Source organism: Pseudomonas sp. BN414, assembly GCF_029871275.1.
GTDB classification, from domain to species: Bacteria; Pseudomonadota; Gammaproteobacteria; order Pseudomonadales; family Pseudomonadaceae; genus Metapseudomonas; species Metapseudomonas resinovorans_C.
This window is the reverse complement of sequence record NZ_SSOL01000072.1, coordinates 1-107,500: the sequence shown is the minus strand read 5'-3', so window position 1 is coordinate 107,500 and position 107,500 is coordinate 1. Positions and strand designations below refer to the sequence as shown.

The 107,500-nt window shown below is 63.4% G+C and carries 105 protein-coding genes, 1 tRNA gene and 1 pseudogene (1 of these 107 cut by a window edge); 53 read left to right on the top strand and 54 right to left on the bottom strand.

Annotated elements, in window-relative coordinates; translation table 11 throughout:
* The 5 genes from E8E95_RS19920 to ribBA form a co-directional block, all read right to left on the bottom strand.
* Nucleotides 1-670 carry the 5' portion of an ABC transporter ATP-binding protein gene (locus E8E95_RS19920; RefSeq protein WP_280353187.1) on the bottom strand. Its footprint begins 479 nt before the window's first position, so the window shows 670 of its 1,149 coding nt (coding positions 1-670); the start codon lies at nucleotides 668-670; its stop codon lies beyond the left edge, outside the window.
* A 17-nt stretch (nucleotides 671-687) separates the two neighbouring features.
* Nucleotides 688-1,497: an ABC transporter permease gene (locus E8E95_RS19915; protein ID WP_077526830.1), complete on the bottom strand. Its 810-nt coding sequence runs from the start codon at nucleotides 1,495-1,497 to the stop codon at nucleotides 688-690.
* A gap of 3 nt (nucleotides 1,498-1,500) precedes the next feature.
* On the bottom strand, nucleotides 1,501-2,460 hold the full coding sequence (locus E8E95_RS19910) for an ABC transporter permease (RefSeq protein WP_280353181.1): 960 nt from the start codon (nucleotides 2,458-2,460) through the stop codon (nucleotides 1,501-1,503).
* Nucleotides 2,445-3,470 (bottom strand): polyamine ABC transporter substrate-binding protein, encoded by a 1,026-nt coding sequence (locus E8E95_RS19905; protein WP_280353178.1) that lies wholly within the window; start codon nucleotides 3,468-3,470, stop codon nucleotides 2,445-2,447. Before E8E95_RS19905 ends, E8E95_RS19910 begins: the two co-directional genes overlap by 16 nt.
* Nucleotides 3,471-4,057: 587 nt before the next feature.
* Nucleotides 4,058-5,167, bottom strand: a complete 1,110-nt coding sequence (gene ribBA, locus E8E95_RS19900) for a bifunctional 3,4-dihydroxy-2-butanone-4-phosphate synthase/GTP cyclohydrolase II (RefSeq protein ID WP_280353175.1) — start codon at nucleotides 5,165-5,167, stop codon at nucleotides 4,058-4,060.
* A gap of 80 nt (nucleotides 5,168-5,247) precedes the next feature.
* On the opposite strand from ribBA, the gene E8E95_RS19895 reads away from it, so the two are divergent.
* Entirely contained in the window at nucleotides 5,248-5,541 is a 294-nt protein-coding gene (locus tag E8E95_RS19895; RefSeq protein WP_280353172.1) for a DUF1330 domain-containing protein, read from the top strand.
* 130 nt (nucleotides 5,542-5,671) lie between these two features.
* Here the strand turns inward: E8E95_RS19895 and E8E95_RS19890 are convergent, their stop codons facing one another.
* The 12 genes from E8E95_RS19890 to E8E95_RS19835 all read right to left on the bottom strand — a co-directional run bounded on the left by E8E95_RS19890 (nucleotide 5,672) and on the right by E8E95_RS19835 (nucleotide 16,196).
* Entirely contained in the window at nucleotides 5,672-6,235 is a 564-nt protein-coding gene (locus E8E95_RS19890; RefSeq protein WP_077526823.1) for an NUDIX hydrolase, read from the bottom strand.
* Nucleotides 6,236-6,239: 4 nt separating this feature from the next.
* Nucleotides 6,240-6,992 (bottom strand): GntR family transcriptional regulator, encoded by a 753-nt coding sequence (locus tag E8E95_RS19885; protein WP_280353167.1) that lies wholly within the window; start codon nucleotides 6,990-6,992, stop codon nucleotides 6,240-6,242.
* Nucleotides 6,993-7,073: 81 nt separating this feature from the next.
* On the bottom strand, nucleotides 7,074-7,463 hold the full coding sequence (locus E8E95_RS19880) for a carboxymuconolactone decarboxylase family protein (protein WP_280353164.1): 390 nt from the start codon (nucleotides 7,461-7,463) through the stop codon (nucleotides 7,074-7,076).
* 137 nt (nucleotides 7,464-7,600) lie between these two features.
* Entirely contained in the window at nucleotides 7,601-8,086 is a 486-nt protein-coding gene (locus tag E8E95_RS19875) for a flavin reductase family protein (protein ID WP_280353161.1), read from the bottom strand.
* A 12-nt stretch (nucleotides 8,087-8,098) separates the two neighbouring features.
* Nucleotides 8,099-9,580 (bottom strand): aldehyde dehydrogenase, encoded by a 1,482-nt coding sequence (locus tag E8E95_RS19870; RefSeq protein WP_280353159.1) that lies wholly within the window; start codon nucleotides 9,578-9,580, stop codon nucleotides 8,099-8,101.
* Entirely contained in the window at nucleotides 9,577-10,410 is an 834-nt protein-coding gene (locus tag E8E95_RS19865) for an alpha/beta fold hydrolase (RefSeq protein WP_280353156.1), read from the bottom strand. Before E8E95_RS19865 ends, E8E95_RS19870 begins: the two co-directional genes overlap by 4 nt.
* Nucleotides 10,411-10,436: 26 nt before the next feature.
* Complete coding sequence (locus E8E95_RS19860) at nucleotides 10,437-11,027, bottom strand: amino acid synthesis family protein (RefSeq protein WP_069082639.1); 591 nt, start codon at nucleotides 11,025-11,027, stop codon at nucleotides 10,437-10,439.
* Nucleotides 11,028-11,446: 419 nt separating this feature from the next.
* Nucleotides 11,447-12,802, bottom strand: a complete 1,356-nt coding sequence (locus tag E8E95_RS19855) for a cytosine permease (RefSeq protein ID WP_280353149.1) — start codon at nucleotides 12,800-12,802, stop codon at nucleotides 11,447-11,449.
* A gap of 5 nt (nucleotides 12,803-12,807) precedes the next feature.
* Nucleotides 12,808-13,494: an isochorismatase family cysteine hydrolase gene (locus tag E8E95_RS19850; protein WP_280353109.1), complete on the bottom strand. Its 687-nt coding sequence runs from the start codon at nucleotides 13,492-13,494 to the stop codon at nucleotides 12,808-12,810.
* A 125-nt stretch (nucleotides 13,495-13,619) separates the two neighbouring features.
* On the bottom strand, nucleotides 13,620-13,778 hold the full coding sequence (locus E8E95_RS19845; protein ID WP_280353107.1) for a hypothetical protein: 159 nt from the start codon (nucleotides 13,776-13,778) through the stop codon (nucleotides 13,620-13,622).
* Nucleotides 13,779-13,847: 69 nt separating this feature from the next.
* On the bottom strand, nucleotides 13,848-14,891 hold the full coding sequence (locus tag E8E95_RS19840) for an LLM class flavin-dependent oxidoreductase (RefSeq protein WP_280353105.1): 1,044 nt from the start codon (nucleotides 14,889-14,891) through the stop codon (nucleotides 13,848-13,850).
* An 819-nt stretch (nucleotides 14,892-15,710) separates the two neighbouring features.
* Nucleotides 15,711-16,196, bottom strand: a complete 486-nt coding sequence (locus tag E8E95_RS19835; protein ID WP_280353103.1) for a flavin reductase family protein — start codon at nucleotides 16,194-16,196, stop codon at nucleotides 15,711-15,713.
* A gap of 350 nt (nucleotides 16,197-16,546) precedes the next feature.
* Here E8E95_RS19835 and E8E95_RS19830 point away from each other — a divergent pair, with 350 nt between their 5' ends.
* From E8E95_RS19830 to E8E95_RS19820, 3 genes are all read left to right on the top strand, one after another.
* Nucleotides 16,547-17,944, top strand: a complete 1,398-nt coding sequence (locus E8E95_RS19830) for a cytosine permease (protein WP_280353100.1) — start codon at nucleotides 16,547-16,549, stop codon at nucleotides 17,942-17,944.
* A 158-nt stretch (nucleotides 17,945-18,102) separates the two neighbouring features.
* Nucleotides 18,103-18,927 (top strand): polyphosphate kinase 2, encoded by an 825-nt coding sequence (ppk2, locus tag E8E95_RS19825; protein ID WP_280353098.1) that lies wholly within the window; start codon nucleotides 18,103-18,105, stop codon nucleotides 18,925-18,927.
* Between the two features lie 35 nt (nucleotides 18,928-18,962).
* On the top strand, nucleotides 18,963-20,441 hold the full coding sequence (locus E8E95_RS19820) for a lytic transglycosylase F (RefSeq protein WP_280353096.1): 1,479 nt from the start codon (nucleotides 18,963-18,965) through the stop codon (nucleotides 20,439-20,441).
* A 1-nt stretch (nucleotide 20,442) separates the two neighbouring features.
* On the opposite strand, the gene E8E95_RS19815 is transcribed toward E8E95_RS19820, so the two are convergent.
* The 3 genes from E8E95_RS19815 to E8E95_RS19805 all read right to left on the bottom strand — a co-directional run bounded on the left by E8E95_RS19815 (nucleotide 20,443) and on the right by E8E95_RS19805 (nucleotide 21,571).
* Nucleotides 20,443-20,760 (bottom strand): heavy metal-binding domain-containing protein, encoded by a 318-nt coding sequence (locus E8E95_RS19815; protein ID WP_280353094.1) that lies wholly within the window; start codon nucleotides 20,758-20,760, stop codon nucleotides 20,443-20,445.
* Between the two features lie 197 nt (nucleotides 20,761-20,957).
* Nucleotides 20,958-21,383 (bottom strand): organic hydroperoxide resistance protein, encoded by a 426-nt coding sequence (locus E8E95_RS19810; protein WP_151132280.1) that lies wholly within the window; start codon nucleotides 21,381-21,383, stop codon nucleotides 20,958-20,960.
* Nucleotides 21,384-21,445: 62 nt separating this feature from the next.
* Entirely contained in the window at nucleotides 21,446-21,571 is a 126-nt protein-coding gene (locus E8E95_RS19805) for a hypothetical protein (protein ID WP_280353092.1), read from the bottom strand.
* Nucleotides 21,572-21,934: 363 nt separating this feature from the next.
* Here E8E95_RS19805 and edd point away from each other — a divergent pair, with 363 nt between their 5' ends.
* Nucleotides 21,935-23,761: a phosphogluconate dehydratase gene (gene edd / locus E8E95_RS19800; protein WP_280353089.1), complete on the top strand. Its 1,827-nt coding sequence runs from the start codon at nucleotides 21,935-21,937 to the stop codon at nucleotides 23,759-23,761.
* Nucleotides 23,758-24,711, top strand: coding sequence for a glucokinase (locus tag E8E95_RS19795; RefSeq protein WP_280353086.1), 954 nt, complete (start codon nucleotides 23,758-23,760; stop codon nucleotides 24,709-24,711). The genes edd and E8E95_RS19795 overlap by 4 nt, the downstream gene beginning before the upstream one ends.
* An 82-nt stretch (nucleotides 24,712-24,793) precedes the next feature.
* Here the strand turns inward: E8E95_RS19795 and E8E95_RS19790 are convergent, their stop codons facing one another.
* Complete coding sequence (locus tag E8E95_RS19790; RefSeq protein WP_179059391.1) at nucleotides 24,794-25,660, bottom strand: MurR/RpiR family transcriptional regulator; 867 nt, start codon at nucleotides 25,658-25,660, stop codon at nucleotides 24,794-24,796.
* A gap of 182 nt (nucleotides 25,661-25,842) precedes the next feature.
* On the opposite strand from E8E95_RS19790, the gene zwf reads away from it, so the two are divergent.
* From zwf to E8E95_RS19765, 5 genes are all read left to right on the top strand, one after another.
* Nucleotides 25,843-27,312 carry a glucose-6-phosphate dehydrogenase gene (gene zwf, locus E8E95_RS19785; protein WP_280353083.1) on the top strand — a complete coding sequence of 490 codons (1,470 nt, stop codon included), beginning with the start codon at nucleotides 25,843-25,845 and terminating at the stop codon, nucleotides 27,310-27,312.
* Nucleotides 27,299-28,012: a 6-phosphogluconolactonase gene (gene pgl / locus E8E95_RS19780; RefSeq protein ID WP_280353081.1), complete on the top strand. Its 714-nt coding sequence runs from the start codon at nucleotides 27,299-27,301 to the stop codon at nucleotides 28,010-28,012. Before zwf ends, pgl begins: the two co-directional genes overlap by 14 nt.
* 16 nt (nucleotides 28,013-28,028) lie before the next feature.
* Nucleotides 28,029-28,718, top strand: coding sequence for a bifunctional 4-hydroxy-2-oxoglutarate aldolase/2-dehydro-3-deoxy-phosphogluconate aldolase (locus tag E8E95_RS19775; RefSeq protein WP_280353079.1), 690 nt, complete (start codon nucleotides 28,029-28,031; stop codon nucleotides 28,716-28,718).
* A 256-nt stretch (nucleotides 28,719-28,974) separates the two neighbouring features.
* Nucleotides 28,975-30,600, top strand: coding sequence for an NADP-dependent glyceraldehyde-3-phosphate dehydrogenase (locus tag E8E95_RS19770; protein WP_280353077.1), 1,626 nt, complete (start codon nucleotides 28,975-28,977; stop codon nucleotides 30,598-30,600).
* Between the two features lie 150 nt (nucleotides 30,601-30,750).
* A complete protein-coding gene (locus E8E95_RS19765) occupies nucleotides 30,751-31,569 on the top strand; it encodes a shikimate 5-dehydrogenase (RefSeq protein WP_280353074.1) in 819 nt (272 codons plus the stop codon).
* Nucleotides 31,570-31,707: 138 nt separating this feature from the next.
* Here E8E95_RS19765 and E8E95_RS19760 read toward each other — a convergent pair whose 3' ends face one another.
* The 6 genes from E8E95_RS19760 to E8E95_RS19735 form a co-directional block, all read right to left on the bottom strand.
* Complete coding sequence (locus E8E95_RS19760; protein WP_077523620.1) at nucleotides 31,708-32,184, bottom strand: MarR family transcriptional regulator; 477 nt, start codon at nucleotides 32,182-32,184, stop codon at nucleotides 31,708-31,710.
* A 131-nt stretch (nucleotides 32,185-32,315) separates the two neighbouring features.
* Complete coding sequence (locus E8E95_RS19755; protein ID WP_280353069.1) at nucleotides 32,316-33,866, bottom strand: methyl-accepting chemotaxis protein; 1,551 nt, start codon at nucleotides 33,864-33,866, stop codon at nucleotides 32,316-32,318.
* A 49-nt stretch (nucleotides 33,867-33,915) separates the two neighbouring features.
* Nucleotides 33,916-34,707, bottom strand: a complete 792-nt coding sequence (locus tag E8E95_RS19750) for an ABC transporter ATP-binding protein (RefSeq protein ID WP_179059321.1) — start codon at nucleotides 34,705-34,707, stop codon at nucleotides 33,916-33,918.
* Nucleotides 34,707-36,506 carry a branched-chain amino acid ABC transporter ATP-binding protein/permease gene (locus E8E95_RS19745; RefSeq protein ID WP_280353066.1) on the bottom strand — a complete coding sequence of 600 codons (1,800 nt, stop codon included), beginning with the start codon at nucleotides 36,504-36,506 and terminating at the stop codon, nucleotides 34,707-34,709. Before E8E95_RS19745 ends, E8E95_RS19750 begins: the two co-directional genes overlap by 1 nt.
* Nucleotides 36,503-37,540: a branched-chain amino acid ABC transporter permease gene (locus E8E95_RS19740; RefSeq protein WP_280353063.1), complete on the bottom strand. Its 1,038-nt coding sequence runs from the start codon at nucleotides 37,538-37,540 to the stop codon at nucleotides 36,503-36,505. Before E8E95_RS19740 ends, E8E95_RS19745 begins: the two co-directional genes overlap by 4 nt.
* 223 nt (nucleotides 37,541-37,763) lie before the next feature.
* Nucleotides 37,764-38,915 (bottom strand): ABC transporter substrate-binding protein, encoded by a 1,152-nt coding sequence (locus E8E95_RS19735; protein ID WP_280353060.1) that lies wholly within the window; start codon nucleotides 38,913-38,915, stop codon nucleotides 37,764-37,766.
* Nucleotides 38,916-39,653: 738 nt separating this feature from the next.
* Between E8E95_RS19735 and E8E95_RS19730 the strand changes: the two genes are divergently transcribed.
* The 11 genes from E8E95_RS19730 (at nucleotide 39,654) to E8E95_RS19680 (ending at nucleotide 49,615) form a co-directional block, all read left to right on the top strand.
* Nucleotides 39,654-40,766 (top strand): amidase, encoded by a 1,113-nt coding sequence (locus E8E95_RS19730; protein WP_280353057.1) that lies wholly within the window; start codon nucleotides 39,654-39,656, stop codon nucleotides 40,764-40,766.
* Between the two features lie 25 nt (nucleotides 40,767-40,791).
* Nucleotides 40,792-41,964, top strand: a complete 1,173-nt coding sequence (locus E8E95_RS19725; RefSeq protein ID WP_280353054.1) for an acyl-CoA dehydrogenase family protein — start codon at nucleotides 40,792-40,794, stop codon at nucleotides 41,962-41,964.
* A 27-nt stretch (nucleotides 41,965-41,991) separates the two neighbouring features.
* A complete protein-coding gene (locus E8E95_RS19720; RefSeq protein ID WP_120655102.1) occupies nucleotides 41,992-42,354 on the top strand; it encodes an IacB protein in 363 nt (120 codons plus the stop codon).
* Between the two features lie 5 nt (nucleotides 42,355-42,359).
* Nucleotides 42,360-42,866: a nuclear transport factor 2 family protein gene (locus E8E95_RS19715; protein ID WP_280353052.1), complete on the top strand. Its 507-nt coding sequence runs from the start codon at nucleotides 42,360-42,362 to the stop codon at nucleotides 42,864-42,866.
* Between the two features lie 139 nt (nucleotides 42,867-43,005).
* A complete protein-coding gene (locus E8E95_RS19710; RefSeq protein WP_280353049.1) occupies nucleotides 43,006-44,280 on the top strand; it encodes an aromatic ring-hydroxylating dioxygenase subunit alpha in 1,275 nt (424 codons plus the stop codon).
* Between the two features lie 81 nt (nucleotides 44,281-44,361).
* Nucleotides 44,362-44,838: an aromatic-ring-hydroxylating dioxygenase subunit beta gene (locus tag E8E95_RS19705; RefSeq protein ID WP_077523630.1), complete on the top strand. Its 477-nt coding sequence runs from the start codon at nucleotides 44,362-44,364 to the stop codon at nucleotides 44,836-44,838.
* A 10-nt stretch (nucleotides 44,839-44,848) separates the two neighbouring features.
* Nucleotides 44,849-45,589 carry an SDR family NAD(P)-dependent oxidoreductase gene (locus E8E95_RS19700; RefSeq protein ID WP_280353045.1) on the top strand — a complete coding sequence of 247 codons (741 nt, stop codon included), beginning with the start codon at nucleotides 44,849-44,851 and terminating at the stop codon, nucleotides 45,587-45,589.
* A 94-nt stretch (nucleotides 45,590-45,683) separates the two neighbouring features.
* Entirely contained in the window at nucleotides 45,684-46,643 is a 960-nt protein-coding gene (locus E8E95_RS19695) for a PDR/VanB family oxidoreductase (protein WP_280353043.1), read from the top strand.
* A gap of 18 nt (nucleotides 46,644-46,661) precedes the next feature.
* The gene (locus E8E95_RS19690) at nucleotides 46,662-47,162 is read left to right on the top strand and encodes a flavin reductase (RefSeq protein ID WP_280353041.1); all 501 of its coding nucleotides are present in this window, start codon (nucleotides 46,662-46,664) and stop codon (nucleotides 47,160-47,162) included.
* 492 nt (nucleotides 47,163-47,654) lie between these two features.
* The gene (locus E8E95_RS19685; protein WP_280353038.1) at nucleotides 47,655-48,932 is read left to right on the top strand and encodes an OprD family porin; all 1,278 of its coding nucleotides are present in this window, start codon (nucleotides 47,655-47,657) and stop codon (nucleotides 48,930-48,932) included.
* 59 nt (nucleotides 48,933-48,991) lie between these two features.
* The gene (locus E8E95_RS19680; RefSeq protein ID WP_280353035.1) at nucleotides 48,992-49,615 is read left to right on the top strand and encodes an NIPSNAP family protein; all 624 of its coding nucleotides are present in this window, start codon (nucleotides 48,992-48,994) and stop codon (nucleotides 49,613-49,615) included.
* 347 nt (nucleotides 49,616-49,962) lie between these two features.
* Here E8E95_RS19680 and E8E95_RS19675 read toward each other — a convergent pair whose 3' ends face one another.
* Nucleotides 49,963-50,847 carry a LysR family transcriptional regulator gene (locus tag E8E95_RS19675; protein ID WP_280353033.1) on the bottom strand — a complete coding sequence of 295 codons (885 nt, stop codon included), beginning with the start codon at nucleotides 50,845-50,847 and terminating at the stop codon, nucleotides 49,963-49,965.
* A gap of 135 nt (nucleotides 50,848-50,982) precedes the next feature.
* On the opposite strand from E8E95_RS19675, the gene E8E95_RS19670 reads away from it, so the two are divergent.
* From E8E95_RS19670 to E8E95_RS19655, 4 genes are all read left to right on the top strand, one after another.
* A complete protein-coding gene (locus tag E8E95_RS19670; protein ID WP_179059390.1) occupies nucleotides 50,983-52,104 on the top strand; it encodes a muconate cycloisomerase family protein in 1,122 nt (373 codons plus the stop codon).
* A 15-nt stretch (nucleotides 52,105-52,119) separates the two neighbouring features.
* Nucleotides 52,120-52,410: a muconolactone Delta-isomerase gene (gene catC / locus E8E95_RS19665; protein ID WP_028628792.1), complete on the top strand. Its 291-nt coding sequence runs from the start codon at nucleotides 52,120-52,122 to the stop codon at nucleotides 52,408-52,410.
* 39 nt (nucleotides 52,411-52,449) lie between these two features.
* Nucleotides 52,450-53,376: a catechol 1,2-dioxygenase gene (gene catA, locus E8E95_RS19660; RefSeq protein ID WP_280353031.1), complete on the top strand. Its 927-nt coding sequence runs from the start codon at nucleotides 52,450-52,452 to the stop codon at nucleotides 53,374-53,376.
* Between the two features lie 368 nt (nucleotides 53,377-53,744).
* A complete protein-coding gene (locus tag E8E95_RS19655; RefSeq protein ID WP_280353029.1) occupies nucleotides 53,745-54,608 on the top strand; it encodes an alpha/beta hydrolase in 864 nt (287 codons plus the stop codon).
* Nucleotides 54,609-54,968: 360 nt separating this feature from the next.
* On the opposite strand, the gene E8E95_RS19650 is transcribed toward E8E95_RS19655, so the two are convergent.
* The 9 genes from E8E95_RS19650 to antA form a co-directional block, all read right to left on the bottom strand.
* Nucleotides 54,969-56,222: an OprD family porin gene (locus E8E95_RS19650; RefSeq protein ID WP_280353027.1), complete on the bottom strand. Its 1,254-nt coding sequence runs from the start codon at nucleotides 56,220-56,222 to the stop codon at nucleotides 54,969-54,971.
* A gap of 133 nt (nucleotides 56,223-56,355) precedes the next feature.
* Nucleotides 56,356-57,045: an ABC transporter ATP-binding protein gene (locus E8E95_RS19645; protein WP_280353025.1), complete on the bottom strand. Its 690-nt coding sequence runs from the start codon at nucleotides 57,043-57,045 to the stop codon at nucleotides 56,356-56,358.
* Nucleotides 57,038-57,787 carry an ABC transporter ATP-binding protein gene (locus E8E95_RS19640; protein WP_280353022.1) on the bottom strand — a complete coding sequence of 250 codons (750 nt, stop codon included), beginning with the start codon at nucleotides 57,785-57,787 and terminating at the stop codon, nucleotides 57,038-57,040. The genes E8E95_RS19645 and E8E95_RS19640 overlap by 8 nt, the downstream gene beginning before the upstream one ends.
* Nucleotides 57,784-58,803, bottom strand: a complete 1,020-nt coding sequence (locus E8E95_RS19635) for a branched-chain amino acid ABC transporter permease (protein ID WP_280353020.1) — start codon at nucleotides 58,801-58,803, stop codon at nucleotides 57,784-57,786. The genes E8E95_RS19640 and E8E95_RS19635 overlap by 4 nt, the downstream gene beginning before the upstream one ends.
* A gap of 10 nt (nucleotides 58,804-58,813) precedes the next feature.
* Nucleotides 58,814-59,725 (bottom strand): branched-chain amino acid ABC transporter permease, encoded by a 912-nt coding sequence (locus tag E8E95_RS19630; RefSeq protein WP_280353018.1) that lies wholly within the window; start codon nucleotides 59,723-59,725, stop codon nucleotides 58,814-58,816.
* Nucleotides 59,726-59,786: 61 nt separating this feature from the next.
* Nucleotides 59,787-60,950, bottom strand: coding sequence for an ABC transporter substrate-binding protein (locus E8E95_RS19625; protein WP_280353015.1), 1,164 nt, complete (start codon nucleotides 60,948-60,950; stop codon nucleotides 59,787-59,789).
* Between the two features lie 227 nt (nucleotides 60,951-61,177).
* Nucleotides 61,178-62,203, bottom strand: a complete 1,026-nt coding sequence (gene antC, locus E8E95_RS19620; RefSeq protein ID WP_280353013.1) for an anthranilate 1,2-dioxygenase electron transfer component AntC — start codon at nucleotides 62,201-62,203, stop codon at nucleotides 61,178-61,180.
* Between the two features lie 19 nt (nucleotides 62,204-62,222).
* Nucleotides 62,223-62,714 carry an anthranilate 1,2-dioxygenase small subunit gene (gene antB / locus E8E95_RS19615; RefSeq protein WP_280353010.1) on the bottom strand — a complete coding sequence of 164 codons (492 nt, stop codon included), beginning with the start codon at nucleotides 62,712-62,714 and terminating at the stop codon, nucleotides 62,223-62,225.
* On the bottom strand, nucleotides 62,711-64,105 hold the full coding sequence (gene antA / locus E8E95_RS19610; protein ID WP_280353007.1) for an anthranilate 1,2-dioxygenase large subunit: 1,395 nt from the start codon (nucleotides 64,103-64,105) through the stop codon (nucleotides 62,711-62,713). The genes antB and antA overlap by 4 nt, the downstream gene beginning before the upstream one ends.
* Nucleotides 64,106-64,845: 740 nt before the next feature.
* Here antA and E8E95_RS19605 point away from each other — a divergent pair.
* Nucleotides 64,846-65,859 (top strand): AraC family transcriptional regulator, encoded by a 1,014-nt coding sequence (locus tag E8E95_RS19605; protein ID WP_280353005.1) that lies wholly within the window; start codon nucleotides 64,846-64,848, stop codon nucleotides 65,857-65,859.
* A 106-nt stretch (nucleotides 65,860-65,965) separates the two neighbouring features.
* Nucleotides 65,966-66,703 carry a thioredoxin family protein gene (locus E8E95_RS19600; protein WP_280353002.1) on the top strand — a complete coding sequence of 246 codons (738 nt, stop codon included), beginning with the start codon at nucleotides 65,966-65,968 and terminating at the stop codon, nucleotides 66,701-66,703.
* A 289-nt stretch (nucleotides 66,704-66,992) separates the two neighbouring features.
* Here E8E95_RS19600 and E8E95_RS19595 read toward each other — a convergent pair whose 3' ends face one another.
* A complete protein-coding gene (locus E8E95_RS19595) occupies nucleotides 66,993-70,076 on the bottom strand; it encodes an efflux RND transporter permease subunit (protein WP_280352999.1) in 3,084 nt (1,027 codons plus the stop codon).
* A 1-nt stretch (nucleotide 70,077) separates the two neighbouring features.
* Nucleotides 70,078-71,175 (bottom strand): efflux RND transporter periplasmic adaptor subunit, encoded by a 1,098-nt coding sequence (locus tag E8E95_RS19590; RefSeq protein WP_280352996.1) that lies wholly within the window; start codon nucleotides 71,173-71,175, stop codon nucleotides 70,078-70,080.
* 143 nt (nucleotides 71,176-71,318) lie between these two features.
* On the opposite strand from E8E95_RS19590, the gene E8E95_RS19585 reads away from it, so the two are divergent.
* The gene (locus E8E95_RS19585; RefSeq protein ID WP_179059293.1) at nucleotides 71,319-71,459 is read left to right on the top strand and encodes a hypothetical protein; all 141 of its coding nucleotides are present in this window, start codon (nucleotides 71,319-71,321) and stop codon (nucleotides 71,457-71,459) included.
* Entirely contained in the window at nucleotides 71,456-72,655 is a 1,200-nt protein-coding gene (locus E8E95_RS19580) for an MFS transporter (RefSeq protein ID WP_280352991.1), read from the top strand. Before E8E95_RS19585 ends, E8E95_RS19580 begins: the two co-directional genes overlap by 4 nt.
* Nucleotides 72,656-72,728: 73 nt before the next feature.
* On the opposite strand, the gene E8E95_RS19575 is transcribed toward E8E95_RS19580, so the two are convergent.
* Nucleotides 72,729-73,292: a carboxymuconolactone decarboxylase family protein gene (locus E8E95_RS19575; protein ID WP_280352988.1), complete on the bottom strand. Its 564-nt coding sequence runs from the start codon at nucleotides 73,290-73,292 to the stop codon at nucleotides 72,729-72,731.
* A gap of 10 nt (nucleotides 73,293-73,302) precedes the next feature.
* Complete coding sequence (locus tag E8E95_RS19570; protein WP_280352985.1) at nucleotides 73,303-74,631, bottom strand: aspartate aminotransferase family protein; 1,329 nt, start codon at nucleotides 74,629-74,631, stop codon at nucleotides 73,303-73,305.
* A gap of 385 nt (nucleotides 74,632-75,016) precedes the next feature.
* Between E8E95_RS19570 and glnH the strand changes: the two genes are divergently transcribed.
* From glnH to E8E95_RS19545, 5 genes are all read left to right on the top strand, one after another.
* Nucleotides 75,017-75,760, top strand: coding sequence for a glutamine ABC transporter substrate-binding protein GlnH (gene glnH / locus E8E95_RS19565; protein WP_280352982.1), 744 nt, complete (start codon nucleotides 75,017-75,019; stop codon nucleotides 75,758-75,760).
* A 33-nt stretch (nucleotides 75,761-75,793) separates the two neighbouring features.
* On the top strand, nucleotides 75,794-76,450 hold the full coding sequence (gene glnP, locus E8E95_RS19560) for a glutamine ABC transporter permease GlnP (protein ID WP_280352979.1): 657 nt from the start codon (nucleotides 75,794-75,796) through the stop codon (nucleotides 76,448-76,450).
* On the top strand, nucleotides 76,447-77,169 hold the full coding sequence (gene glnQ / locus E8E95_RS19555; RefSeq protein ID WP_280352976.1) for a glutamine ABC transporter ATP-binding protein GlnQ: 723 nt from the start codon (nucleotides 76,447-76,449) through the stop codon (nucleotides 77,167-77,169). Before glnP ends, glnQ begins: the two co-directional genes overlap by 4 nt.
* Nucleotides 77,170-77,183: 14 nt before the next feature.
* Nucleotides 77,184-78,218 carry a C45 family autoproteolytic acyltransferase/hydolase gene (locus tag E8E95_RS19550; protein WP_280352973.1) on the top strand — a complete coding sequence of 345 codons (1,035 nt, stop codon included), beginning with the start codon at nucleotides 77,184-77,186 and terminating at the stop codon, nucleotides 78,216-78,218.
* Nucleotides 78,219-78,312: 94 nt separating this feature from the next.
* Complete coding sequence (locus tag E8E95_RS19545; RefSeq protein ID WP_280352970.1) at nucleotides 78,313-79,209, top strand: MurR/RpiR family transcriptional regulator; 897 nt, start codon at nucleotides 78,313-78,315, stop codon at nucleotides 79,207-79,209.
* Nucleotides 79,210-79,431: 222 nt separating this feature from the next.
* Here E8E95_RS19545 and E8E95_RS19540 read toward each other — a convergent pair whose 3' ends face one another.
* Both E8E95_RS19540 and E8E95_RS19535 read right to left on the bottom strand, forming a co-directional pair.
* On the bottom strand, nucleotides 79,432-80,055 hold the full coding sequence (locus tag E8E95_RS19540; RefSeq protein ID WP_280352966.1) for a response regulator: 624 nt from the start codon (nucleotides 80,053-80,055) through the stop codon (nucleotides 79,432-79,434).
* Nucleotides 80,052-81,488 carry an ATP-binding protein gene (locus E8E95_RS19535; RefSeq protein WP_280352963.1) on the bottom strand — a complete coding sequence of 479 codons (1,437 nt, stop codon included), beginning with the start codon at nucleotides 81,486-81,488 and terminating at the stop codon, nucleotides 80,052-80,054. The genes E8E95_RS19540 and E8E95_RS19535 overlap by 4 nt, the downstream gene beginning before the upstream one ends.
* Nucleotides 81,489-81,717: 229 nt before the next feature.
* Between E8E95_RS19535 and yghU the strand changes: the two genes are divergently transcribed.
* Complete coding sequence (gene yghU / locus E8E95_RS19530; RefSeq protein ID WP_280352960.1) at nucleotides 81,718-82,557, top strand: glutathione-dependent disulfide-bond oxidoreductase; 840 nt, start codon at nucleotides 81,718-81,720, stop codon at nucleotides 82,555-82,557.
* Between the two features lie 84 nt (nucleotides 82,558-82,641).
* Here the strand turns inward: yghU and E8E95_RS19525 are convergent, their stop codons facing one another.
* The gene (locus tag E8E95_RS19525; protein WP_280352958.1) at nucleotides 82,642-83,256 is read right to left on the bottom strand and encodes a DUF4157 domain-containing protein; all 615 of its coding nucleotides are present in this window, start codon (nucleotides 83,254-83,256) and stop codon (nucleotides 82,642-82,644) included.
* A gap of 261 nt (nucleotides 83,257-83,517) precedes the next feature.
* Between E8E95_RS19525 and E8E95_RS19520 the strand changes: the two genes are divergently transcribed.
* Nucleotides 83,518-83,703, top strand: a complete 186-nt coding sequence (locus E8E95_RS19520; RefSeq protein ID WP_280353246.1) for a GyrI-like domain-containing protein — start codon at nucleotides 83,518-83,520, stop codon at nucleotides 83,701-83,703.
* A gap of 137 nt (nucleotides 83,704-83,840) precedes the next feature.
* Entirely contained in the window at nucleotides 83,841-84,545 is a 705-nt protein-coding gene (locus E8E95_RS19515) for a transporter substrate-binding domain-containing protein (RefSeq protein ID WP_280352955.1), read from the top strand.
* Between the two features lie 23 nt (nucleotides 84,546-84,568).
* On the opposite strand, the gene E8E95_RS19510 is transcribed toward E8E95_RS19515, so the two are convergent.
* Complete coding sequence (locus E8E95_RS19510; protein ID WP_280352952.1) at nucleotides 84,569-85,471, bottom strand: LysR family transcriptional regulator; 903 nt, start codon at nucleotides 85,469-85,471, stop codon at nucleotides 84,569-84,571.
* A gap of 308 nt (nucleotides 85,472-85,779) precedes the next feature.
* Between E8E95_RS19510 and E8E95_RS19505 the strand changes: the two genes are divergently transcribed.
* Nucleotides 85,780-87,285 carry a cytosine permease gene (locus E8E95_RS19505; protein ID WP_280352949.1) on the top strand — a complete coding sequence of 502 codons (1,506 nt, stop codon included), beginning with the start codon at nucleotides 85,780-85,782 and terminating at the stop codon, nucleotides 87,283-87,285.
* A gap of 19 nt (nucleotides 87,286-87,304) precedes the next feature.
* On the top strand, nucleotides 87,305-88,150 hold the full coding sequence (locus tag E8E95_RS19500; RefSeq protein WP_280352946.1) for a nitrilase family protein: 846 nt from the start codon (nucleotides 87,305-87,307) through the stop codon (nucleotides 88,148-88,150).
* Between the two features lie 73 nt (nucleotides 88,151-88,223).
* Here the strand turns inward: E8E95_RS19500 and E8E95_RS19495 are convergent, their stop codons facing one another.
* Nucleotides 88,224-88,535: a hypothetical protein gene (locus E8E95_RS19495; RefSeq protein WP_280352943.1), complete on the bottom strand. Its 312-nt coding sequence runs from the start codon at nucleotides 88,533-88,535 to the stop codon at nucleotides 88,224-88,226.
* A 387-nt stretch (nucleotides 88,536-88,922) separates the two neighbouring features.
* Here E8E95_RS19495 and E8E95_RS19490 point away from each other — a divergent pair, with 387 nt between their 5' ends.
* Entirely contained in the window at nucleotides 88,923-89,258 is a 336-nt protein-coding gene (locus tag E8E95_RS19490) for a DUF2388 domain-containing protein (protein WP_280352940.1), read from the top strand.
* Between the two features lie 243 nt (nucleotides 89,259-89,501).
* Nucleotides 89,502-89,771 carry a hypothetical protein gene (locus tag E8E95_RS19485; protein ID WP_280352938.1) on the top strand — a complete coding sequence of 90 codons (270 nt, stop codon included), beginning with the start codon at nucleotides 89,502-89,504 and terminating at the stop codon, nucleotides 89,769-89,771.
* Nucleotides 89,772-90,013: 242 nt separating this feature from the next.
* Here the strand turns inward: E8E95_RS19485 and E8E95_RS19480 are convergent, their stop codons facing one another.
* Nucleotides 90,014-90,889, bottom strand: coding sequence for a LysR substrate-binding domain-containing protein (locus tag E8E95_RS19480; RefSeq protein WP_280352935.1), 876 nt, complete (start codon nucleotides 90,887-90,889; stop codon nucleotides 90,014-90,016).
* A 243-nt stretch (nucleotides 90,890-91,132) separates the two neighbouring features.
* Between E8E95_RS19480 and E8E95_RS19475 the strand changes: the two genes are divergently transcribed.
* The 6 genes from E8E95_RS19475 to E8E95_RS19450 all read left to right on the top strand — a co-directional run bounded on the left by E8E95_RS19475 (nucleotide 91,133) and on the right by E8E95_RS19450 (nucleotide 98,778).
* Nucleotides 91,133-92,524, top strand: coding sequence for an ABC transporter substrate-binding protein (locus tag E8E95_RS19475; RefSeq protein ID WP_280352931.1), 1,392 nt, complete (start codon nucleotides 91,133-91,135; stop codon nucleotides 92,522-92,524).
* A 78-nt stretch (nucleotides 92,525-92,602) separates the two neighbouring features.
* Nucleotides 92,603-93,274, top strand: coding sequence for a dimethylsulfonioproprionate lyase family protein (locus E8E95_RS19470; protein WP_280352928.1), 672 nt, complete (start codon nucleotides 92,603-92,605; stop codon nucleotides 93,272-93,274).
* On the top strand, nucleotides 93,271-94,224 hold the full coding sequence (locus tag E8E95_RS19465; RefSeq protein WP_280352926.1) for an ABC transporter permease: 954 nt from the start codon (nucleotides 93,271-93,273) through the stop codon (nucleotides 94,222-94,224). Before E8E95_RS19470 ends, E8E95_RS19465 begins: the two co-directional genes overlap by 4 nt.
* The gene (locus tag E8E95_RS19460) at nucleotides 94,221-95,114 is read left to right on the top strand and encodes an ABC transporter permease (protein ID WP_280352925.1); all 894 of its coding nucleotides are present in this window, start codon (nucleotides 94,221-94,223) and stop codon (nucleotides 95,112-95,114) included. The genes E8E95_RS19465 and E8E95_RS19460 overlap by 4 nt, the downstream gene beginning before the upstream one ends.
* 23 nt (nucleotides 95,115-95,137) lie before the next feature.
* Entirely contained in the window at nucleotides 95,138-97,144 is a 2,007-nt protein-coding gene (locus tag E8E95_RS19455) for an ABC transporter ATP-binding protein (protein ID WP_280352923.1), read from the top strand.
* 791 nt (nucleotides 97,145-97,935) lie between these two features.
* Nucleotides 97,936-98,778, top strand: a complete 843-nt coding sequence (locus E8E95_RS19450; RefSeq protein ID WP_280352920.1) for a hypothetical protein — start codon at nucleotides 97,936-97,938, stop codon at nucleotides 98,776-98,778.
* A gap of 156 nt (nucleotides 98,779-98,934) precedes the next feature.
* On the opposite strand, the gene E8E95_RS19445 is transcribed toward E8E95_RS19450, so the two are convergent.
* On the bottom strand, nucleotides 98,935-99,870 hold the full coding sequence (locus E8E95_RS19445; protein WP_280352916.1) for a HEPN domain-containing protein: 936 nt from the start codon (nucleotides 99,868-99,870) through the stop codon (nucleotides 98,935-98,937).
* A 53-nt stretch (nucleotides 99,871-99,923) separates the two neighbouring features.
* On the bottom strand, nucleotides 99,924-100,631 hold the full coding sequence (locus E8E95_RS19440; protein WP_280352914.1) for a hypothetical protein: 708 nt from the start codon (nucleotides 100,629-100,631) through the stop codon (nucleotides 99,924-99,926).
* Nucleotides 100,632-101,044: 413 nt separating this feature from the next.
* Between E8E95_RS19440 and E8E95_RS19435 the strand changes: the two are divergent.
* Both E8E95_RS19435 and E8E95_RS19430 read left to right on the top strand, forming a co-directional pair.
* Nucleotides 101,045-101,356: pseudogene (locus E8E95_RS19435) on the top strand (type II toxin-antitoxin system RelE/ParE family toxin).
* Nucleotides 101,357-101,361: 5 nt separating this feature from the next.
* Nucleotides 101,362-101,649: a helix-turn-helix domain-containing protein gene (locus E8E95_RS19430; protein WP_280352912.1), complete on the top strand. Its 288-nt coding sequence runs from the start codon at nucleotides 101,362-101,364 to the stop codon at nucleotides 101,647-101,649.
* 93 nt (nucleotides 101,650-101,742) lie between these two features.
* Here the strand turns inward: E8E95_RS19430 and E8E95_RS19425 are convergent.
* From E8E95_RS19425 to E8E95_RS19410, 4 genes are all read right to left on the bottom strand, one after another.
* Nucleotides 101,743-101,816, bottom strand: a tRNA-Gly gene (locus E8E95_RS19425).
* Nucleotides 101,817-101,913: 97 nt separating this feature from the next.
* Nucleotides 101,914-102,795: an alpha/beta hydrolase gene (locus E8E95_RS19420; protein WP_179060946.1), complete on the bottom strand. Its 882-nt coding sequence runs from the start codon at nucleotides 102,793-102,795 to the stop codon at nucleotides 101,914-101,916.
* Between the two features lie 396 nt (nucleotides 102,796-103,191).
* Nucleotides 103,192-103,884 (bottom strand): pseudouridine synthase, encoded by a 693-nt coding sequence (locus E8E95_RS19415; RefSeq protein ID WP_280352909.1) that lies wholly within the window; start codon nucleotides 103,882-103,884, stop codon nucleotides 103,192-103,194.
* Nucleotides 103,884-104,096 carry a cysteine-rich CWC family protein gene (locus E8E95_RS19410; protein WP_280352907.1) on the bottom strand — a complete coding sequence of 71 codons (213 nt, stop codon included), beginning with the start codon at nucleotides 104,094-104,096 and terminating at the stop codon, nucleotides 103,884-103,886. The genes E8E95_RS19415 and E8E95_RS19410 overlap by 1 nt, the downstream gene beginning before the upstream one ends.
* Before the next feature lie 265 nt (nucleotides 104,097-104,361).
* On the opposite strand from E8E95_RS19410, the gene pcsA reads away from it, so the two are divergent.
* The 3 genes from pcsA to E8E95_RS19395 all read left to right on the top strand — a co-directional run bounded on the left by pcsA (nucleotide 104,362) and on the right by E8E95_RS19395 (nucleotide 106,121).
* Nucleotides 104,362-105,084 carry a phosphatidylcholine synthase gene (gene pcsA, locus E8E95_RS19405; RefSeq protein WP_280352905.1) on the top strand — a complete coding sequence of 241 codons (723 nt, stop codon included), beginning with the start codon at nucleotides 104,362-104,364 and terminating at the stop codon, nucleotides 105,082-105,084.
* Between the two features lie 168 nt (nucleotides 105,085-105,252).
* Nucleotides 105,253-105,693: a carboxymuconolactone decarboxylase family protein gene (locus tag E8E95_RS19400; RefSeq protein WP_280352903.1), complete on the top strand. Its 441-nt coding sequence runs from the start codon at nucleotides 105,253-105,255 to the stop codon at nucleotides 105,691-105,693.
* Nucleotides 105,694-105,701: 8 nt separating this feature from the next.
* Nucleotides 105,702-106,121, top strand: coding sequence for a cupin domain-containing protein (locus E8E95_RS19395; protein WP_280352901.1), 420 nt, complete (start codon nucleotides 105,702-105,704; stop codon nucleotides 106,119-106,121).
* A 302-nt stretch (nucleotides 106,122-106,423) separates the two neighbouring features.
* Here E8E95_RS19395 and E8E95_RS19390 read toward each other — a convergent pair.
* Nucleotides 106,424-107,500: OprD family porin (locus tag E8E95_RS19390; RefSeq protein WP_280352899.1), on the bottom strand; the 1,077-nt coding region annotated here is incomplete at its 5' end.

Sequence of the window (107,500 nt, the reverse complement as noted above, 5' to 3'; positions counted from 1 at the left end):
CGATCTTGCCGTGGCTGAAGATGGCGATGCGCTGGGACAGGCGCATGGCTTCTTCCTGGTCGTGGGTCACGTAGACGATGGTGATGCCGAGGCGGCGGTGCAGGTGGCGCAGCTCATCCTGCAGGTCTTCGCGGAGCTTCTTGTCCAGGGCGCCCAGGGGTTCGTCCATCAGCAGGATGCGCGGCTCGTACACCAGCGCACGGGCGATCGCCACGCGCTGCTGCTGGCCACCGGAGAGCTGGGCCGGGCGGCGCTGGGCGAACTTGTCCAGTTGCACCAGCTTGAGCATGGCCTCGACGCGACGCTCGCGTTCGCCGGCTGCCTGCTTGCGGATGTCCAGCGGGAAGCCGATGTTGTCGCGCACGTTGAGGTGGGGGAATAGCGAGTAACGCTGGAACACCATGCCGATGTCGCGCTTGTGTGGCGGTACGTTCACCAGGGACTTGCCGTCCACGAGGATTTCGCCGGAGGTGGGCGTCTCGAAACCGGCCAGCATCGACAGGGTGGTGCTCTTGCCCGAGCCGCTGGAGCCGAGGAAGGTGAGGAACTCGCCGTCCTGGATATCCAGGGAGATGTTGTCCACGGCGGCGAAGTCGCCGTAGTGCTTGTTCAGGTTGCGCAGGCTGACCAGGGTCTTGTCTTCGCGGGTGTCTTGGATCACGGCACTCATTTCGTTTACCTCGGCGCTCAGGCGCTTGCAGGATTGCGCCGGCGCAGCACGGCGGCGATCACCATTACCAGTACGGACAGGCCGATCAGCAGCGTCGAGGCGACGGCGATCACCGGGGTCAGGTCCTGGCGCAGGGTGGTCCACATTTTCACGGGCAGGGTCTGCAGGGTCGGGCTGGCCATCATTACGCTCAGCACCACTTCATCCCAGGAGACCAGGAAGGCGAACAGCGCGCCGGCCATCATGCCGGGGCGGATCGCCGGGAAGGTCACCTTGAACACCGCCTGCAGCCGCGAGGCACCGCAGATCACCGCGGCATCCTCGATAGACTGATCGAACAGCTTCAGCGAGTTGATGATCGAGATGATGGTGAAGGGCAGGGCGACGATCACGTGGCTGACCACGAAGGAAAACAGCGTCCCGGTGTAGCCCAGCTTGAGGAACAGCGCGTACACCGCCACGGCGATGATCACCAGCGGCACGATCATCGGCAGGGTGAACAGGCCGTAGAGGAACTCGCGGCCGGGGAACTTGCCGCGCACCAGGGCGAAGGCGGTGGGCAAGCCCAGGGCCACGGAGCAGAGGGTCGTCAGCACGGCGACCTTGAGGCTCGCCAGGGCCGACTCCATCCACTCGGCGTTGGAAAAGAACTGCCCGTACCACTTCAGCGTCCAGCCCGGTGGCGGGAACACCAGCCATTGGGAGGAGCCGAAGGACAGCAGCACGATGAACAGGATCGGCAGCAGCAGGAAGGCCGCGATCACGCCCGTCGTGAGGTACAGGCCGACGCGCAGGCGCAGGCCCATGGCATTGGGTGACAGCAGCATGGCTTACCTCGCAGTGCTAGAAGCCACCGGCGATTCCGGCTGCAGCTTCAGGTAGAGGTAGAACAGGACCAGGGTGATGGCGATCAGCAACGCGGCGGCGGCACTGGCCAGGCCCCAGTTGAGGAACGATTGCACCTGCTGGACGATGAACTCCGGCAGCATCATGTTCTGCGCGCCACCCAGCAGGGCCGGGGTGACGTAGTAACCGAGGGACATGACGAAGACCATCAGGCCACCGGAGAACAGACCCGGACGGCACAGCGGCAGGAACACCTTGGTGAAGTTGGTCCAAGGGCTGGCGCCGCAGATCGAGCCGGCCTGCAGCACCATCGGGTCGATGGCCGACATGGTGGCCTGCAGCGGCAGCACGATGAACGGGATCATGATGTAGCTCATGCCGATCACCACGCCGGTGAGGTTGTGCACCATCTCCAGCGGCTGGTCGATGATGCCCAGCGCCATCAGCATCTTGTTGATCACGCCCGAGGCTTGCAGCAGCACGAGCCAGGAGTAGGTGCGTGCCAGCAGGCTGGTCCACATCGACAGCAGCACGATGTTCAGCAGCCAGCGACCCCAGCCACGTGGCACCAGGGTGATCACCCAGGCCAGCGGGAAGCCCAGCAGTAGGCTGATCAGGGTCACCAGGCCGCCCACCGCGAAGGTGTTGAACAGCACGCGGGCATAGGCCGAGTTGGCGAACAGCTGCTCGTAGTTGCCCAGTCCCGGCGTGGGTTCGAGCACGCCGCGCAGCAGCAGGCCGATCAGCGGAGCGAGGAAGAACAGGCCGAGGAACAGCAGCGCGGGGATCAGGTTGCGGGCGCCGCGCCAGCGCAGGGTGGTCTCGTTGACTTGGTTCATCAACACAGCCTTGGAGTCAGTACCCGTGGAGGCGCGGGCTGCGCCTCCACGGGTCTTGGCCGGCGAGTCGGGCTGAATGGCAGCCATCTTCACTTGACCAGCCATTCGTTCCACCGCGCGGCGATTGCCGGGCCGTTCTTGGCCCAGTACGCATAGTCGAGGGTGATCTGATCCTTAGCGTAGGCAGTGGGCAGGTTGGGGGCGAGGTCTTCCTTGAGCTGGCCGACGCTGTCGACGTTCACCGGGGCATAGGCGGTGAGGTTGGCGAATTCGGCCTGGCCCTTGGCGCTGCTGGCGTTGGCCAGGAATTTCATGGCCGCGTCCTTGTTCTTGGCGCCCTTGGGAATGACCAGGAAGTCGGCCATGACCAGGTTCTGCTTCCAGCTCACGCCGACCGGCGCGCCGTCCTGCTGCAGGGCATAGATGCGGCCGTTCCAGAACTGGCCGAGGGTGGCTTCACCGGAGGCCAGCAGTTGCTGGGACTGGGCGCCGCCGCCCCACCAGACGATGTCTTTCTTGATGGTGTCGAGCTTCTTGAAGGCGCGGTCCAGGTCCAGCGGGTAGAGCTTGTCGGCCGGCACGCCGTCCGCCAGCAGGGCCAGTTCCAGCACGCCGGGGCTCGGCCATTTGTAGAGGGCGCGCTTGCCCGGGTAGTTGGCGGTGTCGAACAGCGAGGTCCAGTCCTGCGGGGTCTTGCCGCCGACCTTGCCCTGGTTGTAGCCGAGCACGAAGGAGAAGAAGAAGGAGCCGACGCCGTGGTCGGAAACGAAGCGCGGGTCGATCTTGTCGCGCTGGATCACGCCGAAGTCCAGGGGTTCGAGCAGGCCTTCAGCCGCAGCGCGCAGGGCGAAGTCGGCCTCGACGTCCACCACGTCCCACTGCACGTTGCCGCTTTCGACCATGGCCTTGAGCTTGCCGTAGTCGGTAGGGCCGTCCTGCACGACGCGAATGCCGCTGGCTTCGCTGAAGGGCTCGGCCCAGGCCTGTTTCTGCGCATCCTGGGTGGTGCCGCCCCAGCTCACGAAGCTGAGGTTGTCGGCGGCGAGGACAGCGGTGCTGGTCGCGGCCAGGAATGCTGCGGCGAGTACCGCGGTTGCACGTTTTTTGAACACCATCTTGCTTGCCCTCATTGTTGTGTTTGTACGCAAGCGGGCTTCGCTTTCTACCCGCTTATCAGGAGCAGGGACCCCAGTGGCTGGGGCTTCAAGGGCGGCCGGGACGGGAGGCAGTTCCCGGAAAATTATCTCGGCCTACGGAATGTCATATTATGGTATTCCAAGCTTTCTGCAAGTCCTCCGCGATGGAGTGGGTGACGAGTGGTTGGGGAGGGCCTTTCGCCGGGGCATTGGGGCAGCTGCGCCGCCCTTGGCGAATGAATTCGCCCCTACAGGGGTGTGACCCGCCGTGAAGTTACCGGCGCGAATTCCCCTCTCCCCCTGGGAGAGGGGCTAGGGGTGAGGGATGTCATGCTCCGCTCGGAGTTGAGCTTGTAAGGGCAGGCCTTCGGCCCGCTCAGCGAATGAATTCGCCCCCACAGGACTGCGCTGTGGGTGAGTAGGGAGTCACCCCTCGCCCGCTTGCGGGAGAGGGGCCGGGGGTGAGGGTAGTGGGTCCCCCTCGGACTCCCAAGGGCAGTCCTTCGGCCTGCTTGGCGAATGAATTCGCCCCTACAGGCAAGGCAGTCACCCTGACATGCGGAGGCTCAGCCCTCGAACGGCAAAGTCTCCACCACTTCCAGGTCGTAGCCGGTCAGGCCCGCATATTTCAGCGGTGCGCCGAGGTGGCGCAGTTTGCCCACGCCCAGGTCCTGGAGGATCTGCGCGCCGGTACCGACTTCGGAGTAGATACGCGATTGCGAGCGGCTGAACTGGCGGCGTGGCTGGGTGAGTTGCGGCACGCGTTCCAGCAGGGCCTGGGAGGATTCGTTGTTTGCCAGTACCACCACCACGCCACGGCCGGCTTCGGCCACTTTCTCCAGGGCGGCCCAGAGCGTCCAGTTCTTTGGCCCCGTGTATTCGGCGCCGACCAGGTCGCGCAGCGGGTCGATCACGTGCACCCGCACCAGGGTGGGTTCATCGCGATGGATATCGCCCATCACCATGGCCATGTGCACGCCGCCTTCGATGCGGTCTTCATAGGTGACCAGGCGGAAGGTGCCATGCACGGTGGGCAGGTCGCGCTCGCCGATGCGGGTGACGGTGTGTTCGGTGCTGAGGCGGTAGTGGATCAGGTCGGCGATGGTGCCGATCTTGATGCCGTGCTTCTCGGCGAAGGCTTCCAGGTCCGGGCGACGCGCCATGCTGCCGTCGTCATTCATCACTTCGACTATGACGGAGGCCGGGGTGAAACCTGCCAGGCGCGCCAGGTCGCAGCCCGCTTCGGTGTGTCCCGCGCGGGTCAGCACGCCGCCTTCGCGAGCGCGCAGGGGGAAGATGTGGCCGGGTTGTACCAGGTCGTCGGGCTGAACCTCGGGGGCCACGGCGGTCAGCACGGTGTGGGCGCGATCGGCGGCGGAAATGCCGGTGGTCACGCCCGTGGCGGCTTCGATGGAAACGGTGAACGCGGTGGCAAAGGCGCTGCCGTTGGCCGGCACCATCTGTTCCAGGCCGAGGCGCTCGCAGTGCTCGTCGGTCAGGGTCAGGCAGATCAGGCCACGGGCCTCGCGAGCCATGAAGTTGATCGCGGCGGGCGTGCACATTTCCGCTGCCAGCAGCAGGTCGCCCTCGTTCTCGCGGTCCTCGTCGTCCACCAGCAGGACCATCTTGCCCTGGCGGAAGTCTTCGATGATTTCTTCGATGCGATTGAACGGCATGGCGCGACACCTGACTGGATCAAAGGGAAAGGTTTCTGGTATACCATAATACCAATTTAACCGGAACAGCAGAGGTCAGCATGAAGGCTTACTGGATCGCCCACGTCGATGTGACGGACCCGGAACGCTACAGCGAATACACCCGCCGCGCCCCCGCGGCGTTCGCTCGATACGGGGGCAGGCTGCTGGCCCGTGGCGGCCGTTCGCAGGCGATGGAAGGCCGCACTACTCCCCAGCGTAGCGTGGTGATCGAGTTCACTTCCTACGAGCAGGCGTTGGCCTGCTACCACTCGGCGGAATACCAGGAGGCCTGTGGATATCGCCAGGGCGTGGCGAAGGCGGAGGTGATCATTGTGGAGGGGGTGGAGCTCTGAACGGGGGGCTTTTCCTGTAGGGGCGAATTTATTCGCCAAGGCGCGAAGCGCCCCAAAACCACAAGGGGCAGGCCGTTGGCCTGCTTGGCGAATGAATTCGCCCCTACAACGTATTCCTCGCCTGGCAACGCTACCGGATGAAATGAATCTTCCCGGTATCGTCATTGCCCATGTAGATGCCATACACACCCGCCGCACGTTCTTCGATGTAGCGCTCGAGAATCTGCCGGATGGCGGGGTAGTAAATGGCGTCCCAGGGAATCTCTTCGGGGGCGAAGAAGCGGTAGTCCATGGTTTCCGGGCCGTGCTGGCCGGTCACGTCGAGGGCGATGGCGCGGAAGATGATGTAGACCTCGCTGATCTTCGGCACGCTGAAGATGGAGTAGGGCGAGACGATCTCGGCGCGCACGCCGCTCTCTTCCCAGACCTCGCGCAGGGCCGCTTCCTCGGTGGTCTCGCCGTTTTCCATGAAGCCGGCGGGGAGGGTCCAGGTGCCGGGGCGCGGCGGGATGGCGCGCTGGCAGAGCAGGTACTTGCCGTCCTGCTCGATGATGCAGCCGGCGATGACTTTCGGGTTTTCGTAGTGGATGTAGCCGCAGCCGCCGCAGATCAGGCGCGAATGGGTGTCCCCGTCGGGTTGCCGGCGGCTCAGTTCGCCTGAGCCGCACTGGGGGCAGAAACGCGGGGCGGGCATGGCGTCAGCGCCCTATGCGCGGCTCTTTGAGGGCGATCGGGTTGGCGATGTCGCGCACCTTGCCCGGTTCGTCCTGCTTGGACTTGAGGTAGTCCAGGGCCACCTTGGCGGCGGCGCGGACATGGTCCACCGAAGCCTGGTGGGCGGCCAGCGGGTCGCCGCTCTTGATGGCTTCGACGATGCGTTCCATTTCCTTGTTGCTGGCGCCGCGACGGTTCTCCTGGGACACGGAGGTGGCGCGCAGGTAGCTGATGCGGGCCTGCAACTGGCGCAGCTGGGTGGCGGCGATGTGGTTGCCGGAGCCTTCCAGCAGCACGTCGTAGAAGCCCTGGACCGACTCCAGCACCTGCTGCAGGTCACCTTCCTCGAGGGCCTCGCGGTTTTCCGCCAGGGCCTTCTCCAGGGCGCGGATGTCCTTGGCCTTGGCGTTGAGGGTGAAGAGCTGGACGATCAGGCCTTCGAGCACGCAACGCAGCTCGTAGATATCGCAGGCGTCTTCGAGGGTGATGATGGCCACGCGCGGACCCTTGGCATCGGCGAACTCCACCAGGCCTTCCGATTCCAGGTGACGCAGGGCCTCGCGTACCGAGGTGCGGCTGACGCCCAGACGGTCGCAGAGGTCGCGTTCCACCAGGCGGTCGCCGGGCAGCAGCTGGAAGTTCATGATGGCGCCCCGCAGCTTGTCGAGGACGATCTCGCGCAGGGTGACGGGATTGCGGTTGACCTTGAAGCTGTCGTCGAGGGGCAAGCGTTTCATGTGGTCCGCTCTGGTTATGGCTGTCCGTAGGAGAAACGAAGGAGCACCACGGGGTGCTCCATCATCAGGTGGTGCCGGCGGTCAACCCTGTGCCTCTGCGTCGGCCTCGGCGAAGGCTTCGCGGGCGATGCGGAAGCTGTCGACTGCCGCCGGCACACCGCAGTAGATGCCGACTTGCAGAAGGATTTCGCGGATCTGCTCGCGGGTCAGGCCGTTACGCAGGGCACCGCGAACATGCAGCTTCAGCTCGTGGGGGCGGTTGAGCGCCGAAATCATCGCCAAGTTTATCATGCTGCGTTCTTTCAGCGATAAGCCCTCCCGGCCCCAGACGTGGCCCCAGCAGTACTCGGTGACCAGCTCCTGCAGCGGGCGGGTGAAGTCGTCGGCGTTCTGGATCGACTTGTTCACATAGGCCTCGCCCAGCACCTGGGTGCGGATTTCCAGGCCCTTTTCGTACTTCTCGTTGCTCATCGTGGGCTCCTTTTTGCTGTAGGAGCTGGCTTGCCAGCGAAGGCTCCTGGAGCAGGTTCGCGAGCAAGCTCGCTCCTACACGTGCGAATAAAAAAGGGCCGCTGTCGAGAGTGGCGAGCAGCGGCCCTGAAGGTGACTCAGGAAATCTCCGGCAGGGCGCCGAGCTTGCCCTTGTGGTAGACCATCGGCGTGACCTCGTCGGTGGGCAGGATCAGGTTCTTCACCGCCCCAACGATAATCGCGTGGTCACCGCCGTCGTACTCGCGCCACAGCTCGCACTCGATGATCGCGGTGGCCTTGGTCAGCAGCGGATTGCCCAGCTCGCTCAGTTGCCAGTCGATGCCTTTGGCCTTGTCCTTGCCCTTCTTGGCGAACGCGTAGGCTTCGGCCTGTTGGTCGGCACAGAGCAGGTGGATGGCGAACTGCTTGCTGTCGCGCAGGATCGGATAGGTATCCGAGGCGTAATTGGGGCAGAACAGCACCAGGGCCGGGTCGATGGACAGGGCACTGAAGGCGCTGGCGGTGATGCCGACGATGTCCCCTTCGGCGTCCAGGGTGGTGACCACCGTGACGCCGGAGGGGAAGGAGCCCATCACTTCTTTGTAGATGCCGGGTTCGATCATGGTGGTACCCTCTCAGCGCATCACGAAGGGGTCTGGCATGGGGGCCTGCGAGAGGTTGATCCACACCGTTTTCAGCTCGGTGTAGGCCAGCACCGAATCGATGCCGCTCTCGCGGCCATAGCCGCTGTTGTGGAAACCGCCGATGGGCGCCATGGCCGAAACCGCGCGGTAGGTGTTGACCCAGATGATCCCGCTGCGAACGTCACGGGCCATGCGGTGGGCACGGCCCAGGTCGCGGGTCCAGATGCCGGCGGCGAGGCCGAACTGGGAGTCGTTGGCGATGGCCAGGGCTTCTGCCTCGTCCTTGAAGCGGATGACCGAAGCCACCGGGCCGAAGACTTCTTCCTGCATGATCTTCATCGAGTTGCTGTCGCACTCGAACAACGTCGGCTCGTAGTACCAGCCCTGCTCATCGATTGCCGGACGCTTGCCGCCCATGCGCAGGCGCGCACCTTCGGCGAGGGCGTCGGCCACCAGGCCTTCGACCACGGCGAGTTGCTGCGCGGTGGCCATGGGGCCCATCTCGCTGCTCTCGTCCTGCGGGTTGCCGATGCGGATGCGCTGGGCGCGGGCCACGAGGCGCGCGACGAACTCGTCGTAGATCTCGTCCTGCACCAGCAGGCGCGAACCGGCCACGCAGCTCTGCCCGGAGGCAGCGTAGATGCCGGCCACGGCGCCGTTGATGGCGCTGTCCAGGTCGGCGTCGGCGAAGATGATGTTGGGCGACTTGCCGCCCAGCTCCAGCGACAGCTTGGCGAAGTTCTCCGCGCTGCTGCGCACCACGTGGCGGGCGGTGGCGGCGCCGCCGGTGAAGGCGATCTTGCGCACCAGCGGATGACGGGTCAGTGCCGCGCCGGTGCTCGGGCCGAAACCGGTGACCACGTTGACCACGCCCGCCGGGATGCCGGCTTCAAGGGCCAGGCGTGCCAGTTCGAGGATGGTCGCCGAGGCATGCTCGGAAGGCTTGAGGACGATGGTGTTGCCGGCGGCGAGCGCCGGGGCCAGCTTGATCGCAGTCAGGTAGAGCGGGCTGTTCCACGGGATGATCCCGGCGACCACGCCCAGCGGCTCGTGCACGGTGTAGGCGAACAGCTCGGGCTTATCCAGCGGCAGGGTGCCGCCTTCCAGCTTGTCCGCGAGGCCGGCGGTGTAGTGGAAGAATTCCGGCAGGTAGCCGACCTGGCCGCGGGTTTCGCGGATCAGCTTGCCGTTGTCGCGGCTTTCCAGCTGGGCTAGGTGTTCCTTGTTCTCGGCAATCAGGTCACCCAGGCGGCGCAGCAGCTTGCCCCGCGCGGTGGCGGAAAGGCCGCGCCAGGCCGGGTTCATGAAGGCCTTCTGGGCCGCCTGCACGGCACGCTCGACATCCGCCTCGTCGGCATCGGGCAGTTCCGCCCAGGGCGCGGCGAGTGCCGGGTTGAGGCTTTCGAAGGTCTTGCCGGACAGCGCATCGACCCACTGGCCGTCGATGCACATCTGGAAGCGTGCGAGCGTCATGCGACGATCCCCTTTGCTTGGTTCTGTAAGGTCTGCGCCTGCTGGAGAAAATCCAGCAGCATCTGGTTGATCAGACGCGGCGACTCCACCGGCATCATGTGCCGTTGCTCGTCGAGCACAGCCACCTGGGCGCCGGGAATGCGCTCGGCCAGTTGCCGAGCCATTTCGGGCGTCGAGCCCGGGTCCAGTTCGCCAGTGGCGACCAGGGTCGGCACCTTGATGTCGCCGAGGTCATCCACGCGGTACATGTCCTGGGTGGCGAACAGCTCATAGGTAGTCAGATAGCCCTGCGGATCGTTGCTGGCAAGGGTCTGGCGGATGGCGGCGATCTGCGCCGGGTTGGCCGCCTGGTACTCGCGGCTGAACCAGCGCGACAGGGCCGCTTCGGCGTTGGCGTCCGGGCCGTGTTCGGCGGCCTGGCGGGTGCGTTCGATCACCCCGGCGCGCTGTTCGGCGCTGCGGTTGAACACGCTGTTGAGAATCACCAGCCCTTCAATCTGCTGCGGGTGGTGCAGGGCGAATGCCCGCGCCACCAGGCCACCCATGGAGAAGCCGATCACGGTGGCCCGCTCCAGTTTCAGGTGTTCCAGCAGTTCGCGCAGCTGCTCGGCGTAACCGACCAGCCCGGTGCCCGATTCCGGACGCGGGCTGGCGCCGTGGCCGAGCATGTCGTAGGCGATGACCTGGAACTGCGGGGCCAGGCCAACGATCTGGCCGCCCCACATTTCCTTGTTCAGGCCGACACCGTGGATCAGTACCACGGGGTGGCCTTGGCCGGTCGCCAGATAGCTGGTGCCGGCCGGTGTGCGTTCAGCGGTAAGCCGAATCATGGATCGCTCCTGCACGGGCCTTGGGATTACTGGGCCTGCTCGGCGGCCAGCTCTTCCAGATCGATGTAGCGGTTGCCGATGCGCGGGTGCAGGCGGCCACCATCTGCAGCGCCCAGCACGACGATGATTTCGTCGGCACGCGGTGCGTCTTCGATCTGCATTTCAAGGGTGATGTAGTGGGAGCGCAGGCCCTCGTCGTCCTTGTGCATCATCGGGATCTGGATCGAGGTGCCCGGGCCGCCACGCTTGTTGGTGAAGCTCAGGTAGCTCTTGGCGTTCACTGCCTGGCGGTAGTGGTTGCCGAAGCGCAGGGTGTGGATAACCGCGGAAGCGTGTTCGATTTCACCGTCGGCGCCGACTACGGCGGCCTTGCCATAGGCCTCGATCTTCGCGGCACCGCCGATGGCGGCGGTCAGGCGCTCGACCATCATCGCGCCGAGGTCGGAGCAGTTGGCCTTGATCTCGGGCTTGAGGTCTTCGACGAAGCCACGGCCAAGCCACGGGTTCTTGATCACCACGGCCAGGCCCACCATGGTCACCGGTTTGTCGGTGGCCTTGCCGCCTTCGATGAAGGTCTCTTCCACGTAGCTGACGATCTTGCGAATTTCGAAGCTCATTGGGCTCTCCTGGTTTGGGAAATCTCTTGCTGTCTGATGGTATACCATAATATTGAATATGCAAGAGTCAGCCGCCGGGAGAGGGTGGGCCTCGGCGACGGAAGGTCATCTGGAGAAGGGGAGAACCCAGGAATGCCGCGCCATGGGGGCGGCAGAAGGGGCGCGAAGGATACGGGAAAATATGGAATACCGTAATACGAGATTCCGTGGAGGTAGAGCTGTGGGGGTGAATTCATTCGCTAACCGGACAGCAGGTCCGGCCGGGAGATTTTCTCGGGGGACGCTGCGCGCCCTTTCGCGAATGAATTCGCCCCCACAAGGAGCATGGGGCATTCGTAGGTTGTGGCTGAGCTACGCGAAGCCCAACGGATAGGACGTTGGGCCTCGTTCCTCGGACCAACCTACGGCCTGCCTACGAGTTACAACAGCTGGAGATCGCGCGCGAGGTTGCGCCGCATCGCCCCGTAATAGGTCAGCGCCGGCACAAGCAGACCCACCACCCAGGCCAGGTCGACGCCGTCCAGCGCGTTGGCGATGGGGCCGACATAAAGGGTGGTGTTCATGAACGGAATCTCCAACAGGATCGCCAGCAGGAAACTGCCGCAGGCCGCCAGGTTGACCCGGCCGTAGCGGCCGTCGAGGTCGAAGATGTCCGGCACGCAGTAGTCGCCTTTCCTCAGGCAGTAGTAGTCCACCAGGTTGATGGCGGTCCACGGGATGAGGAAGTAGCTCATGAAGAAGATGAAGTTCAGGAAATAGCTGATGAAGTCTTCCTGGCTGATGGTGCACAAGGCGGTGGCGAGCATGCTGATGGCCAGCATGAACAGGCCCCGTACGCGTGGCGTCACCCGCAGGCGGGCGAAGGGTTCGATCACCGTGACCGTGGACATGAAGGCGCCATAGAGGTTGAACACGTTGATCGCCACCTGGCCGTAGAGGATGAAGGCGAACAGCGGCAAGGCGGCGCTACCGAACATCAGGGCGAGGTGACTGCCGACGTTATCGGAGAAACCGCCGATGGCCACGCTCAGCATCGCCCCGAGGATCATCATCCAGGCCCCGCCGGCCACGGTGCCGGCATAGCTGAACCAGAACACCCGCGACATCGGCGTGTTGCTCGGTAGGTAGCGCGAGTAGTCGGCGACGTAGGGGGCATAGGAGAGCTGCCAGGTAACCGCGATGCTCACCGCCACCATGAACTTGGCCAGCGAGAACCCCACCGGTGACCACTGCCCCTCAGGCACCGGCAGGCCCAGGGCCAGGGCGGTGGCGACCAGGAACACCAGCACCGAGAGCAGCGATAGCAGCTTCTGCAACCGATGGATCAGGCGATAGCCATAGAGTGCCACCACGAAGCACAGCGCCCCGATCAGGTAGATGTTGGCGTCGCCGCCCAGCGGGCTCACCGACTCGATGGCCTGGGCCGCCAGCAAGGTGTTGCTGACGAAGAAGCCCAGGTAGATGAGCATCACGAACAGCAGCGGCAGCACGGCACCGATCACGCCGAACTGGGCGCGGCTCTGGATCATCTGCGGGATGCCCAGCTTCGGCCCCTGGGCCGAGTGCGAGGCCATGAAGACGGCACCGATCAGCGAGCCGAGGAGGATCGCCATAGCACTCCAGAACAGGTTCAGGCCGATCACCACGGGTAGCACGCCGGAGGCGATGGTGGTGATGTTCATGTTGGCGCCGAACCAGATGTAGAACAGCGACCCTGGCTTGCCATGGCGTTCGTGTTCGGGGATGAAATCGATGCTTCTTTTCTCGACGTGCATGGCGATTACTCCTGGTCACGGCGCTGCAGGCCGAGGGCAGCGTGCAGGCGGGCAATGGTGGCGACGAACTGCTCGGGGCGGTGGGCGAACTGGTCCGGTTCGCTTGGGCGGCAGGACTGGTGCGGCTGGCCGTCGAGGGCCTTGAGGTACTGCGCGGTGGAGAAGAACTCGATCGCGTAGACCCAGTTGGCCAGGATCAGCAGGGCGGCGTTATGTGCCGCGTCCGTGGTGCTGGTGCAGGCGTCGGCGATGAGGTCGACGCCGTAGCCCAGGGCGAAGGCGTCCAGCACCGTGGCCAGCACGCAGGCGTCCGTGAGCACGCCACTGACTACCAGCCGGCGTACGCCCAGTTGGCGGAGCTGCTGGTGAAGGTCGGTGCGGTGGAAGGCGCTGTAGCGCGGCTTGTCGATCACCCGGTCGCCGGGGCGTGGTGACAGGCGCTCGATGATCGCCACCTGGCGAGTGCCGGCGCAGTAGCTGAGCGGGCGGCCGGTGGGGTCCAGCGGTTCGCCGGGCGGCAGGTCGCTGCCGTCCGCCGCGTTAATGTGGCGGGTGTAAAAGATGGGGATGCCTGCATGTCGGGTCGCGTCCAGCAGGCGGGCGCTGTTGTGGATAACCTGATCGAAGCCATGCAGGGGGAAACCATCTTCCTGCTGCATGTCGATGACGAGGAAAGCTCTGTCTGTGTTCATGAGCAACTCTTGTTGTTGTTCGGCCATGAGTGCGCGGCGACAGGCAGCATCGATCGGGCGCACGGAGGCACCTCGGTCGAGCGGCGAAACGTCGGACGCGGGCGAATTTCAGCGTTGAGAGTTGCTTAGCGGACTATCTGCCAGAAGCCGTTCTGCTTGGCAGTGACGGAGGAGCGCAGGCGTTTGAGGAAGAGATGGGCGGGCATCCACTTGCCGCGCAGGTAGGCCATGGCGGCCCCGGGCAGTGGGTTGCGGGAGCAGAGGGTGATGCCAGTCTTGTACATGGCGTTCGACCACCTGTGGGTGAGTGAAAGGCGGCCGGATCGCCCGACCCGGCCGCCTTGCGGCATCTGTCAGCGGAACGCCGGCACCACGTGTTTGATGAAGAGCTCCAGGGATTTCTTCTTCTCGGCGTGGGACAGGCTGTTATCTGCCCAGAAGCTGAACTCGTCAACGCCCAGTTCCTGGTAGTGGCGAATCCGCGCGATCACTTCTTCCGGGGTACCGATCATGGTGTTCTTGTGGATGTTCTCCAGTTCGAATTCCGGGCGGTCCTTGAACTTCTCTTCCGGGCTCGGCTGGAGGATGCCGTTGACCGGGGTTTCCTTGTTGCCGAACCAGGCGTCGAAGGTGCGGTAGAAGCGCGAGATGGCCTTGGCCCCGACTTTCCAGCCTTCCGGGTCGTCTGCGCTGTGCACGTGGGTGTGACGCAGCACCATCAGTTGCGGACGCGGCACGTCCGGATTGTTGGCCAGGGCGGCCTCGAACTTGTTCTTCAGGTCCACCACTTCCTCGTCACCCTTCATCAGCGGAGTGACCATCACGTTGCAGCCGTTGGCCACGGCGAAGTTGTGGGAGTCCGGGTCGCGGGCGGCGATCCAGATCGGCGGGGTCGGCTTCTGGATCGGACGCGGCGAGGAGGTGGACGTGGGGAACTTCCAGATTTCTCCGTCGTGGGCGACATCGCCCTGCCACAGGGCCTTCACCACCGGCACCATTTCACGCAGCGCCTGGCCGCCGCTGGTGGCGGGCATGCCGCCGGCCATGCGGTCGAACTCGTACTGGTAAGCGCCACGGGCCAGACCCACTTCCATGCGGCCGTTGCTGATCACGTCCAGCAGCGCGCACTCACCGGCGACGCGGATGGGGTGCCAGAAGGGCGCGATGATGGTGCCGGCGCCGAGGCGAATGGTGCTGGTGCGAGCGGCGAGGTAGGAGAGCAGCGGCATGGGGCTCGGCGAGATGGTGTACTCCATCGCATGGTGCTCGCCGATCCAAACGGTGCTGAAACCGCCGGCCTCGGCCATCAGCGTCAGCTCGGTCAGATCTTCGAACAGCTGGCGGTGGCTGACCTGCTCGTCGTAGCGCTCCATGTGCACGAACAAAGAGAATTTCATGTCGCTTACCTCGAACCTTTTTCTGCGTGGCCACGGAGCGGCCGCTGCGGTGGGGTGACGCCGCCAGGGGCCTTCTGACCTGCTCGGCGGATTGCTGGATATTGGTATACCATAATACGGAATATCTGCAAGGTCTTTCCGCCAGAACAACCTTGCCGTGGGCATCGCTGTTGGGCTTCGCTGCGCTCAGCCCAACCTACGGCAGGACTGCGTCCTGCTTGGCGAATGAATTCGCCCCTACAGGAAGAGCGTCGGATTCGCTCGTCGGCACGACCTTCCCGTAGGTTGGCGCAGAGCGAAGCGAAGCCCAACGGACGGAGTGTCCCCAGACGTTGGGCCTCGTTCCTCGGCACCGACCTACGGCAGGACTACGTCCTGCATGGCGAATGAATTCGCCGCCCCTACAGGAAGAGCGTCGGATTCGCTCGTCGGCACGACCTTTCCGTAGGTTGGTGCAGAGCGAAGCGAAGCCCAACGGACGGAGTGTCCGCAGGCGTTGGGCCTCGTTCCTCGGACCAACCTACGGCAGGACTACGTCCTGCATGGCGAATGAATTCGCCCCCACAGGAAGAGCGTTGGATTCCCTCGTCGGCACGACCTTTTCGTAGGTTGGTGCAGAGTGAAGCGAAGCCCAACGGACGGAGTGTCCGCAGGCGTTGGGCCTCGTTCCTCGGCACCGACCTACGGCAGGACTACGTCCTGCTTGGCGAATGAATTCGCCCCCACAAAAGCTTTGCCCCGCCGTAATTCTCCCGATTCGCAGGCAAAAAAAAGCCCCCAATCAAGGGGGCGGGAATCAAAGCACACATCAACTTGATGTCAGGCGAAGGCCTGCAGCGCGCCCATCTTGCCGCGGCAGTAGATCATCGGGATCACGTCCTGCTCGGGAACGATGAGGTTCTTCACCGCACCCACCAGGATGGCGTGGTCGCCGCCTTCGTATTCGCGCCACAGCTCGCATTCGATGATGGCGGTGGCATTGGCCAGGATCGGGTTGCCCAATTCGCTCAGGGTCCAGTCGATGCCCTGGGCCTTGTCCTTGCCTTTCTTCGCGAAGGCATAAGCCTCGTCGCGTTGGTCGGCGGAAAGCAGGTGGATGGCGAAGCGCTTGCTCTTGATCAGCACCGGGTAGGAATCGGAGCTGTAGTTGGGGCAGAACAGCACCAGGGCCGGGTCCATGGACAGGGAGCTGAAGGCGCTGGCGGTCAGTCCGACGATCTGCCCGTCGTCATCCAGGGTGGTGATGACAGTGACGCCGGAAGGGAAGGAGCCCATGACTTGTTTGTAGGCATTGGTGTCGATCATTTCGGGGTACCTATCGGGAGCAAGTGGCTGCGACCGGCAGCGCATCTGCGTCTGATGGTATACCGTAATACTTTCAATGCAAGTGGAATTTTTCGGGGCTTTCTCTTTGCCCGACGAACGTTGTCAGGTGCTCTGTAAGCCGCTGAGTACGGGCCATTGGCAAGATGTGGTGGATCGATTCAGCTGCTCAAAAGCGTATTTTCAGTACAGTTTGACGTCCAAAAAAGCCTTGTCTGAGTCTTGGAATACCATAATATGGTGTTCGTTATCGGGCGGCCGCCGCCTAAGTCACAGCTCCCGATTGCGCCCCTTCGTGGCTTTTCTACAAAGACAATAAGCAAGGCAAGACGATGTCCGAGAATTCCCAGCAGACGCTGATCGAGAACCATACCGTCGACTATGTCCCGCCCGCCGAGCGTCACGGCAAGGCCCGTGACCTGTTCACGCTCTGGTTCAGCACCAATATCGCTCCACTGCCGATCGTCACCGGGGCCATGGTGGTCCAGGTGTTCCACCTCGACCTGCTCTGGGGCCTGCTGGCCATCGTGCTGGGACACATGATCGGTGGTGTCTTCATCGCCCTGGCCTCCGCCCAGGGGCCGCAGATGGGCATCCCGCAGATGGTCCAGAGTCGCGGCCAGTTCGGTCGTTACGGGGCGCTACTGATCGTGCTGTTCGCGGCGGTCATCTATGTCGGCTTCTTTATTTCCAACATTGTCCTGGCCGGCGAGTCGATTCATGGCATCGCCCCTGCCGTGCCACTGCCAGCGGCGATCATCATCGGCGCCATCAGCGCGACAGCCATTGGCGTGATCGGCTACCGCTTCATCCACACCCTCAACCGCATTGGTACCTGGGTGATGGGCGGCGCGCTGCTGGCCGGCTTCATCACCATCTTCTGCAGCGAGCTGCCGGCGGACTTCTTCGGCCGTGGCGCGTTCAACCTGTCGGGCTTTCTGGCGACCATCTGCCTGGGAATCATCTGGCAACTGAGCTTCTCGCCCTACGTCTCGGACTACTCGCGCTATCTGCCCGCCACCATCGGCATCGCCAAACCGTTCTGGGCCACCTATTTCGGCGCCTGCCTGGGCACCATCCTGTCCTTCAGCTTCGGCGCGGTAGCCGTGCTGGCGACCCCGGAAGGCACCGAGGCCATGGCAGCCGTCAAACAGGCCACCGGTGTGCTGGGTCCGGTGCTGATGGTGCTGTTCCTGCTCAACATCATCAGCCACAACGCCCTCAACCTGTACGGCGCGGTACTGTCCATCGTCACCTCGATCCAGACCTTCGCTGGCGCCTGGACGCCGAGCATCCGCGTGCGGGTAATCCTGTCCGCCGTGGTGCTGGCCGGCTGCTGCGTCATGGCGCTGGGCGCCTCGGCCAACTTCATCTCCCACTTCATTGGGCTGATCCTGGCGCTGCTGCTGGTCCTGGTGCCCTGGGCCACCATCAACCTGGTGGACTTCTACCTGATCAAGCGTGGTCGCTACGACATTTCGTCGATCTTCCAGGCCGACGGCGGCATCTACGGGCGTTTCAACCCGCACGCCATCACCGCCTACTTCATCGGCATCCTGGTGCAACTGCCGTTCGCCAACACTGCGCTCTATGCCGGGCCCTATGCCAACTACATCGACGGCGTAGACCTCTCCTGGCTGGCCGGTTTGCTGGTGACCGCGCCGCTCTACTACTGCCTGGCCACCCGCAGCAAAGCGGAACCGACTGCAGACCTCAGCCTGGCCGAATGACCGCTTGAGGTAGCCCATCAGCAACGCCCCGACCTGCCCGGCAGGTCGGGGCGTTGTGCTTTCCGGGGAGCTGCCGACGGAGAGTGAGCAGACGCCCCTGCAAGTCGCCAGCCGTCAGCTAGCTTTTACTGATCACGTCCACAACAACGGAGAAGGTCATGGCGAAGGGCAAGAAGAAGGCGTCCGGAAAAGAAGCGGCGGAACAGGAAAGCCTGGGGCGCAAGGAGTACGAGAGCGAGCTCAAGCGCCTGCATGTGGAGCTGGTGAAGCTCCAGCAGTGGGTCGTAGCCGAAGGGCTCAAGGTCTGCGTCATCTTCGAGGGACGCGACGGAGCGGGTAAGGGGGGGACCATCAAGGCCATCACCGAACGGGTCAGTCCCCGGGTATTTCGTGTAGTAGCGCTACCGGCGCCGACCGAGCGGGAAAAATCCCAGATGTACATACAGCGCTATCTTCCGCATATGCCGGCGGCCGGTGAAGTCGTGATATTCGACCGCAGCTGGTACAACCGCGCCGGTGTCGAGCGGGTCATGGGCTTCTGCACCGAGGAGCAAACGCACAAGTTCCTCACGGTCGCGCCGCTGTTCGAGAAGTTGATGGTCGAGTCCGGAATCATCCTGCTCAAATACTGGCTGGAGGTGAGCGCCGAGGAACAGACCCGCCGGCTCAAGGACCGTATCGACGACGGGCGCAAGATCTGGAAGCTGTCGCCCATGGACCTCAAGTCATATGCACGCTGGGACGACTACACCCGTGCCCGCGACGACATGTTCGCCGCCACCGATTCGTCCTGGGCGCCCTGGTACATGGCGAATTCGGAGGACAAGCGGCGGGTGCGGCTGAACATCATTACCCACCTGATCAAGCAGATCCCTTACAAGGACCTGACCCGCGATCAGAAAGTTGAGCTGCCCAAGCGCGGCAAACTGGGCAAGTACAAGTCGGCGTCTTATCCATTCCGGATGATCGAGGAAGTCTTCTGATTCTTACCGCCCCATGGCGGTGAAGGCGGTGTGTCATGAGGTCGCTGCATTTCCTGCGGCTGATGCTGGTGTTGACCGTGTTGATGCTGGCGCGGGGAGCCTGGGCTGAGGAGCTCCCCAGCGCGGAGCTGAGCAAGGCCGAGGAGGCTGAGGTCGATGCCTTGGTGCTTCCTTTACCCAAGGCCTGGAAAGGGGACTTCGATGGCATGCGCGAGCGGCGCCTGGTGCGCATCCTGGTGCCCTACAGCAAGACCTTCTTCGCGGTGGATCGGGGACGCCAGCGGGGCATCGCCTACGAGATCGGCAAGGCGCTGGAGACCTGGCTGAACAAGAAACACCCCAACAAGAACAAGTCCTTGCAGTGGCGTGTCGCGTTCATTCCGGTCGGTCGCGGCGAACTGCTTTCCAAACTCGTCGAAGGGGAGGGGGACATTGCCGCTGGCGGTCTGTCGATCACCGACAAACGCCAGCAGATGGTGGACTTCACCGCCCCCTTCGCCAGTGGGGTGCGTGAAGTGGTGGTCACCGGGCCGAAGAGCGTGACGATCGAGAAGCTGGATGACCTCGCAGGCAAGGAGGTGATGGTGCGGCCATCCAGCAGCTACTACGAGCACCTGATCGAACTCAATGCCAGTTTCCGGGAAAAGGGACTGGAGCCCATCGTGATCAAGCCGGCGGACGAGAACCTGGAGTCCGAGGACCTGCTGGAGATGGTCAACGCCGGCTTGATCAACGCGGTAGTGGTAGACCGCTACATCGCCGAGACCTGGAAGAGCGTGCTCGTCGACCTGGATATCCATGTGGACATGCCCGTCCGCGACGATATCCAGCTCGCCTGGGCGATCCGCAAGGAGAGCCCGCAGCTCCTCAAGGCTCTGGATGGGTTCGTCAAGACTCACAAGCTGGGGACCACCTTCGGCAACAGCCTGCGCAACAAGTACGTGAAGAACAGCAAGGAGCTCTTCGACGCCACCGATGAGGAGGAGTTGAAGCGCTTCGCCGCGCTGGTTGGCATTTTCGAGAAGCACGCCGGCACTTACGACTTCGATTACCTGATGCTCATGGCGCAGGGATTCCAGGAGTCCCAGCTCAATCAGGAGGCGCGCAGCCATCGTGGTGCGGTAGGGGTGATGCAACTGCTGCCCAGCACCGCCGCCGACCCGAGCGTGGCCATCGAGGAAATCGACAAGAGCGCTGACCGCAACATCGAGGCCGGCAGCAAGTACATGCGCCTGCTGGCCGACAAGTACCTGAACGATCCCGAGCTGACGCCGCTCAACCGTACCCTGATGACCTTCGCTGCCTACAACGCGGGGCCGGGAAACTTGCGCAAGTTCCGCCGCCTGGCGGAGAAGTCCGGCCTGGACAAGAACGTCTGGTTCGGCAACGTCGAGCACGCCGCCGCGCGCCTGGTCGGGCGCGAGACGGTCGATTACGTGGGCAACATCTACAAGTACTACGTGGCCTACAAGCTCGCCCGTGACAAGGAGATGGCGAAGGCCCGGAAGTCCTGACTCAGATGCTCACGGCGGTGCCGCTGATGCTCACCATCAACATGCTGCCGTTCTGGCCGACCACCTCGTAGTCGATATCGATGCCGACCACTGCGTTGGCACCGAGCTTTTCGGCGCGCTCGGACAATTCCTCGAAGGCGATTTCACGGGCCTTGGCCAGTTCCTTCTCATAGGCGCCGGAGCGGCCGCCGATGATGTCGCGGATTCCGGCGAACAGGTCACGGAACACGTTGGCGCCGAGAATGGCTTCGCCGACCACGATGCCTTTGTACTCGCGAATGGCCCGGCCTTCGAGGGTGGGGGTGGTGGAGAGGATCATGTGGCACTCCTTGGCTGGTTTGAAGTGCGTTCAGTGTAGGGGGTGATTTCGACTGGAACTGTGTAGGAGCGAGCTTGCTCGCGAAAGATTGAGCGCACGATGTTCGCGAGCAAGCTCGCTCCTACAACTCGATTTCTGGGCAATAAAAAAGAACGGGCACCCCATTTCGGGATGCCCGTCCTCGTTTTTTGCGCGACTCAGACCAGGGTCAGCGTCACGTCGATGTTGCCGCGGGTGGCGTTGGAGTAGGGGCACACGATGTGGGCCTTGTCCACGATGGCGCGGGCTTCTTCACGGTCCAGGCCGGGGATGTCGATACGCAACTCCACCTCGATGCCGAAGCCGGTGGGGATGGCGCCGATGCCCACGATGCCTTCGATGGAGGTATCGGCCGGCAGCTTGTGCTTGTCGCGGGCAGCGACGAATTTCAGCGCGCCGAGGAAGCAGGCCGAGTAGCCGGCTGCGAACAGTTGCTCGGGGTTGGTGCCTTCGCCGCCGGCGCCGCCCAGCTCGCGCGGGGTGGTCAGGCTGACGTCGAGTACGCCGTCGGAGGAGATGGCGCGGCCGTCACGGCCGCCGGTGGCTTCTGCGTAGGCGCGGTAGAGAACGTTTTCGATGCTCATGATGGTTTCCTTTTCAGTCGGTATGGGTTGCGTGGTGTGCGTGGGTGGTCGGGTTATCTGGATCAGCCGTCGTGGTTGATCAGCCATTCCGGGTACAGCGCGCCGCTGCGGCGGCTGTCCGGCTTGGCATCAGCGAAGCTGGCGGAGGAAAACGCGAGGACGGCAGTGAAGGTGATCAGGGCTTTCATGGCGATTCTCCGGTGTTGGTTTGTTCGTTAATATTTTGCGCACTAAGTTATTTGATGAGGCAGAAGTTAATGTTGAATTATTTTGTGCGCAAGATAATTTTTAGAGCGTTTCGCGCTAATCCAATATCGCTTCAGGCATAAGCGTCTGGAATGGGCCTTCGACGAGATAGGTGACGCAGTAGGACGGCGTTATGCTGCGCGCCGCCGGCCCGCCTGGTGGTCTATATGAATGGCAAGGCCCCTTCTTAGGCTTTGTTGTTGTAACAACAAAATATTTGGCGCTTCTTAGTGAAATTTGCGCGGCGATGAACGTACTGTGGTTTCTATCAATACAAATCCCGCCCGCTATCTGGAGTCGAATCCATGCATCCCCGCGTACTTGAAGTAACCCGGCGCCTGGTGGAACGCAGCCGCGCAACCCGCGAGCGCTACCTGGCGATGATCCAGAAGGCGGCCAGCGATGGCCCGCAGCGCGGCAAGCTGCAGTGCGCCAACTTCGCCCATGGAGTGGCCGGTTGCGGCGGCAGTGACAAGCAGCGCCTGCGCCTGATGGATTCGGCCAACGTCGCGATCGTCACCGCCTACAACGACATGCTCTCGGCCCACCAGCCCTATGAGGACTACCCGGAAAGAATCCGCCAGGCCCTGCGCGATATCGGTTCGGTAGGACAGGTGGCCGGCGGGGTTCCGGCGATGTGCGACGGGGTCACCCAGGGCGAGCCGGGCATGGAACTGGGCATCGCCAGTCGCGAGGTGATCGCCATGTCCACCGCCGTCGCGCTGTCCCACAACATGTTCGACGCGGCACTGTTCCTCGGTATCTGCGACAAGATCGTCCCCGGCCTGATGATGGGCGCGCTGCGCTTCGGCCATCTGCCGTCGATCTTCGTCCCCGCCGGCCCGATGCCGTCAGGCCTCTCCAACAAGGAGAAGGCTGAGGTGCGCCAGCGCTATGCCGAGGGCAAGGCCAGCCGCGACGAACTGCTGGAATCGGAAATGCGGGCCTACCACAGCCCCGGTACCTGTACCTTCTACGGCACCGCCAATACCAACCAGATGCTCATGGAAGTGATGGGCCTGCACCTGCCGGGCGCATCCTTCGTCAATCCGAACACGCCATTGCGCGAGGCCCTGACCGTGGAAGCGGCGCACCAGGTAACGCGCCTGACGAAGCAAGGCGGGCAGTTCATGCCCATCGGCGAGATAGTCGACGAGCGCGTGCTGATCAACGCCATCGTGGCCCTGCACGCCACCGGCGGTTCCACCAATCACACCCTGCACATTCCGGCCATTGCCCAGGCCGCCGGCATCCAGTTGACCTGGCAGGACATGGCTGATCTTTCCGAGGTGGTGCCGACCCTGGCCCACGTCTATCCGAACGGCAAGGCCGATATCAATCACTTCCACGCGGCGGGCGGCGTGGCCTTCCTGGTGCGCGAATTGCTCGATGCCGGCCTGCTCCATGAAGACGTCAACACAGTCGCGGGCCCCGGTCTGCGTCGCTACACCCAGGAGCCTTTCCTCGAGGAGGGGGAATTGGTCTGGCGCGAAGGTTCGGGCAAGAGTCTCGATGACAACATCCTGCGCCCGGTGGCGCGCCCGTTCTCGCCGGAGGGCGGGCTACGGGTCATGGAAGGCAATCTGGGGCGCGGCGTGATGAAGGTTTCCGCAGTGGCCCCCGAACACCAGGTGGTGGAGGCTCCGGCGCGAGTCTTCCACGACCAGCAGGCGCTTGCCGACGCCTTCAAGGCGGGCGAACTGGACCGCGACCTGGTGGCGGTGATGCGCTTCCAGGGGCCGCGCAGCAATGGCATGCCCGAACTACACAAGATGACGCCCTTCCTCGGCGTGCTGCAGGACCGTGGCTACAAGGTGGCGCTGGTCACTGACGGGCGCATGTCCGGCGCCTCGGGCAAGATTCCCGCCGCCATCCACGTCTGTCCGGAGGCCTTCGACGGCGGCCCGCTGGCACGTGTGCGCGATGGTGATCTGATTCGCGTGGATGGCACCACCGGCACCCTGAAAGTGCTGGTGGACGCCGCCGAATTCGCGTCGCGCGAGCTGGCGCCGTGGGACCTGGAACCCAACATCGGTACCGGCCGCGAACTCTTTGCCTTCATGCGCGAATCCTTCAGCACGGCAGAGCAGGGCGCCAGCGCCTTCACTCGCAATCTCACGAGCCTCACGTGAAGCTGGCGCTGGTCGGCGACATCGGCGGTACCAATGCCCGCTTCGCCCTGTGGCGTGAGCAGAAGCTGGAGTCGGTGCGCGTGCTCGCCACGGCCGACTTCGCCGGGCCGGAAGAGGCCATCAGGCATTACCTTGCCAGCCTTGGATGTGCGCCAGGCGATATCGGCACCTTGTGCCTGGCCGTGGCCGGGCCGGTGGATGGCGAGCATTTTTGCTTCACCAACAATCACTGGAAGCTCGACCGCTCTGCGCTCTGTCGGGCCTTGCTGGTGGACGAGCTGTTGCTGATCAACGATTTCTCCGCCATGGCGCTGGGCATGACCCGCCTGCACGCGCACGAAAAACTGCAGGTCTGCCCGGGCGTTGCCCGTCCGGATTGCCCGGCGGTGGTGATCGGTCCGGGAACCGGCCTTGGCGTCGGTATCTTGCTGCCGCTGGGCGAGGGGCGCTGGAAAGCGTTGCCGGGGGAGGGCGGCCATGTCGACCTGCCCATCGGCAATTTGCGCGAGGCAACCCTGTGGCAGCAGTTGCATGGCCAACTCGGCCACGTCAGTGCGGAAAGCGTGCTCAGTGGCAATGGCTTGCTGCAGCTCTATCGCGCCGTCTGCGCAGTGGATGGCCATGCGCCCCGTCTGGCGTCACCCGCCGAAGTGAGCGCGGCGGCGTTGGCGGGTGAGCCAATCGCCGAAGACGTGCTGGAGCTGTTCTGCAGTTGGCTCGGCCGGGTCACCAGCAACATCGTGCTGACCCTTGGCGGCCGTGGTGGCGTTTACATCGTCGGCGGCATGGTCCCGCGCTTCGCAGCATTCTTCCAGCAGAGCGGCTTCGCCCGCGCCTTTGCCGACAAGGGCCGCATGAGCGGTTACGTCGAAGGCATCCCAGTGTGGCTGGTGACCGCTGAACATCCCGGCCTGGAAGGGGCGGGCGTTGCACTCCAGCAGAGATCCTGATGTTCCCTGGTAGGTTGGGCAGAGCGCAGCGAAGCCCAACAGGGAGGCAGGCCGGAAATGTTGGGCTTCGCTTAGCTCAGCCTCAACCTACGGACGGTTCGTCATCCGCCGGGTAGCGGCTGGCATTGAGGCTCTCTTTGATCTTGCGCAGGTGCGGCTGGAAGTCGACACCACGGCGCAGGGTCATGCCGGTGGCGAGGACGTCGAGTACCGTGAGCTGGATGATGCGCGAGGTCATCGGCATGTAGATGTCGGTGTCTTCCGGCAGCGGGATGTTCAGGCTCAAGGTGCAGGCCCTAGCCAGCGGCGAGCCGGCGGCGGTGAGGCCGAGTACCGAGGCGCCGTTCTGTCGTGCCAGACGCGCGACTTCCACCAGTTCGCGGGTGCGGCCGGTGTAGGAAATAATCACGAACAGATCGCCCGTGTGAGCCACCGAGGCCAGCATGCGCTGCATCAGCACATCGGAATGGGCGGACACGGCGAGGTTGAAGCGGAAGAACTTGTGCTGGGCGTCCAGCGCCACCGAGGACGAGGCGCCCAGGCCGAAGAAGTGGATCTGCCGCGCCTGGATCATCAGGTCCACGGCGCGGCTGATCAGCTGTGCGTCGAGGCTTTGCAGGGCGCTGTCCAGGGAGGCGATGGCACTGCCGAAGATCTTTCGCGTGTAGGCCTCGGGGCCATCGTCGGCGGCAACCGCCTGGCTTACGTAGGCGGCACCGCTGGCCAGACTCTGGGCCAGCTGCATCTTCAGTTCCGGATAGCCGTTGACGCCGAACGAGCGGCAGAAGCGGTTCACCGTGGGCTCACTGACCTTGGCCGACTGGGCCAGCGCCGCGATGCTGTAGCGCGTGGCCTGTTGCGGGTCGCGGAGGATGACTTCGGCGACCTTGCGCTCGGCCTTGTTGAGTTCGTCGAGGCGATTCTGGATCTGCTCCAGCAGGTTGTGCACGCGGTCCATTGGGTTTCCTGGAAAGGGGCCTGCAAGCGGTGGCCTATCGTACTGAGCGTACCCAGGGGGAGCCACCGCAATCTCGGGTGTCGATAAATGTAGTTTTATTACTACATTTTGTCTTGCTGCGAGGCAGGGCTGGGTGTATTCATAGGCTCATGTTTGATAGAAGAACAAATATCATGGCCTCACAACCAGTCGAACCCTGCACCCTAGCCTTGTTCGGCGGCCTGGGTGACCTGGCACTGCGCAAGCTGTTCCCCGCGCTCTATCAACTGGATCGTGCCGGCCTCCTGCCGGCCGATACGCGCATCCTCGCCCTGGGGCGAGACAGTGGCGACCCTGCTTTGCACATCGCCGCCATCGACGAGCAATTGCGCCAGCGCGTCCCGTCCGGTGATCTTGAGCAGGAAGCCTTGCGGCGCTTCCTCGCGCGCCTCGACTACCTGTCCATGAACTTCTTCGACGAAGAGGCCTACCCGAAGCTGGCCGAGCGCGTCGGCCCGGTGTCTCAGTTGATCGCGTATTTCGCCACGCCAGCGTCGGTGTATGGCGCCATCTGCGCCGGCCTGGCTGCTGCAGGATTGGCCGAACGCACCCGCGTCGTGCTGGAGAAGCCCATCGGCCACGACCTGGAGTCGTCGCGGGTGGTGAACAACGCCGTAGCGGCGCACTTCCCGGAAGACCGCACCTACCGGATCGACCACTACCTGGGCAAGGAGACCGTGCAGAACCTGATCGCACTGCGCTTCGCCAACAGCCTGTTCGAGACCCAGTGGAACCAGCACCACATCTCCCACGTGGAGATCACCGTGGCCGAGCAGGTGGGCATCGAGGGTCGCTGGGGCTATTTCGATGAAGCCGGGCAACTGCGCGACATGATCCAGAACCACCTGTTGCAGCTGCTCTGCCTGATCGCCATGGACCCGCCCAGTGATCTCTCCGCCGACAGCATCCGCGATGAAAAGGTGAAGGTGCTCAAGGCGCTGGCGCCCATCGGCGTCGAACAACTCAGCCAGCAGGTCGTGCGCGGCCAGTACGTGGCTGGAAACATCCTCGGCAAGCCGGTTCCCGGCTACCTGGAGGAAGACAACGCCAACACCCACAGCGACACCGAAACCTTCGTCGCCTTGCGTGCGGAAATCCGCAACTGGCGCTGGTCCGGCGTGCCCTTCTACCTGCGTACCGGCAAGCGCATGCCGCAGAAGCTTTCGCAGATCGTCATACACTTCAAGGAACCGCCGCACTACATCTTCGCCCCCGAGCAGCGGCCGCTGATCAGCAACCGCCTGGTTATCCGCCTGCAGCCGGACGAGGGCATTTCCCTGCAGGTGATGACCAAGGAACAGGGCCTGGACAAAGGCATGAAGCTGCGTAGCGATCCGCTGCAGCTGAGCTTCTCCAACACCTACCGCAGCGCGCGGATTCCGGACGCCTACGAACGGCTGCTGCTGGAAGTGATGAAGGGCAACCAGAACCTCTTCGTGCGCAAGGATGAAATCGAGTACGCCTGGACCTGGTGCGACCGGCTGATTGCCGGCTGGCGGCAGCAGGGCGACGCACCCAAGCCCTACGCGGCGGGAACCTGGGGGCCGGTGGCCTCCATCGCATTGATCACCCGTGAGGGCAGGAGTTGGTATGGCGATCTGTAATCTCGACCTGCCGCCGCAGGTCACCGGGCTCGGTCTCGGCAGCCCGGAACAACTGGCCGGAGAGCTGGCCATCACCGTCGCCAACGCCCTGCGCGATGCCGTCGACACCCGTGGCTCCGCCGTGCTGGTGGTCTCCGGTGGCCGCAGCCCGGTGGCGTTCTTCGAGCGGCTTTCCGCAGAGGAATTGGATTGGTCGAAGGTGACCGTCAGCCTCGCTGATGAGCGCTTCGTGCCGGTCAGTCATACCGATAGCAACGAAGGCCTGGTACGTCGGCACCTCTTGCGCGGAGCTGCTGCCGATGCGCAGTTGCTCGGTCTTTACCGCAGTGCGCCGAGTCTCGATGAGGCGGCGCGCCTGTCCGACGAGGCCCTGGCCGAGCTGGGCGCCATCGACGTGCTGGTGCTCGGCATGGGCGAGGACGGTCACACCGCATCGCTGTTCCCCGGCAGCCCGAACCTGGAACAGGCGCTGCGCAGCGATTGCCCGCAGCGTTGCCTGCCGATGCTGGCACCCAGCGTGCCGCGGCAGCGCCTGACGCTGACGCTGCCGCTGCTGCACAGTGCCCACCTGACACTGCTGGCGGTGCAGGGCCAGGCCAAGCTGGCCACCCTGGCCGACGCGCTGGCGGGCGAAGACGTGGCGGCAATGCCGATCCGCGCCTTCCTCCGTCGTCCACTGGAAATCCACTGGTGCCCTTGAGCCCGAAGGAACACCCATGACCAGCCCTCCCAGCAATCGGGCGACCAGTCGCGAAGCCGTGCCGAACATGGCTGACAAGGCTGCCCTGATCGACATCCTCTGCGGCGCGGCGCGCATCCTCCCGGTGATCACCATCGAGCGCGAGCAGGATGTCCTGCCGTTGGCCGATGCCCTGGCCGCCGGTGGCCTGCATACCCTGGAAATCACCCTGCGCTCGGAGCACGGCCTCGCCGCCATCCGCACCCTGCGCGAGCAGCGCCCGGAACTCTGCGTCGGCGCCGGTACCGTGCTGGACGAATGGATGCTCGCCGAGGCCGAAGCCGCCGGTTCGCAGTTCATCGTCACCCCCGGCTGCACCGCGGAGCTACTGCGCGCGGGTGTCTACAGCCCGTTGCCGCTATTGCCCGGCATCAGCAGCGCCTCGGAAATCATGCTCGGCTATGCCCTGGGCTACCGTCGCTTCAAGCTGTTCCCGGCGGAAATCTGCGGCGGCGTGAAGGCCCTCAAGGCGTTCGGCGGTCCCTTCCCGGGAATCCGCTTCTGCCCCACCGGCGGCGTGACCCCCGACAACCTGCGCGACTACATGGCACAGCCCAATGTGATGTGCGTGGGCGGCACCTGGATGATGGACAAGGACTGGATCCGCAACGGCGACTGGCAGCGCATCCAGGAGACCACGGCAGCGGCGTTGGAGCTGTTGCACTGACGTCGGGCCTTGCTCGTTCCGCTTCTTTGTGGGGGCGAATTCATTCGCAAAGGGGCACGTAGTGCCCCCACGAGGCTTAGGGCAGGCCTGCAGCCTGCTTAGCGATTGAAATCGCCCCCACAGGATTTCCAACACCCCTCGACACCGAATCCCATGCGGGAACAGATTCCGCCAAACGGTTTGCTGAAACGATTTACCAAGCGACAGAATCAGGCTAAAACCGATCCCCAGTGGTTCCGAATCAGAGGAAAGCGCAATGACCGACAACAACAACCTCGATGCCCTGTTCCCCACTGCCGAGCAGATTCCCGAGCGCTACCGTCCGGGGGCACCCATCGAACAGCGCGAATACCTGGTCAACGGTGAGCTGCTGCGCTGGGACGGCCCGGTGGCCGCGGTGCGCAGCCCGATTTTCCTGGCTGGCGACAAGGGTGACGAGCAGGTGGTGCTCGGCAGCACTCCGCTGCTGGATGCCGATGCCGCCCTGGCCGCGCTGGAGGCCGCCGTTGCCGCCTATGACCATGGGCAGGGTGCCTGGCCGACCATGCGTGTGGCCGAGCGCATCCAGCATGTGGAGAAGTTCCTTGCCCGGATGCGCGAGCAGCGCGAGGCGGTGGTCAGGCTGCTGATGTGGGAGATCGGCAAGAACCTCAAGGATTCCGAGAAGGAGTTCGACCGCACCTGCGACTACATCGTCGACACCATCGAAGCGCTCAAGGAGCTGGATCGCCGCTCCAGCCGCTTCGAACTGGAGCAGGGCACCCTCGGTCAGATCCGCCGCGTGCCGCTGGGCGTGGCCCTGTGCATGGGGCCGTACAACTACCCGCTTAACGAGACTTTCACCACGCTGATCCCGGCGTTGATCATGGGCAACACCGTCGTGTTCAAGCCGGCCAAGTTCGGCGTGCTGCTGATCCGCCCGCTGTTGGAGGCCTTCCGTGACAGCTTCCCGGCCGGGGTCATCAACATCATCTACGGGCGTGGCCGCGAGACGGTCAGCGCCATCATGGCCAGCGGCAAGGTCGACGTGTTCGCCTTTATCGGCACCCACTCCGGCGCCGCCGACCTGAAGAAGCTGCACCCGCGCCCGCATCGCCTGCGCGCGGCGCTGGGCCTGGATGCGAAGAACCCCGGCATCGTCCTGCCCCAGGTGGACCTGGACAACGCGGTGAGCGAAGCCATCACCGGCGCGCTGTCCTTCAACGGCCAGCGCTGCACCGCGCTGAAGATCCTCTTCGTCCATGAAGACGTGCTCGAACCCTTCCTCGACAAGTTCTGCACCAAGCTGGCCGCGCTCAAGCCCGGAATGCCCTGGGAGGACGGTGTGGCCCTTACGCCCCTGCCTGAGCCGGGCAAGGTCGATTACCTCAATGCGCTGCTGGAAGACGCCGTGGCCAAGGGCGCCAAAGTGGTCAATCCGGGCGGCGGCAGCCACCGGCAGAGCTTCTTCTACCCCGCCGTGCTGAGCCCGGTGAGCCCGGAAATGCGCCTTTACCATGAGGAACAGTTCGGCCCGTTGATCCCGGTGGTGCCGTATCGCGAAGTGGAGGAGGTGATCGACTACGTGCTGCATTCCGACTACGGCCAGCAGCTCAGCCTGTTCGGCAACGACTCGGCCCAGGTCGGTCGCCTGGTGGATGCCTTCGCCAATCAGGTGGGGCGCATCAACATCAACGCCCAGTGCCAGCGCGGCCCGGATACCTTCCCGTTCAACGGCCGCAAGAACTCGGCGGAAGGGACGCTGTCGGTACATGACGCCCTGCGGGTGTTCTCCATCCGTACCCTGGTGGCGACCAAATTCCAGGCGGATAACAAGGAGCTGGTCAGCGAGATCATCCGCAATCGCGAATCGAACTTCCTGACCACGGATTACATTTTCTGAGGACTCGCGCAGGGTCTCCCTTTCCTTGTGGGGGCGAATTAATTCGCTATGCAGACCGAAGGTCTGCTCTTGGGGGCACTCCGTGCCCCTTTAGCGAATGAATTCGCCCCCACAGAAAAGCAAAGGCCTCGCTGCCAAACGGAGAAACCAATGCCCCGCCCCATCAGCCGCGACACCCGGCTCTGCATGTCGCTGTCCGGACGCCCCGGCAATTTCGGCACGCGCTTCCACAATTATCTGTACGAAGCCCTCGACCTGGACTTCATCTACAAGGCCTTCACCACTACCGACCTGCCGGCGGCCATTGGCGGCATCCGCGCGCTGGGCATTCGTGGTTGTGCGGTGTCCATGCCGTTCAAGGAGGCCTGCATTCCATTGCTGGATGAGCTGGACGCCTCGGCTTCGGCCATCGACTCGGTCAACACCATCGTCGCGGATGACGGCTGGCTGAAGGGCTACAACACCGACTACAGCGCCGTGGCCAGCCTGCTGGCGAGCCACGCAGTGCCGAGCGACATTCGTTTCGCCGTGCGGGGCAGCGGCGGCATGGCCAAGGCCGTGGCCAGCGCCTTGCGCGACAGCGGTTTCCGCCACGGCACGATGGTCGCCCGCAACCCGGAAACCGGCCCGGCGCTGGCCCGTGGCTGTGGATATCTGTGGCGGGCAGAGTTGGGCGACGAGAAACCGCAGATGCTGGTCAATGTCACCCCCATCGGCATGCAGGACGGCCCGGAAGCGAACTCGCTGGCCTTCACCCGCGAGCAGGTGGAAGCGGCGGATTGGGTCTTCGATGTGGTGGCCCTGCCGGTGGAAACCCCACTGATCCGCCTCGCCCGCGAGCTGGGCAAGCCGGTGATCACTGGCGCCGAAGTCATCGTGCTGCAGGCGGTTGAGCAGTTTGTGCTCTACACCGGCGTGCGGCCGGAGGCGGGGTTGATCGAGAAGGCGGCGGAGTTCGCGCGGGCGTAGGGCGGGATGGATCACCTGTGGGGGCGATTTCAATCGCTAAGGGGCACGCAGTGCCCCCAAAGGGCAGACCTGCGGCCTGCATAGCGAATGAATTCGCCCCCACAACAAGGAAAAGGCATTCCGAAGTAGGGCGGAGGATCAACCCTCCGGCAGATTCGCGTAGATCTTTTCCAGGGTGCCGTTGAGCTTGGCGATCTGGGCTTCGGTGAGGTCCTTGAAGCTGTTGGTGAAGATGTGCGCAGTGTTCACCTGGATCTCTTCCACCATGTGCCGGCCCTTCTCGGTGATGGTCACCTGGGTGACGCGGCCGTCGTTGCTGCAGGGGGCGGTGTCCACCAGGCCGTCGTCCTTCATGCGGTAGACGATCTTGGTGACGGTGGAGAGCTTGGCGATGGCGTGCTCGGAGATTTCCGAGATGCTCGACTGGCCGTTCTCCTTGAGGATGAAGAGGATGCGCCAGCGGGGGATATCCAGGTCGATCTTCTTCAGGGTCTTTTCCATGGCCATGTTGTAGCGGCCATAGACGCGGGCGATCCAGTAGAAGGGAAACTCCTCCTTCTTGAAATCGTCGCTGGCAGGGTTGTATCGGTTGAGGCGCTTTTTCGGGGTGCTCATGCGAGTGGGGCAAGGTTCGTGCTGACAGGGGGAGAGTTATAGGGGGTTGCGCGTGGGCTGTCGACAGCCGCGTGGCGCCGCCTTGATCCCGATCAGTCGGACGGGCCGCTTAGAGGAGCGGCCCGCCGGTGTCAGCCGTGCAGGAATCGCTGGGCCAGATCGAGCTGGGAGTTGGCCAGCTGGTGCAGTTCCTGGCCGATCTGGGTGCTGCGCTGGGCCTGGCCGGCGCTCTGTTCGGCAAGCCCGGCGATCCTTGCGATCTGCCGGCTGACCTCCTCGGCCACCTGCCCCTGTTCCTCGATGGCCGTGGCCATCTGCAGGCTCATGCCGCTGATCTGGCCGGCTTCGTCCTTGATGCGCCGAAGCGCTTCGCGCACGTCCTGCACATCGGCGCTGGATTGCTGCGCCGCCTGCTCCCCTCGCTGCGCGGTGGCCAGGGCCTGGGCGCTGCCGCTGCGCAGGCGTTCGATGGACTGCTGGATCTGTTCGGTGGAGTCGCGGGTGCGCGAGGCGAGGGTGCGCACTTCATCCGCCACCACGGCGAAGCCACGACCGGACTCGCCGGCGCGGGCGGCCTCGATGGCGGCGTTCAGCGCCAGCAGGTTGGTCTGCTCGGCGATGCTCTGGATCACTTCGGCAATGCCGCTGATGGAGTCAATGGACTCGGCGAGCTGACCGACCGCCTGTCCGATGTCTTCCACCGATCCGCGCAATGCCTGCATCGACACCTGGCTCTGGCTGGCCAGTAGCTCGCCGTCGCGGGCCAGGTCGTCCACTGCCTGGGTGGCGCCGGCGCTGTGCTGGAGGTTGCGCGACAGCTCCTGGATGGTGCTGCTCATCTGCCGGATGGCCGCTGCCGACTGCTCGGTTTCTTCGAGCTGGCGTTCCAGCTGACCGGCCTCGCTGGCCACCAGGGCCGAGGACTCCCCGGCGCGGCTGCGCAGGATGTCGCCGTTGATATGGATGCGCGCCATCACCGTGCGCAGGCGCAGTTGCAGGTTGCCCATGGCCATGTCCAGCAGGGCATCAGCACCGCCGCGCGGGCTGTAGGCCGGTGCCAGCAGCGGATCGCTGTAGACCTGTGGGTAACTCTCCAGGCCCCGGGTCACGCCGCGTTGGCGTACATGGGCGGCCTGCAGGCTGATGGCGCCAAGCCCGCCGAGCAGGGCCAGGCCGAGGCCAGCGTTCAGATGACCGGTCAGGGTCGCGCCGGCCAGCCCCAGGGCAGCCAGTGCGGCGACACTGTGTTCGCCCAGCAGGCGCAGCGTCCGTGTCGCGGCGGACTCGGCCGGCTTGCCCTGGCGCAAGCGCGCATAAAGGCCGTCGGCGCGCAGGCAGCCTGTGCGGTCCATGGGGTGATAGACGGTGCCCAGGGCCACCAACTGGCCGCCCTCGAACAGCGGCACCACGTAGAGGTCGCTCCAGAACACACCGCCTTCCTGGTGGCGGCCCATCAGTGGACCGTTCCAGGGCACGCCGGCGCGCAGCGTTTGCCACATGCGCTCGATGACCACGGCGGGCATGCCGGGGTGGTTGATGCTGCTGAAGGGCTGGTGCAGCAGCGCCTCGCGGCGGTAGCCACACATGTCCAGGTAGGCGTCGTTGCAGTGCAGCAGGCGACCTTCCGGGTCGAGGCGGGAAATCGGGGGCTCCGCGAAGGCTGCGATAGGGGATGGTTTCATAGTGTCCTCCGTGGACGGGGCCCGACCTTGCGGCCGGGCCTAAGCATCGTCAGCTGGCGAGCATCTCCTGGTGCTTGCTGGCCAGGCCCAGGTAGGCCTCGATCACGCGCGGGTCATCGGCCAATTGCGCGGCGGGGCCCTGCATGGCGATCTGGCCGGTCTCCAGCACGTAGGCGTAGTCGGCCACACGCAGCGCGGCGCGGGCGTTCTGCTCCACCAGCAGGATGGAAACCCCCTGCTGGCGCAGGGTGGTGATGATGCGGAAGATCTCGCGGGTGATCAGCGGTGCGAGGCCCAGGCTGGGTTCGTCCAGCATCAGCAGCTTGGGCTTGGCCATCAGCGCGCGGCCCACGGCGAGCATCTGCCGTTCACCGCCGGAGAGGGTGGCTGCCAGTTGGTCGCGGCGTTCCCATAGGCGCGGGAACAGGTCGTAGACCTCCTTCAGCGTTTCGCCATGGTCGCGTTTGCCGCTGCGGTGGCGCTGGAAGGCGCCGAGCAGCAGGTTGTCGGCCACCGTCATGCTGCCGAACAGCTCGCGCTTCTCCGGCACCAGGCCGAGCCCGCGCGACACCATCACTTCCACCTCCGGCACCGCCTCCAGGCTGCCGTCGAACGCGACCCGGCCACGTGAGCCGAGCACGCCCATGATGGCGGAGAGCAGGGTGGTCTTGCCGGCGCCGTTGGGGCCGATCACGGTGACGATCTGCCCCTGGCCGACCCGCAGGCTGGCGTTGGACAGGGCTTCCACCTTGCCGTAGGCGACGCTCAGGTCGCTGACCTCCAGCACCGGGTTGGCGGCGAGGTTTTCCGGCTGCTTCAGGTCTTGAATCGGCATATTCATCACTCAGCACCTCCGAGATAGGCTTCCAGCACCGCCGGGTCTTTCTGTACGTCGGCTGGCAGGCCGTAGGCGATGCGCTGGCCGAATTCCATCACCACGACCCGGTCCACCAGGCCCATGACGAAGTCCATGTCGTGCTCTACCAGGAGGATCGCCATGCCTTCGCTGCGCAGGCGGCTGAGGAGCAGGCCGAGGGCTTCCTTCTCCTTGTGGCGCAGGCCGGCAGCCGGTTCGTCGAGCAGCAGCAGGCAAGGGTTGGCGCACAGGGCGCGAGCGATTTCGAGGATGCGTTGCTGACCCAGGGCCAGGCTACCGGCTTCCACGTGCAGGTAGTCGCCCAGGCCGACGCGTTCCAGCTGGCGACGGGCTTCGCCCAGCAGTTCGGCTTCCTCAGCGCGGTCCAGGCGCAAGGCGGCGGCGAGCACGCCCTTGTGGCCACGCAGGTGGGCGCCGATGGCGACGTTCTCCAGCACGCTCATTTCCGGCAGGAGCTTCACATGCTGGAAGGTGCGGCTCATGCCCATGCTCGCGATCGCGCGCGACGGGATACCGTTGATGCGCTGGCCACGGAACAGCACCTCACCCGAAGTCGGTGTGTCGACCCCGGACAGCTGGTTGAACAGGGTGCTCTTGCCGGCGCCGTTGGGGCCGATCAGGGCGAGGATTTCCCCGGCGCGCACATCCAGGTTCATCTCGTTGTTGGCTACCAGGCCACCGAAGCGGCGGGTGACGTTGCGGGCTTCCAGCAGCACTTCGCCGGCTGCGGGCAGGTCGCGGCGCGGCAGCTCGGCGGCGGCATCCACGGCCTTGAACGACGGGCGCGGTTTCCAGGCATCCGGCACCAGGCGCAGCAGCAGGGGCCAGAGGCCGCCCGGCGCACGTTGCATCAGCAGGATGATGAGCAGGCCGAAGACGATCACCTCGTAGTTGCCGGTGCTGCCGAACAGGTGCGGCAGCAGGTCCTGCAGCCACTGCTTGAGCATGGTCAGCACGCCCGCGCCGAGCAGTGCGCCCCAGACGCTGGCCACTCCGCCGATCAGCGCCATGAACAGGTAATCGATGCCCATGTGCAGGCCAAAAGGCGTGGGGTTCACGAAGCGTTGGGTATGCGCGTAGAGCCAGCCCGACACAGCGGCGAATAGCGCGGAGATGAGGAAGATCACCATCTTCGCGCGGAAGGTGTTCACGCCCATCGACTCGGCCATCAACTGGCCGCCCTTGAGGGCGCGGATGGCACGGCCTTCACGGGAATCCAGGAGGTTCTGGGTGATCAGCATGGCGCACAGCAACACCGCCCAGATCAGGTAGTAGATCTCCTCACCCTTGTTCAGCTCCCAGCCGAACAGCGAGATCGACGGCAGGCCACTGACGCCGGTGTGGCCGCCGAGGGATTCCAGGGTGCCGAACAGGTAGTAGAGCGACAGGCCCCAGGCGATGGTGCCCAGCGGCAGGTAATGTCCGGAGAGCTTGAGGGTCAGCGCGCCCAGCAGCAGGGCCACCGCACCGGTGAGCACCAGGCCCACCAGCAAAGTCAGCCAGGGCGAGGCGCTGGCCCAGGCGAGCCAGCCCGGCAGGTCCTGCACCGTGGTCAGGTAGGCGCTGGTGTAGGCACCGAGACCGACGAAGGCGGCCTGGCCGAAGCTGGTCATGCCGCCGACGCCGGTGAGCAGCACCAGACCGAGGACCACCAGCGTGTAGAGGCCGATGTAGTTGAGCAGGGTGACGTAGAAGGGCGGCAGCACCAGCGGCGCAACGCCGAGCACGGCCACCAGGGCGAGGATCAGGTAGCGCGGATTCATTCATCGTCCTCCACATGACGGCTGGTGAGGGAGCGCCAGAGCAGGAAGGGGATGATCAGGGTGAAGACGATGATCTCCTTGTAGGTGCTGGCCCAGAACATCGAGAAGGCCTCGATCAGGCCAACGCCCAGCGCACCCAGCGCAGCTACCGGGTAGCTCACCAGGCCGCCGATGATGGCGCCGACGAAACCCTTGAGGCTGATGACGAAGCCCGAGTCGAAGTAGAGCGTGGTGATGGGGGCGATGAGGATGCCCGACAGCGCACCGATGAAAGTGGCCAGGGCGAAGGTGGCCTTGCCCGCCAGGGTCGGCGAGATGCCCATCAGCCGAGCGCCCAGGCGGTTCACCGCGGTGGCGCGCAGGGCCTTGCCGTAGAGGCTGCGCTCGAAGAACAGGAACAGGCTGATGATCAGCGCGAGGGACACGGCGATCACCCACAGGGTCTGGCTGTTGAAGGTCACGGGGCCGAGGGTCAGGCCGGCCTCGGAGAAGGGCGCAGTGCGCGCGCCTTCGGGGCCGAACATCAGCAGGCCGAGGCCGACCATGGCCACGTGCACGGCGATGGAGACGATCAGCAGCACCAGCGAACTCGCCGATGCGATCGGCTGGAACACCAGGCGATAGAGCTGCGGACCGAGCGGTACGACCAGAGCCAGCGTGAGCAGCGCCTGAACCGCCATGGGCAGTTCGGCCAGCGGCAGGTTGCGGACCAGGCCGACCATGGCCAGGGCATAGGCGAGCTTGGGGATTATCCGTTTCGGGAAGCGGAAGCCGCGGCTGGCGCGGGTCGCGTCAAACAGGTCCATGGCGCAATCGGCCAGGGTCAGGCCGAACAGCAGCCAGACCAGCGCGGTGGGCTGGCCAGCCTGGAGACTGGCCATGGCCAGCGCGCCGTAGGTGACGAACTCGCCCTGGGGGATCAGCAGGATGCGCGTGACGGTGAAGACCAGCAGGAGCGACAGGGCCAACAGCGCGTAGATGGCGCCGTTGGTGATGCCGTCCTGGCCGAGCAGCAGGGCTATCTGGAGATTCATGGTGGGAACTCTTGTTGCGGTACGTAGGGTGGATGACGCTTTCTTCATCCACCATCTGTGCTTGATCCGGACTCCACAGGGTGGACATCAACAGCGATGTCCACCCTGTGGAGCGCCTTTCTGTGGGGGCGAATTCATTCGCCAAGGGCGGCGTAGCTGCCCCTGTGGAATCCGAAGGGCGGACCTTCGGCCCGCATAGCGATTGAAATCGCCCCCACAAGGATCACTTACGGCCGAGCAGGGTCCAGGTGCCGTTCTTCACCTGGATCAGCTCACGGCCGCGCTCGTCGAAGCCGCTGTGATCTTCCGGGGTCATGTTGTAGACGCCCTGGGTGGCGGGCAGCTCGTGGCTCGACTCCAACGCGTCGCGCAACGCGGCGCGGAACTCCGGGGTGCCCGGTGTGGCCTTGGCGGCGGCTAGCGGGATGGCTTTCTGCAGCAGCAGGCCGGCGTCGTAGGTATTGGCGCCGAAGGTGGCCGGCTTGCTGCCGTTCAGCTTCTCGTAGGCAGCCACGTACTCACCGGCGACCTGCTTGGAGGGATGGCTGTCGGGGATCTCGTCCAGTACCAGCATCAGGCTGGCGGCGAGGATGGTGCCTTCGACCTTCTTGCCGCCGAGCTTGAGGAAGTCCGGCAGGGCGGCACCGTGGGTCTGGTACATCTGGCCGCGATAGCCCTGGTCGAACAGCGTGGTCTGCGGCAGTACTGCGGCACTGCCCGGAGCGGCTACCAGGACGGCGTCGGGGCGGGACGCGAGCACCTTCAGGCTTTGGCCGGTGACGGAGGTGTCCTGGCGCTGGAAGCGCTCGCTGGCCACCAGCTTGATGCCGTGTGCGGCGGCCAGGGCGCCCAGCACCTTGGACCAGTTCTCGCCGTAAGGATCGGCGGTGCCGATGAAGCCGAGGGTCTTCACGCCGCGTGCGGTCATGTCGTCCACCAGCGCCTTGGCGATCAGGTCATCGTTCTGGGTGGTCTTGAACACCCACTTCTTCTGCTCGTTCATCGGCAGCACCACGGACGCGGTGCCCACTGGCGCCAGCAGCGGCACGCCGGCTTCGGCGACGAACTGGATGACGCCCATGGCGTTGGGTGAACCGCTTGGGCCGATGATGGCGTCGACGTTCTCTTCGCTGATCAGCTTCTTCAGCGCCTTGACGGTGGCGGTGGGGTCGCTGCCGTCATCCAGGGGGATGTAGGTGACCGTCTGGTCCCCGGCCTGGGTGGGCAGCAGCGGCGTCGAGTTCTTCTGGGGAAGCCCGACCAGGGCGAGCGGCCCGGTGGAGGAGGTGATGACACCGACTTTCACTTCGGCCTGGGCATTGGCCAGGACGGCGGCGCTGAGGAGCAAGGTGGACACGGCTTGTTTGAAGAGCATGACGTTCTCCGAGGGTTGCAAGGCTATTCGAGAGGCAACGATCCGCAGGTCGCGCCCGGCCCCTGCTGGGCACCGGTTGCGTGGATCGCTTGCCGCCTTTTTGTTGTTCTGGCGCCTGGTGGCGCTACCGGCGGGTATCCCGCTCGGCGGGAAGTGAAATTGCAGCTCCCGTGCCAGAAAAAGCTGCGCCGTGGCGGTGCAGCACCGAGGCAGCCCCGTTGAACCCTCCCGCTTTCCCCTCAAGTCAGCGCTTGCTGACTCTCCCGTCGGACCTTTCTGCAAAGCGACTTCATGCCAGTGGCAATCGGCTTTCCAGCGTCCTTTGCAGGGCGTTTTCCTGGCTGATTCTTGTGGTTTTCAGGCTAAAAAATCGCTTATTTATCGCCAAAAAATTCGCAATAAATTGCAAATATTCCGTTCGATAATCGCTCACTTTGAAGGAGGCGCTACGCGCGATAAATTTCGATATGTGCGATGTGAATAGTTCTTATGTGAGTTGTAAATAATTGAAAATAATGACTTTTATATGTTGATTTACGTGAAATATCCATTTTATGGCTGTTACATAAATGCACGTAAAGAGTGCCTTGTTACGTGAAAATGCACCTAATCTACACACTCCTTTTCCAGTGATAATTCAATTGACATTTCACGTAATTCTTTCGATTCTGGATTTACGTAATCGACACCCCCGACGGGGCAGTCGAGCACCAACAAGAACACCAATGGGTGATGCAAATGACGATAGTGGTCGAGAGGCTGGAGCTGGGTGGCGCGGGGCGAACCGTGATGGTGAAAGACACCATCGATATCGCCGGCCATCCGACCCGCGCTTCCAGCCGTGCGCTGGAAGAAGCGCCCGACGCCGTGCGCCATGCCGATGTGGTCCAGGCACTGCTGGATGCCGGCTGCCGCATCACCGGCAAGACCAGCCTGCATGAGCTGGCCTTCGGCACCACCGGCCTCAACGCTTGGACCGGCACCGCGGAAAACCCGCGTTATCCCGGCCGCGTACCCGGTGGTTCCTCCAGTGGTTCGGCGGCCGCCGTCGCTGCCGGTCTCTGCGACTTTTCCCTGGGCACCGATACCGGCGGTTCGGTGCGAGTACCGGCCGCTTGCTGCGGTGTGTTTGGCCTGAAACCCACTTTCGGCCGCATCAGCCGGGCGGGTGTGATGCCGGCACAGACTTCCCTGGATTGCGTCGGTCCCTTCGCCGCCAGGATCGACCTGCTGATCGAGGCCATGGCTGCCATCGATCCTTCCTTCAGTGTGTTGCCCACCGTCAGCGGCATTCGTCTCGGCGTCGTGCCGGTCGAGGCCGATCCGGAGGTGCTGGCCGCCCTGGATGCCGTGCTGGAAGCCTCCGATTTCGAACTGTTCAAGGCGCCGCTGCCGGGCATGCAGGCTGCCTACGACGCGGGCCTGGCCATCATCAATCGGGAGACCTGGAACGCCTGCGGTCACCTGGTGGAAAGCGGCCTGGTGGGCGCCGATGTGGCGTCCCGCCTGCTGGCCGCCAGCAAGACCACCGACGCCGACCTGAAAGAGGCCGAAGCCATTCGCGCCGCCTTCACCGCCGAAGTGGATGCCGCTCTGGCGCGTTACCCGATCCTCGCACTGCCGACCATGCCGAACTACCCGGCCCTGGTAACGGAGGCCGCCGACACCCGCGCGGCCATCGGCATGACCGCATTCGTGCGGCCGTTCAACCTCACTGGCCACCCGGCACTGAGCATTCCCTTCGAGGGCGCCTCGAAGCTGCCGGTGGGCCTTCAACTCGTTGCCGCCAAGGGCGCGGACGAACTGCTGCTGGCAGTCGCCCGTGAGCTCGTGCGGCGCCTCGAACAATAACCAAGAAGCCCACCAGGAGAGCCCCATGTCTTCGCTAAGCGAGCTGGATTACCAGCGCCCCACCCCGATTACCGCGAGTGAAGGATTCCAGGCGTTGCTCGCCGACATCCGTGAGCGTGCCCGGCGCGAGGAATTCGACCGGCAGAAATTCATTTCCCAGGACGTCATCGAGCGCTTTAAGGAACTCGGCGTCTACCGTGCCCTGGTGCCCACCCGCTTCGGCGGCGACCAGCGCTCGCCCATGGAGTTCTGCCAGATGGTGGAGGACATCTCCGCCGCCGACGGTTCCGCCGGCTGGGTCGCCAGCTTCGGCATGAACCCGGTGTACCTCGCGGCGCTGCCCCTGGCGACCCTGGAAAAGGTCTATGCCAACGGCCCGGACGTGGTCTTCGCCGGCGGCATCTTCCCGCCGCAGCCGGCCGTCTTCGTCGAGGGCGGATTGGAAGTGAACGGGCGCTGGAAATTCTCCAGCGGCTGCATGGGTGCCAACCTGATCGGCGTCGGTATCAGCCCGAAGAACGGCGACACCGTCGGCCTGCCGCGCCTGGCGGTGATGCCGCGCGAGAAGGTGAAGATCGAGGAAACCTGGGACGTGATCGGCCTGATCGGCACCGGCAGCCACGACGTGGTGATCGACGGTGTGGTTGTGCCCGAAGAGTGGACCTTCGTCCGCGGTGGCCCGGCCAACCTCGACGAGCCGATGTTCCGCTACCCGTCGCTGTCCTTCGCCACCCAGGTGCTTTCGGTGGTGGGCCTGGGCGTCGCCCGCGCCGCCCTGGATTACCTCTCCGGTATGGCCACCGGTCGTTTCTCCGTCACCGGTGCCCCGGCCCTGTCTGACCGCCCGCTGGCGCAGATGCAGATGGCCAAGGCCGAAGCCGAACTGCGCGCCGCCCGCGCCTGGTTCTACGAGGCGATGGAAAACGCCTGGGCCAGCCTGCTGGCCGGCGACCCGGTGAGCGTCGAGCAGACCAACCTGCTGCGCCTGTCCTCCACTCACGCCACCCGCGTGTCCGCCGAAGTGGCGCGTACCGCGCAGATGCTCTCCGGCATGACCGGCGTGTACCGGGACAACCCGTTGTCGCGCTTCGTCAACGACACCCTGGTGGTCACCCAGCACGCCTTCATGGGCGACATGACTTACCAGAACGCCGGCGCGATCTTCTTCGGCAACAAGCCGCTGCCCGGCTACCTGTGAATTCCAACTGACTGATCGGTGATTTCGATGAGCGATAAGAAAGCCCTGCGCGTCCTCTTCTGCATGGGTATCAACCAGAACTTCTTCGACGCCCCGCGCGAGGAACAACTGCAGGTCTGGGCCGCCTTCAGCGAGATGTGGAACGGCATCCACGACCTGCCCGGCGTGAAGGTGTTCGGCAACATGGACGACGACCAGAGCATGGTCGGACCAAGCACCGGCTACCCCTGGACCACCTACCTGCTGGCCGACGTACCGGATATCGAAACCGTGCACGCCGCCTGCAACCTGTTCCGCACCACGCCGGTAGGTGATGGCACCTACAAGCTGTGGCGCTACGCCAAGGTCGAGGCCCGCACCGGCCGCGAACTGATCATCCAGCGCGCGTGACCGCCATGACCGAAGCCCTTGAGCAACGCCTGCGCCAATTGGAAAGCGAACACGCCGTGCGCGCCTGCATGAATCGCTACATGGAGCTGTGCGACGCGCTGGATGCCCGTACGCCCCTGGACGAACTGGCCGGCCTGTTCACCGCCGACGCCGTTTGGGAAGGCAAGGGCGCCAAGTACGCCAAGAGCTTCGGTGGCTACCAGGGCCGCGAGGCGATCCGCGCCATGTTCGCCACCTACATGGTCGAGCCGGCGCACTTCGCCCTGAACGTGCACTTCCTCTGCTCCGAGCTGATCCGCGTCGAAGGCGCGCAAGCGGTCGGCAGCTGGGTGATGTTGCAGACCTCCACCTTCGCCAGCGGCGCCTCGCACCTCAATGCGGCGCGCCTGACGGTGAAGTTCCGCGAGGAGGAGGGCGCATGGCGCATGGCGCATTTCCAGACCGAGAACCTGTTCAGCCGTCCGGTGGAGGCGTGGAACAGCGACGCGCACCTGCCGGTTCCCGGCAAATGAAGACACCTGCCTGCCTGTGTGTAGGAGCGAGCTTGCTCGCGAAAGGAGAGCGACCGGGGTTCGCGAGCAAGCTCGCTCCTACGGAAGCCACCGACAAGAAATTTTGCAAGTCGGCGCCTTGCGTCGACGAGGAGTGATCGTGACCAACCTGATCGAAACCGTGAACCTGGCCAGCTCGCCGGCCGACCTGGTGCTGCACGACCGCGTGCACACCGCCCTCTACACCGACGCCCGCATCTTCGACGAAGAGCTGGAGAAGGTCTTCTACAGCACCTGGATCTGGGTCGCCCACGCCAGCGAGATTCCCGATAACGGCAGCTACAAGAGCACCTACATCGGCAAGCAGCCGGTGATCGTCGTGCGTGACCGCAAGAAGGACGTGCACGTGCTGCTCAACCGCTGCCGCCACCGTGGCGCCACCGTCTGCGAGCACAAGAAGGGCAAGACCAACAGTTTCGTCTGCCCGTACCACGGCTGGAGCTACGCCCTGGACGGCAGCCTGCGCGGCGTGCCGCACCCGGAGAGCTACGCCGACTGCCTGGACAAGGGCGAGCTGCCGCTGGTGAGCCTGCGTGTCGAGGAATACAACGGCATGATCTTCGCCACCTTCAAGGACGACATCGAGCCGCTGGTGGACTTCCTCGGCCCAGCCAAGAAGTGGATCGACCTGTTCATGAAGCAGGGTGCCGGCTATGGCGTGAAGGTTTCCGGCGAGCACCGCTTCCGCTTCCCCGGCAACTGGAAGATCCAGCTGGAAAACACCACCGACGCCTACCACTTCCCGCTGGTGCACAAGTCGTTCCTGTCTTCGGTGGACGAGCAGACCCTGGAACTCTTCGACTTCGTTAAGGGCCCGGGCTACGTCGAAGACCTCGGCAACGGCCACAGCGTGATGGTGATGATCCCCGAACTGGTCGACCTGGAAGCCAACCTCGACCAGCCGATCCCCGAGCGCTTCGAGGCCCTGGCCGAAGAGCTGCGCGGTGAAGGCATCGAGGAACAGCAGGTGCGCCGCATCGTCCGCGCCGTGGGTGGTTCCGGCTTCAACCTCAACCTGTTCCCCAACGTGGCCTGCTCCATGGCCTTCTTCCGCGTGCTGCAGCCGGTCGCTGTGAACGAGACCGAAATCCACCACGCAGTGATCACCATGGACGGCGGCCCGGCCGTGGCCAACCGCTACCGCCTGCGCCTGCACGAACACTTCCAGGGCCCCATGGGCTTCGGCACTCCGGACGATTCCGAGGCCTGGGAGCGCGTGCAGAAGGGCGCCCAGGCGGGCACCGACCTCTGGATCATGCTCAACCGCGGCCTGCCCGGCGAGAAGCCGAGCGAGGACGGGCTGATCAGCGACGTGAGCGCCGAGACCGGCATGCGCGCTGCCTACCAGCAGTGGAAAAAGATGATGTCGGTCTGACCCTCATCCGCCTCTCTCCCGCCAGCGGGAGAGGGGCAAGGGATGGCGTCGCCACGAAACGCACTATTTGAGAGAAAAACCATGAACCTTGAATTGCTCAACCACGTCAGCGCCTTCATCTGGCAGGAAGCGGACATGCTCGACCACGGCGACTTCGACGCCTGGTTGAACCTGTGGACCGAGAAGGGCACCTACATCATCCCGATCGATCCGAACGAAACCGACTTCGAGAACACCCTGAACTACGCCTACGACGACCACCACATGCGTCAGCTGCGCGTGCAGCGCCTGATCGGCGGCGAGTCCATCTCCACCAGCCCGCGCGCCCGCACCGTGCGTGCCCTGTCGCGCTTCCGCGTGCTGGGTGAGGAAGACGGCGTGGTGACCGTGCGCTGCGCACAGAACCTGCGGGAGTTCCGCAAGGACGTGCTCAAGCACTACACCGCCGACATCACCTTCCAGCTCAAGCGCGAAGGCGAGTGCTTCAAGATCCAGCGCAAGCTGATCCAGCTGATCAACTCCACCGATACCCTCGCGGGTATTGGCTACATCCTGTAAGGACGCCGCCATGAGCCAGATTGCACTCGTCACCGGCGCCGCGCAGGGCCTCGGCCTCGCCATCGCCAGCCGCCTGTTCGCCGCCGGTTACGCGGTGGTGATCACCGACCTGTCGCTGGAAGGCGCCCAGGCCGCCGCCGACAGGCTCGACCCCAGTGGCGAGCGCAGTCTGGCGCTGAAACTCGACGTGGCCAGCAAGGCCGACTTCGAGTTGGCGCTGGCAGCGACCCTGGAACGCTTCGGCGCCCTGCACGTGGTGGTGAACAACGCCGCCATGACCATGACCACCCCGGTCATGCAGATCAGCCCCGAGGAGTTCGACCGCGTCCTGAGCCTCAACACCCGCAGCGTCTTCGTCGGCTGCCAGGTGTTCGGTGCGCACATGGCGGCGGCCGGCTACGGGCGGATCGTCAACATGGCGTCCCTGGCCGGGCAGAACGGCGGCACCGCTACGGGCGCGCACTACGCCGCGTCCAAGGGCGCCATCGTCACCCTGACCAAGATCTTCGCCAAGGAGCTGGCGGCCAATGGCGTGACCGTCAATGCCATCGCTCCGGGGCCGATCGAATCCCCGGCGGTGCGCGCGGCCGTGCCGGCTGAACGCATGGAAGGGCTGCTGGCCAACATCCCGGTCAAGCGCCTGGGCGATGCCGATTTCCTCGGAGACCTGGTCGTGCAGTTGGCACGCCCGGAGGCCTACTTCACCACCGGGGCGACCTGGGATGTGAACGGCGGACTTTTTATGCGCTGAGTGCGCAACCTGACAAAGCAGTGTCGTGCGTGCAGTGCGGCAAGTAACAACGAAACAGAACAATCAGCACCTACGAGGGTGCGGGAAGGCCGGTATGAGTGAGCAAGTGTTGAATCTGGTGGTCCGCAAGCGGGTGGAGCAGGGCGAGGGCGTAGTGATCCTCGACCTCGCCGACCCGTCGGGCAAACCCCTGCCGGCGTTCGAGGCCGGTGCCCATGTGGATATCCACCTGAAATCCGGCCTGGTGCGCCAGTACTCCCTTTGCGGTGACCCGGCCAACGCCTCCGTCTACCGCCTTGGCGTGCTGCGTGATCCGGCTTCCCGTGGTGGTTCGGTCGCGGTCCACGAACTGCTGCAGGAAGGCAGCGAGGTCGCCATCGGCGCACCGCGCAACCTCTTCCCGCTGGCTACCGGCGCGAGCCGTTCGATCCTCATCGGCGGTGGTATCGGCATTACCCCGATGATCGCCATGGCCCATGAACTGACCGCGAAGGACAGCGCCTTCGAGCTGCACTACTGCGGCCGTTCGCGCAGCCGTACCGCCTTCCTCGACGAGCTGGAAAACGCCGACTTCGCCGCCTGCGTGCGCACCCACTTCGACGACGAAGACGCCGCGCAGAAGCTCGATCTGCCCGCCGTGCTGGGTCAGCCGGCTGACGACGTTCACGTCTATGTCTGCGGCCCGGCCGGGTTCATGGACTGGGTGATCGCTGAGGCGCGCAAGGCCGGTTACGCCGACGATCACATCCACCGCGAGTACTTCCAGGTGGAAGTGGATGCCAGCGGCGAGAGCTTCGAAGTCGTCGCTTCGCGCAGCGGCAAGACCGTGCAGGTGGCCGAGGGTCAGAGCATCGTCGATGCACTGGCCGGCGTGGGCATCAAGATCGAGATTTCCTGCGAGCAGGGCGTTTGCGGTACCTGCCTGTGCGACGTACTGGAAGGCGAACCGGACCACCGCGACGTCTACCTGACCGATGAAGAGAAGGCCGCCAACGACCAGATCCTGGTCTGCTGCTCGCGTGCCAAGTCAAAAAAACTGGTACTGGACATCTGACAGCAGAGGGGCAAGACCATGGTCGATACCAATGGATTCCGTAATGCCATGGCGCTGCTGGGCGGCGCCGTTTCCGTCATCACCACCGATGGCGCAGCGGGCCGCTGGGGCTTCACCGCTTCAGCGGTGTGCAGCGTCACCGACCAGCCGCCGACGCTGCTGGTGTGCATGAACCGCTCTTCGTTCGCCAACGGTCATTTCAAGCAGAACGGTGTGCTCAGCGTGAACGTGCTGACCGCCGAGCTGAAGGAAATCTCGGGTGTGTTCGCCAACCGCGAACTGGACTCCGAACAACGCTTCGCCAGCGCCAGCTGGAGCACCCTGGAGAGCGGCTCGCCGCTGCTCGACGATGCCCTGGTGAGCTTCGACTGCCGCATCGCCCAGGCCCATGAAGTGGGTTCGCACACCATCTTCTACTGCGAGGTGCTGGGCATTCGCCACGGCAAGAACCAGGAAGGGTTGGTGTACTTCAACCGCGCCTATCACCGCCTGGGCGACGCGTCGCGTTCGGCCTGCTGATCCGGTGTTTTGGGGTTGTTTTGTTGGGCTTCGCGTAGCTCAGCCACAACCTACCAAAGCGTGCTCGCTCCCGTAGGTTGGGCAGAGCGCAGCGAAGCCCAACTGAATCGAGTTGGTGGGTTGGCTTCATGTAGGAGCGAGCTTGCTCGCGAAAGATCGTCGCAGGGATGTTCGCCAGCAAGCTGGCTCCTACGGCGAACTTCGTAGGTTGTGGCTGAGCGCAGCGAAGCCCAACGCGCGGTGTTGAAAAGAATTTCGGAGTCATTCCGGAATATCGGATGAAGTTGTAATTCATTCGTTTGAAAGTTTTACCCATAACTATAAATCGAGGGCGCCCGTACATGTTCGGGTGGCGGGCCTTGCTACAACTTTTTTGCAGTAAGTGGTTATAAAAACAACACTGTGGATTAGCTGCCGAAGTTACACTTCTTGCTAATTAATCTGCTCCCACTCGATGTGCCTTGCATGCACATGTAAGAAAGGATTACTTCCATGTTTCAGAAAAGCTGGCTGGCCAGCGGCGTAGCTGCCGCAGGCCTGATGGGGATGCTCATGCCGATGTCTGCCCAGGCGGACTTCGTGAAGGATCGGCAAATCAGCCTTGGCCTGCGTAACTTCTATATCGATCGTGACTTCAAACAGGATGATGCGCCGAAATCGCGTATCGGAAGTTGGACTCAGGGTTTCGATTTCCGCGCCATCTCCGGATATACCGAAGGCACTTTTCAGTTCGGTCTTGATGTATCCGGGCAATATGCCTATCGCCTGGACGGTGGTGGCGGTCGCGGCCCGGACACCATCATTCCTTACGACGACAGCAAGGGTGAGCAGGTGCGCGACTATGGCCGCGCCGCGCTGACCGGAAAGATGCGTTACTCCAAGACCGAACTGAAGGTCGGCGAACATCGCCCGATGCTGCCGGTGGCTTTCTACGACGATTCCCGCCAACTGATCACCACCTTCCATGGCTTCCTGCTGGAATCCCGTGAAGTGGACCGGCTGACGCTGACCGGCGGGCGCTTCACCGAGATCAGCAGTCGTGAGTCGTCCAACCGCGAGAAGATGTATCTGTTCAACGGCCCGGACATCAAACGCCGCAGCGATGGCCTGAACTTCGGCGGTGCCACCTACGCCTTCACTCCTAGCCTCACCGCCAGCTACTTCTACGGCCAGCTGGAAGACATCTACCAGCAGCACTACCTGGGGGCGACCCACACCGCCGACCTGGGCGGCGGCTATGGCCTGAAGACCGACCTGCGTTACTTCGACAACAGCGAAGACGGCAAGGCGTTGTACGGCGATATCGACAACCATTCCTACGGCGCGATGACCACCCTGCGCAAAGGCGCCCACGCCATCGGCGTCGGCTACCAGCGCATGCTCGGCGAGAGTGTCTTCCCGACGCTCAACGGCTATGCGCCGCAGCCGTACCTGGTGAACTGGTCCACCGTCGGTTTCGTGAAACCCAACGAAAGCTCCTGGCAGCTGCGCTACGACCTCGACTTCGCTGCCTACGGCGTGCCCGGCCTGAAACTGATGACGCGCTACCTGCGCGGCACCGGCATCGACCGTGGCAACAACGCGCTGGACCAGAACGTCGAGAGCGAGCGCAACCTCTACCTCAGCTACGTGGTGCAGAGCGGCCCGCTCAAGGGCGTCGGCTTCGAATGGCGCAACATCGACGTCAAGACCCGCTACGGCAATGGCAATGTGTCGGGCCCTGACTACCAGGAGAACCGCCTGATCACGACGTACACCTTCAAGTTCTGACCCGCCGGGCCGACCGGAAACGGTCGGTCCCGCATTTTTTGACTGGCAGCGAGACTCCGATGCGACTCTACGAACTCATCACCTTCACTCTGCGCGTGCGCACTCCGGCTGCAGCGCTGGCGCGCCTGGAATCGACACTGGCTGAGGCGGCGCCGGGATGCACCCTGGTGGGCTGCTGGGCCTCGGAAATCGGTCCGCTGAACCAGATCGCCGTACTGCGTGGCTTCGCCGACGAGAACGCCCGCCAGACCGAGCGCGAGCGCTTCCTGCTGGCACGGGATGCCTTCGGTATCGAAGAATTCATGCTGGACATGAAGGTGGAGAACTACAGCCTGTTCCCCTTCCTCGAACCCCTGGCACCGGGTGCTCATGGCCCCTTCTACGAACTGCGCGAATACAACCTGATTCCCTCCGGCCTGACCCCCACCCTGGAAGGCTGGAAGAAAGCCGTCGGCCCGCGTACCACGGAAAGTTATTCACAGGTCTACGCGGCCTTCTACGCCACCGACGGTCGCACGCCGCGCTACCTGCACATCTGGCCCTACGCGACCCTGGAACAGCGCCTCGACGTGCGCACGCGGGCAGTGGAGGACGGCGTCTGGCCACCTGAGAACTCCGGTCCACAATTGCGCGAAATGCATTCCACCGCTTACCTGCCGGCGAAGTTCTCGCCGTTGCAGTAGCGTCTTTTTTCACGCTTTACCTCAGCCCGTTCCACTCCTTTGCGGGCTTTTTTTCTTGCGGTAGGGGCGGTCGCTTTTTTGTGGGGGCGAATTCATTCGCGAATAAATTCGCTCCCACAAAGACCGGTGGGGTGGATGTCGCTTTTTACATCCACCAATGGAGTTCAGGATTAGCCACGATCGGTGGATCGATGAAGCGTGATCCACCCTACGAACGTGCCAGGGAGTGAGTGCTTGTTGTGGGGGCGAATTCATTCGCTATGGGCAGCGAAGCTGACCCGAGTATCCCAGGGGCAGACCTGCGGCCTGCTCAGCGAATGAATTCGCCCCCACAAGGTGTCCGCTGTTCAGCCGATATGCCCCTCGGCCAGCTCTTCGATGAGCGCCAGGCAATGGGTCAGAGCCGGCGATGCGTCGCCCACGCGGCGGCTGATGATGATGGGTGAGGTGGCCTGGGCTTCCTGCAGGCTGGCATAGCCGATGTCGATGCGGTGCAGCACCTGCACCGATGCCGGCACCAGGGTGATGCCGATGCCGGCGGCGACCAGGCCGATGGCGGTCTGCAGTTCATTGGTCCATTGCGCCACTTCGATCTGCAGGCCATAGGCGGCGAACAGTGACAGCACATGGTCGGCGTAGCTCGGCCGAGGGTTGCCCGGATAGAGCACGAAAGGCTCCTGGGCGAGATCGGTGAGGCTCACGGGACCTGGCAGCAATGGGTGCCCGGCGGGGAGGGCGGCCACCAGCGGGTCGAGGGTCAGCACCTCCTGCTGGATGGCTGGATCGTTGATGTGGATGCGGCCGAAGCCGACATCGATGCGGCCGGCCTTGAGGGAGTCCACCTGTTGCAGGGTGGTCATCTCGGAAAGCCCCAGCTCCAGGCCGGCATCGCTGCGCAGGCGGCGGATCAGGTCGGGCAGAACACCGTAGAGGGTGGAGGGTGCGAAGCCGATGCCGAGCCAGGCTTTTTCCCCCGACCCAATGCGGCGGGTATTGTCACAGACCTTGCCCAGCTGCTCGAGCAGGGTGCGGGAATGCTCGTGGAAAAAGCGTCCGGCTTCGGTCAGACGCAGGGGTCTGCCACGCTCCAGCAAGGCCACCCCGAGTTCCTCCTCGAGCTGCTGGATCTGGCGGCTCAACGGAGGTTGAGCAATGTGCAGACGCTCAGCGGCACGGGTGAAATTGAGTGTTTCGGCAAGCGCCTGGAAGTAGCGCAGATGGCGAAGCTCCATGGTGACTCCGGGGCGGTGGTGGTGTGAGATATTCGATACCTTGAAGGTATCGTGCTAGACAAACTCTATATTGGACCCCGCGATTTGTCGCGGCCACTATCGGGACCAGATGAAACGAACCTGATGGGTATTGAAGTGAGCCAAGTCCTGATCGAAAGCGTCGAGACGATCATCGTCGACCTGCCGACCATCCGCCCGCACAAGCTGGCCATGCACACCATGCAGAACCAGACGCTGGTGGTGATTCGCCTGCGCTGCTCCGATGGCATCGAAGGCCTCGGCGAGTCCACCACCATCGGTGGTCTGGCCTACGGCAACGAGAGCCCGGAAAGCATCAAGCAGAACATCGACAGCCACCTCGCTCCGCTGCTGATCGGCCAGGACGCCAACAACATCAACGCCGCCATGCTGCGCCTGGACAAGGCCGCGAAGGGCAACACCTTCGCCAAGTCCGGCCTGGAAAGCGCGCTGCTGGATGCCCAGGGCAAGCGCCTCGGCCTGCCGGTGAGCGAGCTGCTCGGTGGCCGCGTGCGTGACGGCCTGGAAGTGGCCTGGACCCTGGCCAGCGGCGACACCGCCAAGGACATCGCCGAAGCCGAGCACATGCTGGAAATCCGCCGTCACCGCATCTTCAAGCTGAAGATCGGCGCGGGCGAAGTGAACCGCGACCTCAAGCACGTGATCGCCATCAAGCAAGCGTTGGGCGACAACGCCAGCGTGCGTGTCGATGTGAACCAGGCCTGGGACGAGTCCGTTGCCCTGCGTGCCTGCCGCATCCTCGGTGACAATGGCATCGACCTGATCGAGCAACCGATCTCGCGCATCAACCGTTCCGGCCAGGTGCGCCTGAACCAGCGCAGCCCGGCGCCGATCATGGCCGACGAATCCATCGAAAGCGTCGAAGACGCCTTCAGCCTGGCCGCTGACGGCGCCGCCAGCATCTTCGCCCTGAAGATCGCCAAGAACGGTGGCCCGCGTGCCGTGCTGCGCACCGCGCAGATCGCCGAAGCGGCCGGTATCGCCCTGTACGGCGGCACCATGCTCGAAGGCTCCATCGGTACCCTGGCGTCGGCCCATGCCTTCGTCACCCTGAAGCAACTGACCTGGCACACCGAGCTGTTCGGGCCGCTGCTGCTGACCGAGGAAATCGTCAGCGAAGCGCCGGTCTACCGCGACTTCCAGCTGCACGTGCCGCGTACTCCGGGCCTTGGCCTGGCCCTGGACGAAGAGCGCCTGGCGTTCTTCCGCCGCAAGTAAACAGGAGACCTTTCCATGCTGTTCCACGTGAAGATGACCGTGAAACTCCCGGTCGACATGGACCCGGCCAAGGCTGCCAAGCTCAAGGCCGACGAGAAAGAACTGGCCCAGCGCCTGCAGCGCGAGGGCAAGTGGCGTCACCTGTGGCGCATCGCCGGCCACTACGCCAACTACAGCGTCTTCGACCTCGCCAGTGTCGAAGAACTGCACGACACCCTGATGCAGCTGCCGCTGTTCCCCTACATGGAGATCGAGGTGGACGGTCTCTGCCGCCACCCGTCATCGATTCACGAAGACGATCGCTGATCGATTCGCGCCCGATAACAACAAGATGAGGAAATAGCCATGACTATCAAACTGTCCAGCAACGAAAGCGTCCAGAAGTTCTTCCAGGAAGTGAGCGGCTTCAACAATGACCAGGGCAGCCAGCGCATGAAGAAGCTGGTGAACCGCATCCTGGTCGACTCCATCAAGATCATCGAAGACCTGGAAGTCACCACCGAAGAGTTCTGGAAAGCGGTGGACTACTTCAACCGCATGGGCGCCCGTGGTGAGGCTGGCCTGCTGGTTGCCGGCCTCGGCCTGGAGCACTACCTGGACCTGCTGCTGGATGCCCAGGACGAGCAGGCCGGTCTGTCCGGCGGCACCCCGCGCACCATCGAAGGCCCGCTGTACGTGGCCGGCGCGCCGCTGTCCGAAGGCGAAACCCGCATGGACGACGGCACCGACGCCGGTACCGTGATGTTCCTGCAGGGCCAGGTGAAGGACGCCGATGGCAAGCCGATCGCCGGCGCCGTCGTCGACCTGTGGCACGCCAACACCAAGGGCACCTACTCCTACTTCGATACCACCCAGTCGGACTACAACCTGCGCCGTCGCATCGTCACCGACGCCGAAGGCCGCTACCGTGCCCGCAGCATCGTGCCGTCCGGCTACGGCTGCCCGCCGGATGGCACCACCCAGGAAGTGCTGAACCACCTGGGCCGCCACGGCAACCGTCCGGCGCACATCCACTTCTTCATCTCCGCGCCGGGTTATCGCCACCTGACCACCCAGATCAACCTGTCGGGCGACGAATACCTGTGGGACGACTTCGCCTACGCCACCCGTGATGGCCTGGTGGGCGAGATCCGCTTCACCGAAGACGCCGCCGCTGCCGCCGCCCGTGGCGCCGTGGACCGCTTCGCCGAAATCGACTTCGACTTCCAACTGCAGTCGGCTCCGAGCCCGGAGCAGGAAGCCATCCGCGACCGCGTTCGCGCCGAAGCCTGAGTCACCGAATCGGCGGGGGAGGCTGGTTCCCCCGCTGTTTGAGCCGGCCATTTTGGCCGGCTTTTTTATGGGCGGTGGGTTGGTACTGACTTTCGGGATATTGCCGAACTCTGCTTCCCTCACCCCGACCCTCCCAGAGGGAGAGGGGGCTGTCCGTGCAGGATGGCTGGTGAGTGCCCGGCGCGAGTCACCCCTCTACCTCCGGGAGAGGGGCCGGGGGTGAGGGGAGTTGATCGCCCGCGCGATTTCGCGAATGAATTCGCTCCCACAACGAGCACCCCAACTCCCCGGATAACCATCCCCGACTATCCGGATTTCGCCCGTTCGCTGGATGCCGCCTAATCGACGGACAACCCTCGGAGGTGCCCATGACCAGCCCCAGTGATCCGGCCGAATTGGCCGCCTACTACGACGTGCAATACAACGCCCGCGCCAGCGTCGAGGACTACGAGCAGTACCCGCGCCAGTACCGCGCACTGAGCGACGCAGCCCATGCGCGTCTGAAGTGCTTCAAGGATGTGCCCTACGGGCCAGGAGCCGCCGAGCGACTGGACATTTTTCCGGCCGTTCAGCGGGATGCCCCGGTACTGCTGTTCATTCACGGCGGCTATTGGCGTGCGCTGTCCAAGGCCGACTCGGCGTTCATGGCGCCGGCTCTGACCGCCGCCGGTGCGTGCGTGGTGGTGCTGGACTACGACCTGGCCCCGGCCGTGAACCTCGATCACATCGTCGACCAGACCCGCCGCGCGCTGGCCTGGCTGCATCGCCATATCGCCGAGTTCGGCGGTGACCCGCAGCGGCTGTATGCCAGTGGCAGTTCTGCCGGCGGGCATCTCACGGGAATGCTCCTGGCCGGCGGCTGGCACGGGCGCTACGGCGTGCCGGGCAACGTGCTGTGTGGTGCGCTTCCCATCAGTGGGCTGTTCGACCTGCGGCCGCTGCTGGAAACCCATATCAACGGTTGGATGGGGATGGACGAGGCGGCGGCGCGGCGCAACAGCCCGGCCTTCCACCTGCCGACGCGGGGTGCCGAACTGGTGATCAGCTACGGGGCGCTGGAAACGGCGGAGTTCGCTCGCCAGTCCCATGACTTCCTCGAGGCTTGGCGCGCGGGTGGGCTGCCGGGGCGCTTTGTCGAAGCGCCCGGCAAGAACCATTTCGATGTGGTCCTGGAGCTGGGCCAGCCGGGGGCGCCGTTGTATCGGGCGATATGCGAATTGATGGGGTTGTAAGGGGCGTGGATCTATCTGTTGTGGGGGCGATTTCAATCGCTAACGGGCACGCAGTGCCCCCAGGTGAGGTTCAGAGGGCAGACCTTCGGCCTGCATCGCGAATGAATTCGCCCCCACAGGAAAAGCAGCCCACAGAAACCTGTGCCTATCCCTGCTGATTCGCGTCAGCCCAGCAACTCCCTCAACTGCCCGGTGATCCGCTGCTTCTCGTCCAGCCGTTGCATGATGCGCTGGACGATTTCGTAGCGTGTTGTGGCAACGCACTTCATCTGTGCCAGGGACTGCTGGGCAATGGTGGATTTCTCCAGTGGGGAAAAAATACCTGTAGGCCGTGCCCATTCCTGGCCACGGCGCTCGGTCTTAGAACAGTGCCAATGTGTAATTGAGGATCAGGCGGTTTTCGTCGATGTCGGTGCGGTAGTTGGAACGTGCGGTGACATTACGGATGCGCACGCCCAGGCCCTTGAGCGAGCCGCTCTGGATCACGTAGCCGATGTCCAGGTCGCGCTCCCAGTCCTCGCCTTCGAAGCCCTTGCCGGTGTCGACATTGTCGCCCTTGATGTAGCGCAGGGTGGTGGTCAGGCCGGGGATGCCGAGGGCGGCGAAGTCGTAGTCGTGGCGCACCTGCCAGGAGCGCTCATCCGCCGAGGCGAACTCGTAAGTGGGGACCTCGTTGCCCAGCGGGGTGATGTTGGCGAACACCTTCGGGAAGCCCTGGTCGCCGAACATGCCCTGGTAGCCGACGAAGAAGGTGTGGCCGCCGCGCTTGGCCGAGAACAGGGAGTAGAAGGCCTGGTTGTCGACCTCGCCGATCAGTTTCTTGCCGTCTTCGCTGGAGTCGTAGAAGCCCGCGTTGACGCCCAGTACCCAGTCGCCCACAGGTTCGGCGTGCTTGAGGCTGATCAGGCGCTGGTCGTAGATGTCTTCCAGCTGCGCGTACCAGGCACCCACCGTGGTGCGGTTGGCGTTGAAGGCATAGTCGGCGCCGGCGTAGTTGAAGGCGTCGCTCGAGGCTTGGCGCTGTGGCTGGTAGCCGATCTGGGCCTGGATCTTGTCGTCGCCGGCCTCGTTGCGCAGACTGGTGCCAGTCAGATGGCCACCTTGCAGGGTGAGGCCGGCGATCTCGCTGGAGGTGACGCTGGCGCCCTGGTAGCTGGGCGGCAGCAGACGGATGTCGCTGAACATCAGCACCGGCAGGTTGGGCTGCAACTCGCCCACTTTCAGCTCGGTTTTGGAAATGCGCATCTTCCCGGCGACGCCCAGGCGGCTGTAGTCGTCGGCGGCCTCGCCGTCTTCCTGCACCGGCAGCAGGCCGGTGTTGACCCGGTCGGGGCTGCTGTCGAGCTTGATGCCGAGGGTGCCGATGGCATCGATACCGAAGCCCACGGTTCCCGGCGTATAGCCGGACTTGAAGTTGAGGATGAAGCCCTGGGCCCATTCCTCGGCCTTGGACTGTTTGTTCGGTCCGACGATGTCGGAGAAATCGCGGCTGAAGTAGTAGTTGCGCAGCTGCAGGGTGGCGGTGGAGTCCTCGATGAAACCGGATTCCGCGGCCAGCGCACTGAGGGGGAGGGTGCTCAAAAGGAGGGATAACGCACGGGACTTGTAGATCATCGCAAGGCTCTTCTTCTTCTGGTTTTTGGGCGCAGCCGTCCGCCGCCGGCATTTTGCGAAGCCGGCGGGAGTCGGGTTGCGTCGGGGTTGCCGGTCCGTCGTGACTACGGACCGGGCGGATCGGGGCGGTGCTCTAGACGCCCAGGTATCGGTGCGAAAGCTCGGGGGCAGCCGCCAGCTCCGCTGGCGTGCCCTGCCAGACCTGGCGGCCCTTCTCGATGATGTGATGGCGGTCTACCACTCGCGCCATCTCCTTGAGGTTCTTGTCGATGACCAGGATGGTCTCGCCCTCTGCCTTGAGGGTGGCCAGGCAGTTCCAGATGGTTTCGCGGATCACCGGGGCCAGGCCTTCGGTGGCTTCGTCGAGGATCAGCAACTGCGGGTTGGTCATCAGCGCGCGGCCCACCACCAGCATCTGCTGCTCGCCGCCGGAAAGGGTCTTGGACAGTTGCTCCTGGCGTTCCTCCAGGCGCGGGAACAGCGCGTAGATGCGATTGAGGTCCCACTTGCCACCCTTGCTGGCGGTGGCCAGCAGGTTCTCTTTCACGCTCAGGGTGCCAAAGGTGCGGCGGCCTTCCGGCACCAGGCCGAGGCCTGCCTGGGCGATGCGGTAGGGCGTGGCGCCGCGCATCTCCTTGCCGTGGATGCGGATGTTCCCGGCGCTCGGCTTGAGCAGGCCCATGATGGATTTCACGGTGGTGGTCTTGCCCATGCCATTGCGGCCGATCAGCGACACCACTTCGCCCTGTTCGATTTTCAGGTGCATGTCGAACAGCACCTGGCTCAGGCCGTAGCCGGCCTGCAATCCACTGACTTCAAGCATGTTCTTCCCCCAGGTAGGCGGCGCGGACCTGCGCGTTGCGGCGGACTTCTTCGACGGAGCCGGTGAGGATGGTCTGGCCGTAGACCAGCACGGTGATGCGGTCGGCCAGGGCGAACACCGCATCCATGTCGTGCTCCACCAGCAGGATGGCGTAGCGACCCTTGAGCGACTGGAGCAGCTCGGTCATGCGCGCGGACTCCTCCGCGCCCATGCCGGCCATGGGTTCGTCCAGCAGCAGCACCGAGGCTTCCTGGGCCAGCGCCAGGGCCAGTTCCAGCTGGCGGCGCTCGCCGTGGGACAGCTCGCTCACCAGGTCTTCGGCGCGGCGGCCGAGGCCGACCTGCTCCAGGTAACCGCGCGCCGGGTCGAGCAGGCGGCGGTCGCGAGACAGCGGACGCCACATGCCGAAGCTCTTGCCTTCGCGGGCAGCGATGGCCACCGCGACGTTCTCCAGCAGGCTGAAGTCCGGGTAGAGCTGGCTGACCTGGAAGGAGCGGGCGAGGCCCAGGCGTGGCCGCTCATGGGCCGGCACGTCAGTGATGTCCCACCCGGCGAAGAGGATCTGCCCCTTGTCCGGGCGGATTTCCCCGGCGATCTGCGAGATAAGCGTGGACTTGCCGGCGCCGTTGGGGCCGATGATGGCGTGCAGCTCGCCGGCGGCCAGCTCCAGGTTGGCGCCATTGGTGGCCTTCACCGCGCCAAAGGCCTTCTCCAGGCCGCGGATGGACAGTTGTGCGCTCATGGGTGCACCTCGCGGGCGGTGACGATGGGGTCCGGCTGCGCGGCCGCCTTGCGCGACTTGGCGCCGGCCATCAGCAGGCCATGGATGCCCTGGCGACCGAACAACACCACCAGCAGCAGGAGCGGGCCGAAGATCAGCAGCCAGTGTTCCGTCCACAGGCTCAGCAGCTGTTCCAGACCGAGGTAGACCGCAGCACCCAGCACCGGGCCGAGCAGGGTGCCGACGCCACCGAGGATGACCATGGCCATCAGCTCGCCGGACTTCTGCCAGGAGGCCATGTCGGGGCTGACGAACAGCGCGTAGTTGGCCCAGAGCACGCCGGCCAGGCCGGCGCCGAGACCGGCGATGACGAAGGTGGTGAGGCGGTAGCGCAAGGGTTTCAGGCCGAGGCTGACGGTGCGCCGCTCGCTCTGCTTGAGGCCGCGCAGGACGAAGCCGAAGCGCGAACCCACCAGGCGCCGGCAGAACAGCAGCCAGGCCACCAGCAGGCCGACGCAGAGGTAATAGAACTGGTTGGCGTCGTTCAGGTCGAGGCCGGGCAGGGCGTTACGCTCGTTCAGCAGGATGCCGTCGTCGCCGCCATAGAGGGACAGCGAGCCGAGGATGAAATAGAGCATCTGGCTGAAGGCCAGGGTGATCATGATGAACTGCACGCCCGTGGTGCGCAGCGACAGGTAGCCCATCACCAGGCCGAGCAGGGCGCAGCAGAGCAGGGCCAGCGGCCAGACCAGCAGCGCGCTGTTGCTGCCCTCCCAGCCCCACAGCGGCATGCCCTGGGAGGTGTGGAAGGCGACGATGCCGACCACGTAGCCTCCGAGGCCGAAGAAAGCGGCGTGGCCGAAGCTGACCAGGGCGCCGTAGCCGATCAGCAGGTCCAGGCTGGCGGCGGCCATGCCGTAGATGGCCAGGCGGGTGAACAGGCTGACCAGGAAGGGTTCGTCGAGCAGCGCCGCCAGCAGCGGCATCAGCGCGAAGGTGGCCAGGCAGGCCAGGTCGATAATCAGTCGACGGGACATGGGATTCTCCTCAGGCACGGGCCGGCAGCAGGCCGCGCGGACGTACCAGCAGCACCAGGGCCATGACGATGTAGGCGCTGGCGGAAATCAGGCCGCCGCTCAGGGCGCCGCTGACGTCGGCGGGCAGCAGCTGGTCCAGCAGCGGTGGGATATAGGCGCGGCCGAGGCTGTCGACCATGCCGATCAGCAGGGCACCGACCAGGGCGCCACGTACCGAACCCACGCCGCCAACGACGATGACCACGAAGGTGGTGATCAGCACCTTCTCGCCCATGCCGATCTCCACCGAAAGCAGCGGCGCCGCCATGAAGCCGGCCAGCCCGCAGAGCATGCAGCCGAAGACGAACACCAGGGTGTAGAGGCGACTGATGTTGACCCCAAGGGCACCGACCATCTCGTGGTCGTCGGCACCCGCGCGGATCAGCATGCCCAGGCGGGTGTGGTTGATCAGCAGCCACATGCCGAGGGCCACCAGCAGGCCGGCGCCGATGAACAGCAGGCGGCTGACCGGGTACATCAGGCCGGGCAGCACTTCGACGAAGGCGTTGTACCAGTCCGGCGTGGGCATGGCCGGCGGGCTGCGGCCGAACAGCAGGGTGATCAGTTCGTTGCTGAAGAACACCACGGCCAGCGTCGCCAGCACCTGGTCCAGATGGTCGCGGTTGTAGAGGCGGCGGATGATCCCGGTCTCGATCACCAGGCCATAGAGCGCGGCACCGGCCAGGGCAGCGAGACCGCCGAGCCAGAAGGAGCCGCTGGCGATGGCGGTGTAGGCGGCGCAGAACGCACCGACCATGTAGAAGGCGCCGTGGGCCAGGTTGATCACGCCCATGATGCCGAAGATCAGCGTCAGGCCGGAGGCGAGCAGAAACAGCAGGGCGCTGTACTGCAGGCCGTTGAGAAGTTGTTCGAGCAACAGCATGGCGAAGTCCTGCGGTGATGGCCCGCCGGGGTGGCCGGCGGGCTGGCGGTTCAGGTCGGGATCAGAGCGCGCACTGGGCCGCGTAGCTGTCTACCTGGGCCTTGGCGATGGTCTTCACCGGCACTTCAGTGAGCTTGCCGTCGGCGCCGGGCTGGACCTTGAGCAGGTGCCAGTCGATCACGGCGTGCTGGTTGCTGCCGAAGCGGAAGTCGCCACGAACCGAGTCGAAACGGGCATTACGCAGGGCGCTGCGGAAGGCCTCGGCGTTCTTGATGTCGCCGTTGGTGGCCTTGAGGGCGGAGCCGATCAGGCGCGCGGTGTCGTAGCCCTGGGCGGCGTACATGGTGGGTGCGCGGTTGTACTTCTCGGTGAACGCCTTGACGAAGGCCTGATTGGCCGGATTGTCGGACTGCGGGTTCCAGCCGCTGACCACGTTGACACCCTCGGCCACGTTGCCGGTGGCGGCGAGCATGCGCTCGTCCATGGAGAACACCGGCACCACCATCGGGATGCTCTTGGCCAGGCCCGAGCTGCCGTACTGCTTGGCGAAGTTGATGCCGCCGCCGCCCGGATGGAACTGGAACACCGCGTCCGGGTTCAGCGAGCGGATGCGCGCCAGTTCCACGGAGAAGTCCAGCTGGTTGAGCTTGGTGTAGATCTCGGTGACCTCACCCTTGAAGGTGCGCTTGAACCCGGCCAGGGCGTCGCGGCCGGCTTGGTAGTTGGGGGCGAGGATGACCATCTTCTTGTAGCCCAGGTCGTTGGCGGCGACGCCAGCCATCTCGTGGGGTACGTCGTTCTGGTAGGAGGCGGCGAAGTAGTTGGGCTTGCACTGGGCGCCGGCGAGGTTGGAGGGCGCGGCGTTGGTGCTGATGTAGAAGCTGTCGCCTTTGGTGGCGCCGTTGACCACGGCGGCGAGGACGTTGGAGAACATCACGCCGGTGTAGAGCGAGATGCCGTCCAGGCTCATGCGGTCGATGATCTGCTTGCCCTTGGCGGGTTGCAGGCCGTCGTCCTCCACCACCAGTTCCACCGGCACGCCGCCGAGCTTGCCGCCTTCCTGGTCCATGGCCAGGCGGAAGGCGTCGCGGGCGTCTTCGCCCAGGTAGCCAGCGGGGGTGGAGAGGGTAGTGATGAAGCCGATGCGCACAGGGTCCTGTGCCAGGACGGGGAGGGAAGAGGCCAGCGCGGCCCCGAGCATCGCAAGTTCAAGGGTCTTTTTCATGGTTACCGCCTTGGTTGCGCAGTGCCGTCGTGACTCGGCCTGCATAGTTGTTGTTTGGGCAGTTGGTGGAGCGGGTGGAGCGTGTTTGTTGTTTTGTGTGCCGTCGTAGGAGCGAGCTTGCTCGCGAACGCATCGCGCATTCGCCACCCCGTAGGATGGGTAGAGCCTGCGAAACCCATCGATGTGGTGATGGGTTTCGCTTCGCTCTACGCCATCCTACGAAGCGGTCAGGTATTGCTCTCGGTGAACTTCTCGAAATACAGGTGGCCGTTGTCGATGCCGTTTTCCGTGAGCCAGGTCTTCACCGACTCGACCATCGGCGGCGGGCCGCAGAGGTACATGTCGAAGGGGGCTTCGCGCAGGACCGCGGCGTCGAAGTGCTCCGGCACGTAGCCGCGCTTGCCGTTCCAGTCCTGGCCCTCCTCGCTGATCACCGGGGTGAAGCTGAAGTCCGGGATGCGCTCGGCGTAGCCCTGGATGCGCTCCAGCTCGCAGAGGTCCGCCACCTGGCGCACTCCGTAGAACAGGTGCACCGGCTGGCCGCAGCCGCCGCGTTCGGCGATTTCATCGAGCATGCCGAGGAAGGCCGAGAGGCCGGTGCCACCGGCCACCAGCAGCAGCGGCTTCTCGATGTGGCGCATGTAGAAGGCGCCCAGCGGGGCCTCGAAGCGGATCTCGTCACCCACCTTGCAGCGCTCGCGGATGTAGTTGCTCATCACGCCGTCCGGCAGCAGGCGAATGAGGAATTGCAGCTTGTTCTCCGCATTCGGCCGGTTGGCGAAGGAGTAGGAGCGATTCGAGTCCGTGCCCGGCACCTGTAGGCGGGCATACTGCCCCGGCAGGAAGTCCAGCTGCTGGCCGTCGACGCCGGCATCCAGGTGGAGGATGGCGGTGGTCGGCGACACCTGCTCGACATGGGTGACGATGCCGCGCTCGTGCACCGTCTTCGAGGCGCCGCAGAGCGCCGAGTCGAAGTCGAAGTAGAAGGAGGCGTCGGACTGCACGCGGGTCTGGCAGGTGAGCATCTTGCGCTGGGCGAGGTCCTGTTCCGACAGGGCTTCGTCGTCCACGTAATCCATCTCGAAGCGGCCGGATTCGCAGCGGCCCATGCAGGTACCGCAGACGCCCTCGCGGCAGTCCAGCGGAATGTTGATGCCGTTGCGCAGGGCGGCGTCGAGGAGGATCTCGTTGCCGTGCACGGGGAAGAACAGGGTTTTGCCGTCGGCAAAACTGAAGGCGACCTTGTGGTTCATGGCGCGTACTTCCGCTGGATCACAGGTGGTAGAAATCGAGCACCGAGTTGATGGTGTCGTTGAGCAGGAGCATGTGCTTGCGGGTGATCTTCCAGCTCTCGCCCACGGGCTTGAGATGGTAGGTCGCATGGCCGAAGAACTGCTCGGCCTGGCCCAGCCGGTAGTACAGGGTGTGCCAGTTGGCCTTCACCTCCAGTTGGCCGTCGTCACACTCAGCGATGCGCACGTTGCTGATCTGGTGCAGGGTGCGCGGCATCGGCACGGTCGAGGCGGCCTTGCCGGTGCGGATGCGGTACACGCGGTCTTCAAGGCCCGAACGGTTGCTGTAGTAGATCAGCGACATGCCGCGTTTCGGGTCGGTGGTGTACTGGTGCTCGGACTCCCACTGCGGCAGGTGGTACTCGCACTGTTCGTCGAACAGCTCCAGATAGGCGTCCCAGTCCTGGGCGTCGCACAGGGCGGATTTTGCGTAGAGGAACTGCTCGATCTGGTATTGCAGCTGCTGGTTCATGCCTGCACCTCCTGCAGTTTCAGGGCTTTCTGGTCGAGGCCCTTGAGCAGGAACCGCTGCCAGTTGGCGTGCTGGTTCACGTAGAGGCCTTCATGGGTGAATTCGGTGCCGGTCATCACCGGGGCGATGCCCAGGGTCTGGCTGTTCGACGTGGCGCCGGTGACCCACTTGCCGTAGCCGCGGGAGATATCGCTCCAGCGTTCCAGGCGACCCTGGAAGCCGCGTTGCTGCTCGCGGAATTCCACCAGGTCGTCGGGGGTGCCCAGGCCGGAGACGTTGAAGAAGTCCTCGAACTGGCGGATGCGGCTTTCGCGATCGGCGTCGGATTCGCCTTTCACGCCGATGCACTGGCTGATGATCTCGGTCTTGTTCCAGGCCAGCGGACGCACGATGCGCAGCTGCGAGCTGATCTGGTCCATGAAGAACAGGCTGGGGTAGATGTTCAGGTTGCGCAGGCGGTGCATCATCCACTCCGCCTTGCCCTGACCGTGCTCCTCGACCAGACGCGGCATCACGGTGGCGTAACCGGGGCGCACGGTGGGGTTGGGCATGTCGCTGAACAACACGCTGTGGCCGTTGTTGAAGGAGAACCAGCCGTCGTCGGTTTCGGTGTCGCCGGCCCCCAGCTTGCTGTAGTCCAGGGTGCTGCTGGCGCTGCCCTTGCTGGCGTTGACCTGCTGGCGGTGCTGCACGGTGGCCACGTAGTTGTAGTGCACGGTGCTGACGTGATAGCCGTCCAGGCCGTTCTCGTTCTGCAGTTTCCAGTTGCCGTCGAAGGTGTAGGCGGACTTGCCGGGCAGCACTTCCAGCTCACCGGTGGGCGACTGGGCGACCATCATGTCGAAGAACACCTTGGCGTCGCCGAGGAAGTCTTCCAGGCTGTCGGTGCCCGCGACGTCGAGGCTGATGAAGACGAAGCCCTTGTAGCTTTCGATGCGTGCCTTCTTCAGGCCACGGGTGGCCTTGTCGAAGCCTTCCGGGTATTCGCCGGGCGCCTTGACCTTCACCAGGCGGCCATCGCTCTTGTAGCACCAGGCGTGGAAGGGGCAGGTGAAGGTGGACTGGTTGCCCTTGCCGACGCGGGTGAGGGTGGCGCCGCGATGCTGGCAGGCATTGATCAGGGCGTTCAGCTCGCCATTGCCGTCACGGGTGATGATCATCGGCTGGCGGCCAGCGCGCAGGGTCATGAAGTCGTGGGCATTGGGGATCTCGCTTTCGTGGCAGGCGTAGATCCAGTTCTTCTCGAAGATCAGTTCCATCTCCAGGTCGAACAGTTCCGGCTCGGTGAACATGTCGCGGGCAATCCGGTACACGCCTTCTTCCGGACGGAAGTCCAGGCAGCCGCTGACGTACTCTCTCCACTGCGCAATGTTCTTATTCGAAGTATTCATGGGTGGCACCTTCCACATCGGGCGAATCAGTGGAGGCCATTAGAAGGAGCCGGGACTTTCCCGGTCTATCCGCATAGTTGGCGAAGCTGCGCCGTAAATTTTGCCGTTTGCCATCGGCCCACAAGCCACAAGGGGCGCGGCTTGCAGCAGTTCAGGGGCAAGCGGAATAAGTGGATAGCCTTCGTCCAGCAAGCGGATAGCGATGGGAGTGGAAAGGGGACTTGAATTCACCTCGACAGCGCTGCGGCGGGGCGCGGTAACGCTTGGCAGGCCTGGCACGGCCCGAGGTAACGGCAGAACGGCGAAATGGCCGTTGGCTAGCCGATTCGTCCGCTGCGCGCTATCCGAAAAATTGGCGAAGGCTATCCGTTGCTGCAGCGCGGGTAACCCTTGGCCTGCGCGCACTTCCCAAATGGGGTAACACCGCAGCCTTTCGTTGGCCTTGAGGTGCCCCATCGGGTTGCACCTGCAGAGGTCGGCGGTTGCGGCACTGAAGGCGCACAGGGTGTGCTCCACGGCGTGGCAGAAGGGCTCTGGGATGAGGCGTTCAGACGGCGCGCTGGTTCTTTGGAGTGATTTTTCCGACGGAGCGAGGAACGGTCCTATCCAGAAAGTGGGCCGATGTTATCCTCGATTTCTGGTCTTCGACGGATCGTGCTGGCGTGGCATGGAGCTTGCCTGATTCAACTCGACGCGCCGCCAGAGCGCGCATCTCCCATTGCCGTGTTGGGTGCCGCGTGATGACTACGAAGAACCATCCCCATTTTCGAGACATTTCCGCAGATCGCTACGATCTGGCCGGAGCCCGTTCCTGGATGTCGAATATCTGCGGTCCCCACCAGCTGAAGGTGGCGAAGCCCGAACGTATCCAGTTCCACCACAGCGCCAATGTGCTGCCCTCGATGTCCACCACGCTGGGCTATGTCGAATACGGTACCGACGTCACCATCGGCGTCGGTGACGAGATGAACCTCAATTGCTACAGCCTCAGCCTGCCGCTCTGCGGCGAGCAGGAGCTGGCCAAGTCCGGGCGCCTGCTGCGTTCGGATCGCGACGCGGGGGTGATCCTCTCGCCCCACGAACACCAGGAACTGACCATCGGCGGCGACTGCCACAAGTTGCAGGTGGCGATTCCCCGCGCGGCCATGCAGCAGACCCTGGAAGACCTGCTGCAACGCAGCGTGGATGCGCCCTTGTGCTTCCAGGCCGAGATGGATGCGGTGGAAGGTGCGGCGGCGTCCTGGTGGCGCATGGCCCGGCACCTGATCGACGAGCTGGAGCGCAGTCGCGATCTCTATGGGCAGCTGTTCTTCACCCGCGACCTGGAAAGCGCGTTGATCAAGGGGCTGATCCTGGCCCAGCCGAACAACTATTCGGACGAACTGCGCGAGCGCCTGGAGATCAAGCTGCCGCACTACCTGCTGCGTGCCCGCGCCTTCATCCAGGCCCACGCCCGCGAGGAAATCTGCCTGGAGGACATCGAACGCGCGGCCGGGGTCTCGCGCTTCAAACTGTTCGAAGGCTTCAGGAGGTATTTCGACCAGTCGCCCATGGCGTTCCTGAAGAAGCACCGGCTCACTGCGGTGCGCCAGGAAATCCTCGAGGACCGCTCCCAGCGGAACATCTCGGCGATCGCCCTGGCCTGGGGCTTCAATCACCTCGGGCGCTTCTCCAGCGAGTACCGCAAGCTGTTCGGCGAGACGCCGAGCGCCACCGTCCAGCGCCTGGAGGCCAGACGCGGGCACAGCCTCTGAGATGACGCCGCTCGTCGCCAACTCTTGGCGCAATTGTCGAGCGCATCCTCTGCCGGACGACCACTAGGGCGAGTCCCTATCAATGTCTGGTTCAGGAGTGCGCACCATGAAGATCGACAAGCATCCCGTAGTTTCCCGAGCAGAATGGCTTCAAGCGCGCGAGGAATTGCTGCGCAAGGAAAAGGCCTTCACCCGTGAGCGCGACAAGCTCAGTGCCGAGCGGCGGGCGCTGCCCTGGGTACGCATCGACCAGGTCTACGCCTTCGAGGGGCCGGACGGCTGGGAAACCCTGGCCGACCTCTTCGACGGACGCAGCACGCTGGTGGTCTACCACTTCATGTTCGGCCCCGGTTGGGAGGAAGGCTGCCCGGGCTGCTCTTTCCTCGCTGATCATATCGATGGAGCGAACCAGCACCTGAAGCACCACGACGTGACCCTGCTCTGCGCTTCACGGGCGCCCTTGCAGGCGTTCCAGGCCTTCCGCAAGCGCATGGGCTGGAAGTTCAAGTGGGTGTCGTCCCAGGGCAGTTCCTTCAACCAGGACTTCGGCGTGGCCGCCCGGCCCGAAGATATCGCCGCCGGCACCGCGCGCTACAACTACGGCACCAGCAAGGACCCGGGCGAGGACATGCCGGGCCTCAGCGTGTTCTATCGCAACGACGCGGGGGAAATCTTCCACACCTATTCCACCTATGCCCGTGGCCTGGACCTGCTGGTGGGCGCCTACAACTTCCTCGACCTGCTGCCCAAGGGCCGCGACGAGCAGGAAATCATGGATTGGATGACCTACCACGATCGCTATGAGGATGAGCCCGCCAAGGTGCATAGCTGCTGCGCGGAATAACGCGCCCCAGTGTCTCGCCCGGCCTGTGGGAGCGGCTGATTTCCCATGAGGAGGTGAGCAGCAGTGGCGTAGGGTGGATGTCGCTCTTTACATCCACCAGCGAGGTCCGGCTGGAACGCGCATGGTGGATCGGTGAAGCGTGATCCACCCGAAGAAGAGCTCCCGGATTGCACCGAGTTACGGGTGCCTCAATTGTAGGTTGGGTCGGGCGGCGTTCCGCGAGCGCAGCGAAACCCAACGCGGAGGCCACGAGGCCTGAGTGTTGGGCCGCGCTGCGCTTGGCGCCAACCTACGTCAATGCCACGTGCTCCTGGTTGCTGGTCTCCGGCTTCTTCGCCCGCAACACCAGTGCACACAGCGCCGGCAGGAACAGCAGGGTCAACACGGTGCCCACCAGCACGCCGCCAATCAGCACATAGGCCAGGGATGACCAGAACACCGAGAAGGTCAGTGGGATGAAGGCCAGCGCAGCTGCCAGGGCGGTGAGCAGCACCGGGCGGGCGCGGCGTACCGTGGCTTCGATGATGGCCTCGCGCAGGGGGCGGCCGTGGGCCAGTTCCTGGTCGATCTGGTCAGTGAAGATCAGCGTGTTGCGCATCAGGATGCCGCCGATGCCGATCAGCGCCAGGATGGCATTGAAGCCGAAGGGCTGATTGAACAGCAGCAGCGCCGGCATGGCGCCGATCAGGCCCAGGGGGGCTGTGGCGAAGACCATGAACATCCGGCTGAAGGAACGCACCTGGAACATGATCACCACCAGTGTCAGCAGGATCATCACCGGGAACAGCACGGCCAGGGCCTTGTTGGCCTTGGCGCTTTCTTCCACCGGGCCGCCGATGGTCACCTTGTAGCCGGCCGGCAGCTTGGCGATCAGCGGTTGCAGGTCGGCGAACACGGCCTTCTCCACATCCGGCGGCTGGGTGCCCTTGATGATGTCGGCGCGCACTTCGAAGGTCAGTGCACGGTCACGGCGCTTGAGGATCGGGTCCTCCATCAGCGGTTGGAAGCGGCCCACTTGTTCCAGCGGCACCGACACGCCGGCGGCATTGGTGATGGTCAGCCCCTCGATACCGCCGAGGTTTTCCCGCTGGGTGTTCTGGGCTCGCACCATCACGGCCACGGTGCGGGTGCCTTCGCGCACTTCGGTCACCGGATTGCCGGTGAGCAGGGCGTTGAGCTGGCTCTTCACTTCATTGGGCGTGAAGCCGAGCAGGCGCAGGCGGTCCTGGTCCAGTACCAGACGATAGGAGCTGCTGCGTTCGCCCCAGTCGACGAAGGTGTCGCGGGTCATGGCGTTGGCGGCGACCACGGCACGCACCTCTTCGCTGATCTGGCGCAACTGGTCGAGGTTGGGACCGGACACGCGGAATACCACCGGGAACGGCACCGGCGGGCCGAACACTAACTGAGTGACGCGCACCCGTGCCGAGGGGAATTCGCCGGCGGCGATGCGCGCTTGCATGCGTTCCCTGAGGGCATCACGGGCCTTGGAGTCGGCGGTCTGCACGATGATCTTGGCGAAGGCCGGGTCCGGCAGTTCGGGGTTCAGGGACAGGAAGAAGCGCGGTGCGCCGCCGCCCACGTAGGCGTCGACCAGTTTGGTCTGGGGTTCTTCCAGCAGGGCTTTTTCCACCTCAGCGACCACGGATTCGGTGGCCTTGAAGGCGCTGCCCGGCGGCATGTAGACCTCCACCAGCAGTTCCGAACGGTCGGAGTTGGGGAAGAACTGCTTCTTCACGATGCCCATGCCCAGGCCGCTGGCGATGAAGGCTGTCACCACCAGGGCAGTGACGGTCTTGCGGTGGTTCACGCACCAGGTGACCAGGGCGCGCAGGCGCTGGTAGAGGCGGGTGGCATAGAGCGCTTCATGGCCACCAGCGACGGGTTGGATCTTCGGCAGCAACTTCACTCCCAGGTAGGGCGTGAAGAACACCGCCACCACCCAGGAGGCGAGCAGGGCGAAGCCGACGATCCAGAAGATGTTGCCGGCGTACTCGCCCGCGCCGGACTTGGCGAAGCCCACCGGCAGGAAGCCGATGACGGTCACCAGGGTGCCGGTGAGCATGGGCGCTGCGGTGGAGGTCCAGGCGAAGGTGGCGGCCTGGATGCGGTCGAGGCCTTCCTCCAGCTTCACCACCATCATCTCGATGGCGATGATGGCGTCGTCCACCAGCAGGCCCAGGGAAAGGATCAGCGCGCCGAGGGTGATCCGGTCGAACTCGCGGCCGGTCATCAGCATGATCACGAAGACGATGGACAGGGTCAGCGGCACGGCGGCGGCGACCACCAGACCGACGCGGAAGCCCAGGGCCAGCAGACTGATCAGCATCACCACGCCGAGGGCGACGAAGAACTTGAGCATGAACTCGTTCACCGCGATGCGGATCTTCTCCGCCTGGTCGGAGACCTTGTCGAACTTCACGCCCAGGGGCAGTCCGGCATGGATGCGGTCCTCCTCGGCCTGCAGGGACTTGTCCAGTTCAAGGCCGTTGAAGTGCGGTTCCATGATCACGCCGAGCATCAGTGCCGGTTCGCCCTGGTGGCGGATGCGGTAGCTCGGCGGGTCCTCGTAGCCGCGTTTGACTGTGGCCACGTCGGCGATGCGCAGCAGCTTGCCGTTGGCGTTGATCGGCACGTTCTCGATCAGCTTCAGGCTGTCGAAGGCGCCATCCAGACGGATGTAGGCGCGTGGGCCGCTGGTTTCGACGAAGCCTGCCGGCGCCACGCCGTTCTGCTTGCCCAGGGCTTCGAAGATCTGTTCGGGTTTCAGGCCGAGGGTGGCCAGGCGCTGGTAGGAAAACTCGACGAAGATGCGCTGGGCCTGTTCGCCGAGGATGTTGACCTTCTTCACCCCAGGCAGGTTGAGCAGGCTCTGGCGCAGGTCCTCGGCCATCTGCACCAACTGGCGGTGCGGCAGTTGGTCGGCCTCCAGCGCGTAGAGGGCGAAGTAGACGTCGGAGTATTCGTCGTTGAAGAAGGGGCCGACCACGCCTTGCGGCAGGCGCTTGGCTTCGTCGGAGAGCTTCTTGCGGGTCTGGTAGAAGAGCTGCTGGATGTCGCCGGGTCGGGTGGAGTCCTGGTACTGCAGCTTCATCGAGACGAAGCCGGGTTGGGCGATGGTTTCCACCCGGTCGTAGAAGTCCAGTTCCTGCAGGCGCTTCTCCAGGCGGTCCGCCACCTGTTCCTGCATCTCCCGCGCGGTGGCGCCCGGCCAGGCGGCGGTGATGGTCATGGTCTTGACCGTGAAGGACGGGTCTTCGGCACGGCCGAGCTTGTTGAAGGCGATGGCGCCGGCGACCAGCGTGGCGATGATCAGGAAGAGGGTCACCGCCCGATTGCGTACCGCGAATGCGGAAAGGTTGAAGCGGCTCATCTCAGTTCTCCAGGGCCAGCGACGGCGCCGGCAGTTCGCGCACGCTGTCACCGGCGTTCAGCAGGTGGGCGCCGAGGGCGACGATGCGCTCACCCGGCTGGATGCCGCCTTCCAGTACCGCTTCTTCCTGCTCCAGGCGCACCACGTGCACCGGGCGCAGTTCCACCGTGCTGTCCGCCTTGATGACCCAGACGCCGGTGCCCTGGCCCTTGTCGTGCAGGGCGCCCAGCGGCACGCGCACCAGTTGCTGGTGGTCGGCGCCGTCCAGTTGCAGGGTGACGGTGGACCCGATGGCCAGGGCGGAGGAGTCTCCGCCCAGGGTGTAGCGGGCGCGGAAGGTGCGGGTGGTGGTATCCGCCGCGGCAGAGAGCTCGCGCAGGGTGGCCGGTACTGCGTCGCCCGAGGCGCCGTAGGGATAGGCGCGGGCTGTGTGGTTGGCGAGGGAACGCTGGGTTTCCGGGATATCGATCACCGCCTCGCGCGCGCCGTCATGGGCGAGGCTGGCGACGATCTGGCCTTCGGCGACGACCTGTCCACGATCCACCCGCACATCGGTGATCACGCCGTCGCCATCGGCCTGCAAGGTCGAGTAGGTGCGGCGATTCTCCACCTGGGCCGCTTCGGAAGTGGCGGCGGCCTGCTCGGCCTGGGCGACCCGCAAGCGCGTGGCGGCCTGGTCGTACAGCTGACGGGAGACCGCGCCGGTGCCGGCCAGGCGGCGATAGCGGGCTTCGTCGTCGCGGGCCTGGCGCAGCTCCGCTTCGGCGGCGGTGACGCGGTTACGGGCGGTGCGCAGGGCCAGTTCGAAATCGGTGTTGTCCAGCACCAGCAATACGTCGCCGCGCTTCACGCGGGTGCCTGGGTCCACCTTGCGGGCAATCACCTTGCCGCCGACGCGAAAGCCCAGGTCGCTGGCCGTGCGGGCCGCTACCACGCCGGTATAGAGCGCATTCTGCTGGGCGGCCGCTTGTACGTCCGCTGCCAGGACCGCCCGTGGCTGGGGCGCGCTGACCGAGGTATCGGCCTGGCTGTTGCAACCGCTCAGCGCCAGCAGGGCAGCGGGGATCAGGGCGAGTAGGGCAAGGTGCGGGCGATTCATGGAGCGATCCTCGGATTGGGCGGCATCAGGGCGAAGCACCGCAGGTCGAAAATATGATAGGCATAATCTAATTTCGTGTATATATGTCACTCGTCATCTAATTCGTCAGCCCAAGGGCGAAGCGACCAACGGAGGTGCATGCGATGTGCAATGAACAACAAGCAGCAGAGAACGGCCTGGCCTGCGTTGCGCCGTCCGCCGTCAGCCACGACGACTGGCAGGCCCTGGAGTGGCAGCTGATGGTGCTGGCGCTGGAAGCCGAAGCAGCAGGAGACCTGTCATGAACCCGTCGCGCCTGCTGCTGGCCATCCTCATGGTGCTGACCGCCATGGGCGAAATTTCCACCCAACTGATCATTCCCGCCCTCGGTGCCCTGGAGCAGGGACTGGGTGCCGACCACGGCGCGAGCCTCGCGGCGCTGTCCGCCTTCGTTGCGGCGTTCGGGCTCGGGCAATTGCTGCTGGGGCCGCTGTCCGACCGGGTCGGCCGCCGGCCGGTGCTGATCGGCGGGCTCAGCCTTTACCTGGCTGCCACCGCCTGGATGTTCCTTGCCGACAGCATGACCGACTTCATTCTCGGACGCGTGGTCCAGGGGCTCGGCGCTTGTGCGGCGCTGGTGCTGGCGCGGGCCATCGTGCGCGATGTATGGAAGGCCCAGGCCGCGCCCGCCCTGGCGCTGACGGTGATCGGCATGCTCAGCGCCATCGCCCTGGCGCCCATGGTGGGCGGGCTGCTCACCCAGTGGGGCAGCTGGCACGCGCCCATCCTGGCTTCCCTGACCATCGGTAGCCTGGCGCTGCTGGCGGTGTTGGCCTTCTACCGGGAATCCAACCCCAGCCTCGATCCCAAGGCCGGCCACCCGGCGACCCTGGCGCGCAACTATTTCGACCTGCTCAAGCAGCCTTCCAGCCGGGCCCTGGCGTTCACCCTGGCCGGCACTTACGGGGCAATGTTCGCGGTGGTGGCCGGCTCATCGGCTGTCTATATCGGCCTGCTGGGCCTGAGCGCTGCTGAATATGGCTTGGCCTTCGGTGCCACCATTTCCGGACTGATCGCCGGTGCGCTGTTCACCCAGCGCAAGATCATGCAACTGGGCCCGCAACGTATCGTCGGTATCGGCGTGAGCCTGGTGGCCACGGGTGCCCTGACCACCTTGCTGGTCCACGCCACGCTGGGCTTGTCGGTGCTCGGCCTGTCGTTGCCACAGGTTCTGGTGACCCTGGGCGGCGGCATGCTGATTCCGGCTTCGGTGGCCGGCGTGGTCATGCCCAACGCCCACCGCGCCGGGCTCGCGGCCGGCTTGATGGGATTCTCCCAGATGCTCGGTGCGACCTTGAGTGGCCTGCTGCTGGGCGCGCTGCAGGATGGCAACTCCTGGCCGATGGTCGGCGTGCAAGCCGTGTTCGCCGTGGCGGCGATCAGCGGGTTCACCCTGATGACCCGCAAGGCACGCAGCGCGGCGGTTTCTGCGGCGGGGTGAGGGAGGCAGTGAATGCGCTTCACCTCGCCATGGGTGAGGCCGTTCGCGACTCGAAAAGCCGCGCATACCGCAATCAAGGTTCGGCGAAGGGCAGTGGCGTATCCGTTCCGCGCCGAACGTTGAACACATTCAGCGTCATGGCCACCAGCGCGTAGTAGCCGAATACACCGACCAGTTCCACCGTCGCCGGCTCGCCGAAGGCCGCAATGGCCTCGGCGTAGAGCGCGTCGTCGATACGGCGGGTCGCGTAGAGCGAGCGGCCGAGGCGATAGATGATGCGTTCGTCGTTCTGTTCGAAGGCTGGTTCGCGGCCCTGGCGCAAGGCGTCGACTATGGCGTCGCTGACGCCGGCCTGGCGGGCGATGGGTTCGTGGATCTGCCATTCCGCCTGGGACTGCCACCAGGACGCGGTGAACAGGATGGCCAACTCGGTGAGACGCAGAGGAAGGCGGGTGCCGTAGCGGCAGAAGGCGCCGAGGCGCTGAGCCTGATCGGCAAGCTCGGGGCTGTGGATCCACGCGAGGAAGGGGCCGTCCAGGTTGCCGCGTGGGCCGCTGAGTATGGCCTTCAGCACAGTGCGTTGGGCGTCGCTCATCCGGGCTTCGTCCAGCGCGGTCAGTCTTGATTCGATCTTCATCGGCGGTTCCTCACACCTCGGCCAGCGCAATGCGCAGGGCGGCGTCCAGCTTGTCGACCAGTTCATCCAGGTGCGTTTCCTCAAGGATGAAGGGCGGGGCGAGGAGGATGTGATCGCCCTGGCGGCCGTCGAGGGTGCCGCCCATCGGGTAGCACATCAAGCCTTGGGACATTGCGGCCTTCTTCACCTTGGCATGGAGCTTCAGCGCCGGGTCGAAGGGCGCCTTGCTGGCGCGCTCGCGCACCAGTTCCACGCCCTGGAACAGGCCCCGGCCACGGATGTCGCCGACATGCGGATGGGCCGCGAAGCGCTCTTGCAGGCGGGTTTGCAGGGCTGAACCCAGCCCGCGCACGCGGGGCAGCAATTGGCGTGTTTCGATCGCTTTCTGCACGGCCAACGCGGCAGCGCAGGCGGTGGCGTGGCCGATGTAGGTGTGGCCGTGCTGGAAGAAGCCCGAGCCCCGGCGGATAGCGTCGACGATGCGGCCGCTGACCAGGGTTGCACCGATGGGCTGGTAGCCCGCGCCCAGGCCCTTGGCGATGGTGATCAGGTCGGCGCTGATGCCTTCCTGCTCGGCGGCAAAGAGGCTGCCGGTGCGCCCCATGCCGCACATCACTTCATCGAGGATCAGCAGCACGCCGTGACGGTCGCAAACTTCGCGCACCCGTTTGAAGTAACCGGGCACCGCTGGCACAGCGCCGAGGGTGGCACCTACCACCGGCTCGGCGATGAAGGCCATCACCTTGTCGGCGCCGAGCGCGAGGATTTCTGTCTCCAGCTCTTCGGCCAGCCGAATGCCCAGGGCTTCCGGCGTTTCATCGGCGCGTTGCTCGCGGTAGGCGTAGCAGGGGCTGACGTGGCTGACATCGATCAGCAGCGGCTGGAACTGCTGGCGCCGCCAGGCGTTGCCGCCCGCGGCGAGGGCACCGAGGGTGTTGCCGTGGTAGCTCTGTCGGCGCGCGATCACATGGCGCCGCTGCGGCTGGCCGACTTCCACGAAGTATTGGCGCGCCAGTTTCAGTGCGGCTTCCACTGCCTCGGAACCACCGGATACGAAGTACACCGACTCCAGCCCCTCAGGCGCGCGTTCGATGAGAAAGTCCGCCAGTTCTTCCATCGGCTCGCTGGTGAAGAACGACGTGTGCGCATAGGCGAGTTTGCCGACCTGCTCGCGAATCGCCTCGATCACGTTGGCGTCGCTGTGTCCCAGGCAGGACACGGCCGCGCCGCCGCTGGCATCCAGGTAGCGCTTGCCCTGACTGTCGATCAGGTAGGGGCCGTCGCCCTGGACGGCGGTCGGATAGCTTTGGGTCAGGCTGCGGTGGAATACGTGGCTCATGGTGTCCTCCGGTGCTTTTGGCAAAGAATATCTGCAAAAATATTGAGTGCAATAAAAATTTGCAGATTGAATTTGCACGAAGAGGAGGCTGTGATGGTCGGAATAAAGGCTTTAACCCCATATTTGTTGGGGTTTGGTGGATTCGTCAGGCGGCGCTTGCGGTCGTTGATTTGCGCAAATCGATATTGCATTTATGAAAAATGCATGTTTATCTTGCTCGAAAGCATGGTGGCCGTGCAGACCGTCTCTGACGCTGTGGCCTAGCAGCTAACAACAACAAACCAGCGGGTGTCTTCCTCGGGTCCTGCTGAACCTTGACTGCCAGAAACGCCTGAAGCCGCACCGGCCAGGGCCAGTTCGTCCACGACCGAGAGGAAGCATGCAAATGAAGCACCTGCTCAAAGCAGCCCTGGCTGCACTCGCTATCGCCGCAACCACCCACGCCAATGCCACCGACAAGGAACTGCTGGTCGCTACCGATACCGCCTTCGTGCCCTTCGAGTTCAAGCAGGGCAACGAATACGTCGGCTTCGATATCGACCTCTGGGCGGCCATCGCCAAGGAGCTGGGCTGGAAGTACACGCTCAAGCCCATGGACTTCAACGGCATCATCCCCGCGCTGCAAACCCGCAACGTAGACTTGGCGCTCGCCGGCATCACCATCAAGGAAGAGCGCAAGCAGGCCATCGACTTCTCCGACGGCTACTACGACAGCGGCTTCCTGCTGATGGTCCGCAGCGACAACGACAGCATCAAGGGCGAGGCGGATGTCGCCGGCAAGACCCTGGCGGTGAAGAGCGGCACTTCTTCCGCCGACTACGCCAAGGCCAATCTCAAGACCAGCGATCTGCGCCAGTTCCCCAACATCGACAATGCCTACCTGGAACTGCGCACCGGCCGTGTCGACGCCGCCATGCACGACACGCCGAACGTCCTCTACTACATCAAGACCGCCGGCGAAGGTCAGGTCAAAGCCGTTGGCCAGCAAATGATGGCGCAGCAGTACGGCATCGGCTTCCCCAAAGGCAGCGAGCTGCGTGAGCCGGTCAACGGTGCGCTGAAGACGCTCCGTGAGAACGGCACCTATGCGCAGATCTACCGCAAGTGGTTCGGCACCGACCCGCAGTAAGCCCATCCCCGAAATTGAAGTAGGAGCAGAGCAATGATTTTCCAATGGGATGCCATCTGGAGCGCGCTGCCCGTGTTGCTGGAGGGTGCCAGGCTCACCCTCTGGATTTCTATCCTCGGGCTTCTGGGTGGGGTGGTCATTGGCCTGGTCGCGGGCTTTGCCCGCGCCTATGGCGGCTTCCTCAGCAACCGGCTGGCGCTGGTGTTCATCGAACTGATCCGTGGCACGCCGATCATGGTGCAGGTGATGTTCATCTATTTCGCCCTGCCGCTGATGGTGCCGGTGCGCATCGATCCGTTCGGCGCAGCGGTGGTCACCATCATGATCAACTCCGGTGCCTACATCGCCGAGATCACCCGCGGCGCGGTGCTGTCGATCAACCGTGGTTTCCGCGAGGCAGGGCTCGCGCTTGGCCTGTCGGGCCGCGACACCCTGCGCTATGTGATCGCGCCGCTGGCCTTCCGGCGGATGATTCCGGCCTTGGGCAACCAGTGGATCGTCAGCATCAAGGACACCTCGCTGTTCATTGTCATCGGTGTCGCTGAACTGACGCGCCAGGGCCAGGAAGTGATCGCCGGCAACTTCCGCGCGATGGAAGTCTGGACGGCAGTGGCGATCATCTACCTCATCATCACCCTGGCCCTGAGCTACACCCTGCGCCGTATTGAAGGGAGATTGAAAATTCTATGATCGAGTTCAAGGGCGTCTCCAAGCACTTTGGCAGTACCCAGGTGCTTCACGACATCGACCTGAAGATCGGCAGCGGCGAAGTGGTGGTCATCATCGGCCCATCCGGTTCTGGCAAATCGACCTTGCTGCGCTGCATCAATAAGCTGGAAGTCATCAGCGGTGGCCAGCTCTACGTCGATGGGTTCGAGGTCAACGACCCCAAGGTGGAAGAGCGGCTGATCCGTCAGGAGGCCGGCATGGTCTTTCAGCAATTCCACCTGTTCCCACAGATGACCGCGCTGGAAAACGTCGCCTTCGGCCCGATTCGCGTACGGGGTGCGAAGAAGGCCGACGCCGAGGCCCTGGCCCACGAACTGTTGGCCAAGGTTGGTCTGGCCGAGCGTGCCGGACACTATCCGTCGGAGCTCTCCGGCGGCCAGCAGCAGCGCGTGGCCATTGCCCGTGCATTGGCGGTGAAGCCCAAGCTGATGCTGTTCGACGAGCCCACGTCAGCGCTGGACCCGGAGTTGCGTCATGAAGTCCTGGGCGTGATGAAGGACCTGGCGGAGGAGGGCATGACCATGGTCATCGTCACCCACGAAGTGGATTTCGCCCGCAAGGTGGCCAGCCGCCTGATCTTCATCGACAAGGGCCGCATCGCCGAAGACGGCGACCCTGCCGCGCTCATCAGCAACCCGCCGAGCCCGCGCCTGCGCGAGTTCCTTCAGCACGTTTCCTGAACAGGTAGAGAGTCATGGCATTCACTCACCTCCAGCTTGGCGGCAGCGCCTTTGAAATCGGCGTCGGCCTGGGCCGATTCGGCCGCGAAGCGGTGCATCGCCACCTGCGCCCTCTGGAGCTCTGGCAGCGCCTGGCGAGGCTGGCGGCCAGCGAGGCGGCACGCAGCATGCGTGCCGACGTGGAGCGACGCTTCCCGCGTTATTGGCAGGAGTTCGAAGGTCTGGCCGCCGGCCTGGAACTGCCGGTGGAGGAAGTCTTCCTATGGAACTGCCGTGGTGATTTCGTGCAACCGCAGAGCGTGGATGGCTGCACCACGGTGCTCGGCCCCACCACCGGCGGCACCCTGATTGCCCACAACGAGGATGGCTTTCCGCAATTGCGCGGGCATTGCGCTCTGGTCAGTGTCGCGCCTGAGCAAGGTCTCGGCTTCACCTCGTTCGTCTACCCCGGCTCCATTCCCGGCCACACCTTCGCAGTGAACGAAAAAGGGTTGGTGGTGACGGTGAACAACATCCGTCCCCAGAGCATTCCAGCGGGCCTTCCCCGGCAGGTGCTGGGACGCGCCAGCCTGGATGCGGCGAGTATCGACGAGGCTGTGGATATCCTCTCCAGCCCAGGCCGGGCCGGTGCCTTCCACCACGCGCTGGGGCAAGCGGGCAGTGATCGCCTGGTGAGCTTCGAGGGCACCTCCGAGCGCGCCTCGGTAGTCGAGGTCGTGCGTCCGTTCGGACATTCCAACCACCTGGTGCATCCGGCGCTGGAGAGCGTTGCCCAACGAATCACCGGTAGCTCCGGCAACCGCCAGCAGCGCGTGGACGGTCTGGTCGCCGGCCTTGGCGAGCGATTGGACGGTAGCCAGGCATTGGCGATCCTGCGCGACACCTCGGACGCTGAGCTGCCGGTCTATCGCAGTGCGGCCGATGACCCGGACGACGAGAACACCCTGGCCACCGCCCTGTTCCTGATCGGTACGCAGGCGGTGGACTGGGCGGTGTACACGGAAGCGAAAACCGGCACTCCGACCCTCGCTGGCCGGCTCGTGGTTTGACACGGGGGCGCCCATCGCGGTTGGGCCAACGGCCCGCTACTATGGGCACCTGCCGCCGGGAAGACTCCCGGGAAACCTTCAGATGGATGCTGTCATGGCGAATGCCCCAGATACCTTGGCCGGCTTGAAACTGCTGCTCGAAGCCATCGAGCGGCGCGAGGCCGATATTTCCCTCGGCAGCAGCTCGCGGCGTGTGCTCACCGCCTTGATCGAGGCGCCGCAGCGTGCGGCTGTGTCATCCATCAGCGAACTGGCCGAACAGTTGGGGGTGAATCCTTCTACCTTCTCGCGCCTGGCGCAGAAGCTGGGCTACGGCGGTTTCAGTCGATTCCAGGATGTGTTCCGTCGTGAGGTCACCGAAGGGCGAACCTTCTACAGCGACCAGGCGTCACGCCTGCTGGCGCCGAGCAATGGCAGCAATGACAGCATCGGCCAGCTCACCCGCCTCGGACGCCAGGAAAGCGCCAACATGGCAAGCATGATCGAGCAGGTGGATTGCGCCGATTTCGATGCCACCGTCGAACTGCTCACCAGCGCCCGGCGCGTGCGCATCCACGGTATGCGCCAGTTCACTTCCCTGGCGCTTTTCATGGCCTACGCCCTGGGCATGCTGCGCCCGGACGTGGCTCCGCTGGATGCCGCCCGGCAGGGCGTAGCCGATGCCCTGGCGCAGCTGGACGAAGGTGACGTGCTGGTGGTGGCGAGCTGCTTCCCGTACACCCCGAGCGTGCTGGCGACGGCGGAAGTGGCGGCCAAGCACGGCATCAAGGTCGTCGCGCTGACTGATTCCAGCAGCTCGCCTCTGGCCAGGATCGCCCGCTATAGCTTCTATGTGCCGAACCAGAGCCTGTTCTTTAGCAACAGCATGTGCGCCTTCATGCTACTCGCCGAGGGCATTCTTAGCGCCGTGGCCGGCCGCCTGGGCGAGGCCTCGGTGGCCGCGCTCAAGCACCGCGAGACGCTGATCTCCGAGCTCAACGCGTCGCTCTGACCGTCAGGCCTTTTGTGGCACCAGCTTGCTGCAGTTTTCCTTGCGCGATTGGTATCTCTGGGCAAAACATCGCCGGCTCGCCAGGCACAAGGCAGCGGTATGTGCTGGGCATTGAGCGCCAGCAGTACGAAGTCGGGCATGTCGTCAAATTGAGGTGCAGCCAGTGCGTCCCGAAAGACTCGGTCGCGGTATTCGCCCGACTACGGGAGGGTCTCCGTAACGCTACGGCGGTGAGTCGAGCAGGCTGGCGTACTGGCGGATGAGTTGAGCCAGGGAATCGGCTTCGAGCTTGGCGAAGACGTTGGCCCGGTAGGTTTCCACGGTGCGCGGCGACAGCTCGAACTCGCGCGCGATCTCCTTGTTGCTCAGGCCCTGGACGATGCGTTCCAGCACATCGCGCTCGCGACCCGAGAGGCGCGTCAGTCGGTCCGCCGCGGCCTGGGTCACCGCCTGGCGCTCGCGGCTGGCGATGTGGGTGCGCACGGCGGCCTGCACCGCGTCGAGGAAGACATCGTCGTCCGTCGGCTTCTGCAGGAATTCCATGGCGCCGCCCTTGAAGGCGCGGCGGCAGAGGTCGACGTTGGCGTGTCCGGTGAGCATCACCACCGGCAGGTCGGAGGCCTCCGCCAGTCGTGCCAGCACGTCCAGCCCGCCGATGCCCGGCATGCGGATATCCAGCACCACGCAGCCGATGGCCTGCGGCGACAGCGTGTCGAGAAAGGCCTGGGGATCGCCGAAGCCTTCGCTGCGCAGGCCGACGCTGCGTAGCAACAGCGCCAGGGCGTCGCGCACGGCATCGTCATCGTCAACCAGGTACACCAGCGGCGAGTGTGCGGGAAGGCTCATGCGTCGGCTCCGGCGAGGGGCATGCGCAGTGTGAAGCCGGCGCCCCGTGGATCGAGGTTGCGGACACTGATGTGGCCGTCCATGGCGCCGGCGAGGGTTTCGCACAGCGTCAGGCCCAGGCCCATGCCTTGCGGCCGCGTGGTGTAGAAAGGCTCGAACAGGCGCGGCAGCGAATCGGCGGGAATACCCGGACCATCGTCGCTGACACTGAATGCATAGCCGCCGTCTTCAACGCCGCCGCAGAGGGCGATGTTGCGGGTGCCTGGTGCGTCGGCGGCGTTCTGCACCAGGTTGTGCAGGATCTGCTCCAGGGCCACCCGGTCGCCTCGGGGGCGGGCGCCCGGCGAGGCGTTGCGCCAGGTCAGGCGAATGCCGCGGCGCGCCAGCTCCTGTTCGCGCAGGAACAGCAGCGAAGCCGCCAGCGCGTCCGGATCGACCGCTGTGCGCGGTGACGGCGAACTGGGCTGAACCAGCTCGCGCATGCGCTGAATGATGTCGGCCGCACGGTGTGCCTGTCCGGCGCTGGCGAGCAGGGCCTGGCGGACCGCTGGACGTTCGTCTTCGTCATCCAGCAGGCGCTCGGCGGCCCGCACCTGGGCGAGGATCGCGGTCAGCGGCTGGTTCAGTTCGTGGGCGATGCCCGCCGCCATCTCGCCCAAGGTGCTCAGCCGTGTCATAGCGGCCAGGCGCGCTTCCTCCTGTTGCCGCCTGGCATCGGCGCGCGACCGCTGCCAGGCCGCGAAACCGGCCACCACGAGGCCACTGGCGACCGCCCAGGCCAGCCATTCCAGCCAGGGCCAGTCGGCGGGCGTCAGCAGGCGCCAGCTGTGCAGGGGAAAGGGTTGGCTGACCGCCCCCAGGGGTTTGTGCAGGTCGATCAACCAGCCCATTGAGTCGGCGCCGGATTGGCGTGCCAGCAGGGTGAGCGGACCGGCGCCCACATCCAGCGTCAGCATCGCCAGCGAAGGGGGAAAGTCGCTGGCCGGGATGAGTTGGCGCGCGTCCAGCAACAGGCTCCAGCTCGATGGCGCCACCAGCCAGTAGCGGGCTTCGTCCAGCGGCAACGTGACGGGACGCTTCAACTGGCGGGCCTGCTCGACCGCAGCGGCGAAGTTCGGCGGGGCGGCGAGGCTGCCCGCCCAGTTTCCGTCACGCAGAAAACCCAGGCCCAGCAGTTGCGGCATGGAGGGTTGCAGGCTGGGGAGCAGGCGTTCGGGAATTGGCGGGTGCGACAACGCGGCCAGGGTGGCCAGCACGGCTTCGTGCTGCACCGTCTTCTGGCTGAGCATGCGCTGGGCGATGCTGGTGTCCTGGAAGAAGCGCTCATGGCGGTCGGCATAGTCCTGCCAGCCAATCCACGCGGCAACCGGGCAGAACAGCACCAGCCAGAGCAGGAATGTGCGGAGATGGGTCAGGGGGTTCACGCGGGGCATCATGCCTGGTCCGTGCGGACGGCGGCCATCCGTAGGGCTACGGAGGATGCATGTGATCCCTTGTGGGGGGCAAGGTGGGGCTCGTCTAGCGCGGGCATCAATCGGGCCTTATCGGGAACTCGAGTGAGCATGGCCGCCCCTTCGCCGGTTGGCCACCCCAGAAGCTGCTGTCGCCCTACAATGCTCCGGGTTCCTTTCAAGACCATCAGTCCTGCATCAGGGGGTTCACATGTCCGACGCACACTATGTTCCGCCCAGGGTGTGGCAGCACCTTGCGCCGTCCGGGGGCGAGTTTGCCAACATCAATCGGCCGGTCGCAGGGCCAACCCACGAACGCGAGCTGCCGGTGGGCAAGCATCCGTTGCAGCTCTATTCGCTGGCCACGCCCAACGGGGTGAAGGTGACGGTCCTGCTGGAAGAGCTGCTGGCCCTGGGGCATGCCGATGCCGAGTATGACGCCTGGCTCATCCGCATCACGGAGGGTGAGCAGTTTTCCACAGGCTTCGTTGGGATCAATCCCAACTCGAAGATTCCCGCCCTGGTGGATTACAGCCAGGAAGTGCCGATCCGTGTCTTCGAGTCGGGCTCGATCCTGCTGTACCTGGCGGAGAGGTTCGGCCACTTCCTGCCCACGGACCTGGCAGGGCGTACCGAAACCTTGAACTGGCTGTTCTGGCAGATGGGATCGGCGCCCTACCTTGGCGGAGGTTTCGGGCATTTCTATGCGTACGCGCCGGAGAAGTTCGAGTACCCGATCGATCGGTTCACCATGGAGACCAAGCGCCAGTTGGATGTCCTGGATCGTCGTCTTGCCGAGCACCGCTACCTGGCGGGTGATGACTACACCATCGCCGATATCGCTGTATGGCCGTGGTACGGCCAATTGGTGCGGGGGAACCTGTATTCGGCAGCGGAATTCCTCTCCGCCCATGAGTACATCCACGTCCTGCGCTGGGCCGAGGAAATCGCCGAGCGGCCCGCGGTGAAGCGTGGCAGGCGGGTCAATCGCACCTGGGGTGAGCCGGAAGAGCAGTGCCCGGAGCGGCATCAGGCATCCGATCTGGATTGATCCTCGCCAGGCGGAGGCGAGGGGCGAGCTGACTTCTAATCGCCCGGTGCCGAATCGTCAGGAAGGTTTGGGCAGATGGCCGACTCAGAGTTTCCTGCCGCTGCTGGCCACCGTCGGCTTCAACGCCCGCGCCACTTCGCCCTGGATCTTGTAAGCCGGCGCTTCCACCGAGTTGTAGTCACGGGTGTAGCGCTTGGCGAAGTCCGCCACGCCCCATTCCAGGTACTGCTTCACGTGATGCAGTTCGTGGGCCCAGAGGGCGACGTTGTTCTCTGCGTCGTCCTCGTTGCGGAAGACGATCACGTCTACCAGCGTCACGGCCTCCACATCCGGGTTCTGCATCAGGGTGTTGGCGGCGTTCGCCTCGGTGTCGACCCCCACCTTGTAGCGCGCCGTGTCCAGCACCTGCAGGTCGTAATAGGGCTCGAGCTGTGCACGGATGTGCAGTGGAATGGGATGCAGCAGGGTGGCGGGCATGTTGTTGCGCGACTCCACGATCCACTGTTGCAGGCTGGCAGCGGCCATCTGGTTGACGCCTTCCAGCAAAGGCGCCATGTCTCCCTGGTTGCCCGGCGCGCAGAAGCAGGTCACCACACACACCTGCGATTGCCCGCTGGGGCAGGCGAGGGCGGCAGTGGAAACGAAGGGCAGGGCGAGGATGGTCTGACGCAGGAAACTGCGAAGGGATACAGCGAACAAGGAACCTCCCGGAGGCGCTGACGGAGCGCGCCATTATGGACAGCGGCGGCGGGGATTGGTTGCGCAATTCCCGTCCGGCTGTCGGCGAAGGAAATGGCTGTGTCCGCATTAAGTGTTGCAAGTGGCTGGATCGCCAGTAGGAGCTGGCTTGCCAGCGAATGGCCCCGTTTCGCTAGCAAGCTAGCTCCTACAAGGCCCCTGGACCGATGGCCGATCTCTGGCAACAGCTAACGCAGACATAGCCGAGGAAATCGCCGCACAATCACCATCAAGTGCCATCATCTCCACCCCGGCCTCCACGAGACCTTTGCGGCGATCTTCCAGCGTTGGTTGCCGCAGTCCGGGTTACAGGCTGCCGATGCGCCGGAGTTCGAGTACTACAGTGCCGATTTCGATCCCATGGCCGGAACCGGCTGGGTGGAAGTCTGGGTGCCGATGAAGGACTGAAAAGGGGGAGACTCGCGGGTTGCTGCCGGCCTAAACTGAGCGGCATTTTTCGTCAGGCCCCCTGTCCATCCATGCCGAGTACGCAGGTATCAAGTCGTTGCCGAGCGTTGTGGTTCGTCGCGCTGCTGATTGTCAGCGTGTGGCCGCTGTTGGGTCACGCCAGCCAAACGGCCGAGTACCGTATCGGGGTGGAGCAGGTGGACTACTACCCCATCTATTCCGCAGTGCCGCCAGGCAACGAGTACCGCGGTTATGCCCGCGACTTGCTGGACCTCTTCGCCGCCCGGGAAAACCTGCGCTTTACCTATGTGGCGCTGCCGGTGCGGCGACTGTTCCACGTCTACTGGAGCGGGCGACTCGACCTGGTCTTCCCCGACAACCCGCGCTGGGACGTGGCGCACAAGCCGGCCGGAATCACCTACTCGCAACCGGTGTTGCAGTTTCAGGACGTCATGCTGGTGCTGCCGGAGCGCAAGGGCCAGGCGCGGGCGAGCTTCCGTCGGCTCGGCTTCGTCCGTGGCTTCACGCCGTGGAAATTCCAGGGCGATATCGCTGCCGGGCGGGTGGTCATCAAGGAGGCGCCCAATCCCGAGGGACTTATCCACATGGCCATGGCCGGCTACATCGACGCCGCCAACATGGCGCAGCAAGTGGCGAACTTTCACCTCAAGCGCCTGGGACGCGAGGGCGGCTTGGTGATCGAGCCGACATTGCTGCCACTCAGCGACAGCTACTACCACCTCTCCAGCATCCGCCATCCGGAGCTCATCCAGCGTTTCGACGCCTTTCTCCAGCGGGAGCAGGTGGCGATACAGGCGTTGAAGGCGAAATACGGCTTCTGAGAGCGGCGCAGGTCATCAGACCGTCAGGTCAGCTCGAAGGCGTCCATCAACTCGGCGAGAAAGGTGCTCACCAGTTCGCTCTGCCGGGTGGAATGGCGCACCGCCGCATGGAACTGCACTTCATAGCGGAACTGCTCCGGGTTGAGGGCGCGGAGCTGGTCTAGTTCTACGTGGCGAGCCGCGTAATGCTCGGGCAGGAAGCCCAGGTGCTGGCCGGAAAGAATCAGCAGGGCAGCGCCATCCATGCTGTCGGTAAGTGCAGTCATGCGTTCGATGGAGGTCGGTGCCGGCATTTCCGGAAGCGGGTGGCTGGGCCAGACCCATTCGTGCTCGGCCACGTCCGCATCCTCTAGCGCCCCCGCGTGGATATAGAGCGGGTGGGACGCACTGCAATAGGCCGACTGGGTTTCGCGGAACAGGGCCAGGTAGTCGAGGTTGTCGAGGCGCCGCCAGAAATAGCCGATGGCCAGGTCCAGATGGCCGTTGATGAGCTTCTCTTCGAGGAACGACGACGACAGTTCGGTGAACTGGAAGTACAGCCCCTGGTTGCGCGCGCGCAGGCGTGCGATGGCCAGGGCGATCTTCTTGTTGGCCGTGGGGTCGATCTGCCCCAGCAGGCCGATGTTCAGCGTGCCGGATAGGGTGCGGTTGATGTGCTGCACTTCCAGGCGAAAGCCCTCGGCTGCGGCCAGCAGGCGCCGCGCCGCGTCGACGAACTGGCTGCCCTTGGCCGTCAGGGCGAAGCCGGCCCGGCCGCGTTGGCAGAGGCGGAAGCCGAGGCGGGTTTCCAGTGATGCGAGCTGCGCGCTGATGGTGGGCTGCGAGGTGTTCAACGCAGTCTGTGCAGCGGAAATGCCGCCGGCCTCGACAACCGCCAGGAACACTCGGATCAGGCGGATATCCAGTTCGGATACGTTGCCCAGCATGGGACCTCCGTGGGTGCATTACATAGAAGGCGATCTATGTGAACAGTTGGCCCGCGCTATTTTACGAGTTCGGCAGGGCACCTAGATTGCTGCTTCAGCGATGGCTCCATCCCCATCAGGATGCCGGGAACAGCCAGATCGCCGGGCGTCATCATAGGGCGCCGCCGAGGACGTTCGCCACAGGGTTCGGGCGGCGCCATCTCACCCAACATAGATGAACCCGATGTATGGCTGGCGCCTTGCGTGGCCCGCCGACCGCATCATCACAAGAACAACAGTTCGCTCGACCAGGAGCGAAGGAGCATCCCATGTCAGGGTCCACCCAGCCCGTTCAAGCGGCTGACGCCAGCGGCGGATTGGCCATCGAAGGCCACTCGATCGACTACATCCCCGAGTCCGAGCGCCACGCCCGACTCAGCAGCCAGGGGCCATTCTGGTTCCTTGGCAACTTCCATTTCTTCACCATCTCCATCGGCTTCGTTGGGCCGAGCCTTGGGCTGTCCGCCCTGTGGACGACCCTGGCCGGTGCGCTGGGCATCATGTTCGGCACCTTGTTCATGGCCTTCCATGGTTCACAGGGGCCGGAGATGGGCCTGCCGCAGATGATCCAGTCCCGCGCACAGTTCGGTTATCGCGGCGTGGTGCTGGCGTTGATGGCGACCCTGTTCGTGTTCGTCGGCTTCAACGTGGTGAACGTTTCGCTGATCATCGATGGCCTGAAGAACGTCTTCGGGCTGGAGCCGCTTCCCGTGGCCTGCGCGGTGATCGCTACCGGCGCGCTGCTGTCGATCTACGGCCATGACCTGATGCACAAGGCCTTCAAATGGGCGTTAATGCTGACCCTGCCGCTCTACGCGCTGGTGACCGTCGCGCTCATGTTCGGTGCCGGGCAGACAGACGTCGCCGAGCCGACCAGTCTGGGCTTCAGCTGGGTAGCTTTCGTGACCCAGTTCGCCATCGCCGCCAGCTACAACATCTCCTACGCGCCCTATGTATCCGATTACTCCCGCTACCTGCCGAAGAACACCAGCCGGACGAAGTTGATTGCGGCGGTCTTCCTCGGTGCGTCGCTTTCCGGTGCCTGGATGATCGGCCTCGGCGCCTGGCTGGCGCAGTTGCTGCAGGTGTCCGATGCGCTGGTGGCGCTGGATCGCGTGGGCACTGCCGTGCTGCCGGGGCTGGGTCATGTACTGGTGCTGGTTTCGGTGGTCGGCTTCCTGCCGGTGATCGCGCTCAATACCTACAGCGCCATGCTCACCCTGCTGACCGGCATCGATTCGGTTCGCCGCATCAACCCGACGCCGCGCGCGCGGGTGCTGTCGATCCTCGTCATCACCCTGGTGCTGCTCGCCTGCGTGATGTCGATCCGTGGCAACGGCATTTCCATCCTCAACACCTTCCTGGTGCTGATGCTCTACTTCCTCGTGCCCTGGACCGCGGTGAACCTGGTGGACTACTTCTGCGTTCGCAAAGGCCGCTATGCGATCCCCCATTTCTTCACGCCGAAGGGCATCTACGGGGCGTGGCAAATGCGCGGCATCGTCGCCTATGTGGTGGGCTTCGTCTGCATGATCCCGTTCTTCTTCATCTTCGATGCCGCGGCTGGCCAGGAGGTCTTCGTCGGACCCATGGCGCGTCTGCTGGACGGCGTCGATATCGCCTGGCTGGTGGGCCTGGTGGTATCCGGCCTGACCTACTTCATCCTCAGTCGCTCGCTCGACCTGGAAAGTGAACGCCGCATCATCGACGCCATCAGCGAACGCGACATCCTCGAAATGACCCGGGCCGGCGCAAGCCAGGAACCGCGAACCTGACAACAGGGAGTACTGCCCAGTGAACGCATCCCGAAACCTCAAGGTCGCCTGTTGCCAGCTGGCGCCGATGATCGGTGACCTCGCCCACAACCGTCGCATTGCCGAGCGGGCCATCCGCGCAGCCGCGCTGCAGGGCGCACGGGTCGTGGTGCTGCCGGAGCTGGTGCAGAGCGGTTACGTCTTCCACGACCTGGCCGAGGCGCAGGCTTCGGCTGAAGCCGTGGATGGCCCGACGTTGCAGCTTTGGCAAGCGCTGGCTCGGGAGCTGGAAATCGTCATCGTCGGCGGCTTCTGCGAGCGGCTGGATGACCAGCGCGTTGCCAACAGTGCCGCGCTGGTCGACGCTACGGGGCTGCGCGCCCTGTACCGCAAGGCGCACCTATGGGATGCCGAGAACGCCATCTTCACCCCCGGCAACGAACCACCGCCGGTGGTGGAGACCGCCTTCGGGCGGATCGGCGTGATGATCTGCTACGACCTGGAGTTCCCCGAGTGGGTGCGCCTGCCGGCATTGGCCGGCGCGGACCTGCTGTGCGCGCCGGTCAACTGGCCGGACGGTCCGCGCCCACCCATCGAGCGCCCCGCCGAGGTGGTGCGTGTGCAAGCGAACGCGGCGGTCAATCGCCTGTTCATCGCCGCCTGTGATCGCCATGGCAGCGAGCGTGGGGTGAACTGGGTGCAGGGCTCGGTGATCGTCGATCCGGACGGCTACCCATTGGCGGGACCGGCGGAGGAGGGCGGGGAGCAGATCCTCATCGCGACCCTGAATCTGGATGAAGCTCGCAACAAGCGCATCAGCCAGCACAATCACCTGCATGAGGATCGTCGGCCTGAATTGTACGGCGCGGGCGGGTTGCTGGAGTGAAGTGGCGGTAGCTAACTGACACAGGTCATGTCCAATAAAAAAGCCCCACGTGCGGGGCTTTTTTATTGGAATGTCAGTTCGCTGCGTTGTTCGTGGATTGCTCCAGGGAGGCGGCCTGTCGCAGCGGCTGCGCTTCCCTGATGCAGAAGAGGACCATATGGAAATCGCTGCCCCATTCCGATTCGCATTGGCTACGAACCGAGCCGCTGTAACCCGCGACGGCCGCGGCTGAGAGGCGTTGCTCTTCTACGCAATAACTGCGCATGGCATCACCGCTCCACTTCTCCAGGCAATGTGCCTGGATGGCCGATTCATCGGCCTGGACGCCAGTCACGACGCCGGTTGCGATCAGTGCGGCGGCGATCAGACATTTTCTGTGCGACATAGGTACGCTCTCTTCCTTCGAAATGTCGGCCCTCCGTGGCCTGCGAATTGCGTGATGCAGTGAAATGAAATCCGTGGTTGTGGACGACCGGAGAGCCCTGACTGCAACTCCTCGTGTGCACAGTGGTGGTGCAGTCTAGTACAGCTCCGCTTTCTTCCCAGATCACCTCGTAGTGGCCCGACGTCCGGTACAGGGTAGCGGCGGGGATGCGCACATATTTCCATGCGAAGACTTCAACTCCCCTTAACCTGGATCAATGGTTTTTCATGGGGGAGGCGCGACCGGATAGACGGCAACACGCTTTAAAGTGGCGACTTCTGCAGCGCAGTCAGGAACTCGTTTCATCCACCGCAATCTGAGGGGAACGCACACACCCAAGGAGTCACCATGCGTTTCCGCAACACCGCTGCGACCCTCGCACTGATCGCTGTTCCATTTGCGTCCGCCGTGGCCAAACACGACCACGACGATCACGACGACCTGCTGCGTAATCTGATCTCCACCGGCGCTACCACCGCCTCCAGCTACATCACCAGTGGCGGCGACGATAAGCTCGTAGGCCCGGTGCAGGACGATGCCAGCAGCTTCATCGCCAGCGATGGCGCAATTCGCGGCCCCTATCTGGAGGCGGAGCTGCAACGCATTCGCAGTGCCAACCCGAGCCTGAGCGCACGCAGTGACCTGGAACTGGCGAGTGCCATCCTGGCAGGTGAATCGCGGTAGTCGAGTGCACAGCGCGATCCAACATGAGCGGCGGAACAGGGACGTCCTGCCTCATTTCGTTTCACGCTGAATCGCTCCCTTGGCGCCAATTTTCTGGGACACAGAACGCCCGGAAGCCCGTCTGGCAAGGGCCGTCAAGCTTCCCGCCGAACGGTCGACCACAAGCTCCCTTCGCTGGCCTTCCATGAGCTATACCCCATCCACGCCTTCTGTTTTCAGGGGGCGTATGACGTGGGGAGAGTAATGAGAGCCAAGCTTGAACAACGATTGCAAAAGCGGCTGGAGGCATCGCTGCCCGGCCATGTCATCAATTGCGAGATTGGCGCCGATGGCATCGTGGCGCTGACAGTGCATTGGCCTGCCTCCGGCGAAAGTATGGCCATTACTGGGATCACGATGCAGTCCTTGCTGGGGCGGGACGTCCTGGAGAATACGGTCGATCAGATCCTGATCGAGATCAGTGCCGCCCGTGGGGAGTTCCCCCTCCTGATCACCCAGCGGAAAGCGGAATAGAAAAGCGGAGACAGATCGTCCAGTTCTGCCTCCCTTTCCCGGCTAATCGATTAACACTGGCATTCTCTCCGGCAAGCGGCCTTTCCCTGCTTGTTCAGCATCTCCAACTCCCGTCCCAGTCGCTACCAGCGTGTTTGTAGGAGCGAGCTTGCTCGCGAAGCATTTCGGCCAGGCTATTCGCGAGCAAGCTCGCTCCTACCGTTTCGGCCGTGAGTCAGCACGTTCCAGATGTGAATCGTTACCTACTGCGAAAGCACCCAACTGCGGAATTTGCTTATCGGTCGTTCATGACCGCGACTTTGCTGATGCGCGAGATACCAGGCGCCGGGTTGCATCACGTCCGCATGGACGGGGATGGCCAGCCTGCCATCGCGCAAGTCGGCTTCGACCAGGAATTCCGGCACCACTGCCACGCCTTGTCCGTTGATGGCAGCCTCTATTGCCAGCAGGTAGCTGTCGAAATGAGGTGCGCTTTTCTGCACGAGGCCGGGGAGCCCGATGCTCTCCGTCCAGATCGACGAATCCTCGCCGCACCCCGTTATCGCCAGGAATGGAAAGTGTCGTAGTTCCTCGGGTGATGTAATCGCCTTGGCTATCTCTTTCGAGCAGACCGCCACCAGCCGTTCCCGACGCAGGAGCGTGTAGGTCACATTCGGTCGGTCCGGCGTTCGCGTGTAGATGATCGCCACGTCGGCTCGCGCCGGGTTGAAATCCCAATCCAGCAAGCTGGCATCAAGGCTGACGGCAATGTCGGGCGAAGCTTCCTTGAACGCCTGGAGCCTGGGAATCAGCCACCGAACGGCAACGGTGACGTAGACCTGCACGGTCAACGAAGACAGCGTCTCCCGCTCTCGTATCAGGTCTGTCGTCAGTGCGACGCGATCCAGTGCGTCCTGGATGACCGGAAAGTAAAGCTCGCCCTTTTCACTCAGTTCGACCCGGCCAGGCAGGCGGCGAAAGAGCGGCGTGCCGAGGTAACGCTCCAGCGAAGCGATCTGATGACTGATCGCCGACTGAGTGAGGCTCAGCTCCTCGGCTGCGCCCTTGAAGCTTCGCAAACGCGCGGCTGATTCGAAGACTTTGAGCGTCGACAGAGGGGGGAGGTTTCTTGTGGCCATGCTTGCTCGTGACGTTAAAAAAATTCACACGCGGGTTAATTTTGCTCGTTTGCCCCGGGTGCAAGGGATTTTCATACTCGACCCATAAAAACAAACCAGGGGTCAAAAATGAAACCTCGCATACTTGCAACCTCAGCTCTTGTTCTTGCGTTCGGAACCAGTTTTTTGTCGGCGCCTTCTCTCTCTGCGGCAGAGAGGTGCGTACGTGTACTCGGATACGAGTCAGACGGCGAAAAGCAGACCATGGACCCGGCAGCGCTGATCGGCACCGACAGTGTCTATCACATCCGCGCGGTCTATGAACCTCTGGTCGACCGCAGCAATACGATGATGCCCCTACCGGCCCTGGCCGAATCATGGGAGTCCAACGCCGACGCAACGGAATGGACCTTCCACTTGCGGCAGGGCGTGAAGTTTCACGACGGGTCCGCTTTCGATGCCGCGGATGTCGTCTACTCCTACCGTCGCCTGCTCGACCCGTCGGTTTCTCCCGGCGGATTCTCGACACTCTCCTTCCTTGACTCGGCTGGCATTACCGCCGTCGACGACCACACGGTGCGCTTCAAGGTGAAGTCGCCGGTTGTCGAGCTCCCCATGTTGATCGCGACCAAGTATGCGCTGATGGTTCCCGAGGGCGCGAAGGGTGCAGACCTGCGGACCAAGGGTGTGGGTACCGGTCCGTTCATGCAGGAAACCTTTGCGATCAACGGTCCGAAGCGCGTCTTGCGGCGTAACCCCTACTACTGGCGCAGCGGCCTGCCGAAGGCCGACTGCATCGAGATCACGACCAGCCTCGAAGCGACTTCCCGGCTCTCGGCGCTGTTGTCCGGCTCCATCGACCTTTCTCTGGTGGTCGACCCGGCCAGCCTGATTACCTTGAAAGGCAATCCGGCGGTCGATCTCGTTTCCACTCCGGGGGCGACTTCGCTTTACGTCGCGGTCTGGACGGACACGCCGCCATTCGATGATGTGCGGGTACGCGAGGCGATGAAGCTGGTGATGGATCGCCAGGCCATCCTCGATACCGTACTCCTGGGTTATGGCGAGGTTGGTCGCGATACGCCGATTCCCCCCAGCTCGCCGCTCAGCGTGCCGACACCGCCAAAAGCGGTCGACATCGAGCGGGCCAAAGCCCTCCTCGCGGAGGCCGGCCATCCTGACGGCATTGCCTTCGATCTTTATACCTCCGACTCCTATCCGGGCATGTTGCTGCTGGCACAGGTCTACGCGCAGATGGCGGAACCAGCCGGGATCAAGGTGAATGTCATCACCTCGCCGGCGGAAGGTTACTGGGACACGATCTGGCTCAAGAAATCGGCTGTGATCTCGTATACCAGTGCTCGCCCGGCAGCAGAGGCGCTGACGCTTTCGCTCAACAGCGCGTCGGAGTGGAACGAGACGCACTGGAAACGGCCGGACTTCGATGCCCTGGTCGTCAAGGCAGGGCAGACCGCCGACGAGCAGGAGCGCAACGCGCTCTACCGCGATGCCCAGAGCATCGTCGCGCAGGAGGGCGGGATGATCCTGCCGGTCTTCACCTCGGTCGTGGCCGGGCTGCGCAAGGGCTGTACCGGCTACCAGCCGAATGTCGATGTGAACCGCATCGACTACGCGCAAGTCGACTGCGCCCAGTAGTCGTCGATCACCCGCTCCACTCTCCCTAATCGAACCCAATCCGCGGAGCCGCATGGCTCCGGGGAGGAGGCTGTGCGAATGACGCTCACCCATCTTTCCAGATTTCTCCAATGCTTCGCTGACGTCCTGGACCGCGATGAGAATCCAGTGGCCAAGGCACATGCGAAACGTCTGCGTACCCTGCGCAAGGACCTTTCGGCGATCCAGCAGGTGCCCGAAGGGCGGGTACCGGTGCAGGCGAGCTGCGAAGCCGAGTTGCACGCCTATGGCGCGCAATGCCCTCTGGCCAGGTCGCTCTCGGAGCTGATGCCGGCGATCCACCTCACCCGCAGCAAGTCGTACCTGGCCAATCCGCCTAGCGCAGATTTCGGAAACAACTACGGCTATGGCGTCATCTGCGGGCCCGACAGCGGACCACCGGCATTGATGAAGGATTCCGACATCTCCTTCGGACTCATGCTGCTCGGCCCCGACACGCACTATCCGCTGCATAGCCATCCGGCTGACGAGGTCTATTACACCGTCACCGGGCCGTCGTCCTGGCGGGTAGGGAAGGGCGCTTGGTCACCTCGCACGGATGGCGAGATCATCCACCATCCTTCGTGGATTCCCCATGCCACACTTTCGGGAGACAGACCGCTGGTGCTCTTGTACGTCTGGCAAGGCGACCTCGAAACCGACGCCGCGTTCGTTCCCGATCCCATGGCGTCTGACCTCTCCTCGGCAACCTCGGGACCCAACTCGAAATGATGATTCTCCGGCTTGTCGTCAGTAGAGTCGCGTTGTCGGCCGTCACGCTGCTGCTCGTCTCACTACTGATCTTCCTGATTCTCGAAGCCCTGCCCGGCGACGTGGCGACCCGCATCCTCGGACGTGACGCCACGGCAAAGGCGCTGGAAGTCCTGCGGGATCAGTTGCACCTGGGCGAACCCGCCATCAGCCGGTATTTGCACTGGCTCGGTGACCTGCTGCATGGCGATCTCGGGGTGTCGCTCGCGACCGGACGGCCGATTGCGGACGTGCTCGGCCCGCGCATCATCAACACGTTGCAGCTGTCGTTGCTGGCATTCGCCCTGTACCTGGTCCTGGCAATCGTGCCTGCGGTCATTCAGGCCACGCGTCGGGGCAGCCTGCTCGACAACGCCATTTCGGTCGTGACGCTGCTCCTGCTGTCGCTGCCGGACTTTCTGCTGGCGACGATTCTGCTGTTCGTCTTCGCGGTGGCTATTCCGGTGCTGCCAGCGCTCGCGACGGTTTCCGACGCGGGCAGCTGGCTGGACAACCTCCGCGCCATGATCCTGCCGGCGGTAACGCTGGCCATCATCATGGCGGTGTATGCCATCCGCATCCTGCGTGACAGCCTCATCGAGGTGCTTCGCTCGGACTACGTGCGCCTCGCCGAGCTGAAAGGGCTGCGTCCCCTCGCCGTGCTCTGGCGGCATGCCATGCCGAACGCGATCGTCCCCGCACTGAACGTCACGGCGCTCAACCTCGGTTTTCTGATCGGCGGCGTGGTGATCGTTGAGCGGGTCTTTTCCTACCCCGGATTCGGCACATTGCTGATCGATGCCCTGCAGCTGCGTGACCTTCCGTTGATCAAGGCCACCGTGATGATCAGTGCGGCCGTGTACATCGCCGCCAATCTCCTGGCCGACATCTGCGCCATCCTCCTTCAACCGCGCCTGAGGACTGATCGATGAACCTCACCAAAGCCATGCCCGGTCTGCACATGGGCACGATTTTCAGCTGCGTCGGAAAATGGCGCGCGATGCCGGGCGCGTTCAAGGTGGGGTCGATCATCCTCGCCGCCCATGTCCTGTTCGCCCTCATCGGTATGTTCTGGACACCCTATGGCTACGCGCAGATGGCCACCGGCATCCCGCTTTCCGGCATGTCGTGGCTGCACCCCATGGGCGTCGACCAGATCGGCCGCGACGTCCTCAGCCGCTTCATGTATGGCGCGCACATTGTGCTGACGCTGTCGTTGGCGGGCACCCTCCTGGGCATGGTCGCCGGCGCGGCGCTCGGGCTCGTGTCCGGTTATGTGGGCGGCTGGTTCGACGAGATCGTGCAGCGCCTGGTGGAAGCCACCATTAGCATTCCGTTCCTGGCATTGGCGCTGGTGACGATCATCGCGGCGGGTCCTGCCCTGGCCGGTGAACCTGTCCTGATCGTGCTGGTGGTCGGGCTGGTCTACACGCCGCGAATCGCCCGGATCGCCCGGGCGGCGGCCATGGACGTCGCCACACGCGAGTTCGTCGCGGTTGCCCAGCTGCGGGGCGAAGGTACCTGGTCCATCGTCCTCCGCGAAATTCTCCCCAACACGGCCAACGTACTGCTGGTGGAGTTCTCGCTGCGCGTCAGCTACGCCCCCATCCTTATCGGCGCACTCGGCTTCCTGGGCTTCGGCATCCGGCCGCCGACACCTGAATGGGGCCTGATGATCAGCGAGAACCGAGGCTTGCTCATCGCCTCGCCGGTCACCGTGTTCGGGCCTGGTCTGGGCTTCGCTTCCCTCGTCGTTGGACTCAATCTCTTTACCGATGGGTTATCGAGAATGCTGGGCCAGCGGTCCGTCGTCGGTTCGTGAAAAACGATTGAGGTACTAGAACAATGACAACGCTTATCGAGATTCGGAACCTCGGCATCGCCTATGGCGGGCAAACCGGATGGACCGATGTGGTTGAAGAGGTTTCGTTCGAGATCGCCCGGGGAGAGACTTTCGGTCTCGTCGGAGAGTCGGGCTGCGGCAAGTCCACCGTTGCCTATCGTCTGCTCGGCTACGGTTCCCCGAACAGTCGCGTGCAGACTGGCCAGGTTCTATTCGAGGGCCAGGATCTGCTTACGCTCGACGCCAAGGCACTTGCAGACATGCGCGGCAACCGCATCGCGCTGATACCGCAGAATCCGACCACGGCCCTGAGCCCCGGCATGCGCGTAGGGCAGCAGATTCGCGAGATGATCCTCACTCACCGCGCGCTGCCTAACGGGATTTCGATGGTTGACCGCATCCGGGAGCTGTTCGCCCTGGTCGGGCTGCCCGATGTCAGCCGGCGCTATCCCCATGAACTGTCAGGGGGACAGCAGCAACGCGTCACCATTGCCATGGCGGTTGCCTGCAACCCGGACCTGCTGGTGCTCGACGAACCGACCACGGGCCTCGATGTCACCACCCAGCGTCAGATCATCCAGCTGCTGTCGGATCTGAGAAGCCGCATTGGCATGGCGATGCTGTATGTCACTCACGACCTTGCCTTGCTTGCACAGATCGCGGACCGCGTAGGCGTCATGTATGCCGGCAAGCTTGTCGAGGTCGCGCGTTGCGGCACCTTGTTGTCGCATCCCGCTCACCCCTACTCCAGCGGACTGATCGCCTCGATCCCGTCGACGTTGCCCGGCCATAACGGTGCTCGTGGTCTACGCGGGGTCCTGCGGCGCGATCAGATTTCATCGGGTTGCAAGTTCGAACCGCGCTGCGATCACGCAACGGCGACCTGTCGCTCAATTCCGCAGGCCCTGGTGGCTGTGGGTGATGCGCAATCCGTGGCCTGCATGCACTGGTCCGACGTTGCGGTCAAACAGCTTCCGATCTCGTCGAATGTAGTGGCCATCCGCTCGAAACAGGAATCGGAAGCCTTGTTGTCGTTGGACAAACTCTCGCTTTCATACTCTCGAACGGGCTGGCTCGCCGGCATGTTTGGCAACGCGCCAGTTCCAATCGTGCGCGATATCGACCTTGAACTGCGAGCCGGTGAGGTCGTGGCGCTGGTTGGGGAATCGGGAAGCGGAAAATCAACGATTGCCCGCGCCATCAGCGGTCGGCTCGCACCCGCGTCGGGCACCATCAATCTGGATGGCCGTCCGTTGTCGCCCACGCTTGCCGGCCGGACGGTCCAGCAATTGCGCGAGATGCAGTACATCTTCCAGAACCCGGATGCCTCGCTGAATCCGCGCCGAAGCGTTCGCGCCATCCTTGAGCGGCCGCTGAAGCATTTCGGGATCGAGTTCACGCCTGAGACGCTGGTGGCCGCGTTGGAAAACGTGGGTATGCACGCCGACTATCTGGATCGATTCCCTGAGCAGCTGTCCGGCGGGCAGCGCCAGCGGATCGCCATTGCGCGTGCCTTGCTGGTGAATCCCAAGCTGCTGATCTGCGACGAAATCCTCTCGGCGCTCGATGTGTCCGTGCAAGCGAAGATCGTCGAGTTGCTCCTGTCGCTGAAGGAACAGCATTCCGTCGCCATGCTGTTCATCTCCCATGACCTCGCGGTCGTGCGGCAGCTGGCCGACAGAGTCGCGGTGCTCTATCGCGGCGAGCTGATGCAGATGGTGGACACCGATGCGCTCGACTCCTCGCCATTGCACCCGTATACGGAAATGCTCCTGCGCGCGACCCCGGGGCTGCGCAAGGATCACTACGTCCCACGACCCGCGGCGATGCCCAACTCACAGCCCATTCCGGGCAAAGGTTGTCCGCTGGCGGGCCGCTGTCCTCGACAAGTAGGCACGATCTGCGCGGAGCGCCGCCCAATCCCCCAGATGACGCAGGCTGGCTTCATTCGCTGCCATATCCCCGTGGCGGAGCTCGCACAAGGCGTTCAACTTTCTGTGGGGGAGTGAGTCGTGTAGCGAAAGGAGGAGGGGGACAGATTTTTTCTGTCCTCTATTCCTCGTCTGGGGACCGTACCGAAATCGGCAGTGCCAGAGAGGCATAAGAGGTAGCGGTGTGGTTTCTGTTCAGCTTCAGCAGCCCAGAAACGAAAAAAGCCCACTGAGTGGGCCTTGGCAAAAGGACTCGAACCATTTTCAATTTTTGCTAATTCTGGTCTGTATTAAGTAACGCCGGTCAATAAGGTCCTTTCGAGTTAGCCAACCTGTACAGCGCTAACCATTGGTAGTCTTTAATATCGACACTTTTTCGACGCCGTCGTAGTGTCGCTATTACGGCTTTTGGCGGCCGTTTGGCTCATTAGCGTTACAACTAACGAAGTACTAGCGTACCGCTTTGGCGGCATAGTTACTGGGCGGTCTAGATAGGTTGATAAATGGTAGGTTGTCGCGGCTAGTTCTCGTTCAAGCTGAAAAAGCTCAATCCGACGAGCGTTGGCTGGCACGGATGTTGTGTCCTTGGATTGCGCCTGGACCCGTGCCGGTCTCTTTTGTTGAGTGCGTAAAAAAGCCGGTTAACCAAACGGTTTCCGGCTTTTGAGGAACAATGCAAGTGAATTACCGACCGACTTCCCCCTCCCTATACCTAATGGAGAGTAGCCCATGGCCATCAGCGTGCTTCGCCATCTGTCGCCCTATTGGCTCTTTTGTCTAACGCTCGATCTGCGGGAGTCGAAGACATGCTGGACTTTGAGATGCAGTGACTTCGATGCTTTTTCCAAGGGCTTGTGAGGAGCAAGAAAATGGAGGGCGACGTAATATTGCTGGATTCAAGCACCAAATTTAATAGCTTTGGGCAGAAATTACTTACCCTTGATTTTTTGTCATCTCCGCCAACACACGTTGCATTTGTTTCCGGTAAGTATTCTGTTCATCACGCAATGCCGCGTCCTGCGCATATTGAAGTGACGCTTGTGCACGAGATTCTTAATCCTAAAAAGCGCTGGAGTGTTTGGAGGAATACTCATTTAAATAATGAATTGGTTTCGGATCAGGGGGCTTTCGGGCGACTGTCTGTTGTTGTGAATAATTTCCTGGGGGACGCCTATAGGTTTCAAAATTTTTTCAGCAAAAAGCCGGATTCTTCATACTGCTCTGAACTTGTTGGAAAAATTATGTCAGGGCTTGGGAAGGAGCTGCCGATGCCATCTTCTAAGCTGCTTCCATTGCATTTGCAGAAGTATTTTATAGAAAACGATGAATGGATTGATGTGACGGTGGAATATGTAGACCTGTTAAAAGAGGATTATCTCTATGTCGGTCTTTATGCAGATGATGTTGAGGTTCAAGCTCTTTGCACGCAAGCATTTATAGCCGCGAAGCTGGACTACAATAATTTTTCTCGTGCGTTCGAGGTTGCTGCGTCTGGGGCTAAGGTCAAGAGTAAGAGTAGGGTGCGTGTCGACGGTGATAAGGGATGGGTTTCAATTGTGCCCATTGGACCAACACTGCCGAGAACTGATGAACGTATGAGGACTCTTGCCGGGAAGTACTCGGAACTATTCATGCCAGTGCCGACTGCGCTACATGACCGGATGTTGTCAAAATATGAGGCTATCAAACGGGGAGTTATTGAGCCGGATTAGGACTCAAGGCATAGGGGGCCAGAAATGGGGGCAGATCTACTCCAGGTTTGGCTGCGTGCACAGTGTGTTGTGGCTCGTGGGACGAAATTGGAGTAACGGAAAAATCTGTCCCCTTTTACTGTGCAATATTAGCGATGTTAAAGTGTTTTTATGCTTTCAGTTTTTCTTTTGTTGTATTTTTATTTTGCTGTCAATGATGTTCTTGATTATTCCAAGTGCGGCATGATTTGCTTGCAGAGCCTTTGATTCTGTCCAGTCTTCTGTTCCGTAACGTATGTTGGGTGAGCAGTTTGCGAGGTCTAGTAATGTTTGGTTTGTTTTTATGTTGAGCTCTGCTTCGAGAGTTTTTCCTAATTCTCTTAGGTCGTGGCCTTTTCGGCCTTTTTCATATTTTTTGTCAGCCGACTCAAGAATTCCTTTTATAAGTTTTTCTACTGACTGCTGGGAAGCCCACATAGACTGCTCGTAATTTCCTGCTAGTAGACTTGATGTGGATTCGTCGTAGTCTGCACAGGAGATTTTGAATAGTTCTGTTCTTGGAAGTGTTTTTCTCCATGTCATGCAGTCGATTAGCAGTGAGTAGAAACTTAATATGGTGCTTATTTCTGCTTCGTTGAGTCGATCGGCTAGTCCTTGTGTGAATCCCTCAATCTCACAAAGTATGTTGCAACTCGCATCCTCTGTATCATGTTTTGTGGAGAGCTTTCTTCCTCTGTTGTTTAAGTTTCTGTCTATAAAGAATAAAACTTTCCCGGCGAATTCGCCCATGCGTACTCGCCAAACCGATCTTCCAATTTTAATTGGGGCAAATCCGAGTGCCCAGCTTGTTTTTAGGTTGTCGCCATATATTTCTTCATACCACTTCTGTGCTTTAGCCATTAAAATGTCGCCATCAAATCCCTTTTGATCGGCGAGTTCCCTTGGAGGGAATACTTTACCTCCCCAAGAAAACGCCTCCCATAGTAATCGGCCAATGTGTACTGGCCTTTTCCATGGCTCGAGTTTTTTTTCTGCTAATGCACCATCAATTGCTTGCATGAGCGCTTCAAACTCTGCTTCTGTTTTTGGTTTGCGCGGCCACGTAAATGCCATGAAGACTCCAGAGGTGTTTGCGAGGGACTACTTGAGATCCTATTCGGCAGACGTTATCCCATTGGGCTGAAGCTGTTTGCAGCTGAGCAATATCTCTGTTTCATATAATCGATTCGCGGTTCTCGGTCGCTTTGCCACCGTTCACCCCAAGCGCGGCATTTATCTTTGAAGAACTGCTTCGCACCTTTGCGGCATTCTCGATAATCAATCGAACCACGCTTGTGGTTGCCACACACGCTGCCGCCGTCGATGGAGTTATTCACGATGGTCCAGGTGGCGTAGTAGCGGGCGCCGCCGCTCCATTTGTCGATCCACTCGCCGTGCTTCTCGACGGATCTGCTACGTGTGGTCGTCTGCTGGATGGGCTGTTGATAGGCGGATGATTGCCTGACGCCTTCCATGCTCACCACGTTGTCAGGCTGCCGCGGTGTGTAGTTCTGGTCGTTGTAGTCAGTTTGTTTGATCCGAGCTTTGCGCTCGGTTTCTTGCTGCTTGACGCTGGACCAGAACATTTCTTCAGCGGTCGGCTGATTCGGGTCAGGTTCTTCGAATGCGGGGAAGGAAGAAGGCTCTTCCTGTGGTTGCTCAATCTGAGCGACTTGCTGGGAGTTTTGTAAGAAGGGGATTGGGATGCCTGCCAGGTAGAGCAGGCCAACCCCAACGCCGGTTCCGATTAGGACTGCCAACAACCAACTGCCGACTTCGCTGTTTCCCTTGGATGCCTTCAGCCGAGGCGGGGCGTCATCCCAGTCCGATTTCATTAGTGCTCCTTGCCAACCCTGCTTGTCAGCCATTGTCCATAGTCGTGGCCCCGCCATCGTAGTGGCACTGTGCTGGTGCTATCAACTGACTCCCGTCGTTGGCTGAGCGAGGTTCACCCTGCCGCTTTGTCCTTCGGAAAATTCCGAACGCTTCGTCACTGCGCTGCACCTACCCCGTTGCTCTGTTCTGCTCTCACCGCCCCGCGCTCCCGAGCCCTCGGCGGCCAGGGATGACAAGGGCAGCGCCCTTGGTGTTTTCGGGGCCTTGAGCATGACGATGCGCTATTTGCACCTGGCTCCGGCGCATTTGCATGATGCGATCAGGCTGGGGCCGCTGGCCGGTGTCTGGCTATCGCCTGCTAACCCATAACCGAGCCAATTGAAGGAGTTACGCCACTGGCGTACTGTCGGCCATGATCTTTATCGAGACTCCGATCTTCACCAAGCGTCTGCGTGAGTTGCTCAGTGACGACAGCTATGCGGCGTTTCAGCGCCGCCGAGCGGCCGGAAATGGGCGATGTGATCGAAGGAACGGGCGGCATTCGCAAAGTGCGTGTTGCTTCCAGTGGGCACGGCAAGCGGGGTGGGTCCAGGGTCATCTACTACCACTTCACGTCCGCTTCACAGATTGCACTGCTGCTGATCTATCCGAAGAACGAGAAGGATGATCTGAAGTGGCCGATGAGCGAAAGGTGCTCAAGCAAATCATTGAGCGGTGGAGGTAATCGCCATGAGCAAGTTCTTTGAAGACCTACTGGAAAGCGTCCAGCAGATGGACGAGATCCACCGTGGCGAGCGTAGGCCTTCACGGGAGTTCACCGTGGACGCTCTGCAGGTGAAGGAGATTCGCAAGGCCACCGGTCTGACCCAGGCCAAGTTTGCGGCCATGATCGATGTGCAGCTCGGCACGTTGCGCAACTGGGAACAAGGTCGGCGTGAACCCACTGGCCCGGCCAAGGCGTTGCTGCGGGCCATTCACAACGACCCCAAGCACGTCATCCAGGCACTGTCTCAATGAGCCTGTGGGCGGGTCGATTTCGACACTTCTTCGACACCACCAAACCCCAGAAACGAAAAAACCCCACAAATCAGGGGCTTAGTCAGGGGATTTTGGAGCGGGCGAAGGGAATCGAACCCTCGTCATGAGCTTGGGAAGCTCAGGTAATGCCATTATACGACGCCCGCGAAGGGTGCCCTTTTTACCAGAAGGCGCGGGCGAGGTGAAGCCCGGGACAGCCACAAGTTACTGAAAATACTTGCGCCTGTCCGGGCGGCCACGCGCTCAAACGGCTACTGCCTGGTAGTCGGCAACCTGCGGGCGAGCCATGCCCTTGGTGGCCGGAGTCTTGAGGAAGCCCAGCATGGCTTGCTGGGTCTGCAGCCAGGCGGCCTTGGTTTCGACGTCGACGAAGTGGCCGGCGTTGTCGATGGTGGCGAACTGGCAATCACGCACGTGCTTGGCGAAGTGGCGGGCATCCTCGGCGGAGGTGTACTCATCCCGGTCGCCATTGATGAACAGCAACGGAATGTCGACATTGGCCAGGCAATCCACGTAGCAGCGCGAATCCATGTTCAGGACCTGGCAAACGTGGTGGTGCATTTGCAGGTATTCGTGGTCGTCGAGGCTGCTGCAGTGCTTGTGGTTGAAGCGCTGGTACAGGCTCGGCAGGTATTTGCCGATGGTGTTGTTGACCAGGTGGCCCACGGCGTCGCGATCGATGGCCGACAGGCAATCCAGGCCACGGTTGAGGTAGTCCATCATCGGCGCATTAAGGATAGGCGAGAAGGACGTGACGATGGCCTTCTTGATGCGTGCCGGGCACTGGGCCAGGGCGAGCAGGGCGGAAACGCTGCCCCACGAGAAGGACATCAGGTAGTCCACCCGGAAGTGCTCGATCAGGTGAAGGAGGATGTCGGCCTCGGTCTCCTTGCCGATGAAGCGCGAGTTGTCGTTATGCGGCTTGGATTGGCCAGCATAGGGCTCGTCGAAGAGCACCACGTTGAAATGCGGTTGCAGGTATTTCACTGTCTGCGCGAACGAGGCGGTCGTCGACAAGGAGCCGTTGACCAGAATGATGGTCTCCCTGGCTTCCGGGTTGCCGTAGAACTCCGTGTAAACCTTGTACTGGCTGTGAATCTCGACGATGGCGGTTTCCGGCCTCATGTCGTTTCCTCCTGGCGCAGATGGGTCATGCGGGCCCTCTCAACGGCTTGGTCCGCTCTAAGTCTTGGCAGTAGGAAAACGCCTTTCGATGACAATCGAATGTCAGGCGGGAATTTTTAGAATTCTTTATTTATCAAGCGGATAGGTCGAGAAAAGACGAGGGAGTCCGGCGCTTTCAGGGCACCGAACGAGTCTTCTAACCAGGCAGGGAACCTACGAGTGCAACGCACAAGATACCGCAGGGAACGCTTAGATGGTCGGCGTGACTCTTTGGTCACGCTCTGACCTTGTGTCCGATTTAAGCAGGCCATGATTTCACTCGCAAGCGTATTGAAAGGAAAAATTCTTGCAGTTCGTCGGGTTATTCGATCCCGATGTGACTCACGAGTGATCTAGCTAAAAGCAGGCCACTTCCTCGGCGGTGAGCGACCGGTAGTCGCCTGGCTGCATGTGGGGGTCAAGCTTCAGCGGGCCGACGCTCTCGCGGTGCAGGCGTATGACCTTGTTCTGGAAGTGACCGAACATGCGCTTGACCTGGTGGTAGCGGCCTTCATGGAGGGTCAACCGGGCTGCACGGGTGCCGAGGATTTCCAGCTGGGCGGGGAGGGTGGTCAGGCCTTCATAGGCGAAATAGAGCCCCTGGGCGAAGGTGTCGATGTACTCGGAACCGATGGGCTGCTCGGTTTCCACGTAGTAGACCTTGGGCTGCTTGCTGCCGGGCAGGGTGAGCCGGCGCGACCAGAGTCCGTCGTTGGTGAGCAGCACCAGGCCGGTGGTGGTGAGGTCCAGGCGCCCGCCCAGGTGCAGCTCGTGTTTGTCGGGCTCGTCCAGCAGGTCGAGCACCGTCGGATGCTCCGGGTGCTCGGTGGCGCTGACATGGCCGGAAGGCTTGTAGAGCATGAAGTAGCGGGCCGGCTTGCCGGCCTGGAGCAGGCGATCGTCCAGCTCGACGCAGCTGAACTCCCGGACCTCGAAGCGGCTGTCGGTAACCGTTTGACCATCCACCCGAATCCGACCGGCGGCCAGCAGCAGGCGCGCATCGAGACGGCTGAACTCCGGGAAATTGCTCAAAAATCGATCAAGGCGCATCAGCTTGGTGCATCGGGTGGCAACGCGCGTGCGCAGCGGGGGCAGAGGCAGGTGCGGTCGATGTCCTGCGGGGGAATTTTTTCGAGCACCGTCGGGTCGATCTTCGCCTCGAAACACCAGCACGCCTCGCCACTCCTGGCCGGGTCAGCCTGGGTGCACTGGTTACTCTGGCCGCAAAGTGGGCAGCGGGTGGGATCGGATGGGGCGCTCATGGCAGTCGATCAGGGTGGAAAGGGCGCAAGGGTGCCGCCTTGGGATTCGGGCTGCAAGTCCGCGCCGATGGGGGCCGTTTTTCGGATGATCGCGCCGCCGACCGGTATTGCTGTCTGGCGCGGATGACCTAGGCTCGAATATGCAAGGTGAAGATGTCTGAAAACGACATGGCCGGATTCACAAAACGCTGAAGGCATTTGAGAAGCTAACGCATAATCGCGGTCTATCGATTCTGTCGCCCACCATTTAGAGCAGAGCTGCCTCGTGTCCACCAACATAAGTGTCGTCAATAAAGCCAAGGCCTGGTCCGCTCACGGTGTCACTGCCACCGGCGTTGTGCTGGCCCTGATGGCCATTCTCGCCCTGTTCGACAACCAGCCCCGCGATTGCCTCCTCTGGCTCGGCGCCGCCCTGCTGGTAGACGGTCTGGATGGCACCCTCGCCAGGCGTGTACAGACCAGCACCATGCTGCCCAATTTCGACGGCTCGACCCTGGACCTGGTGATCGACTACCTCACCTACGTGTTCATTCCGGCCATCTTCATCTACCGCTACATCGACCTGCCGGAGCACACGGCACTGGTGGCAGTGAGCCTGATCCTGGTGTCGTCGCTGTTCTGTTTCTGCAACCTGAACATGAAGAGCAGCGACAACTACTTCGTGGGATTCCCCGCTGCGTGGAACGTGGTGGCGCTGTACATCTGGATCATCGATCCGCCGCCGGTGGTGAGCCTGCTGCTGATCTGCGTCCTCGCGGCGCTGACACTGACCAAACTGAAGTTCCTCCACCCGTTCCGCGTACGCAAGCTGATGCCGCTGAACATCGTGGTCACCTTCGTGTGGATGATCAGCAGCATGCTGCTCATCCTCCAGCACCCGTTCTACAAATCCCTGGTGCTGGGCATCTGGTGGCTGGCCTCGGCCTACTTCGTCGGCATCTGCCTGTGGCGCAGCCTGCTGGACTGGACCCACAAGCTGAAGGCCTGAGATCCGCTTTATCTTTCTGTGGGAGCGAATTCATTCGCGAATGAATTCGCTCCCACAGTCGCTTCTGGCTCAGGATTGGCCTCCCCGTATTCAGGCCAATTGGACGTAGGTCACAGACCCCGCCAGCAGTAGTTTGGAGGCATCCCTTCCCACCCTGAGGATGCCCCGATGACCCCACGCCTGGATTTCTACGCCGCCTCTCCCGATGCCCTCAAGGCGATGCTTGCCCTGGATGCTGCGGTGAGCAAATTGCCGCTGGAGAAGCCGCTGCTGGAGCTGGTGAAGCTTCGCGCATCGCAGCTCAACGGCTGCGCCTTCTGCGTCGACCTGCACAGCTCGGACGCCCGCAAGCGCGGGGAAACCGAGCGACGTCTCTATGCGGTAGCCGTCTGGCGCGAGAGCCCCTTCTTCACCCCGCGCGAGCGTGCCGCGCTGGCCTGGACCGAAGCCCTGACGCGCCTTTCTGAAACCCACGCACCAGACGAGGACTACGCCCAACTCGCGGAAGAATTCAGCGAGCGCGAGCGCGTGGACCTGACGCTGGCCATCAGCACCATCAATTCCTGGAATCGGCTGGCAGTCGGCTTCCGCAAAATCCCGAGCGAGTGAGGCCAACCATGCGCAATCTGAAGACTTTGAGTGCCCTGGCCGCCGGCCTGGTGCTGTTGAACCTTCCGCTGGCCTATGCGCACGAAGCGGGCGAGGGCCAGGAGCAAGTCAGCATCCTGCAGGATCACGAGTTGCTCAATGCACCTGGCAAGCAGGCGATCCTGCTGACCGTGGACTATGCGCCGGGGCAGCGCTCCGTGGCTCACAGTCATGCGGGCTCGGTGTTCGCCTACGTGGAGGAAGGGGAGGTGATCTCCCAGCTCAAGGGCGAGGAAGCCAAGCACTATAAGGCGGGCGAAAGTTGGTACGAACCCGCTGGGAGCGTCCACCTGCAATCGCGCAACGCCAGCGAATCCAAGCCGGCGAAGCTGGTCGTGTGGCTTCTGAAGGACCCGAAGGAAGCGGTTCTGGATCCTTACAAGCAGTGATGGTGCTTGGCTCGCTGTCGTAGGTCGATCGATATACGCAGCACAGCTTTTGTGTAGGAGCGAGCTTGCTCGCGAAAGGGGCCGCCCGGAAGGTTCGCGAGCAAGCTCGCTCCTACAAATGGGGGCGGGGTAGGGATTCGTCGCGTTGGGCTTCGCTGCGCTCAGCGCCAACCTACAAGAGCTGAGGCCTTGCTTGTGGGAGCGAATTCATTCGCGATGGCCGCGTAGCGGCCCCTTGGGACACCCAGGGCGAACCTGCGGTCCGCTTTCGCGAATGAATTCGCTCCCACAGATCCTCGGCGTTACCAGAGCGGCAGGGTGTAGCTGAGGATCAGGCGGTTCTCGTCGAGGTCGTTGCCGAAATTGGTGGAGCGCACCGTGGCGTTGCGCCACTTCACGCCGAAGTTTTTCAGCGGTCCGCTCTGCACCACGTAAGCGATGTCGGTGTCGCGTTCCCATTCCTTGCCGTCCTCGCGGCCGGCGCCCAATTCCACGCCATCACCGGAGAGGTAGCGGGTCATGAAGGTCAACCCCGGAATTCCCACGGCCGCGAAGTTGTAGTCATAGCGCGCCTGCCAGGAGCGCTCCTCACGGTTGGCGAAATCGCTGATCTGCACGAAGTTCACCAGGTAGGCATCGCTGCCGTTGACGTAGGCGAAGCCGGTGTCGCCGCTCATATGCTGGTAACCCAAGCCCAGGGCGTGGCCGCCGAAGCCATAGGTGAACATCGCGCCAAAGGCCTTGTTGTCGATATTGCTACCGCCTTCGTCGGTGGAGCGGGCGAAGCGCAGGTCGCTCTTCAGGCTCTGGCCATTACCCAGCGACAACAGGTGATTCAGGGTCACGTAGTGCTGGCGGTAGAAGTCGTCCAGGCGGCCGAAGCCGTAGCCGGTGGTGAGAGCGTCGTTCCACTTGTAGCTGAGGTTGGCGAAGTCGAAGGCATCGCTGGTGGTCTGGCGAGCGCGGATGTTCTTCACCCCCACCGTGGTGATGCTCATGTCCTCGTAATCGGAGGAGTCGCGCTGGTTTACCTGGCGCAGGCGGCCGGCGTCGAACGTCAGGCCGTCGATCTCCAGGGAATTGAGCTGGCCGCCCTCGAAGGTCTGCGGCAGCAGGCGCGAGTCGTTGGCCAGCAGCACCGGCAGCTTGGGCATCAGGGTGCCGAGCTTGAGGGTGCTCTTCGAGGCGCGCAGTTTGGCGGTCAGGCCCAGTTCGCCGTATTCGTCCTGGGCGCTCTTGGGGGCTTCGCGATCTCGCTTGAGCAGACCGGAGCCGGCACGGTCGGGGCTGGAGTCCAGCTTCACGCCCAGTAGGCCGATGGCGTCCAGGCCGACGCCGATGCTGCCCTCGGTGAAGCCCGACTCGTAGCGCAGGAGGAA

Bases quoted from the DNA above. Each gene is read 5' to 3' on its own strand.
- E8E95_RS19640 (WP_280353022.1), bottom strand. From the start codon at position 57,787: ATGAGCGCACAACTGTCCATCCGCGGCCTGGAGAAGGCCTTTGGCGCG.
- E8E95_RS19575 (WP_280352988.1), bottom strand. From the start codon at position 73,292: ATGAAGATCGAATCAAGACTGACCGCGCTGGACGAAGCCCGGATGAGC.
- antB (WP_280353010.1), bottom strand. From the start codon at position 62,714: ATGAACCAGCAGCTGCAATACCAGATCGAGCAGTTCCTCTACGCAAAA.
- E8E95_RS19700 (WP_280353045.1), top strand. From the start codon at position 44,849: ATGAGCCAGATTGCACTCGTCACCGGCGCCGCGCAGGGCCTCGGCCTC.
- E8E95_RS19740 (WP_280353063.1), bottom strand. From the start codon at position 37,540: ATGAATCTCCAGATAGCCCTGCTGCTCGGCCAGGACGGCATCACCAAC.
- antC (WP_280353013.1), bottom strand. From the start codon at position 62,203: ATGAACCACAAGGTCGCCTTCAGTTTTGCCGACGGCAAAACCCTGTTC.
- E8E95_RS19715 (WP_280353052.1), top strand. From the start codon at position 42,360: ATGACCGAAGCCCTTGAGCAACGCCTGCGCCAATTGGAAAGCGAACAC.
- E8E95_RS19455 (WP_280352923.1), top strand. From the start codon at position 95,138: ATGACAACGCTTATCGAGATTCGGAACCTCGGCATCGCCTATGGCGGG.
- E8E95_RS19755 (WP_280353069.1), bottom strand. From the start codon at position 33,866: ATGAAACCATCCCCTATCGCAGCCTTCGCGGAGCCCCCGATTTCCCGC.
- antA (WP_280353007.1), bottom strand. From the start codon at position 64,105: ATGAATACTTCGAATAAGAACATTGCGCAGTGGAGAGAGTACGTCAGC.
- E8E95_RS19885 (WP_280353167.1), bottom strand. From the start codon at position 6,992: ATGAAACGCTTGCCCCTCGACGACAGCTTCAAGGTCAACCGCAATCCC.
- E8E95_RS19775 (WP_280353079.1), top strand. From the start codon at position 28,029: ATGACCAGCCCTCCCAGCAATCGGGCGACCAGTCGCGAAGCCGTGCCG.
- catC (WP_028628792.1), top strand. From the start codon at position 52,120: ATGCTGTTCCACGTGAAGATGACCGTGAAACTCCCGGTCGACATGGAC.
- E8E95_RS19465 (WP_280352926.1), top strand. From the start codon at position 93,271: ATGATGATTCTCCGGCTTGTCGTCAGTAGAGTCGCGTTGTCGGCCGTC.
- E8E95_RS19605 (WP_280353005.1), top strand. From the start codon at position 64,846: ATGACTACGAAGAACCATCCCCATTTTCGAGACATTTCCGCAGATCGC.
- E8E95_RS19400 (WP_280352903.1), top strand. From the start codon at position 105,253: ATGACCCCACGCCTGGATTTCTACGCCGCCTCTCCCGATGCCCTCAAG.
- E8E95_RS19810 (WP_151132280.1), bottom strand. From the start codon at position 21,383: ATGAGCATCGAAAACGTTCTCTACCGCGCCTACGCAGAAGCCACCGGC.
- E8E95_RS19910 (WP_280353181.1), bottom strand. From the start codon at position 2,460: ATGGCTGGTCAAGTGAAGATGGCTGCCATTCAGCCCGACTCGCCGGCC.
- pgl (WP_280353081.1), top strand. From the start codon at position 27,299: ATGGCGATCTGTAATCTCGACCTGCCGCCGCAGGTCACCGGGCTCGGT.
- E8E95_RS19505 (WP_280352949.1), top strand. From the start codon at position 85,780: ATGTCAGGGTCCACCCAGCCCGTTCAAGCGGCTGACGCCAGCGGCGGA.
- E8E95_RS19440 (WP_280352914.1), bottom strand. From the start codon at position 100,631: ATGAAATCGGACTGGGATGACGCCCCGCCTCGGCTGAAGGCATCCAAG.
- E8E95_RS19870 (WP_280353159.1), bottom strand. From the start codon at position 9,580: ATGACGCTCGCACGCTTCCAGATGTGCATCGACGGCCAGTGGGTCGAT.
- E8E95_RS19845 (WP_280353107.1), bottom strand. From the start codon at position 13,778: ATGTACAAGACTGGCATCACCCTCTGCTCCCGCAACCCACTGCCCGGG.
- E8E95_RS19675 (WP_280353033.1), bottom strand. From the start codon at position 50,847: ATGGAGCTTCGCCATCTGCGCTACTTCCAGGCGCTTGCCGAAACACTC.
- E8E95_RS19705 (WP_077523630.1), top strand. From the start codon at position 44,362: ATGAACCTTGAATTGCTCAACCACGTCAGCGCCTTCATCTGGCAGGAA.
- E8E95_RS19460 (WP_280352925.1), top strand. From the start codon at position 94,221: ATGAACCTCACCAAAGCCATGCCCGGTCTGCACATGGGCACGATTTTC.
- E8E95_RS19725 (WP_280353054.1), top strand. From the start codon at position 40,792: ATGTCTTCGCTAAGCGAGCTGGATTACCAGCGCCCCACCCCGATTACC.
- E8E95_RS19820 (WP_280353096.1), top strand. From the start codon at position 18,963: ATGAGGTCGCTGCATTTCCTGCGGCTGATGCTGGTGTTGACCGTGTTG.
- E8E95_RS19585 (WP_179059293.1), top strand. From the start codon at position 71,319: ATGTGCAATGAACAACAAGCAGCAGAGAACGGCCTGGCCTGCGTTGCG.
- E8E95_RS19865 (WP_280353156.1), bottom strand. From the start codon at position 10,410: ATGATTCGGCTTACCGCTGAACGCACACCGGCCGGCACCAGCTATCTG.
- glnP (WP_280352979.1), top strand. From the start codon at position 75,794: ATGATTTTCCAATGGGATGCCATCTGGAGCGCGCTGCCCGTGTTGCTG.
- E8E95_RS19410 (WP_280352907.1), bottom strand. From the start codon at position 104,096: ATGAGCGCCCCATCCGATCCCACCCGCTGCCCACTTTGCGGCCAGAGT.
- E8E95_RS19680 (WP_280353035.1), top strand. From the start codon at position 48,992: ATGCGACTCTACGAACTCATCACCTTCACTCTGCGCGTGCGCACTCCG.
- E8E95_RS19480 (WP_280352935.1), bottom strand. From the start codon at position 90,889: ATGGCCACAAGAAACCTCCCCCCTCTGTCGACGCTCAAAGTCTTCGAA.
- E8E95_RS19510 (WP_280352952.1), bottom strand. From the start codon at position 85,471: ATGCTGGGCAACGTATCCGAACTGGATATCCGCCTGATCCGAGTGTTC.
- E8E95_RS19750 (WP_179059321.1), bottom strand. From the start codon at position 34,707: ATGAATATGCCGATTCAAGACCTGAAGCAGCCGGAAAACCTCGCCGCC.
- E8E95_RS19600 (WP_280353002.1), top strand. From the start codon at position 65,966: ATGAAGATCGACAAGCATCCCGTAGTTTCCCGAGCAGAATGGCTTCAA.
- E8E95_RS19430 (WP_280352912.1), top strand. From the start codon at position 101,362: ATGAGCAAGTTCTTTGAAGACCTACTGGAAAGCGTCCAGCAGATGGAC.
- E8E95_RS19875 (WP_280353161.1), bottom strand. From the start codon at position 8,086: ATGATCGAACCCGGCATCTACAAAGAAGTGATGGGCTCCTTCCCCTCC.
- E8E95_RS19550 (WP_280352973.1), top strand. From the start codon at position 77,184: ATGGCATTCACTCACCTCCAGCTTGGCGGCAGCGCCTTTGAAATCGGC.
- E8E95_RS19420 (WP_179060946.1), bottom strand. From the start codon at position 102,795: ATGAGGCCGGAAACCGCCATCGTCGAGATTCACAGCCAGTACAAGGTT.
- E8E95_RS19475 (WP_280352931.1), top strand. From the start codon at position 91,133: ATGGACCCGGCAGCGCTGATCGGCACCGACAGTGTCTATCACATCCGC.
- ppk2 (WP_280353098.1), top strand. From the start codon at position 18,103: ATGGCGAAGGGCAAGAAGAAGGCGTCCGGAAAAGAAGCGGCGGAACAG.
- glnH (WP_280352982.1), top strand. From the start codon at position 75,017: ATGAAGCACCTGCTCAAAGCAGCCCTGGCTGCACTCGCTATCGCCGCA.
- E8E95_RS19570 (WP_280352985.1), bottom strand. From the start codon at position 74,631: ATGAGCCACGTATTCCACCGCAGCCTGACCCAAAGCTATCCGACCGCC.
- E8E95_RS19735 (WP_280353060.1), bottom strand. From the start codon at position 38,915: ATGCTCTTCAAACAAGCCGTGTCCACCTTGCTCCTCAGCGCCGCCGTC.
- E8E95_RS19650 (WP_280353027.1), bottom strand. From the start codon at position 56,222: ATGATCTACAAGTCCCGTGCGTTATCCCTCCTTTTGAGCACCCTCCCC.
- E8E95_RS19720 (WP_120655102.1), top strand. From the start codon at position 41,992: ATGAGCGATAAGAAAGCCCTGCGCGTCCTCTTCTGCATGGGTATCAAC.
- E8E95_RS19645 (WP_280353025.1), bottom strand. From the start codon at position 57,045: ATGCTTGAAGTCAGTGGATTGCAGGCCGGCTACGGCCTGAGCCAGGTG.
- E8E95_RS19895 (WP_280353172.1), top strand. From the start codon at position 5,248: ATGAAGGCTTACTGGATCGCCCACGTCGATGTGACGGACCCGGAACGC.
- E8E95_RS19635 (WP_280353020.1), bottom strand. From the start codon at position 58,803: ATGTCCCGTCGACTGATTATCGACCTGGCCTGCCTGGCCACCTTCGCG.
- E8E95_RS19540 (WP_280352966.1), bottom strand. From the start codon at position 80,055: ATGAGCCTTCCCGCACACTCGCCGCTGGTGTACCTGGTTGACGATGAC.
- E8E95_RS19745 (WP_280353066.1), bottom strand. From the start codon at position 36,506: ATGAATCCGCGCTACCTGATCCTCGCCCTGGTGGCCGTGCTCGGCGTT.
- E8E95_RS19590 (WP_280352996.1), bottom strand. From the start codon at position 71,175: ATGAATCGCCCGCACCTTGCCCTACTCGCCCTGATCCCCGCTGCCCTG.
- zwf (WP_280353083.1), top strand. From the start codon at position 25,843: ATGGCCTCACAACCAGTCGAACCCTGCACCCTAGCCTTGTTCGGCGGC.
- E8E95_RS19905 (WP_280353178.1), bottom strand. From the start codon at position 3,470: ATGGTGTTCAAAAAACGTGCAACCGCGGTACTCGCCGCAGCATTCCTG.
- E8E95_RS19830 (WP_280353100.1), top strand. From the start codon at position 16,547: ATGTCCGAGAATTCCCAGCAGACGCTGATCGAGAACCATACCGTCGAC.
- E8E95_RS19890 (WP_077526823.1), bottom strand. From the start codon at position 6,235: ATGCCCGCCCCGCGTTTCTGCCCCCAGTGCGGCTCAGGCGAACTGAGC.
- E8E95_RS19915 (WP_077526830.1), bottom strand. From the start codon at position 1,497: ATGCTGCTGTCACCCAATGCCATGGGCCTGCGCCTGCGCGTCGGCCTG.
- E8E95_RS19880 (WP_280353164.1), bottom strand. From the start codon at position 7,463: ATGAGCAACGAGAAGTACGAAAAGGGCCTGGAAATCCGCACCCAGGTG.
- glnQ (WP_280352976.1), top strand. From the start codon at position 76,447: ATGATCGAGTTCAAGGGCGTCTCCAAGCACTTTGGCAGTACCCAGGTG.
- edd (WP_280353089.1), top strand. From the start codon at position 21,935: ATGCATCCCCGCGTACTTGAAGTAACCCGGCGCCTGGTGGAACGCAGC.
- E8E95_RS19625 (WP_280353015.1), bottom strand. From the start codon at position 60,950: ATGAAAAAGACCCTTGAACTTGCGATGCTCGGGGCCGCGCTGGCCTCT.
- E8E95_RS19495 (WP_280352943.1), bottom strand. From the start codon at position 88,535: ATGTCGCACAGAAAATGTCTGATCGCCGCCGCACTGATCGCAACCGGC.
- E8E95_RS19655 (WP_280353029.1), top strand. From the start codon at position 53,745: ATGACCAGCCCCAGTGATCCGGCCGAATTGGCCGCCTACTACGACGTG.
- E8E95_RS19760 (WP_077523620.1), bottom strand. From the start codon at position 32,184: ATGAGCACCCCGAAAAAGCGCCTCAACCGATACAACCCTGCCAGCGAC.
- E8E95_RS19815 (WP_280353094.1), bottom strand. From the start codon at position 20,760: ATGATCCTCTCCACCACCCCCACCCTCGAAGGCCGGGCCATTCGCGAG.
- E8E95_RS19835 (WP_280353103.1), bottom strand. From the start codon at position 16,196: ATGATCGACACCAATGCCTACAAACAAGTCATGGGCTCCTTCCCTTCC.
- E8E95_RS19535 (WP_280352963.1), bottom strand. From the start codon at position 81,488: ATGCCCCGCGTGAACCCCCTGACCCATCTCCGCACATTCCTGCTCTGG.
- E8E95_RS19850 (WP_280353109.1), bottom strand. From the start codon at position 13,494: ATGAACACAGACAGAGCTTTCCTCGTCATCGACATGCAGCAGGAAGAT.
- E8E95_RS19415 (WP_280352909.1), bottom strand. From the start codon at position 103,884: ATGCGCCTTGATCGATTTTTGAGCAATTTCCCGGAGTTCAGCCGTCTC.
- E8E95_RS19840 (WP_280353105.1), bottom strand. From the start codon at position 14,891: ATGAAATTCTCTTTGTTCGTGCACATGGAGCGCTACGACGAGCAGGTC.
- E8E95_RS19690 (WP_280353041.1), top strand. From the start codon at position 46,662: ATGGTCGATACCAATGGATTCCGTAATGCCATGGCGCTGCTGGGCGGC.
- E8E95_RS19860 (WP_069082639.1), bottom strand. From the start codon at position 11,027: ATGAGCTTCGAAATTCGCAAGATCGTCAGCTACGTGGAAGAGACCTTC.
- E8E95_RS19450 (WP_280352920.1), top strand. From the start codon at position 97,936: ATGGAGGGCGACGTAATATTGCTGGATTCAAGCACCAAATTTAATAGC.
- E8E95_RS19630 (WP_280353018.1), bottom strand. From the start codon at position 59,725: ATGCTGTTGCTCGAACAACTTCTCAACGGCCTGCAGTACAGCGCCCTG.
- E8E95_RS19580 (WP_280352991.1), top strand. From the start codon at position 71,456: ATGAACCCGTCGCGCCTGCTGCTGGCCATCCTCATGGTGCTGACCGCC.
- ribBA (WP_280353175.1), bottom strand. From the start codon at position 5,167: ATGCCGTTCAATCGCATCGAAGAAATCATCGAAGACTTCCGCCAGGGC.
- E8E95_RS19805 (WP_280353092.1), bottom strand. From the start codon at position 21,571: ATGAAAGCCCTGATCACCTTCACTGCCGTCCTCGCGTTTTCCTCCGCC.
- E8E95_RS19445 (WP_280352916.1), bottom strand. From the start codon at position 99,870: ATGGCATTTACGTGGCCGCGCAAACCAAAAACAGAAGCAGAGTTTGAA.
- E8E95_RS19765 (WP_280353074.1), top strand. From the start codon at position 30,751: ATGCCCCGCCCCATCAGCCGCGACACCCGGCTCTGCATGTCGCTGTCC.
- E8E95_RS19490 (WP_280352940.1), top strand. From the start codon at position 88,923: ATGCGTTTCCGCAACACCGCTGCGACCCTCGCACTGATCGCTGTTCCA.
- E8E95_RS19395 (WP_280352901.1), top strand. From the start codon at position 105,702: ATGCGCAATCTGAAGACTTTGAGTGCCCTGGCCGCCGGCCTGGTGCTG.
- yghU (WP_280352960.1), top strand. From the start codon at position 81,718: ATGTCCGACGCACACTATGTTCCGCCCAGGGTGTGGCAGCACCTTGCG.
- E8E95_RS19685 (WP_280353038.1), top strand. From the start codon at position 47,655: ATGTTTCAGAAAAGCTGGCTGGCCAGCGGCGTAGCTGCCGCAGGCCTG.
- catA (WP_280353031.1), top strand. From the start codon at position 52,450: ATGACTATCAAACTGTCCAGCAACGAAAGCGTCCAGAAGTTCTTCCAG.
- E8E95_RS19730 (WP_280353057.1), top strand. From the start codon at position 39,654: ATGACGATAGTGGTCGAGAGGCTGGAGCTGGGTGGCGCGGGGCGAACC.
- E8E95_RS19545 (WP_280352970.1), top strand. From the start codon at position 78,313: ATGGCGAATGCCCCAGATACCTTGGCCGGCTTGAAACTGCTGCTCGAA.
- E8E95_RS19695 (WP_280353043.1), top strand. From the start codon at position 45,684: ATGAGTGAGCAAGTGTTGAATCTGGTGGTCCGCAAGCGGGTGGAGCAG.
- E8E95_RS19855 (WP_280353149.1), bottom strand. From the start codon at position 12,802: ATGCACGTCGAGAAAAGAAGCATCGATTTCATCCCCGAACACGAACGC.
- E8E95_RS19485 (WP_280352938.1), top strand. From the start codon at position 89,502: ATGAGAGCCAAGCTTGAACAACGATTGCAAAAGCGGCTGGAGGCATCG.
- E8E95_RS19770 (WP_280353077.1), top strand. From the start codon at position 28,975: ATGACCGACAACAACAACCTCGATGCCCTGTTCCCCACTGCCGAGCAG.
- E8E95_RS19595 (WP_280352999.1), bottom strand. From the start codon at position 70,076: ATGAGCCGCTTCAACCTTTCCGCATTCGCGGTACGCAATCGGGCGGTG.
- E8E95_RS19470 (WP_280352928.1), top strand. From the start codon at position 92,603: ATGACGCTCACCCATCTTTCCAGATTTCTCCAATGCTTCGCTGACGTC.